General features: G+C 45.7%; 101 protein-coding genes and 1 riboswitch (1 of these 102 running past the window's edge). Of the genes, 82 read left to right on the top strand and 19 right to left on the bottom strand.

The window, feature by feature from the left end:
* The first annotated feature begins 244 nt into the window (after window positions 1-244).
* The 4 genes from abc-f to F0220_RS08940 all read left to right on the top strand — a co-directional run bounded on the left by abc-f (window position 245) and on the right by F0220_RS08940 (window position 8,970).
* Window positions 245-2,137 carry a ribosomal protection-like ABC-F family protein gene (abc-f, locus tag F0220_RS08925; RefSeq protein WP_105597987.1) on the top strand — a complete coding sequence of 631 codons (1,893 nt, stop codon included), beginning with the start codon at window positions 245-247 and terminating at the stop codon, window positions 2,135-2,137.
* Between the two features lie 414 nt (window positions 2,138-2,551).
* Window positions 2,552-3,586, top strand: coding sequence for a phenylalanine--tRNA ligase subunit alpha (gene pheS, locus F0220_RS08930; RefSeq protein ID WP_017689641.1), 1,035 nt, complete (start codon window positions 2,552-2,554; stop codon window positions 3,584-3,586).
* A gap of 83 nt (window positions 3,587-3,669) precedes the next feature.
* Window positions 3,670-6,123, top strand: a complete 2,454-nt coding sequence (gene pheT / locus F0220_RS08935) for a phenylalanine--tRNA ligase subunit beta (RefSeq protein ID WP_105597988.1) — start codon at window positions 3,670-3,672, stop codon at window positions 6,121-6,123.
* 138 nt (window positions 6,124-6,261) lie between these two features.
* Window positions 6,262-8,970 carry a hypothetical protein gene (locus tag F0220_RS08940; protein WP_105597989.1) on the top strand — a complete coding sequence of 903 codons (2,709 nt, stop codon included), beginning with the start codon at window positions 6,262-6,264 and terminating at the stop codon, window positions 8,968-8,970.
* 104 nt (window positions 8,971-9,074) lie between these two features.
* On the opposite strand, the gene F0220_RS08945 is transcribed toward F0220_RS08940, so the two are convergent.
* Window positions 9,075-9,467, bottom strand: a complete 393-nt coding sequence (locus tag F0220_RS08945; protein WP_091014748.1) for a cupredoxin domain-containing protein — start codon at window positions 9,465-9,467, stop codon at window positions 9,075-9,077.
* 220 nt (window positions 9,468-9,687) lie between these two features.
* Window positions 9,688-10,047, bottom strand: a complete 360-nt coding sequence (locus tag F0220_RS08950) for a phage holin family protein (RefSeq protein WP_017689637.1) — start codon at window positions 10,045-10,047, stop codon at window positions 9,688-9,690.
* Between the two features lie 187 nt (window positions 10,048-10,234).
* On the opposite strand from F0220_RS08950, the gene F0220_RS08955 reads away from it, so the two are divergent.
* The 4 genes from F0220_RS08955 (at window position 10,235) to F0220_RS08970 (ending at window position 15,126) form a co-directional block, all read left to right on the top strand.
* Complete coding sequence (locus F0220_RS08955; protein WP_105597991.1) at window positions 10,235-12,601, top strand: endonuclease MutS2; 2,367 nt, start codon at window positions 10,235-10,237, stop codon at window positions 12,599-12,601.
* A gap of 50 nt (window positions 12,602-12,651) precedes the next feature.
* Window positions 12,652-13,092, top strand: coding sequence for a DUF350 domain-containing protein (locus F0220_RS08960; RefSeq protein WP_082219034.1), 441 nt, complete (start codon window positions 12,652-12,654; stop codon window positions 13,090-13,092).
* A 119-nt stretch (window positions 13,093-13,211) separates the two neighbouring features.
* The gene (locus F0220_RS08965) at window positions 13,212-13,778 is read left to right on the top strand and encodes a hypothetical protein (protein WP_105597992.1); all 567 of its coding nucleotides are present in this window, start codon (window positions 13,212-13,214) and stop codon (window positions 13,776-13,778) included.
* A gap of 133 nt (window positions 13,779-13,911) precedes the next feature.
* Complete coding sequence (locus F0220_RS08970) at window positions 13,912-15,126, top strand: MFS transporter (protein WP_105597993.1); 1,215 nt, start codon at window positions 13,912-13,914, stop codon at window positions 15,124-15,126.
* Window positions 15,127-15,215: 89 nt separating this feature from the next.
* Here F0220_RS08970 and F0220_RS08975 read toward each other — a convergent pair whose 3' ends face one another.
* Complete coding sequence (locus F0220_RS08975; RefSeq protein WP_149846481.1) at window positions 15,216-16,436, bottom strand: NAD(P)/FAD-dependent oxidoreductase; 1,221 nt, start codon at window positions 16,434-16,436, stop codon at window positions 15,216-15,218.
* A gap of 97 nt (window positions 16,437-16,533) precedes the next feature.
* On the opposite strand from F0220_RS08975, the gene F0220_RS08980 reads away from it, so the two are divergent.
* From F0220_RS08980 to F0220_RS09010, 7 genes are all read left to right on the top strand, one after another.
* Entirely contained in the window at window positions 16,534-16,770 is a 237-nt protein-coding gene (locus F0220_RS08980; protein ID WP_091014732.1) for a hypothetical protein, read from the top strand.
* A gap of 31 nt (window positions 16,771-16,801) precedes the next feature.
* Window positions 16,802-17,197, top strand: coding sequence for a spore coat protein (locus F0220_RS08985; RefSeq protein ID WP_091014731.1), 396 nt, complete (start codon window positions 16,802-16,804; stop codon window positions 17,195-17,197).
* Between the two features lie 160 nt (window positions 17,198-17,357).
* Window positions 17,358-17,858 carry an Lrp/AsnC family transcriptional regulator gene (locus F0220_RS08990; protein WP_024628343.1) on the top strand — a complete coding sequence of 167 codons (501 nt, stop codon included), beginning with the start codon at window positions 17,358-17,360 and terminating at the stop codon, window positions 17,856-17,858.
* A gap of 13 nt (window positions 17,859-17,871) precedes the next feature.
* Window positions 17,872-19,080, top strand: a complete 1,209-nt coding sequence (locus F0220_RS08995) for an aminotransferase class I/II-fold pyridoxal phosphate-dependent enzyme (RefSeq protein WP_036610094.1) — start codon at window positions 17,872-17,874, stop codon at window positions 19,078-19,080.
* Between the two features lie 188 nt (window positions 19,081-19,268).
* Window positions 19,269-19,490, top strand: coding sequence for an aspartyl-phosphate phosphatase Spo0E family protein (locus F0220_RS09000; RefSeq protein ID WP_179198508.1), 222 nt, complete (start codon window positions 19,269-19,271; stop codon window positions 19,488-19,490).
* Window positions 19,491-19,658: 168 nt separating this feature from the next.
* Window positions 19,659-20,210 (top strand): type 2 periplasmic-binding domain-containing protein, encoded by a 552-nt coding sequence (locus F0220_RS09005; protein WP_105597995.1) that lies wholly within the window; start codon window positions 19,659-19,661, stop codon window positions 20,208-20,210.
* A 37-nt stretch (window positions 20,211-20,247) separates the two neighbouring features.
* The gene (locus F0220_RS09010) at window positions 20,248-20,790 is read left to right on the top strand and encodes a bifunctional adenosylcobinamide kinase/adenosylcobinamide-phosphate guanylyltransferase (RefSeq protein WP_076209196.1); all 543 of its coding nucleotides are present in this window, start codon (window positions 20,248-20,250) and stop codon (window positions 20,788-20,790) included.
* A gap of 85 nt (window positions 20,791-20,875) precedes the next feature.
* Here F0220_RS09010 and F0220_RS09015 read toward each other — a convergent pair whose 3' ends face one another.
* Complete coding sequence (locus tag F0220_RS09015) at window positions 20,876-21,487, bottom strand: DedA family protein (protein WP_017689624.1); 612 nt, start codon at window positions 21,485-21,487, stop codon at window positions 20,876-20,878.
* 148 nt (window positions 21,488-21,635) lie between these two features.
* On the opposite strand from F0220_RS09015, the gene F0220_RS09020 reads away from it, so the two are divergent.
* From F0220_RS09020 to F0220_RS09055, 8 genes are all read left to right on the top strand, one after another.
* Window positions 21,636-22,211 (top strand): cob(I)yrinic acid a,c-diamide adenosyltransferase, encoded by a 576-nt coding sequence (locus F0220_RS09020; RefSeq protein WP_036610088.1) that lies wholly within the window; start codon window positions 21,636-21,638, stop codon window positions 22,209-22,211.
* Window positions 22,208-23,191, top strand: a complete 984-nt coding sequence (locus F0220_RS09025) for an RluA family pseudouridine synthase (protein WP_105597996.1) — start codon at window positions 22,208-22,210, stop codon at window positions 23,189-23,191. Before F0220_RS09020 ends, F0220_RS09025 begins: the two co-directional genes overlap by 4 nt.
* A 431-nt stretch (window positions 23,192-23,622) precedes the next feature.
* The gene (locus F0220_RS09030) at window positions 23,623-23,988 is read left to right on the top strand and encodes an arsenate reductase family protein (RefSeq protein ID WP_017689621.1); all 366 of its coding nucleotides are present in this window, start codon (window positions 23,623-23,625) and stop codon (window positions 23,986-23,988) included.
* Between the two features lie 138 nt (window positions 23,989-24,126).
* The gene (locus F0220_RS09035; protein ID WP_017689620.1) at window positions 24,127-25,020 is read left to right on the top strand and encodes a 5'-3' exonuclease; all 894 of its coding nucleotides are present in this window, start codon (window positions 24,127-24,129) and stop codon (window positions 25,018-25,020) included.
* 5 nt (window positions 25,021-25,025) lie between these two features.
* Entirely contained in the window at window positions 25,026-26,132 is a 1,107-nt protein-coding gene (locus F0220_RS09040; protein ID WP_197997846.1) for a phosphodiester glycosidase family protein, read from the top strand.
* A 31-nt stretch (window positions 26,133-26,163) separates the two neighbouring features.
* A complete protein-coding gene (locus tag F0220_RS09045) occupies window positions 26,164-26,850 on the top strand; it encodes an MOSC domain-containing protein (RefSeq protein ID WP_149846482.1) in 687 nt (228 codons plus the stop codon).
* Window positions 26,851-26,922: 72 nt separating this feature from the next.
* Window positions 26,923-27,801 (top strand): ROK family protein, encoded by an 879-nt coding sequence (locus tag F0220_RS09050; RefSeq protein ID WP_047842269.1) that lies wholly within the window; start codon window positions 26,923-26,925, stop codon window positions 27,799-27,801.
* Between the two features lie 176 nt (window positions 27,802-27,977).
* A complete protein-coding gene (locus F0220_RS09055) occupies window positions 27,978-28,979 on the top strand; it encodes an HRDC domain-containing protein (protein WP_047844208.1) in 1,002 nt (333 codons plus the stop codon).
* Between the two features lie 71 nt (window positions 28,980-29,050).
* On the opposite strand, the gene corA is transcribed toward F0220_RS09055, so the two are convergent.
* Window positions 29,051-29,986, bottom strand: a complete 936-nt coding sequence (gene corA, locus F0220_RS09060; RefSeq protein WP_062833460.1) for a magnesium/cobalt transporter CorA — start codon at window positions 29,984-29,986, stop codon at window positions 29,051-29,053.
* 451 nt (window positions 29,987-30,437) lie between these two features.
* Window positions 30,438-30,561, top strand: a riboswitch (SAM riboswitch).
* A 236-nt stretch (window positions 30,562-30,797) separates the two neighbouring features.
* On the opposite strand from corA, the gene metA reads away from it, so the two are divergent.
* From metA to F0220_RS09090, 6 genes are all read left to right on the top strand, one after another.
* The gene (metA, locus tag F0220_RS09065; protein ID WP_036610071.1) at window positions 30,798-31,715 is read left to right on the top strand and encodes a homoserine O-acetyltransferase MetA; all 918 of its coding nucleotides are present in this window, start codon (window positions 30,798-30,800) and stop codon (window positions 31,713-31,715) included.
* 24 nt (window positions 31,716-31,739) lie between these two features.
* The gene (locus tag F0220_RS09070) at window positions 31,740-32,927 is read left to right on the top strand and encodes a PLP-dependent transferase (protein WP_105597999.1); all 1,188 of its coding nucleotides are present in this window, start codon (window positions 31,740-31,742) and stop codon (window positions 32,925-32,927) included.
* Window positions 32,924-34,096 (top strand): trans-sulfuration enzyme family protein, encoded by a 1,173-nt coding sequence (locus F0220_RS09075; RefSeq protein ID WP_105598000.1) that lies wholly within the window; start codon window positions 32,924-32,926, stop codon window positions 34,094-34,096. The genes F0220_RS09070 and F0220_RS09075 overlap by 4 nt, the downstream gene beginning before the upstream one ends.
* Window positions 34,097-34,337: 241 nt before the next feature.
* Entirely contained in the window at window positions 34,338-35,474 is a 1,137-nt protein-coding gene (mqnC, locus tag F0220_RS09080) for a cyclic dehypoxanthinyl futalosine synthase (RefSeq protein ID WP_105598448.1), read from the top strand.
* Between the two features lie 232 nt (window positions 35,475-35,706).
* Window positions 35,707-36,684, top strand: a complete 978-nt coding sequence (locus F0220_RS09085) for an aldo/keto reductase (protein WP_105598001.1) — start codon at window positions 35,707-35,709, stop codon at window positions 36,682-36,684.
* A complete protein-coding gene (locus F0220_RS09090) occupies window positions 36,681-37,694 on the top strand; it encodes a zinc-binding alcohol dehydrogenase family protein (RefSeq protein ID WP_105598002.1) in 1,014 nt (337 codons plus the stop codon). Before F0220_RS09085 ends, F0220_RS09090 begins: the two co-directional genes overlap by 4 nt.
* Window positions 37,695-37,777: 83 nt before the next feature.
* Here F0220_RS09090 and F0220_RS09095 read toward each other — a convergent pair whose 3' ends face one another.
* From F0220_RS09095 to F0220_RS09110, 4 genes are all read right to left on the bottom strand, one after another.
* Window positions 37,778-38,683: a YitT family protein gene (locus F0220_RS09095; RefSeq protein WP_105598003.1), complete on the bottom strand. Its 906-nt coding sequence runs from the start codon at window positions 38,681-38,683 to the stop codon at window positions 37,778-37,780.
* A 112-nt stretch (window positions 38,684-38,795) separates the two neighbouring features.
* Window positions 38,796-40,034, bottom strand: a complete 1,239-nt coding sequence (locus F0220_RS09100) for a cation:proton antiporter (RefSeq protein ID WP_091014701.1) — start codon at window positions 40,032-40,034, stop codon at window positions 38,796-38,798.
* A 4-nt stretch (window positions 40,035-40,038) separates the two neighbouring features.
* Window positions 40,039-40,533, bottom strand: a complete 495-nt coding sequence (locus tag F0220_RS09105; protein WP_036610059.1) for a cation:proton antiporter regulatory subunit — start codon at window positions 40,531-40,533, stop codon at window positions 40,039-40,041.
* A 293-nt stretch (window positions 40,534-40,826) separates the two neighbouring features.
* Window positions 40,827-41,231, bottom strand: coding sequence for a hypothetical protein (locus tag F0220_RS09110; protein WP_091014699.1), 405 nt, complete (start codon window positions 41,229-41,231; stop codon window positions 40,827-40,829).
* 180 nt (window positions 41,232-41,411) lie between these two features.
* Here F0220_RS09110 and F0220_RS09115 point away from each other — a divergent pair, with 180 nt between their 5' ends.
* From F0220_RS09115 to F0220_RS09190, 16 genes are all read left to right on the top strand, one after another.
* Window positions 41,412-42,356, top strand: coding sequence for a putative sporulation protein YtxC (locus tag F0220_RS09115; protein WP_146118047.1), 945 nt, complete (start codon window positions 41,412-41,414; stop codon window positions 42,354-42,356).
* A gap of 414 nt (window positions 42,357-42,770) precedes the next feature.
* Window positions 42,771-44,708 (top strand): threonine--tRNA ligase, encoded by a 1,938-nt coding sequence (gene thrS, locus F0220_RS09120; RefSeq protein ID WP_091014697.1) that lies wholly within the window; start codon window positions 42,771-42,773, stop codon window positions 44,706-44,708.
* Window positions 44,709-45,136: 428 nt separating this feature from the next.
* On the top strand, window positions 45,137-45,676 hold the full coding sequence (locus F0220_RS09125) for a 3D domain-containing protein (RefSeq protein WP_081595013.1): 540 nt from the start codon (window positions 45,137-45,139) through the stop codon (window positions 45,674-45,676).
* A gap of 111 nt (window positions 45,677-45,787) precedes the next feature.
* Window positions 45,788-46,003, top strand: a complete 216-nt coding sequence (locus F0220_RS09130) for a hypothetical protein (RefSeq protein ID WP_091014696.1) — start codon at window positions 45,788-45,790, stop codon at window positions 46,001-46,003.
* A 198-nt stretch (window positions 46,004-46,201) separates the two neighbouring features.
* Window positions 46,202-47,230: a cell wall-active antibiotics response protein LiaF gene (gene liaF, locus F0220_RS09135; RefSeq protein WP_047842275.1), complete on the top strand. Its 1,029-nt coding sequence runs from the start codon at window positions 46,202-46,204 to the stop codon at window positions 47,228-47,230.
* Window positions 47,231-47,233: 3 nt separating this feature from the next.
* Complete coding sequence (locus F0220_RS09140; protein ID WP_091014695.1) at window positions 47,234-48,259, top strand: HAMP domain-containing sensor histidine kinase; 1,026 nt, start codon at window positions 47,234-47,236, stop codon at window positions 48,257-48,259.
* Window positions 48,260-48,277: 18 nt separating this feature from the next.
* A complete protein-coding gene (locus F0220_RS09145; RefSeq protein WP_091014686.1) occupies window positions 48,278-48,940 on the top strand; it encodes a response regulator in 663 nt (220 codons plus the stop codon).
* A gap of 148 nt (window positions 48,941-49,088) precedes the next feature.
* On the top strand, window positions 49,089-50,753 hold the full coding sequence (locus F0220_RS09150; protein ID WP_091014685.1) for a S1C family serine protease: 1,665 nt from the start codon (window positions 49,089-49,091) through the stop codon (window positions 50,751-50,753).
* Between the two features lie 176 nt (window positions 50,754-50,929).
* Window positions 50,930-51,619, top strand: a complete 690-nt coding sequence (locus tag F0220_RS09155; protein ID WP_091014684.1) for a response regulator transcription factor — start codon at window positions 50,930-50,932, stop codon at window positions 51,617-51,619.
* Window position 51,620: 1 nt separating this feature from the next.
* Entirely contained in the window at window positions 51,621-53,081 is a 1,461-nt protein-coding gene (locus F0220_RS09160; RefSeq protein ID WP_105598005.1) for a sensor histidine kinase, read from the top strand.
* A gap of 67 nt (window positions 53,082-53,148) precedes the next feature.
* On the top strand, window positions 53,149-54,102 hold the full coding sequence (locus F0220_RS09165) for a 4-hydroxy-3-methylbut-2-enyl diphosphate reductase (RefSeq protein ID WP_076327038.1): 954 nt from the start codon (window positions 53,149-53,151) through the stop codon (window positions 54,100-54,102).
* A gap of 290 nt (window positions 54,103-54,392) precedes the next feature.
* Window positions 54,393-55,457: a 3-deoxy-7-phosphoheptulonate synthase gene (aroF, locus tag F0220_RS09170; RefSeq protein ID WP_036610039.1), complete on the top strand. Its 1,065-nt coding sequence runs from the start codon at window positions 54,393-54,395 to the stop codon at window positions 55,455-55,457.
* Between the two features lie 413 nt (window positions 55,458-55,870).
* Complete coding sequence (glnA, locus tag F0220_RS09175; RefSeq protein WP_105598006.1) at window positions 55,871-57,295, top strand: type I glutamate--ammonia ligase; 1,425 nt, start codon at window positions 55,871-55,873, stop codon at window positions 57,293-57,295.
* 362 nt (window positions 57,296-57,657) lie between these two features.
* Window positions 57,658-58,746 (top strand): 3-phosphoserine/phosphohydroxythreonine transaminase, encoded by a 1,089-nt coding sequence (gene serC / locus F0220_RS09180; RefSeq protein ID WP_105598007.1) that lies wholly within the window; start codon window positions 57,658-57,660, stop codon window positions 58,744-58,746.
* A gap of 139 nt (window positions 58,747-58,885) precedes the next feature.
* Window positions 58,886-59,353, top strand: coding sequence for a tRNA (uridine(34)/cytosine(34)/5-carboxymethylaminomethyluridine(34)-2'-O)-methyltransferase TrmL (trmL, locus tag F0220_RS09185; protein WP_017689589.1), 468 nt, complete (start codon window positions 58,886-58,888; stop codon window positions 59,351-59,353).
* Window positions 59,354-59,520: 167 nt separating this feature from the next.
* On the top strand, window positions 59,521-59,775 hold the full coding sequence (locus tag F0220_RS09190) for an AbrB/MazE/SpoVT family DNA-binding domain-containing protein (protein ID WP_036610032.1): 255 nt from the start codon (window positions 59,521-59,523) through the stop codon (window positions 59,773-59,775).
* 100 nt (window positions 59,776-59,875) lie between these two features.
* On the opposite strand, the gene F0220_RS09195 is transcribed toward F0220_RS09190, so the two are convergent.
* Entirely contained in the window at window positions 59,876-60,793 is a 918-nt protein-coding gene (locus tag F0220_RS09195) for a serine hydrolase domain-containing protein (RefSeq protein WP_105598008.1), read from the bottom strand.
* Window positions 60,794-61,266: 473 nt separating this feature from the next.
* On the opposite strand from F0220_RS09195, the gene F0220_RS09200 reads away from it, so the two are divergent.
* From F0220_RS09200 to F0220_RS09225, 6 genes are all read left to right on the top strand, one after another.
* Window positions 61,267-62,031, top strand: a complete 765-nt coding sequence (locus F0220_RS09200; RefSeq protein WP_091014675.1) for an alpha/beta hydrolase — start codon at window positions 61,267-61,269, stop codon at window positions 62,029-62,031.
* Window positions 62,032-62,042: 11 nt separating this feature from the next.
* A complete protein-coding gene (locus F0220_RS09205) occupies window positions 62,043-63,002 on the top strand; it encodes an ABC transporter permease (protein WP_105598009.1) in 960 nt (319 codons plus the stop codon).
* Between the two features lie 18 nt (window positions 63,003-63,020).
* Entirely contained in the window at window positions 63,021-63,923 is a 903-nt protein-coding gene (locus tag F0220_RS09210; RefSeq protein ID WP_036610027.1) for a carbohydrate ABC transporter permease, read from the top strand.
* Window positions 63,924-63,976: 53 nt separating this feature from the next.
* A complete protein-coding gene (locus F0220_RS09215; RefSeq protein WP_105598010.1) occupies window positions 63,977-65,572 on the top strand; it encodes a type 2 periplasmic-binding domain-containing protein in 1,596 nt (531 codons plus the stop codon).
* Between the two features lie 98 nt (window positions 65,573-65,670).
* On the top strand, window positions 65,671-67,839 hold the full coding sequence (bglX, locus tag F0220_RS09220; protein WP_105598011.1) for a beta-glucosidase BglX: 2,169 nt from the start codon (window positions 65,671-65,673) through the stop codon (window positions 67,837-67,839).
* 76 nt (window positions 67,840-67,915) lie between these two features.
* Complete coding sequence (locus F0220_RS09225) at window positions 67,916-68,932, top strand: LacI family DNA-binding transcriptional regulator (protein ID WP_091014664.1); 1,017 nt, start codon at window positions 67,916-67,918, stop codon at window positions 68,930-68,932.
* Window positions 68,933-69,234: 302 nt separating this feature from the next.
* Here F0220_RS09225 and F0220_RS09230 read toward each other — a convergent pair whose 3' ends face one another.
* The gene (locus F0220_RS09230; protein WP_149846483.1) at window positions 69,235-70,299 is read right to left on the bottom strand and encodes a phosphodiester glycosidase family protein; all 1,065 of its coding nucleotides are present in this window, start codon (window positions 70,297-70,299) and stop codon (window positions 69,235-69,237) included.
* Window positions 70,296-70,706: a uroporphyrinogen-III C-methyltransferase gene (locus F0220_RS09235; RefSeq protein WP_091014659.1), complete on the bottom strand. Its 411-nt coding sequence runs from the start codon at window positions 70,704-70,706 to the stop codon at window positions 70,296-70,298. Before F0220_RS09235 ends, F0220_RS09230 begins: the two co-directional genes overlap by 4 nt.
* Window positions 70,707-71,145: 439 nt before the next feature.
* Here F0220_RS09235 and F0220_RS09240 point away from each other — a divergent pair, with 439 nt between their 5' ends.
* The 3 genes from F0220_RS09240 (at window position 71,146) to F0220_RS09250 (ending at window position 73,982) form a co-directional block, all read left to right on the top strand.
* A complete protein-coding gene (locus F0220_RS09240) occupies window positions 71,146-71,802 on the top strand; it encodes a response regulator transcription factor (RefSeq protein ID WP_149846484.1) in 657 nt (218 codons plus the stop codon).
* Window positions 71,803-71,940: 138 nt separating this feature from the next.
* A complete protein-coding gene (locus F0220_RS09245; RefSeq protein ID WP_091014656.1) occupies window positions 71,941-73,164 on the top strand; it encodes an aminotransferase-like domain-containing protein in 1,224 nt (407 codons plus the stop codon).
* A 191-nt stretch (window positions 73,165-73,355) separates the two neighbouring features.
* Window positions 73,356-73,982, top strand: a complete 627-nt coding sequence (locus tag F0220_RS09250) for an FMN-dependent NADH-azoreductase (RefSeq protein WP_091014655.1) — start codon at window positions 73,356-73,358, stop codon at window positions 73,980-73,982.
* Window positions 73,983-74,094: 112 nt separating this feature from the next.
* Here the strand turns inward: F0220_RS09250 and F0220_RS09255 are convergent, their stop codons facing one another.
* Window positions 74,095-74,940 (bottom strand): DUF2161 domain-containing phosphodiesterase, encoded by an 846-nt coding sequence (locus F0220_RS09255; RefSeq protein ID WP_105598014.1) that lies wholly within the window; start codon window positions 74,938-74,940, stop codon window positions 74,095-74,097.
* A gap of 361 nt (window positions 74,941-75,301) precedes the next feature.
* On the opposite strand from F0220_RS09255, the gene F0220_RS09260 reads away from it, so the two are divergent.
* The 5 genes from F0220_RS09260 (at window position 75,302) to F0220_RS09280 (ending at window position 85,425) form a co-directional block, all read left to right on the top strand.
* Window positions 75,302-77,197, top strand: a complete 1,896-nt coding sequence (locus tag F0220_RS09260; protein WP_062833494.1) for a PrkA family serine protein kinase — start codon at window positions 75,302-75,304, stop codon at window positions 77,195-77,197.
* A gap of 244 nt (window positions 77,198-77,441) precedes the next feature.
* Complete coding sequence (locus F0220_RS09265; protein ID WP_105598015.1) at window positions 77,442-78,449, top strand: globin-coupled sensor protein; 1,008 nt, start codon at window positions 77,442-77,444, stop codon at window positions 78,447-78,449.
* Window positions 78,450-78,578: 129 nt separating this feature from the next.
* Complete coding sequence (locus F0220_RS09270) at window positions 78,579-79,583, top strand: LacI family DNA-binding transcriptional regulator (protein ID WP_105598016.1); 1,005 nt, start codon at window positions 78,579-78,581, stop codon at window positions 79,581-79,583.
* 273 nt (window positions 79,584-79,856) lie between these two features.
* Window positions 79,857-82,679 carry an endo-1,4-beta-xylanase gene (locus tag F0220_RS09275; protein WP_105598017.1) on the top strand — a complete coding sequence of 941 codons (2,823 nt, stop codon included), beginning with the start codon at window positions 79,857-79,859 and terminating at the stop codon, window positions 82,677-82,679.
* A gap of 265 nt (window positions 82,680-82,944) precedes the next feature.
* Complete coding sequence (locus F0220_RS09280; RefSeq protein WP_105598018.1) at window positions 82,945-85,425, top strand: EAL domain-containing protein; 2,481 nt, start codon at window positions 82,945-82,947, stop codon at window positions 85,423-85,425.
* 126 nt (window positions 85,426-85,551) lie between these two features.
* On the opposite strand, the gene F0220_RS09285 is transcribed toward F0220_RS09280, so the two are convergent.
* Both F0220_RS09285 and yhbH read right to left on the bottom strand, forming a co-directional pair.
* Entirely contained in the window at window positions 85,552-86,988 is a 1,437-nt protein-coding gene (locus F0220_RS09285) for a SpoVR family protein (protein WP_036610000.1), read from the bottom strand.
* Window positions 86,985-88,154 carry a sporulation protein YhbH gene (gene yhbH / locus F0220_RS09290; RefSeq protein ID WP_036609998.1) on the bottom strand — a complete coding sequence of 390 codons (1,170 nt, stop codon included), beginning with the start codon at window positions 88,152-88,154 and terminating at the stop codon, window positions 86,985-86,987. The genes F0220_RS09285 and yhbH overlap by 4 nt, the downstream gene beginning before the upstream one ends.
* A 311-nt stretch (window positions 88,155-88,465) precedes the next feature.
* Between yhbH and F0220_RS09295 the strand changes: the two genes are divergently transcribed.
* The 10 genes from F0220_RS09295 (at window position 88,466) to F0220_RS09340 (ending at window position 98,683) form a co-directional block, all read left to right on the top strand.
* A complete protein-coding gene (locus F0220_RS09295; RefSeq protein WP_091014645.1) occupies window positions 88,466-89,800 on the top strand; it encodes an MFS transporter in 1,335 nt (444 codons plus the stop codon).
* A gap of 423 nt (window positions 89,801-90,223) precedes the next feature.
* Complete coding sequence (locus tag F0220_RS09300; RefSeq protein ID WP_105598019.1) at window positions 90,224-91,492, top strand: sulfotransferase family protein; 1,269 nt, start codon at window positions 90,224-90,226, stop codon at window positions 91,490-91,492.
* The gene (locus tag F0220_RS09305) at window positions 91,489-93,420 is read left to right on the top strand and encodes an asparagine synthase-related protein (RefSeq protein ID WP_091014639.1); all 1,932 of its coding nucleotides are present in this window, start codon (window positions 91,489-91,491) and stop codon (window positions 93,418-93,420) included. The genes F0220_RS09300 and F0220_RS09305 overlap by 4 nt, the downstream gene beginning before the upstream one ends.
* Before the next feature lie 65 nt (window positions 93,421-93,485).
* The gene (locus F0220_RS09310; protein ID WP_105598020.1) at window positions 93,486-93,620 is read left to right on the top strand and encodes a paeninodin family lasso peptide; all 135 of its coding nucleotides are present in this window, start codon (window positions 93,486-93,488) and stop codon (window positions 93,618-93,620) included.
* A 53-nt stretch (window positions 93,621-93,673) separates the two neighbouring features.
* Window positions 93,674-93,811: a paeninodin family lasso peptide gene (locus tag F0220_RS09315; RefSeq protein WP_174806426.1), complete on the top strand. Its 138-nt coding sequence runs from the start codon at window positions 93,674-93,676 to the stop codon at window positions 93,809-93,811.
* 138 nt (window positions 93,812-93,949) lie between these two features.
* Window positions 93,950-94,897 (top strand): aldolase, encoded by a 948-nt coding sequence (locus tag F0220_RS09320; RefSeq protein WP_105598021.1) that lies wholly within the window; start codon window positions 93,950-93,952, stop codon window positions 94,895-94,897.
* Window positions 94,894-95,193, top strand: coding sequence for a lasso peptide biosynthesis PqqD family chaperone (locus F0220_RS09325; RefSeq protein ID WP_017689560.1), 300 nt, complete (start codon window positions 94,894-94,896; stop codon window positions 95,191-95,193). Before F0220_RS09320 ends, F0220_RS09325 begins: the two co-directional genes overlap by 4 nt.
* 4 nt (window positions 95,194-95,197) lie before the next feature.
* Window positions 95,198-95,680 carry a lasso peptide biosynthesis B2 protein gene (locus F0220_RS09330; protein ID WP_091014637.1) on the top strand — a complete coding sequence of 161 codons (483 nt, stop codon included), beginning with the start codon at window positions 95,198-95,200 and terminating at the stop codon, window positions 95,678-95,680.
* Window positions 95,681-95,732: 52 nt separating this feature from the next.
* Window positions 95,733-96,866, top strand: a complete 1,134-nt coding sequence (locus F0220_RS09335) for a nucleotidyltransferase domain-containing protein (protein ID WP_223199976.1) — start codon at window positions 95,733-95,735, stop codon at window positions 96,864-96,866.
* 20 nt (window positions 96,867-96,886) lie between these two features.
* Entirely contained in the window at window positions 96,887-98,683 is a 1,797-nt protein-coding gene (locus F0220_RS09340) for an ABC transporter ATP-binding protein (protein WP_223199905.1), read from the top strand.
* A gap of 173 nt (window positions 98,684-98,856) precedes the next feature.
* On the opposite strand, the gene cysC is transcribed toward F0220_RS09340, so the two are convergent.
* Window positions 98,857-99,495, bottom strand: a complete 639-nt coding sequence (cysC, locus tag F0220_RS09345) for an adenylyl-sulfate kinase (protein WP_105598023.1) — start codon at window positions 99,493-99,495, stop codon at window positions 98,857-98,859.
* A gap of 207 nt (window positions 99,496-99,702) precedes the next feature.
* On the opposite strand from cysC, the gene F0220_RS09350 reads away from it, so the two are divergent.
* Together F0220_RS09350 and pdaA are read left to right on the top strand one after the other, a co-directional pair.
* Window positions 99,703-100,113, top strand: a complete 411-nt coding sequence (locus tag F0220_RS09350; RefSeq protein ID WP_091014632.1) for a hypothetical protein — start codon at window positions 99,703-99,705, stop codon at window positions 100,111-100,113.
* A gap of 96 nt (window positions 100,114-100,209) precedes the next feature.
* Window positions 100,210-100,989: a delta-lactam-biosynthetic de-N-acetylase gene (gene pdaA / locus F0220_RS09355; protein WP_105598024.1), complete on the top strand. Its 780-nt coding sequence runs from the start codon at window positions 100,210-100,212 to the stop codon at window positions 100,987-100,989.
* A 192-nt stretch (window positions 100,990-101,181) separates the two neighbouring features.
* On the opposite strand, the gene F0220_RS09360 is transcribed toward pdaA, so the two are convergent.
* Together F0220_RS09360 and F0220_RS09365 are read right to left on the bottom strand one after the other, a co-directional pair.
* A complete protein-coding gene (locus F0220_RS09360; protein ID WP_091014628.1) occupies window positions 101,182-102,030 on the bottom strand; it encodes a DegV family protein in 849 nt (282 codons plus the stop codon).
* 105 nt (window positions 102,031-102,135) lie between these two features.
* Window positions 102,136-102,606: a hypothetical protein gene (locus F0220_RS09365; protein ID WP_105598025.1), complete on the bottom strand. Its 471-nt coding sequence runs from the start codon at window positions 102,604-102,606 to the stop codon at window positions 102,136-102,138.
* A 328-nt stretch (window positions 102,607-102,934) separates the two neighbouring features.
* Here F0220_RS09365 and F0220_RS09370 point away from each other — a divergent pair, with 328 nt between their 5' ends.
* The gene (locus tag F0220_RS09370) at window positions 102,935-103,321 is read left to right on the top strand and encodes a DUF423 domain-containing protein (RefSeq protein WP_091014626.1); all 387 of its coding nucleotides are present in this window, start codon (window positions 102,935-102,937) and stop codon (window positions 103,319-103,321) included.
* 124 nt (window positions 103,322-103,445) lie between these two features.
* On the opposite strand, the gene F0220_RS09375 is transcribed toward F0220_RS09370, so the two are convergent.
* Window positions 103,446-104,018 carry a hypothetical protein gene (locus F0220_RS09375; RefSeq protein ID WP_091014625.1) on the bottom strand — a complete coding sequence of 191 codons (573 nt, stop codon included), beginning with the start codon at window positions 104,016-104,018 and terminating at the stop codon, window positions 103,446-103,448.
* 269 nt (window positions 104,019-104,287) lie between these two features.
* Between F0220_RS09375 and F0220_RS09380 the strand changes: the two genes are divergently transcribed.
* From F0220_RS09380 to F0220_RS09425, 10 genes are all read left to right on the top strand, one after another.
* The gene (locus F0220_RS09380; protein ID WP_149846486.1) at window positions 104,288-107,023 is read left to right on the top strand and encodes an RNA dependent RNA polymerase; all 2,736 of its coding nucleotides are present in this window, start codon (window positions 104,288-104,290) and stop codon (window positions 107,021-107,023) included.
* Window positions 107,004-107,762: a hypothetical protein gene (locus tag F0220_RS09385; RefSeq protein ID WP_105598027.1), complete on the top strand. Its 759-nt coding sequence runs from the start codon at window positions 107,004-107,006 to the stop codon at window positions 107,760-107,762. The genes F0220_RS09380 and F0220_RS09385 overlap by 20 nt, the downstream gene beginning before the upstream one ends.
* A gap of 146 nt (window positions 107,763-107,908) precedes the next feature.
* Window positions 107,909-108,670 (top strand): hypothetical protein, encoded by a 762-nt coding sequence (locus F0220_RS09390; protein WP_105598028.1) that lies wholly within the window; start codon window positions 107,909-107,911, stop codon window positions 108,668-108,670.
* Window positions 108,671-108,687: 17 nt separating this feature from the next.
* Window positions 108,688-109,230, top strand: a complete 543-nt coding sequence (locus F0220_RS09395; RefSeq protein WP_105598029.1) for a hypothetical protein — start codon at window positions 108,688-108,690, stop codon at window positions 109,228-109,230.
* 64 nt (window positions 109,231-109,294) lie between these two features.
* Entirely contained in the window at window positions 109,295-109,915 is a 621-nt protein-coding gene (locus F0220_RS09400) for a hypothetical protein (RefSeq protein WP_105598030.1), read from the top strand.
* Between the two features lie 33 nt (window positions 109,916-109,948).
* Window positions 109,949-110,521: a hypothetical protein gene (locus tag F0220_RS09405; protein WP_105598031.1), complete on the top strand. Its 573-nt coding sequence runs from the start codon at window positions 109,949-109,951 to the stop codon at window positions 110,519-110,521.
* Window positions 110,522-110,525: 4 nt separating this feature from the next.
* Window positions 110,526-111,212 carry a hypothetical protein gene (locus tag F0220_RS09410; protein WP_105598032.1) on the top strand — a complete coding sequence of 229 codons (687 nt, stop codon included), beginning with the start codon at window positions 110,526-110,528 and terminating at the stop codon, window positions 111,210-111,212.
* On the top strand, window positions 111,212-113,809 hold the full coding sequence (locus tag F0220_RS09415) for a hypothetical protein (protein WP_146118048.1): 2,598 nt from the start codon (window positions 111,212-111,214) through the stop codon (window positions 113,807-113,809). The genes F0220_RS09410 and F0220_RS09415 overlap by 1 nt, the downstream gene beginning before the upstream one ends.
* 63 nt (window positions 113,810-113,872) lie before the next feature.
* Complete coding sequence (locus tag F0220_RS09420; protein WP_105598034.1) at window positions 113,873-115,063, top strand: discoidin domain-containing protein; 1,191 nt, start codon at window positions 113,873-113,875, stop codon at window positions 115,061-115,063.
* 60 nt (window positions 115,064-115,123) lie between these two features.
* A protein-coding gene (locus F0220_RS09425) for a hypothetical protein (protein WP_105598035.1) crosses the window boundary here: on the top strand, window positions 115,124-115,343 show its 5' portion. 947 nt of this gene lie beyond the right edge of the window; the window shows 220 of its 1,167 coding nt (coding positions 1-220); the start codon lies at window positions 115,124-115,126; the stop codon falls past the right edge of the window.

Here is a 115,343-nt window from a genome sequence, read left to right on the forward strand (position 1 = left end):
AGTCAGCCAGAGCGGCTGAGCAATGAGGGGATTCGTGTGTCCAAATTCAGCTATGGGAAAAGGTATGGAACAAGTAAGCCTTGAAGGTTTACGTGTACCCTGTGTTTGGGGTTTCTTTGTTCATGCCGTAGCTTACCTTAGATCTGTCTTTGAATGCTTGATCCAACCCTGAATTGCCAAACCGCCGGCTGATGCCAGCGGTTTTTTTTATTCAGCAAAAAGGATGCAGGAAGGATGAGGCCTCATGATGACATTGGTACGCTTACATGAAGTATCAAAAGAGTGGAACGGTAATGAATTGTTTACAGGATTGAATTTGGAGATTAATGAGGGCGAGCGACTCGCTATTTTGGGTCGCAACGGATGCGGCAAGACAACGTTGTTACGTATCATTTTGGGTGAGGAGCATGGTGGTGGACGGATTGAACGTCATATCCCTCAGCAGGAATGGGGGTTCATGCGCCAGCGCTCGGAGATTGAGGCCGGGATGAATGTACTGGACGCGGTCCGGCGTGAGAGCGGTCAGATCTATGAAGTAAAACGGAACTTGGAAGAACTGGAACAACGTTTGAGCATCAGCACTGAAGCGGACGAAGAGCTGCTTGCAGCTTATACACAAGTGATGGAGCAGTATGAACAGTTGAACGGTTATATGTGGGAAACTGAGGTAGAGAAAGTACTGACTCGCCTTGGATTATCTGCAGAGCATTGGAATAGACCCTATCATTCCTTGAGCGGTGGACAAAAAACAAAGGCTCGTTTGGCGGGACTACTTGTCAGCAAGCCCAAATTCCTGATCCTGGATGAACCGACGAATCATCTGGATGAGGGAAGCATGCGCTGGCTTGAAGAGTGGTTATCCACATATGAAGGTACACTGTTATTTGTATCACACGATCGTACGTTTATTGATCAGGTAGCGACAGGAGTGATTGAGTTCAGTCCAGATGCCCTGACCAAATACAAAGGTGGATACTCCGACTACAAGATCCACAAAGAGCGTGAATTACGCGAACAGGAAACGATCTACCGCAGGCAGGAATTGGAACGTAAGGCGCTGGAAGAAACGATTCGGAATTATCAGGAATGGTTCCATAAAGCGCATAATTCGGCAACCGATGTGGAGGTGAAGATCACCCAGAGCTTCTACAAGGCCAAAGCCAACAAAAATATTTCACGATACCATGCGAAACAAAAACAGCTGGAACGTTTGGAGCGGGAACGGGTGGATAAACCTCGTGAAGCTGCAAAGTTGAACATGGAATTACAGATGAATCCACTGGCTGCACGCCAGCTTCTTGCGCTGGAAGAAGTGAGTTTTTCATACACGGGTAACGAGCCAGTGCTTCGCAACCTTCGAATCACTGTTGAACGTGGAGACCGTCTTGCCGTAAGAGGCCCCAATGGAACAGGAAAAACTACACTGTTGAAGCTGATGATTGGTGAGCTGGAACCTTCGCAAGGCAAGGTCACACGGCATCCACAGCTGAGAATCGGTTACTTTTCACAGGAACTGGAGGGACTTCCCGAGAATCTGACCCTGCTGGACAGCTTGCTTACCCTTCCATCCATGACACAAAGTGCGGCACGAACCATTCTGGGATGTTTTCTGTTTTCCAGAGATGATGTGTTCAAGCGCATTGGGGATTTGAGCATGGGGGAAAAGTGCAGAGTGGCATTTTTGAGATTGTATTTTGGCGGAGCAAATCTGCTAGTGCTGGACGAACCAACGAACTATCTGGACATTGATACCCAGGAAGTCATGGAGAATGTATTAAAACAGGCTTCAGGTGCTTTGGTGCTTGTATCCCATGACCGGATGCTGACAAAGACACTCGCGAATCGATTGTGCGATCTGGAGGCTGGAGGCACAGCAACTTTGTTTGAAGGAGGCGTGTCGGATTGGGAGCAGTCAAGCAAACTTCGGAAGCATGCGCTGGAGACCCGGGAATCCGATGACGAGAGGTTGCGATTGGAGATGCGCCTGTCGGAGTTGCTGTCTCCTGTGAGCAATGCTGGAAAAGACATTCTGACACAGCGCGAGCAATCGAATGAGCGAGCAATCGAGGCAGCTGAGATTCGCGAAATCCAGCAGCGCCTAAAACAATTGAAAGATAAGGGTGCAAGCATAAATTAGAACATGGACGGCTTGCTATTTCGATCTATTTTGCATATAATTATGAACGATCATCGATGATTATATCGATATGGGTTTAACTAACAAGTAAACGTGATGATGGAGATAAGTAAGCAGTGCCTCTGGACAGGGAGGAAGCGCCGTAGATTGAGAGCGTTTCTGTAGAACAAGGCTGCCGAAATTCACTCCGAAGCGGTTCCCTGAACCTGTTTGTGTGCAGACACAGAGGCAACAGTAGGGGCAAACGGTTAACGGTCGTTATTCCGTACAAAGTGAGACAGAACCGGTTGCAGGCCAGAAGGGCCACGCAGCAATGGATGTCTAACAAGGGTGGTACCACGGTCTTTTCGTCCCTTCAGGGGAGAGAAGGCCTTTTTTTGTTGCAAAAACACCACAAAAAGGGGGCAATTACACATGAAAGAACGTTTAGAGGCATTGAAGATCGAAGCGCTGGAGCAGTTGTCTGGTGTGAATGATCCGCAGACGCTCGGTGATCTGCGTGTAAAGTATTTGGGGAAAAAGGGTGCATTAACTGAAATTTTGCGCGGTATGGGTGCACTTAGTGCGGAGGAACGTCCAGTTATTGGTCAAGTAGCCAATGATGTTCGGGCTGCCATTGAGGAAGTCATCGACAGCAAGCAGGATCAGTTCCAGAAGGAAGAGACGGCGAAGCGTCTGCAATCCGAGAAAATTGATGTGACTCTGCCAGGACGTCGTGGACGTCAAGGCGGACTGCATCCACTGACCAAAGTGGTACAGGAGATCGAAGATATTTTCATCGGTATGGGATACCGCGTTGCGGAAGGTCCTGAAGTCGAAATGGATTATTACAACTTTGAAGCATTGAATCTACCGAAGAATCACCCGGCGCGCGATATGCAGGATTCCTTCTATGTTACCGAAGACTTGTTGATGCGTACCCATACATCGCCGGTTCAAGTACGTACCATGCAGAGCATGAAGGGCGAAGTGCCTGTCAAAGTCATCTGCCCAGGTAAAGTATACCGCCGTGATGACGACGATGCGACGCACTCTTTCCAATTCAACCAGGTTGAAGGATTGGTCATTAGCGAAAACATTCGTATGAGCGATCTGAAAGGGACCCTGCTGCAATTCGTGCGCGAAATGTTCGGTTCCCACACGGAAATTCGTCTGCGTCCAAGTTTCTTCCCGTTCACAGAGCCAAGTGCGGAAGTGGATGTAACCTGTGTACAATGTGGAGGCAGCGGCTGTCGGGTATGTAAACAAACAGGCTGGCTTGAGATTTTGGGGGGCGGTATGGTTCACCCGAAAGTACTGGAAATGGGTGGTTATGATCCGGAGAAATACAGTGGTTTCGCATTTGGTATGGGCGTAGAGCGTATCGCGATGCTGAAGTACGGTGTTGATGATATCCGTCACTTCTACAATAGCGATCTGACCTTCCTGAAGCAATTCGGACGGTTGTAACTTTACAATAAATAGATCAACGTATATAGAGCAAGCGTTATGAACCGGGAACACCAATTTATAGATGAAGGAAGTGAACGTCCATGAGAGTATCGACAGATTGGCTGTCTGATTATATTTCCCTTGAAGGTGTGACGCCACAGGAATTGGCGGAGAAAATCACCCGTGCGGGTGTCGAAATTGATGTAGTGGAGAACCGCAACAAGGGCGTAAATAAAGTTGTTGTGGGATATGTGAAGAGCAAGGAGAAACACCCGGATGCAGACAAACTGAATGTATGTGTCATCGATGCCGGCCAGGAAGAAGATCTGCAGATCGTGTGTGGTGCGAAAAATGTGGATGCAGGCCAAAAAGTAGTCGTAGCCCTGGTTGGAGCGAAGCTCCCTGGTGGATTGGATATCAAAAAAGCCAAACTGCGCGGCGTTGTCTCCCTTGGCATGATCTGTTCCGCCAAAGAGCTGGGCATGAACGACAAATTGCTGCCAAAAGATCAGCAGGAAGGTATTCTCGTTCTGCCGGAACAAACGGAGGTTGGCACGCCAATCAGCCAGGTTCTTGGTCTCGACGATCATGTGCTTGAACTGGACCTGACACCGAACCGTTCCGACTGTCTCAGCATGCGTGGTGCTGCCTATGAGGTGGGTGCCATTCTGGGTCGTGAAGTGAAGCTGCCAAGTCCCAAAGACCAACTGGTTGAAATTGGTGATGTAGCCGCGAATCATATCTCTGTAGAGATTAAGGCGCAGGAGCAATGCAGTCACTATGCAGCTCGTTATGTAACGGGCATTAAGCTGGGTGCTTCCCCGCTGTGGATGCAAAACCGTCTCATGGCGGCAGGTGTTCGCCCAATCAATAACATCGTTGATATCACGAACTATGTCATGCTGGAATACGGTCAACCGCTACATGCATTCGATGCGGATAAGCTGGAAAAGGGCCATATTGAAGTGCGGATGGCCAACGAAGGCGAAACGATTGTTACGCTGGATGGACAGGAGCGCAAGCTGGAGCCGCACATGTTGCTCATCACGGATGGAGTGAAACCTGTAGCCATCGCTGGGGTTATGGGTGGCGAGAATTCCGAGGTATCGGAAGGCACGGTGAATCTGTTGCTAGAGTCCGCCAAGTTCGACGGCGGGACCGTTCGGAAAACGTCGCGCCAACTGGGGCTGCGTTCCGAAGCAAGCATGCGTTTTGAGAAGGAAGTAGACCCGGGTGCGGTGATTACGGCTTTGGATCGTGCGGCTGAACTGATTCAGCGTTATGCTGAAGGTGAAGTGCACCAAGGAATCGTGGAAGCTGGAGCAGAAGCTGCGGAGAAACGTGTAATTCAATTGTCGCTGGACCGACTGAATCGTTATCTGGGAACGGATCTGTCTTTGCTTGAGGTAAAAACGATCTTCGCTCGCTTGCACTTTGCATGTGGTGATGCTGATCAAGGATTGCTGGATGTGGAAGTGCCAACACGCAGAGGGGATATTACGCTCGATGTAGACTTGTTTGAAGAGATTGCACGCCTGTACGGATACGACAACATTCCAACCACATGGATTGAAGGACCCACGACTCCAGGGGCATATACACGTTCTCAAGCAATGCGCCGCACCATTCGTGGATTGCTCTCAGGCAGTGGCTGGCAGGAAATGATCAGTTACTCCTTTGTGCACCCGGATAAAGCGACCCTGTTCCCGGCGTTGACACAAGGAAGTAAAGCCGTGAAACTCGCGATGCCGATGAGTGAAGACCGCAGTGTGCTTCGTACGAGTATTTTGCCACAAATGCTGGATGCAGCGGTGTATAACATGAACCGTAAACAGGATTCACTGGCTGTATTTGAAGTGGGCAATGTGTTCTTCACCGAAGAAGATCAGTTGACCAAACAACCGCATGAAATCCCAGTACTGGGGCTGCTGCTCACCGGGAATCGTGCAAGCCAGCAGTGGAATGTTGGAGCGGAGAAAGTAGACTTCTTCGATCTGAAAGGTGCTCTTGAGCATCTGTTCGCCTATGTGGGGCTTGAACAACGCATTCGCTTGGTAGCAAACAGCCCTGAAGGATTCCATCCGGGACGTTCCGCATCGGTTTACCTGGAAGGTAAGGATGGCGGGGAAGGCACATTGATCGGTACATTGGGTCAATTGCATCCGGAACTGCAACAGCAGTATGATCTGAATGATGTGTACATCGCAGAGATTGCACTTGAATCGATCTACAGCGAAGCAGACGCTGACATTCGTTATCGTGAGCTTCCGCGTTTCCCAGCCATGGAACGTGATATCGCGGTTGTTGTGAATGAGGATGTTGAAGCTGGAGATATGCTGCGCGCCATTCGTGAATCGGCGGGTGAATTGTTACAAAACGTACAGGTATTCGATGTGTTTACTGGCAGTAAACTGGGTGAAAACAAGAAGAGCGTGGCGATGGCACTGGTATACCGGAATCGTGAACGTACACTCACCGATGAGGAAGTTACTGAAGTTCATGCCCGTGTAGTGGCTCGTCTGGAAGAGCAATTCGGAGCGGAATTGCGTAAATAGGACAAAAGAAGATTTTTTGAACAAAGATTAGCAGGAATTGTTTGAAGTCACATCGAATCCTTAGCATTAGAGGATCGATGTGACTTTTTTGTGATTACAGCTTAGAATCAACATACAGACTTGAAGGAGGGCACAACTGTGACTACACCTGATCGTACACGCGTCACCGTAGAGATCTACGGGACTTCCTATAAACTGGTTGGCAGCAGTGCCGACTATATGAAACAAGTAGCTAACCTGGTAGATGAGCGTATGGGCGCAATCTCCAAGCAAAATTCCCGTCTGGATACTCCGCGTATTGCGGTACTGGCGGCTGTACATATGGCTGAACAGTCTCTTCAGACTCAGGAAATCCGTAATGAACTGAAGATGCTTACTGGAGAACGTACAGAACTGAGAAACGAATTGAATCGGTTAAACGCCATACAAAATGAACATCAACAAGAATTGGAACGGCGTGACCAGGCTCTTGCTGATTTGCAACAGCTGAAGATTGAAGCAGAGCAGGCGTTGCAAAAGTCCGAATCGGACAAAAATTCAGAGATAGCCAAGTTGAATAAGCTGCTGGAGCAAGAGCGCGCCCAAGCAACGGAGCGAGTGCAGAAATTGCAGGCCCAAGCGACGGCACAACTGAAGGAAGCAGAAGCAAAGGGAACGAAACAGCTGAAGGAAATGGAAGAGAAAGCGGCTAATCAGCTTAAACATGCACAGGCACAGGCAGCTTCCCAGCTCAAAGAAGCTCAGAACCGTTCTGCAGCCGAATTGCAGCAGGCGCAGGCCAAAGCTGCGGCGCAATATAAAGAGTTGCAGGACAAGACTGCAGCTCAATTAAAAGAAGCCGAAAGCCGTGCCGTTGCAGAACGTCAACAGATTGAAGCCAAGGCTGCGCAGCAGGTTCAGACAGCCAAGGAAGAAGCCGAGTCGGCCATTTTGTCCGAGTTGGAGCAGGCAGAGAGAAATCTGAAGAAAGCTCAGGAAGAAGCAGCGCTGCAATATAACGAACTTCAGCAACAAATGGAACTTCGTCTTCAACAGGCTGAAGAAAAAGCGTTGCAACAGACACAAGAGCTCACGAATCAGGCGAATCAGGAACGGGCTGACTTGCAGGAACAAGCGGAGCAGAAGCGCCTGACTGAGATAAATCAGTTGACTGCGGAGTTCAAGACGTTATCCGAGCAGTTGGAACTCGAATGGATGGAGAAAGAAGCAGCCCTCGAGGAACAATTGCAGCAAGCCAAGGAAGCAGCAGCGTCCCAGGCGAAAGAAGCCGCAGCGGCGGCAGAGGCCTTATTGCAAGAAGAACAGGGCAAGCTCAAACAGCAACTTGAGGAACAACGTAAACAGGCGGAGACTCGACTATTAGATGTCGAAGAGCAATTAGAAGAAGTGATGACCCAGCTCATCAGTGCACAGGACATGGTTGCAGAGCAAGAACAGCAGCTTCAGCACGAGCGTGGTCAATTGGAATCGTTACGTCATGAGCATGGGGTCCGTAAACAGGAGCAGGAAGTTCAGACTCGCCGAATTACGGAACTGGAGCAACAACTGGAGCAGTTGAAAGAAGACCGTTCCCAGTTGCAGGAACTTCTACGTGAAACGGAACAGGCTGCCCAGCAATCCCGTGATTCACAGGAACAATGGAAGCAGAAGTATAATGAAACTGTGGATAGAGAAACCTCTCTCACAGCACAGCTACGCAAACTTCAGGAGCAACATGCACAGCTTGAACAGGAAGCTCAAAAGCTTCGTGAGGCTGAAGTGAAGTCGGAAGAGGAACAGCGCAGACTGCAAAAAGTGCTTGAACAGGCTCATGCTGCGGTGCGTACATTGCAGAATGAGATCGGGACGCTTACGGAACGTGAGCAGTCCTTGAAGGACCTTGCAGAGCAGCGGTTAGCTGAGATCGGAGACCTGGAGAATCAGATTCTTGAAGTTGCTGAACAAAATGAAACGTTGGAGTCTGGTGTGCAATCCCTTCATGATGAATTGTCCGTGGTGAAGGAAGAGTCTCGTTTCAACCATGAAGAGGCTGTGCAATACCAGAAGGATGCAGAGCTTTTGGAAGAGAAACGCAATCAGCTTGAAGTTGAGCTAAATGTTGTTCGGGAAGAGCTGAACCGACTTCAGGATAACTATAAACAAATCCGTAATGATTACAGTGATGCATTACAACGGGAAGAGAATTACAGTTCCAAGCTGGATGAATTGAGCAAAGAGAAACAAGAGATTGTGAGCGCACTTGAAGAAGCAAGACAGTCTTCAGTTAAACTTTCCGAGCGCTACTCGGAGCAAGAGAGCCGGCTAGCCCAGACTGAGGAAGAAGCGTTGGAGTGGCAGATCAAACACGAAGAACTGTCAGCCAAACAGGCCGAGTTGGTATCTCGTCTGGAGCAGTTGACAAGACGTGAAGAAGAACTCCGCTCAAGTGTTGAACAAGCAGAGCAGAACGACCAGGTGTGGCAACGCCGTGCAGATGAATGGGCGGCTCAGGAACAATCCTGGCAGGAACGCTGGGCTGCACTTGAGAATGAACTGACGGTTTGGAAGAAAGAAAGTGCGGCAAGTAGTGAGTTGCTGGAGGGATTGGAGCAAGAACGACAGCAGCTTGACAAGTTACGTGCAGAAGCGACCCAAGAGAAAGAGATCATGGAAACTGAACTGCTTGAGATGGGTGAACGTTACGAACTAGCGGCCAATCAATTACGTTTGTTACAGGTTGAACGTGAAATGGAGCAGGAGAAAGCAGAGCAGCTGAACACGGAATATCGTCAGTTGCATGATGAATATACGAAATTGCAGACGGAATATAACGAATGGATTGAATTGATTGAACAGGACCAGACCTAGCGGAATGAATGTAGCAGAACTGGCTCGTGGGCAACGTACTCTGGTACAATTTGTTATACTAAAGAAGGAGCTCCCGTCGCTGCGGGGGCTCCTTGTCTTGAAACCTATTCTTCAACGATAATTTTGGAGATCATGCTGCTGTGTCCTGAACCACAGAAGACAGAACAGGACATTTCAAACTCACCAACTTTGTCCGGGGTTATGACTTTGGAGCTATTTCTGGTATCCAGTTGAAGATTCAGCTCAGGCACAAGGATACCGTGATTTCCGTTTTCATTTTTATAAACAATGTTAACGGGAACGCCTTTTTTAAGATGGTACTCAGGTTGATCGAATTCATAGTTACTTGCCTTGATCACCAATTCTTCACTGGCTGTGACTCCAGCATCAGCATCGGTTCCATTGCTGCCAGATTCTGCGGACTGTTTCGCCCCTCCACATGCAGTGAGGACCAGAATTAACATACAGGCAGCAAGCCATGTTATGCCTTTCTTCATCATGTGCCTCCTTAAAGCGTGATATGGATAAAATTTGAATGATTGCTCCAGTCATCATACCGCAATATGTGGATGCCTGTACACGCTGCGTATGTCGTTTTTTTGAAAATTGTACGTGTACAGCAGAGCGTCCGTACTGCCCGAATAAAATAAACCCCTTCCGGCCCAGGGCCTTCAGAGGTTTAGGAGAATTCATGGGGACGTTAAGGTGAAGTGGAGATTAACTTTTGGAGCTTCGTCCGGCATCAAAAGGGGTGGATACCGGGATGAAGAGATCGATAATCCCGATAACCAGCGCAGCGAGAATGGCACCGAGCAGGCTGACTTCAACATGATCTACAACATATTGACCAAGCCAAATCACCAGTGCGCTAACGATAAATCCGACAATACCGCGACCAAACGGGTTGACTCTTTTGCCGAAGATACCTTCAACGATCCAGCCGAGCAGGGCAATGACAAGAGCAAGCAACAGGGCGCTCCAGAAGCCACCAACGGCGAATCCGGGAACGATCCAGCTAACCACCATTAATACAATTGCAGCGATGATAAATCGCACGACATGTCCCAGGAAATTCATGGTGTTTACCTCCTTTTATTCGGATTGAACTGAGCAGGGCAACTCCAAGGGGATGGAGAGGTTGCACAATCCTGACACCTGTAGTTTGTGGTGTTATGGTTGAAGTTATGTGTGGAAGGATTCGTTAAATAGCGTAAGAAAGTTTCTTTCGTTATAATACAGATATAGTTTGGAAGGAGTTGTACACTTGGACACGAAAATTTTACACACATTGGAATATCGCAAAATTTTAAATACATTGCTTAGCTTTGCCCAGACAACTATGGGAAAAAAGAAAGCGGAGCAACTTGAACCAAGCAGTGAACTTGAAGAAGTGAAGCGGTTGCTGCAGCAAACCGATGAAGCCTTCACATTTGATCGCCTGAAAGGCTCACCGTCGTTTGGGGGAATTGTAGATATTACGGCTTCCATTAAACGTGCTGAAATTGGAGGCACACTTAACCCTCACGAACTTTTGGGAATATCCAATACAACCTATGCGGCGCGGCGATTGAAACGTCAGATTGGTACTTTGCATGAAGATGAGCCCATCGAATCATTGTTCTATATTAGTGATCAACTGTCAGAGCAAAAAACGCTTGAGGATGCCATCAAAATCTGTATTGACGATAATGCAGAGGTTGCCGACAGTGCAAGCGTAACGTTGGCGCAGATTCGTCGTGAGCTGCGAGGCGGAGAAACTCGTATTCGCGAAAAGCTGGATTCCATGATTCGATCCTCTACCGTATCCAAGATGCTTCAAGATCAGCTCATCACCATCAGAGGAGACCGTTTTGTTATCCCGGTGAAAGCTGAATATCGTTCGTACTTTGGCGGGATTGTGCACGATCAATCTGGTTCGGGTGCGACATTGTTCATTGAGCCGGAATCCATTGTTGCAATGAACAACAAATTACGCGAAACCCGGATTCGGGAAGAACGCGAAATAGAAATTATTTTGCAGAAATTGACGGCACTTGTCAGTGAGCAGGGAGAGTGGCTGTTGTATGATGTCGACTTGCTGGGATCACTTGATTTTATCTTTGCCAAAGCACGTCTCGCTCGTGAACTGAAAGCAACATTGCCTCGCATGAATGACCGCGGGTTCCTGAAGCTCAAGAAAGGCCGTCATCCACTGATTCCGATTGAAAACGTGGTTCCAATTGACATAGAGTTGGGCAATGATTACACATCCATTATCGTGACAGGTCCGAATACGGGTGGTAAAACGGTAACGCTCAAAACAATTGGATTGCTGAGCCTGATGGCCATGTCCGGTTTATTTGTTCCGGCTGAGGATGGCAGTCAGTTATGTGTATTTGATGCGATCTATGCAGACATTGGGGACGAGCAGAGTATCGAGCAGAATCTGAGTACTTTCTCCAGTCATATGACCAACATCATTCGTATTCTGAAAAACATGACACCAAAAAGTTTGGTATTGCTCGATGAACTTGGCGCAGGGACAGATCCGGCTGAAGGTTCCGCACTGGCGATTTCTATGCTGGAGCATATGCACCGGACGGGATGTCGCATGGTTGCAACCACTCACTACAGTGAACTGAAAGCATACGCATATGAGCGTAAAGGTGTCATTAATGCCAGCATGGAATTTGACATCAACACACTGAGTCCAACCTATCGCCTTCTGGTGGGTGTACCTGGACGAAGTAATGCATTTGCCATTGCAGAGCGACTGGGACTGCCGGGTTACATTCTCGACTACGCCCGTGGCGAAGTGAAGGAAGAGGATCAACGAATTGAGCACATGATTGCTTCTCTTGAAGAGAACCGTCTTACGGCTGAACAAGAGCGTGAGAAGGCAGAGAGCTTGCGCCAGGATATGGAGAAATTACGCAGTCGTCATCAGACCGAACTGGAGAAGCTGGAACAGCAGCGTGATCGCCGGATTGAAAAAGCAGAAGAAGATGCACGCAGCATTGTGGACAAGGCTCGCGCGGAAGCGGAGAAGATTATAGCCGATCTTCGCCTGTTGGCTATGGAAGAAGGTGCTTCTGTGAAGGAGCACAAACTCATTGCTGCCCGCAAACAGCTGGACGAGGCTGAACCGGAGAAACGCAGGAAAACGGTCAAAAAGACGGCAACAGCGCCGAAGACTCGTGCCATCGGTCCTGGTGATGAAGTGCTTGTCTACAGTTTGAATCAAAAAGGCCATGTTGTAGAGATGGCGGGCAGCAAAGACGCTATGGTACAACTGGGGATTATGAAAATGAAAGTATCCCTGGATGACTTGGAACTGCAGCAATCTGCTCCCGCAGCCAAACCAAAGCAAAAACCGGTAACGGGTATGAAGCGCACACGTGATGACAATGTGAAAAGTGAATTGGATCTGCGTGGTACCAACCTGGAAGAAGCCCTGATGGAGACAGACCGGTTCATTGATGAAGCTTTCCTTGCCAACCTGGGCCAAGTTTATATTATTCACGGTAAAGGTACAGGAATTTTACGTTCCGGTATTCAGGATTACCTGCGTAAGCATAAACATATTAAAAGCTACCGGCTCGGCAATTACGGAGAAGGCGGGAACGGTGTGACCGTCGCAGAATTGGAATAGCCGGTCCATGAATCAATGATATTCTGCGACCTTATTCATGAAGGTCGCAGATGGGGAGAGGGGAACGGTGCGTGATAGAAAGCATTGACCAATTGCTGTCTCATCCCTTGGGGATGGTACTCGGTTTTTTCTCGGTAGCGATTATGGAGCTGCTCGTATTTCTGGCTTGCTTCGAACTGGTGACTAAGTATAAATGCTGGACGGAGATCAAGAAGGGTAATGTGGCCGTTGCGATGGCTACAGGAGGCAAGATCTTCGGGATCTGCAACGTATTGCGGTTCTGCATACAAGCGAAATCTTCGGTGTATGAAGCCATGACGTGGTCATTTGTAGGGTTTATCCTTCTGCTCATTGCCTATTTTTTGTTCGAATTCCTGACACCCGTGTTCTCCATTGATAAGGAGATCGAATCGGATAACCGAGCTGTCGGATTGATATCCATGATTATTTCAGTCTCGCTGTCGTTTGTTATTGGCGCGAGCATTATCTAGGGGGACTGGTCATGAAGATATTGATACGGATTCTGTTTGCGGCATCGATCGTGTTTTTTGCCATCGGTGTCATCTATGTAATGAATACATGATGATATGAAAGAGAAAGGTTGATCAATATGGAAACAACAGTATGCCCTTGGTGTCAGACGGAGATTGTATGGGATGAGGAGCTCGGTCCTGAAGAAGAGTGTCCTTATTGCCACAATGAGTTAAAAGGATACCGTACGCTCAACATTAACATCGATGATGAAGAGAACGATGAAGCTGAGGACGACATCTATGATGTAGATGATCTAACGAACGAGAAACAGACTACGGATCTTTCTGATCTGTGGGGGGATGAAGTCGAACTCAAATTGCCGGAGTTGCGAACGTTAACCAAATACGCGGATGAAGGTAATGATCTCATTCAGTATGAACAAGGTGTACAGAAGCAACTTGATCATCAAGAAGAAGTACCAGAGTGCCCGAATTGCCGGGAATTCATGATTCTCGTAGGTACACAAGCTGCAACGAAGGATAACTTCACACCAGTTGCTAACGCAGCTTCAGGCGAAGGTTCACTATTGGCATCACCGTTTAAAGTATTGACCTATGTATGCTCGGGATGTTTCCAAGTTCAATACAGTCTGTCTGAGGAAGATCGTCTGCGTCTGATCAAGAACCTGAGTACGCAGGAATAAACATTTATTTCGGAGATTATAACCAATTTCATAGCAATCCTGAAGATTCATCATGTTTTCTTCTTGCTTGGGGTACGTTAACCCTAAGACCTACCTGTACATAGTTCACTTCAGGTGGATGAAGGAGGAGCAGATGAAGATTACTTTAGGCCGACAATCCATTCTGCTTTTGGGCGTGAATGGATTGTTTGCGTTAGCCGGAGCGCTGTCGGGAACCTTTTTGAATGTGTTTCTGTGGAAAAGCCGTCCGGATTATGCCATGTTGGGGTGGTTCACTCTCAGCCAGCAACTGGCCATTGGACTGACATTCTGGCTTGCTGGCAAATGGGTCAAGGAACACAATAAAATGAGTGCACTACGACTAGGTACTGCGCTGTCCGGCATATTTTATATGATAGTCCTCTGGGCTGGTTCCAAAGCTGTAGACTGGATATGGCCTCTGGGTATGCTACTAGGTTGTTCCTTGGGGCTATTCTGGATTGCATTTAATGTTGTGTATTTTGAAATAACGGATCGGGAAAACAGGGATCTATTCAACGGCTGGGTGGGGTTACTTGGTTCGATGTCAGGAATTATAGGTCCATGGTTCTCCGGTCTGATTATTACTCGCATGACAGACAACACAGGATATCGGCTCATCTTCACGGTATCACTCGTTATTTATGTCATAGCGGTAGTTTTTAGTTTTTTTCTGAAAAAAAGAAAGGTGAGCGGTACATACCGCTGGTCGGAACCTTGGATACAGCTATCCAAGCGGGATAGCCCCTGGAGGACCTTAGGCTTGGGTTTATTCGCTCAGGGTGCACGTGAAGGTGTCTTTGCCTTCCTGATTGCACTGCTTGTATATTTGGCTACCGCACAGGAGTACAAATTGGGGCAGTTCTCACTCATCACTTCAGCTGTGGCACTAGTAAGTTATTGGGCAGCCGGGAAATGGTTCAAACCACAGTATAGATCAAGAGGCATGTTCATCGGAGCCCTCATTCTGCTCGTTGTGCTTCTTCCTCTTCTCTGGAAAGTGACCTATGGAACGCTGTTAATCATGGGGATTGGGAGTGCTGTTGCGATGCCGTTATATGTACTGCCGATGATATCAGCGGGATTCGACATGATGGGTACAAGTGGCGAAAATGTGGAGAAAAGGGTTGAACTTGTCGTTTTGAGAGAGTTATGCCTGATGCTTGGCAGACTATGTGGGTTGGCCATATTTATTGTGACGGTCTTAAATGCTCCGTCTCTACGCATGTTAACCTGGCTTATTTTTGTCCTCGGTGCTTCTCCGCTAATTGGATGGATCTTTATGCGCAAGTTATTGAACCGAACGGAAGGGCAAGAGCCTTCGGCTTAGCAGGCTCCCCAATATATAAACAGGGTACAGCGGCGGGGAAAGAGAACTTTCCGTGTGCTGTACCCTGTTTGTATTGATTTATTTTGATGTTATACAGGAGATGGTTTACTTGTACGTGTGAGAGAGAACAGGTCCATATCAGGGGTTCGTTTGCCAGTAATAGCATCCACAATTAAGGAAGCAGCAATCATGCTGTATACGGTTCCGTTACCTCCATACCCTTCTACAAAGTATGAATGCGGATAATCCGGATGTGTGCCAATCAGGGGGAGGCCATCATTCGTATTACCAAACACAGCACCCCAAGCATAATCGACTTCAAGATCATCTAAAGGGAAATAGGAAAGAACTTCTTCCAAGAGTGTATCTCCCCGATGATATGCCCGTATTTCACGTTGATCCTCCCGAGGTGTTTCTTCATCCAAACCGCCTGCGATGATTCGGCCGTCGGGTGTTGTTCGCATATATAAATAAGGACGTGCTGTCTCCCAAATCATGCTGTGTTCAAACCATTCACTAAGATCAGACAACGGTTTGGTAGCAATCGCGTAGGTCGTTTTCAAATAGGCTCCACGATCCTTTTTGATATCCTGAGTTTCGTAACCGGCAGCAAATATGACCTTCTTCGCACGGATTTTACCATTGGAAGTGTGGCATACTACACCATCTTCATTGTATTCACAGTGTATCATCTCTGTCTGACCATAGATTCGAGCGCCACGCTTATTGGCGGATTCAAACAAGGCATGAACAAAACGATAGGGGTTCACTTCTGCATCTCCCATTGTGTACAGTGCAGCGGGTTTGCTGAAAGGGAAATGCTGGCTTATTTTGTCGGCATCCCACAGTTCCGCTTCAAAACCATAACGCTTCAAGGTCTGATATTCTTCCTCCAATAGGGTCACATCGTCTTCACTGCTCGCAAAACAAAGACTTGTACGTGGGATAAACCAAGGGTCTGTATCCAGGCTCTCTGCAATTTGAGCAAGTTGTTTCATGGCTTCACGACAAAGCTCATAAAAACGTACGCCTGTTGCTTCACCAAAAGTATGGATACATGAGGTTAATGTTTTGTCATTGGTATATTGTAAAAGACCTGTATTGGCAGAACTGCTGCCGTTGGCAATGTCTCGCTTATCAATCACAACAGTGTTAACACCCTGTTCCGTAAGTAGTTTAGATGTTAATGCGCCCCCCATGCCCCCACCAATGATGAGGCAGTCACAAGAGATGTCTTCTTGCAGAGCAGAATAATTAAATGTTGAATTGAAAGTGGAGGGCCAGAAAGGTGTGCCATAGACCAGATCCATTAGAAACATCTCCTTTATAATTTGAATTTGTATACTTTTGTGCGACCGGGTTAACAATAATTGCGCATAAACTTTATGCCGAGGAGGCCATCGAAACATGCAGAATCAGACTATGCAAGCGCTGAGTCCCAAGGAATTGAACTACATTGCGGACTCTATCACCAATGAAGAACTGCTGATTAAGCAGTGTGCAGCTACAGCTTCCATCACACATAATCCACAAATTCAACAGGCACTGAATCACTATGTTCGCTCACATGAACAACATCTGAACACGCTTGTCAATGCACTGCAACAACATCAGTCTCTTGCACCGGCGCAAGTCAGTAATTGAAAACAACTCTAACTGTATAGGAGGAAAACGCATGTATTCTCAATCTCCATCATCTAATGGCGCTTTTATGCAGGAGCAGGATCTGCTGAAGTCGATTCTTGCAGATTTAAGACGAACCTCGCGCGAATATACGACTGCGACAACGGAAGCTTCCTGCCCCATGACACGTCGAATGTTCACAGACCTGACAAACGATACCCTAAGATTACAAGGGGAACTGTTCAATCTGATGCAGCAAAACAACATGTATTCTGTTTCGTCCAAAGCACTTCGTCAGGATGTGGACAAGCAAATTCAGTCCGCCCACCAGACCCAACAAAAGTGTCAGCAATTCATTCAGGAAAAGAATACGCAGAACAGTTCATATAGCCAAGCTCCTAATGTGCCGCAGCATCAACCGAATTACGGTAACCCTTATTACATGTAACCTTTGCAAAAGAGGTTTGAAGCACCTAATGGTAAAGGACCATACCACCGCTTGCCTGAATTCAGGGCAGGCGGTCTTTTGTCTATGCATCAACGTCAAATTCATGTAATATAAGTATTAATTCATTTTCAGGAACCTGGATGATGCTGGAGGGAAAACCATGAAAGATTTGAACGATCTGCAATTAAAAGTTCTGGATCTGCTGAAGGAAGACGCGAGAAGGACTCCCGCACTGCTGTCGACGCTGCTGGGGGAGTCGGAAGACAAGATCAAGAACGCCGTTGCACAGCTTGAACAAGACCACGTCATCGTAAAATACGCTACCGTCGTGAACTGGAGCAAAATAGATGATGAAAAAGTAACAGCTCTGATTGAGGTGCAGATCACGCCGGAGCGTGGTCGTGGCTTTGAAGGGATTGCCGAACGCATTTATCTCTATCCGCAAGTGAAGTCCGTATATCTCATGTCCGGTGCATACGATCTGCTCGTAGAAGTGGAAGGTGGCAACCTGCGTGAAGTCGCTAATTTTGTGTCGGAGAAACTGTCTCCGATAGACTCTGTACTTTCAACCAAAACGAATTTTATTCTTAAAAAATATAAGCAGGACGGGATTATCTTTGAAGACCATCAGGAAGACAACCGTCTCATGATCTCGCCGTAAAGGAAGATGTGTCATGATAGTGAATGAACAGACAACCGGGAACAACAAGAAAATGACATCGTATCTGGCACCCCTCGTGCAGCAGATACCTCCATCCGGAATTCGTAAATTCTTTGATCTGGTTGGAGACAACAAGGATATTATCACATTGGGTGTGGGTGAACCTGATTTTGTTACCCCTTGGCATATGCGTGAAGCTTGTGTATACTCGCTGGAAAGAGGTATGACCAGTTATACATCCAACGCAGGTATGCCGAAGTTGAGAGAAGCCATCAGTGAATATCTGGATACTCAGTTTGATACCAAATACGATCCCAAGGATGAGATTATTGTTACGGTGGGTGGCAGTGAAGCGATAGACTTGGCTTTGCGCGCATTAATCGTACCTGGTGACGAGATTCTCATTCCTGAACCTTCGTACGTGGCGTATTCACCAATCGCTTCAATCGGTGGCGGTATACCAGTTGGTGTTGAAACCTACGCGAAAGATCAGTTCAAGTTAACGGCCGAAGCACTTGAAGCTGGCATCACACCGAAGTCGAAAGTGGTTATTCTGTGTTATCCGAGTAATCCCACTGGAGCCATCATGACGTATGAAGAGTGGCTGCCTATTGCTGAAGTGATTAAAAAGCATGATCTGATTGTGATCGCGGATGAAATTTACGCTGAATTGACGTATACGCAAAAACATGTTAGCTTTGCAGCTATCCCTGACATGAAGGAGCGGACCATTCTCGTAAGCGGATTTTCGAAGGCTTTTGCAATGACAGGTTGGCGGATCGGTTACATGTGTGGTCATCCTGAGCTTATTGCAGCCATGCTCAAAATCCATCAGTATACGGTAATGTGTGCGCCGGCCATGGGTCAGGTTGCTGCACTTGAGGCGTTGACGAATGGTTTGGGTGAGAAAGACCGGATGGTAGAATCGTATAATCAGCGTAGACGTTTAATTGTGCAGGGCTTCAGAGATATTGGACTTGATTGTCATGAACCTCAGGGAGCATTCTATGCATTCCCGAGCATTCAAAAGACGGGTATGAGTTCCGACCTGTTTGCTGAGCGATTGTTAACGGAGAATAAAGTGGCTGCTGTTCCGGGCAATGTTTTTGGCCCTCAAGGTGAAGGCTTCTTGCGTTGTTCTTATGCTACTTCTGTAACCCAATTAAATGAAGCTTTGGAACGAATCGGAAACTTTGTTTACAAATTGCAAAAAGAGGGTTAATACTAAAGTAGAATCTTTTTACAATTGTGACATTGTTATCATTGGAAAAAAATAACTTTCTTTTACAAAATAATGTGATATAATTCAAATTTGAAATAAGTTTTCATATATTTGGAAACCATTTTTCCAAGGAGGGGTTAGCTTTGTTTTGTGTTGAATATGATTTACCGACGAATCGTGGGCACGTTCTGGCAGAAGGCGATCATGGCGACCGATGGTCGGTGAAACCCGATAACGCATCTTTGCATGACATTTCCTTGGAAGATGAAATTCATATGCTTCGTCGCAAGATGGAACAGATCTTCCTCGAAGAGAAATCATTCACATCCGATATTGTAATTGAAATCAGCAGTTTGCTGGATTTAAAGATTAATGAATATATGAAGGCTAACCCGATTAAAGCAAAATAACGTTTATGCTGGATTGAAACGTTTCATTAATCGAATTAGAAAGGGAGACCTGAGAAGGTCTTCTTTTTTTGTGTGTAAAGGCAGGGTGATCCCCCGATAAGCCAGGTTATTTTTTTGCGTGGAACAATTGTGATATATTGGACATAGGAGACTAAAGGGGGAACTGGAATGAAGAGATTTTGGGGGCTTACTGCAATCATTTCTATCGTTTTTCTGCTTGCTGGTTGTGGAGGTAAAGATGGTTTTTCCATATTCATCATTGATAACCAAGGAAATCCATCTGTAATCTCAGAACAGTTACAGGCTAATCTGCAACAGAAACTGGGTGAGGAACCCAAGGTGGAAGTGATTACCAGTGCGATGTATGATGTTCAGAAAATTATGGTAGAGTATGCGGCTGGAGGACATGATATTTTCATTTTGCCTGAGTCCGACATGAAACAATACGGAAGTAATGGCTCCAATGTTCCGCTGGATGATACTTTTGATCCCAAGAAGTTTGAACGGGGTGTATTTGAGGGTGGAGTATTGGTAGAGAAGGGTGAAGGAGATGGAGGTTCAGATATCAAACAAGAATCACATCTTTACGGCATTCCGCTCGAAGATATGAAAATGTTTAAAGATGTAGAATATGCTGCGAACAATCTGTTCGCTACCATTCCAGTGTCATCTTCCAATGTCGAAGAATCCAAAAAAGTGCTGAAGGCGCTGACAGAGTAAAGAAAATTCAGAATGGCTATGGAAGGAGGGAAGCGGATTGCTGATTACGGTCACAGGCGGCATAGGTAGTGGTAAAACCCGGTTTGCCCTCAAGTACGCAGCCGGAATTAGCCGGGAGGGTGTATATTTATCCACCGGTGATCATGATCCCGTTATTCCCGAATTGCCATCCGCTCATTATCGTGCCATTCATGCCGGGAACGGTCAGCATCTGACAGAGGTGATCACCCAGATTAATCGGGAATCCAATCTGTTTTTGGCGGATCAGCGAATTGTAATTGTAGACAGTCTGACCTCATGGATGGCTGCCGGTTTCAGGGCAACAGAGGATCTGGATCATCAGCGTTCAGAGACACAGCTTTTGCTTGATGCTCTATTGTCTTATCAGGGGAAGTTGCTTGTGATTACCAATGAAATGCATGGCACATTGCATCCTACCGAGGAAGAACGAATATTTACAGCGAGAATGGCTTCGGTTAATCGGATGCTGCAGATACATGCTGAAAAGATGTACATGCTGGTATCTGGTCTGGCTATCGATCTTAAGAGTCAGGGCATGCGAAATGAAGATGAACGATAGCGAGATGACATAAACGGGTGACATAAAGAAGCCTCCTTAACCACGAATTGGTGGCGAGGAGGCTTCATTTATTAAGCTGTCCTTTTTATTTCTGCTTTTTGCTACGTCTGATCCACCAGATGATACATCCGATGACAATGATGGCGAGAATGACGTACACTACAATGGAATAGACGTCCATAAAGTGCAAAATGCTCTCCCACGATGCGCCAAGCGCAGCACCAACGCAGACAAGAATGACATTCCAGATCAATGTACCAATGGTTGTAAAGAGAAGGAATAAACCAAATTTCATATTGGACATGCCTGCGGGAATGGAGATAAGACTACGAACGAGGGGAACCATTCGGCAGAATAATACGGTCCACATGCCATATTTGTCAAACCATGCATCGACACGGTGAATATCCTCTTTTTTGATGCGCAGAACATGTCCCCAGCGTTCCACAATTTTCTCAAGGCGTTCGACGTCAATGAGTAGACCAATACCATACAGGATCACAGCACCAAGGACGGAGCCAATGGTAGCGGCGATAATAACCCCTGGAAGAGTTAGGCTGGTATAAGTGGTCATGAAACCGCCAAACGGCAAGATGATCTCGGATGGAATTGGGGGAAATACGTTCTCAAGAGCAATAATGAGTGCAATGCCTATGTAGCCGTATTGTTCCATGAAATCGGTTATCCAGTTTTGCATAATCGTCTCCTTTACTTTTGGTTTCCTTCGATTTGTCGTATACTCGGCAGAGCACACCAATTCTTATATACGTGTAAAGCGATAGGCGGGTTTCTGAAAAATAGCATTCCCGTATTCATTAATGATATTAACAATTGGAGGGGTAACGATGGGCATATATACACGAACAGGTGACGAAGGTCAGACTTCGGTTATTGGTGGACGCGTCATCAAGGATGATGACCGAGTAGAGGCTTATGGCACGATTGATGAATTGAACTGTTTTGTCGGTCAGGCGATCAGCCTTATTGACTCTGCTCAGGGCGAATTCGAGGATCTGCGTGAACATCTGCTGGAAGTGCAGCAGGAACTGTTTGATTGTGGGTCGGATCTGGCCTTTGTGAAGATTAGTGAGACCAAATATAAGGTGAGAGATGAAATGGTCACACGTCTGGAACAATGGATCGACCAGTATGATGCAGAGAATCCAAAAGTGGAACGGTTCATTATTCCAGGTGGCAGTCAGCTGTCTTCTGCTCTTCATGTATGCCGTACTGTGTGTCGTCGCGCAGAGCGTCGCACGGTAACACTTGGACAACATACAGATATTAATCCGTCTGTACGACGGTATCTAAACCGACTGTCTGATTATTTCTTCGTGGTTGCACGGACGGCCAACGCGAGACAACAGGTGGCGGATATTGAATATGTGCGGAGCAAAAAAGTCTTCCGCCGCAAAGAATGAGCCAATATTATTCGCCGATTGTCTACACGGTGACCGAACAAGAAGATGGCTGGCTGCTGAAGACCGTGCTTCAGCGCCGGTTGCTGGTGTCGCGTAAGCTTTTATCTAAAATTAAGCTGACTGAGCAAGGTGTCATGCTTAATGGAGAGCGCGTGTACATTAGCGTCAAGGTAGCTGCGGGTGATGTCGTTGAAGTTCGGATGGAGCAAGAGGAATCGGATGATATTCTGCCTGAACCTATTCCCTTTACCGTTCTGTATGAAGACGAGCACTTACTTGTTGTAAACAAGGATGCAGGCATCATCGTTCATCCGACACATGGACATTACACGGGTACTTTGGCAAATGGCGTTGTTCATTACTGGAAATCCAAGGGCGAGCGCTTCCGGTTCAGACCGATTCATCGACTCGATCAGGAAACGTCAGGTGTGCTGGCCATAGCCAAGAACCCTTATGTGCATCAGCATGTGTCCGAACAGATGATTGCAGGAACAGTGGATAAGAAATATATTGCACTTGTGCACGGCAGCCCTGTCCCAGAACAGGGGGCAGTAGATGGCCCGATTGATCGCGATCCTGAAGAGCCACACCGCCGAATCGTTACACCTGATGGCTACGCTGCAAGAACGCTGTACACAACCTTAACACGCTGGGCAGAAGGCAGCGCCAGTGCGATAAGTCTCAAGCTGGAAAGTGGCAGAACCCATCAGATCAGGGTACATATGACGTCCATTGGTTGCCCATTGATCGGTGATCGAATGTACAAGACACTACCTGTACACGAGATCGATGAGCAAACCATGGCTATTCGGGAAGTACGGGACAGCTGGATCGAACGCCAGGCATTACACGCTTGTGAATTGACGTTTGAACATCCCATTCTACAGGAACGCGTAACGTTCCAGGCTCCTTTTCCAGCAGATATGGCCGCGCTGGAGCAGCGTTTGAATGATGAGGCAGCTCCAAGAGAAGAAATGTAGGAAGCCTGCGAAGAGGGCTTTAGATACGCCCTCTGTGTAGTGGGTGTCGTAGCTTTCCTGTACGGTCCATCTTGCTAGGCCCTTTCTGCTTAAGTTTCAACGCTAGTAAGCTATTCCATTGTGAGGGGTGCTATAATGCACCCGAACAACATGCCGTAGGCTAATCTTTATGGTTTAATATGTTGATGTTTACCCATTTCATGTTAAATATTTCATGAATTCAAATCCCAAAAGCTTTTAAGGATATAAAAGCTGTAAGACTTTGACCCAAAAAATATAGCGAATGTGTGTTTTGAACATATTCGCAAAAAATCAGTAAAATTACATGGCGATGGTATCGATTTGGAGCGACTTTTGGATTTGCGAAGCAAACCAAGGGAAGCGAGAAGTCGAGACCGGAGCCACACCGGAGCCACAGGAGGAACACACACATGAGTAACTTAAAAGTATATCAATATGCCAAATGCGGCACATGCCGCAAAGCTGTAAAATGGCTTGAAGCGCAAGGACATGAGCTGGAGTTAATCCCTATTTTTGACTCACCGCCATCCGAATCTGAACTAACAGAACTCATCCAAAAGAGTGGACTGGAAGTGAAAAAGTTCTTTAATACGAGCGGGGAAGTGTACAAAGAACAACAATTGAAGGATAAGCTTCCGGGCATGTCCGCTGATGAACAGATTCGTTTGTTGGCTTCCAATGGTCGGCTGATCAAACGTCCGATCGTTACGGATGGAGAAAAGGTGACGGTTGGATTCAAGGAAGAAACGTATGAGCAGGAATGGAACAACGCATAAACGCGCTGAATATCAGCCTTGAATTGTTCAAAATTCAGGGCTTTTTTGGCTGAACGATGGTTGGCGGAACTATGCTATAATGATAGAATTAGTTTCGTATTTTGTATGCTAGATTTAGATAGGAGAGAACAAATTCAAGTGAATCAACGTAATGAACCTACTTTGTTGCTGGTAGACGGTATGGCGGTGTTGTTCCGTGCTTTTTATGCGACATCTGCAAGCGGATATATCAGACGTACAAAGGCAGGATTGCCTACCAACGCAGTCTACGGATTTATCCGTTATTTCTGGGATGCGGTTCAGACTTTTGGACCAAGTCATGTCGTTTGTTGTTGGGATATGGGCGGTAAGACGTTCCGCGGTGAAGAATATGCAGCCTACAAAGGCAACCGGGCCGAAGCTCCGGATGACCTGATTCCCCAGTTTGCCCTGATTCGTGAAGTGATGGATAGCCTGGGTATTCCGAATATAGGTGCACAAGGATTCGAAGCCGACGATTGTATCGGGACGCTTGCGAAGTATTATACCGAAGAGACAGATATGAATGTTATGGTACTGACGGGTGACCACGACATGTTGCAACTGATTAATGACCGCACGAGTATCATTATTATGAAAAAAGGCCATGGCAACTACATGGTGTATAATCCTGAAACGCTCATGGCCGAGAAACAACTGACACCTCGTCAAGTGATTGACATGAAGGGTCTGATGGGAGATGCCAGCGACAATTATCCCGGCGTACGGGGAATTGGTGAGAAAACAGCGTTGAAGCTTGTACAGGAATACGGCTCCATTGAAGGGATTTTGAGCAACATGGATAAACTGACCCCTTCGGTGCGTAACAAGATTGAGAATGATCTGGACATGCTTCATCTGTCTCGCAAACTGGCAGAGATTCATTGTGCTGTTCCGGTTGCCTGTGCGCTGGATATCTGTGAATTGCGTCTTGATCCGGATATGGTGATGGACAAGTTTGAACAACTTGAGATGAAGAGCCTTGGCTCTTGGATGGGAGTGGCAATAGGGTGAGCAACATGAAGAACGTACGAACAGGCAAAAAGTGGTGGACAGGGGCTATGGCCCTTGTCCTGGCCTTGCCCGTAATTCTTTCGGGAGCAGTAAGTGCACCACAGACAGTGGATGCCAAAGCAGCAATTAGTACCAAAGTACAGAAAGTAAAAGCAGCAGGACGTAATTTTACCGTACAGACCGTTTCGATTCCAAAGGGAACACCGGTTACTGTCGGACTCGCGAAGAAGCAAGTTGGCCAGACGGCAACATTGCCATCGATCGTGAAAGCCTATGGTGCGCAAGCAGCCATTAACGGAGCATTTTTTGAAGCATATAACGGAGCACCAGATCCATATGGCATGTTAATAGCAAATGGTAAGGTCATACATATTGGAAGATATGGAACATCCATCGGATTTAAGGAAGACGGCTCGGCGATCATGGATTCACTTCAGGTGAGTTTGACAGGTAAAGTAACGGATAAAAAAGGTAAATCACGCAGTTGGTATGCGACTTTTATTAATCGAACCCCTTCAGCGAACGCAAGCATTACGATGCTGTATACGCCTGAACGAGGTGCCACAGTTGGGTTCAAAGGTGGCACTGCGGTTGTCATGGAGAAAGGTATCGTGACCAAAAAAGTGCCCAATACCAATGTAGCGATTCCTAAGAATGGCTCGGTATTGGTCTTCACAGGTAATCAGAAGTCTTCTTCGGACCGTTTTACCGTTGGTTCGACCGTAGAAATGAATTATAAGTATACGAACGCAGCAGGCAAAGAGATCCCTTGGCAAGATGTAGTGACTGCTGTGGGAGCAGGACCCCGTCTGGTGAAAGACGGCAAGGTAGCTGTCAATCCGACGAGCGAAGGTTTCAAGGATGCCAAGATTCTTAATGCTTCTGGAGCCAGAAGTGGTATTGCGATTATGGCGGACGGTTCTGTTATGCTGGCTACCGTTTCCGGAGCAACAATCAAGGAGTGGGCAGCGGTGATGCAGAAGCTTGGTGCCAAACAGGCCATGAATTTGGATGGCGGTGCTTCCTCGGGTATGTATGCCGGGGGCAAAATGCTGACTTCACCAGGCCGGCTCTTGAGTAATACACTCGTATTTGGCGGCTCTGTGCGTTAAAAGAAAGTGATTATGGGAGGTATGATGCCAAATGACACTCACATCGGATCGAAAGCCAGGGGAGGACAATACAGCTGTTCTGGCCATTAATGTAGGACTGCCGCAGCCGCTCCCTGGGCAGAAGCGTGAGGTGCTGAGCGGCATTGTGAAACATCCTGTATCCGGCGCGGTTTTCCTGTCATTCACTGGAATGACAGGGGATGCGCAGGCGGATCTGGTGCATCATGGTGGGCCTGACAAAGCCGTTTGTGTATACGATTACAGTCGTTATCCGGCGCTGGAACAACTGATGGATCGCACGCTGGATTGGGGAGCTTGTGGAGAAAATCTGACAGTTCAAGGCTGTGCCGAAGAAGACGTCCGGATTGGTGATGTGTACGAGTTGGGCGAAGCTACAGTGCAGGTCAGTCAGCCCAGACAACCTTGCTTCAAGCTGGGTGCAAGGTATGACTTTAAGGACCTGCCTGTTTATTTTCAGGAGAGTGGATATACCGGCTTTTACTTTCGTGTACTGCAAGAAGGTGAGGTAGGGCCTTCATCGATATTTCGACGGAACAGCACCGGTCCAGCCTCAATGACGGTTCTTGAAGCCAATCGAATCATGCATCAGGGGAAAGAAAATGTCGAAGGTATTCAGGCGTTGCTGGCCATTCCTGCGCTGTCAGACAGCTGGAGGCAAACGTTAATGAAACGATTGTCCAAGCTGGAGAACAAGTAGCAGGGTAATTATAGTGTCATCAAGTAAAGCAATTCGAATTCCTTTTTAAACTAACTTGGGAGTGTGACTAACATGACGATCTTAGGCGCAATTGAAGCAGGCGGAACCAAATTTGTATGTGGTATTGGCACAGAAAACGGAGAAGTTTTGGAACGCGTAAGTTTTCCAACAACAACACCGGAAGAGACCATGGCTCAAGTGATTTCGTTTTTTGAAGGCAAAGGCATTGAAGCTCTGGGCGTAGGTTCATTTGGTCCGATTGATCCGATTGAAGGAAGCCCAACATATGGATATATCACAACAACACCTAAACCACATTGGGGACAGTATAACGTGATAGGCAAGCTCAAGGAGCATTTTGATGTGCCGATGACATTTGATACGGATGTGAATGGTGCGGCACTTGGAGAAGCAACCTGGGGCGCTGCACAAGGCCTTGAGAGCTGTCTGTATATCACTGTGGGTACAGGTATTGGTGCAGGTGCTGTGGTTGGCGGTAAAATGGTCCATGGATTGTCACATCCAGAGATGGGACATATCATTGTACGCAGACATCCGGAGGATACATACGAGGGTTTCTGTCCGTATCATGGTGACTGCCTCGAAGGCCTTGCAGCAGGACCGGCCATTAACAAACGTTGGGAGCAACCGGCTTATGAACTGCCTGCAGATCATAAAGCTTGGGAGATCGAAGCACATTACCTGGCACATGCACTGATGAATTATGTTCTCATTCTTTCTCCGCAGAAAATCGTCATGGGTGGCGGAGTAATGAAGCAGGAGCACCTGTTCCCGATGGTGCGTAGCAAACTGCAGGAGTTGCTGGCTGGATACGTTCAGCATCCGGCACTTCAATCCGACATTGACCAGTATGTTGTTTCACCAGGACTTGGCGACAATGCAGGGCTGTGTGGTTCGCTGGCGCTTGCCAAGTTGGCATTGAATAAGTAGGTCATTAAGGGATTGACGAATTTTACCATTGTGGTATGATATGGGCAACAGCATAGTACGGTTAATGAGGAAGCACCTCTCTTGCATGGATTTTGCAGGAGGGGTGTTTTTTTTTGCTGCCTATAGGTAGTATCTCTAACTCGTATAAGCTGAATATTCAAAGGGAGGGAACGAAAATGGAAGTCATTTTCATGAACAGATTGTCCAGAATGTCGGATCAGAATGCAGAGTATGCACAGTTATGGATTGGGGAAGAGGAAGATAGTTGGCAGCTGGGATGGAGTCGCTACGAGGAAGGAGAGCGTGAGGACAGCATCTGGTATGAAGGGACTTCTTGGGAGGAGCTGCTTCATATTTACCGTCATCAGCTTGCCATACAGATGAGTGAGGGGTACCGACCGCAGTTGCAGGGGTTATTTCATGAGAATGATGATCTGAAGTCACGCAGTTATGGTGGACAGCGGCTCCATTGTTACAGTGAGTTATACGGCAATGAGCAATTATATACGGATCTGTGCACATGGCGCAGGAAGAGAGCTGTGTCTGACCGGAAGGCACCGTATTTTATTGCAACAAATCGTTTGCTGCGTTTGATCAGTGCCTTTGTTCCGCAATCGCTGGATGAACTGATGCAACTGCCGGGCGTAGGAGAGAGCAAAGCAACTGAGTATGGTACGGAATGGATGGAGATTACAAACGGGTTGGAGCGTTCAACGACATTCCCGCTGGACTGGGTATACACGGCGCTGAAGGAGGAAGAGTATGAGAGTTGGTTATACAAGCAGAGAGAGCAGAAGTATAAGCAGGAACTTGATAAGTTCACCACGCGTAAGCAGGTGCTTGAAGGCATGAAGGAAGGGTATACGTTAGAGGAGATTGTTAATCGATCCGGATTATCCCGACGTGAGTTGGTTGAGCTGTTAGAGGCACTGGATCACGAAGGTTATGACACCGATTGTCTTCTTGATGTGGAGCTGGCAGTGATGCCAGAGAACGAACAAGAGGCCGTATGGAGTGCGTATGAGGAGCTGGGAGATACGTTCCTGAAGCCAGTATTACATAAGGTGTATGGAGGAGAGAAACCCGATGGAGGAAGTCTGGAGCAGGTCTATGAAAGACTGCGCATGATTCGAATTCGCTTCCGTCGGCACGCAGAGACAGAGAAGAATGTTGGTTAATGATCAGAAATGAAAAAAGACGAGGCGTTTCTCCCGGAGGAGCGCTTCGTCTTTTTTCATTTCATACGAGTTCATACCCAGTCTTTCTTGCGGAAAATGAAGAACATGCTCAGGCCCAGTGTAACCATCAGGCCAATTACAACAAAATAGCTGTATTTCCAGTTAAGCTCTGGCATATTCGTAAAGTTCATGCCGTATATACCGGTAATGACCGTCAGCGGCATGAAGACCGTGGTAATGGCGGTAAATACACGCATGATCTCATTCGCCCGGTTCGCAATACTGGATTGGTAGGCTTCTCGCAAGTTGCCCATCAGGTCGCGATAAGTCTCAAAGGTTTCAGATATTTTTACAGCATTCTCATAGATGTCACTGAAATACTTTTGCAGTTGATCATCGATGAGACGCAGATCTTTTTTGTTCAGGGTGTTGATGACCTCTTTCTGAGGTCCAAGGACTTTTTTCAGCCACAGAATCTCACTGCGCAGCCCGATGATTTCATTCAGATGTGACTTTTTGGTGTGCATCAGAATGTCTTCCTCAAGCTTCTCGATCCGTGCTTCAATTCGGTCACCTACGGTGAAATAATTATCAACAATCAAGTCAACCAGCAAATACAGCAGACGATCCGGTGTGCTGATTTCCTGTTCCCACAGGATGGGTTTCAGTGTGCGCAATTCGCTGACCTTTTGCTTGGTAACACTAATAATGAAATGTCTGCCGAGGAATAAGTTCACCGCACGTAGAAATATCTCTTCATCATCGAAACGGATGCTATTAATCACAATAAAATAATGGTTCTCATAAATTTCAATCTTCGGACGTTGTTCTTCGTCACTAAGACAGTCTTCCACAGCCAGATCATGCATCAAGAACAGCGGCTGAAGTACCGCCAAATCGTCTACGTCTGCATCAATCCAGTAAAATCCTTCCGCTGGTGGAGTCAGCGCCTGCTGAATGTCGTCCACCGGAATAAATACACCGTTGTTTACCAACCGGATTTTCATCGTTAATCTACTCCTTCTGCACCCGCCAACTTGGCGGATATTATCATTATGGGCGCAAAAAGAACAAATCAGCCGGTCGGCAGCGGAGCCTGGAGATCAGGGCTGCGTTCACTATAAAATCAAACGGAAGTCACGTCCCGCTGCCGGCATGCTGATGTCAATTCTCTATGCAGTTTGTCGGAATTCGGCTGCCAGTCAGGCCTCGGGTCGCCATCCATTTAATATGTCACCTCTCACATAAGGGTTTATAACACCTTGTTTAGTATACCGCTGGTACAAGGTGCTTTCAAGCGCAAAAATGTGTCTATTTCGCGCCCTGAGGCAGTGTATGACAACGGATGATGAACGGTTCCGATCTGGGAAGCAGACATCGAACTGCATCTTGACGTGAGGGCATTAATGTAATAAAGTAGACGGTGAACCATATTAAATTACAATCTAATACAGCGAAATCTTATCAAGAGTAGGTGGAGGGACTGGCCCGATGAAACCCGGCAACCGGCGGTATACCGCACGGTGCTAATTCTTGCAGCGACTAAGTGTCAAGTGGCACTGTTGTAACTGAGAGATGAGAGAGGCGCATATCTATTTTACATATGACCTTTCTCGAAATCCGAGGAAGGTCTTTGTCATATGCCCCGACTTCTCAGCAGTGATTTTCGCTAAGGAACTTGAGGTTGTTTGTAACGTTGGATGAAAGAACAATTCAATGTTTTTACAAGCTCAAGGCAGTCTATAACTGTATTGATGTGAAGACATCAAGCCAGGGGTGGCTGCATCTATCTATGCACAAGGAGGAGTTAGATTTACTATGCCAATCAAAATACCTGATACTCTACCAGCAAAAGAAGTACTTGAAGGAGAGAATATCTTCGTCATGGATGAAACTTCTGCATATCAGCAGGATATTCGTCCACTCCGTATCGCTATATTAAACCTGATGCCCACAAAGGAAACGACCGAAACACAATTGCTTCGTCTGGTGGGAAACACGCCTATTCAGGTGGATGTCGTTCTCGTACATCCCAAATCCCATACGTCGAAGAATACGTCTCAGGAGTATTTGGATCTGTTCTATAAAACCTTCGATGAGATTGAGCACCGCCGTTTCGATGGAATGATTATTACGGGTGCCCCGGTGGAACAGATGGATTTCGAAGACGTGAACTATTGGAATGAAATCCAGGAGATCTTCGAATGGACCAAAACCAATGTGACTTCAACCCTCCACATATGTTGGGCTTCCCAGGCAGGTTTATACCATCATTTTGACGTACCCAAGGTTGCACTTGATGAAAAGTGTTTTGGCGTTTTCCCACATACCATTAATAAACCACATGTTCCGTTGTTGCGTGGATTCGATGAAGTATTCAACGTTCCACATTCCCGTCATACGGAAGTGAGACGCGAAGATATTGAAAAGAATGAGAATTTAGAGATTTTGGCTGAATCCGAGGAAGCGGGGATCTTCCTGGTTGCTACCAAAGACGGCAAACAGATTTTTGCCACAGGACATGCCGAGTATGACCCGTTCTCATTAAAGTGGGAGTATGACCGGGATGCAGCCAAAGGGTTGGATATCGCATTGCCTAGACATTATTATCCGAATGACGACCCTTCCCGTGTGCCACCGGCTACTTGGCGCGCTCATGCCAACTTATTATTCTCTAACTGGCTCAATTACTATGTGTATCAAGAAACACCTTATGATATTGGTCCGCAAATCTAATCGAGATTACAGGAGGATGCAGCAATGGAAGACAACAACAAGTTGAAAATCGAAAGCCGCTTAGCACAAATTGGGTCCATCAATGAACCGGTAACAGGCGCCATTAACTTTCCGATCTATCAATCCACTGCGTTTCGCCACCCGAAGCTTGGACAAAGCACGGGGTTTGATTATATTCGTACGACTAATCCAACCCGTAAAGTATTGGAAGAAGCCGCTGCAGCGCTGGAGTCCGGTGATGCAGGGTTTGCCTGTAGCTCGGGAATGGCCGCGCTGCAAACGATTTTTGCCATGTTTGGTCAAGGGGATCATCTGATTGTATCGCTGGATCTGTATGGTGGAACCTATCGTCTGCTGGAACGTATTCTGTCCCGTTTCGGCGTAACTGCAAGTTATGTGGACACGAATGACCTTGCAGCACTGGAGAAGGTTCGTCAGCCGAATACCAAAGCGGTATTTATTGAGACACCAACCAATCCACTGATGATGATCACCGATGTGGAAGCCGTTGCTTCCTGGGCGAAAAGTTACAACCTGTTGACCATTGTTGACAACACGTTGTTGACTCCATTTTTCCAACGTCCGATTGAACTGGGTGCCGATATCATCATTCATAGCGCTACCAAATATCTGGGTGGACACAATGATGTGCTCGCTGGACTAATTATTACCAAAGGTGAAGCGTTATCTGCAGAGATGGCGTTCTTGCATAATTCCATTGGAGCGGTATTGTCTCCAAGTGACTCCTACCAGTTGATGAAAGGGATGAAAACGCTGGCTCTTCGCATGGAGCGTCATGAGCACAATGCACTTACTATTGCTAAATACTTGCTTGAGCACCCAGCGGTGGTTGAAGTGTATCATCCAGGCCTATCCGATCATCCGGGGTATGAAATACAGAATAAACAATCCACCGGTAACACAGGTATCTTCTCTTTCAAAGTGAAGGATGCACGTTATGTTGAACCGTTGCTGCGTCATATCAAACTCATTGCTTTTGCCGAAAGTCTCGGCGGAGTTGAATCACTCATGACTTATCCCGCAGTACAGACTCATGCAGATATTCCGCTTGAAATTCGTGAAGCCGTAGGTGTGGATGACCGTCTGCTCCGGTTCTCCGTAGGCATTGAACATGCAGATGATCTGATTGCAGATCTCGGCAATGCTCTGACAGTTGCACAACAGGAAGTGGAAGGAGGCGTGCACTCATGAGTGAGTCCAACAACAAACCCAATTCCGAGTTAAAATTTGATACCAAGTTGCTCCATTTTGGCGATGAAATTGACAAAACGACTGGAGCATCGAGTGTACCGATCTACCAAGCATCAACATTCCATCATTTTGATATCTTCAATCCGCCTCAACATGATTACAGTCGTTCGGGTAATCCGACACGTCAGGCTTTGGAAGATTACATCACATTGCTGGAGGGCGGGGCACGAGGTTTTGCCTATTCTTCAGGGATGGCTGCGATCTCAAGCGTGTTCATGATGTTCTCCGCAGGGGACCACATGATTGTAACGGAAGATGTATATGGAGGTACGTATCGTTTGCTTACTTCCATATTAAGCCGTATGCAGATCGAGACAACCTTTGTAGACATGACCAATATAGATGAAGTAAAAGCGGCACTCAAACCAAACACCAAGGCAGTTTATATGGAGACACCGTCCAACCCTACACTGCGAATTACGGATATCGCTGCTGTAACTGACTGGTCGAAGGAACATGACCTGATCACGATTCTGGACAACACCTTTATGACACCGTACTATCAGCGTCCAATTGAGCTTGGTGTGGACATCGTCGTACATAGTGCTACGAAGTTTCTCGGAGGTCACAGTGATGTACTGGCAGGGTTAGCGGTTGCTCGCACGGAATCACTTGGTGTACAACTGAAACAGTTGCAAAATGGACTTGGAACTGTACTCGGGGCACAAGAATCCTGGCTTCTGATGCGCGGTATGAAAACCTTAGGGGCTCGCATGGCTCATAGTGAACGGAGCACAGCCAAACTGGCGGCATGGCTTAATCAGCGCAGTGATATTACCGCTGTCTTTTATCCTGGACTGGAGGATCATCCGGGCCGTGAGGCACATGAGCGCCAGTCCACAGGATATGGAGCTGTCGTTTCATTTGACGTCGGTTCAGGCGATCGTGCAAAAGCAGTTCTTAACCGGGTGAAGCTCCCCATTGTTGCAGTAAGCCTGGGAGCTGTGGAGAGTATTCTTTCCTACCCAGCGATGATGTCTCATGCGGCAATGCCGGCTGACGTTCGCCGTGACCGTGGCATTACAGATGGGTTGCTGCGCTTCTCGGTAGGTCTGGAAGATATCGAAGATCTGATTGTAGATTTGGAACAAGCACTTCAGGAATCCTAACAAAAGTGGATGCCCGAATACGCCGATGCGTATCACTTAATCTCGAACTAATTCTTTTCCATATGTAAAAATTTTTACTTATTTTTAAAGCACCTGTACATAAGGTGCTTTTTTTCACATGTAACCTGTGTTACGATATGTGGAGTACAGAAATACGATGTTGCCACCAGAACTTGCTTCTCTTGAACAAGTTGGGACGGATCGTTATATAATTTCTCTTCATGAGGGAGGCTTTTTTACGATGAGTACGGTAGACCGTATCTTAGATAAAGCCCTTCGGGGCGAACGTTTGGACTTGGAAGACACGATTCAGCTATTTGAATCCAATGAAGTGGACAAAATCGGGGCAGCTGCTAATGTCATTATGAAACGCATGCACCCTGAACCATACAGAACATTTGTAATTGGGCGTAACGTCAACTACACAAACGTGTGTGATGTGTACTGCCGTTTTTGTGCTTTCTACCGCAGACCTGGTTCGGATGAAGGTTATGTGCTTCCGGACGAAGTGATTTTCCAGAAGATTCAGGAAACTGAAGATGTGAATGGTACCGAAATTTTGATGCAAGGTGGAACGAATCCAAACTTGCCTTTCAGCTATTATACAGACCTGTTGAAAGCCATCAAAGAGCGTTTCCCAAACATCACGATGCACTCTTTCTCCCCAGCGGAGATTATGAAAATGGTTGAAGTATCCGATGGCCTTACATTGGAAGAAGTTGTTCGTGCCATTCACGAAGCTGGACTGGATTCCTTGCCTGGCGGCGGCGCTGAAATTCTGGATGACCGCACACGTCGGAAGATCAGCCGTTTGAAAGGTTCTTGGCGGGATTGGATGGACGTTATGCAAACTGCACACCGCATCGGTATGAACACCACGGCAACGATGGTTATCGGACTTGGTGAATCGATGGAAGAGCGTGCATTACACTTGCTCCGTGTACGTGAGGCTCAGGATGAATGTATTGCGAACAAGTATGACTCCGAAGGTTTCTTGGCATTCATTCCTTGGACTTTCCAGCCAGACAATACCAACCTTAAGCTGGAGCGTCAGACTCCGGAAGAGTACTTGAAGACTGTAGCTATTAGCCGACTGGTGCTGGATAATATCAAGAACATGCAATCCTCTTGGGTAACGATGGGTCCTGAGATCGGTAAGAAGTCGCTTGAATTTGGCTGTAATGACTTCGGTAGCACGATGATTGAAGAGAACGTTGTATCTGCTGCTGGTGCAACTTACAAAGTTAACATCGAATCGATTCTGCGTTTAATTCGGGAGTCCGGTTATATCCCGGCACAACGTAATACCCGATATGACATCGTGCGTATGTTCGATGAAGAGAATGCCGTACATGAAGATTTCGTAATGCAGAACTAATCCTGATTATTTGAATACTACTCCCATAAATGCTGATCGTTAGATAAGTATTTATGAAGCCAAGCCCGCTGACTACTCCGTTTGGAGAGACGGCGGGCTTTTTGATTTCTTTCTGCGGTTCGAGGTCATCAAACAGTACATGTTACGCAATTGGCGATATTTTATATTGAAATTGAACTGTTACAATGAAAGGGAACTTGTGTAGTCAGACACGCTGGAAGGGGTTAAACCGATGAAGAGAAGAATACTTGGCAAGACGGAACTGGACGTACCTGTATTGAGCTTTGGAGCATCCTCACTCGGTTCTGTATTTCGTGACATTGACCGGGACGAAGGGATTCGCACTGTACATGCGGCCGTAGATGCAGGGATGAATTACATAGACGTTTCGCCTTACTACGGGCTGACAAAGGCGGAGACAGTGTTGGGTGAGGCCATTCGCAGCTTGCCGCGCAGTTCATATATGTTATCAACCAAAGCCGGACGGTATGGGGAAAATGAGTTTGATTTCTCACGTCAGCGAATTCTGAATAGTGTGCAAGAGAGCCTGGATCGACTGCATACAGACTATATCGACATTCTGTTCCTGCATGATATTGAATTTGTGCCAGCAGAGATTATTATCGAAGTAGCTTTTCCAACGTTGCTGCGTCTGAAAGAGCAGGGAGTTATACGACATGCGGGCATTTGTGGATTACCCTTACCGTTGTTCGAGAAGGTTCTGCCACAGATCGATGCAGATGCGATCATCTCGTATTGTCATTATTCATTGAATGATACCTCATTATTATCGTTATTGCCCCTGTTGGAAAAAAAAGAAATTGGCCTCGTCAATGCTTCACCTCTTTCTATGGGCTTGTTGAGTACCCGAGGGGCTCCTGCCTGGCATCCGGCAGATGATCGGGTGAAACAGCTCTGCTTGAAGGCTGCCCGCTTCTGTGCAGAACAAGGCAGTGACATTGCCAAGCTGGCCGTGCAATTCTCTACGTCGAATGAACGAATTCCAACAACACTGGTGAGCAGTGCCAGCCAGCGCAATATCCTCAATAATGCAGCCTGGGTAGAGGAACCGATCGATCAGAGCTTGCTGGATGAAGTGCTGCGCATTCTGGCCCCATTGCATAACGAGACGTGGTCAAGCGGACGACCTGAATATAATACGAAGCCAAGCAACACGTCAGCAGAAGCATCCAAGGGGGAACAACGATGAGAGCCATTGTATGTGAAGAAATAGATCAATTGAAACTCCAGGACCTGCCTCAACCGGAACGAGCAGAAGGAGAGGCGTTGGTTGCCATTCGGCGGATTGGGATCTGTGGAACGGATCTGCATGCGTACAAAGGCAACCAACCTTTCTTTACCTATCCTCGTGTTCTGGGTCATGAACTGGCGGCTGTTATTGAAGAAATCGGTCCGAACGAGGCAGGATTAAAGCCTGGGGATCAGGTAAGTATTATTCCGTATCTGCACTGCGGGCACTGTATTGCATGTCGCAGTGGAAAAACCAATTGTTGTGCGTCCATGCAAGTCATGGGTGTGCACGTAGACGGAGGCATGAGAGAAAAAATCAGTGTTCCTGTCTCACATCTGCTCTCAGCAGAAGGTTTGACGCTGGATGAAACGGCAATGGTAGAACCATTAAGCATTGGAGCCCATGCCGTCAGAAGAGCAGGAATCAAGCCTGGTGAGCATGTGGTTGTGATTGGAGCTGGCCCCATTGGACTTGGCGTGATGGCATTTGCCAAACAGGCGGGGGCACGTGTTATTGCCGTTGATCGTAATCTGGACAGGCTGGAGCTTAGCCGGACTTGGGCTGGAGCGGATGACTTGGTTCAGGCTAATGAACATTCTGTACAACAAGTGGCTGAAATCACGGGAGGTGACTATGCTACGGCTGTCTTCGATGCAACCGGTAACGTGAATTCCATGAATGAGGCCATTCAATATGTTGCGCATAGTGGTCAACTCATTTTTGTTGGACTGGTGAAAGCGGATATTACCTTTCATGATCCTGAGTTTCACAAGCGGGAGATGAGCATCCTGGGCAGTCGAAACGCAACCCGTGAAGATTTTGAACAGGTCCTGTCAATCTTGCGTCAAAAGAAATTAAGTATGGATGGATATATCACACACCGCGTGGAATTTGATGAGTTACCTACTGCAATAGACCAATGGCTATTGCCAGATTCACATGTAGTCAAAGCCATCGTTGAACTATAAACACAAGTAAATCGGATAACAAAAAAACGCTCTCTGACCTTGGTGGACAATACCATCCATCCATAGGGGAAGAGAGCGTTTTTTTATTTTTCCGGATTTGTCACAATACCCGCATGTGGATCAATGTGACGCACAATGGACTTCAACCAGATCATCTCCAGCACATGTACCTCATAATAAAGTGCACCCGGGATTTGCCTGATCCATCCTTCCGCCATCGCGAGTTGTGTTGATTCAGAAGTGGCTTTCAGCGTTCTAGGTTCACGGCGCAGCCGTTTGCGTACAGCTTTTTCAACTTGAGAGCTTTGTGTGGTCAAAATGCATACTTTGCGTTTGGAAGAGAAGCCCCTGAACGCAATGTACACCATTTCATAAGCAATAAGGTAGGCGATTACGGAATACATCGCTTGGTCCCAGCCAAAGACAACACCAGCGGCTGTCAGTATCAACAAGTTAAGCAGCATGATTATTTTTTCGATAAGCATCCGTTTTCCGCTAAATACACGTTCAGGTGGGCGGGAAGACGGATCACCGATTTCCAGCGTATCCAGTGTCCCGCCATACCGCACGACGAGTCCAATTCCGAGTCCGAGGCATAATCCGCCAAACATGGCGGCAGCCAGCGGATGCTCTACAAGTGGCGGCATGGGATGAAGCACAATGGCACCGATCGAAAAGACAACCAGACCCAGAACAGTAACCAGTACAAATTTCTTCTGCACAATCTTGTAAGACAGAAATATAAACGGAACATTGAATAAAAATAGGAACAAACCAATCCTCATTTCGGTCCAGTGGGCGAAGAGTGAGGAAATGCCTGTAATGCCTCCAATAATAATTTTATTGGGGTGTAAGAACAATTCAAGTCCCACGGAGGCCAGAATTCCGCCCGCAATAACGAGAAACAGGTTTAACCAGCGGCGGGTAGACGATATCCTGGTCTTGGCGGTGTTTGGCACCGGATTAGCCGATATCAGAGGTGCTTTCATAGGTCATCCTCCTTAGTGCGGCTTTCGAGCCATTCTCCCTGGGTTAGTCACAGAAAGATCGGCGTAGAGCCGCGAAGTACGTTAGTATGTCTGTTCTGTACAGACATAGGAGTTATCCTTCTTTCTGCAGAACCTTAGGTTCTTCTTTCTTTTTCCGAGGATCTTTGAACTTGAATATTTTATCCAATAAACGGAATACATGTTTGGACTCTTTGGTTAATAAAGGACCCAGAATGGCCAGAATTAGGACATACAGCGCGGCAAATGGCTGAATCATTGGCAACAGTCCTCCGGCTTTACCCATGTTGGCCAAGATGATGGAAAACTCACCCCGTGACACAATGGTTAATCCGATATTGGCCGATGCTTTGGGTGATAGTCCTGCACTGCGCCCGGCCAGCATACCCGCCAGGAAGTTACCGAACAATGTAATAACAACTGCAATCAGAGCTAACCATACGGCTTCGCCACCCAAGGACAACGGATCAATGGACAATCCAAAGCTGAAGAAGAAGATTGCTCCGAAGAAGTCACGGAACGGTAGAATCAAGTGCTCAATCCGTTTTGCATGTTCTGTTTCAGCAAGCACCAGACCAACCAGTAATGCACCAATCGCTTCGGCAACATGAATAGTTTCAGAGAAACCAGCTACCAGGAACAAGGCTCCGAATACAACGAGAGAGAATAGCTCATTCGAGCGAATTTTAAGCAATTTGTTTAGTAGCGGTGTTGCTTTGCGTCCAAGGATAATCACGATAAGCATGAATCCGAGGGCAATAAGTGCAGACATGATGACGCCTCCGATGGAGGATGAATCACTAAGCACAAGTCCGGACAAGATCGAGATATATACAGCGAGGAATACATCTTCGAACATAATAATACCCAATATCATCTCTGTTTCCGGATTGGCCGTTCGTTTCAAATCAACGAGTACCTTGGCCACAATGGCACTGGAAGAGATAGTAGTTATACCTGCGATAATAAGTGCTTCTGCAACTGGGAAACCGGACACAAAACCGAATATTAATCCCAGCGTAAAGTTAATGCCGATGTAGATCGAGCCGCCAACTGCAATAGAGCGACCCGATTTAATTAAACGACCTACCGAGAATTCAAGTCCAAGGTAGAAGAGAAGGAACAGGATACCGATCCGACCCATAAATTCAATAAAAGGCTGACTCTCAATAAAACGGAAGTCCAGATGCCAGATTTTCATGGCATGTGGCCCCACGGCCATCCCGATCAGAATATAAAATGGAACGACCGAAAATCTTAGTTTTGCCGATAAAAGGCCGGCTGCTGCAATGAGAACAAGGGCCAGACCTACTTCGAATATCAAATGATCCATCTATTTACCCCCTTCCAGTCAGGAGGAGGGATTTAAACAGTTTCTGCTGATTGCGTTCGCCAACGGCTACCACCGTGGATTCTGCACTGATAACTACCTCCGGACCTGGGCTGATATGTTTTTTGTGATTTTTCTCTACAACGGCGATAACCGTTGCCCCAGAGTTTTGACGTACGTCCAATTCACCGATGGATTTACCGATACTTCCGAAGGAGGGTTCGATTTTGTACCACTCGATAATCAGGTCGTCAAACGTTACTTCAATATTTTCAAGCTGCTTTGGTTTGTAAGTTAATCCGCCAACAATAGCAGCAATCTGTCGTGCTTCGTAATCGTCAAGTGTGATCATCGAGATGCTTTGATCGGGATCATCATACTCGAAGTGGTACATTTCCCGGCGACCGTCATCGTGAATAATAATGACAATTTTATCACCGCTGCTTGTTTCAATCTGAAATTTTTTGCCGATTCCCGGCAAGTCTGTTTCGCGTACATCCATGGATTGTTGCCTCCTTATAATTAGGGGCTGGCCACAGAAGACAGGCTTATTTCCCGAAAATGATTAATCTGCTGCTCAAGGGAACATCAAAAGATGCGGGTAAACAGAGCCAGAAATTCCTGACACAGCCATATGATTTGAATTTGTCGGTGTGGGTACAACAAAAATAGGTACTGTTATAAACATGGGTTTATCTAACGTTGCTAAAAGGGTTATAAGTTATGCACAAGCACACCGTCTTTAAATACAGAGGTGTCTCCATGCAAAAGCAACCCGTAAATACGTCGCAACGGCTAGTGAAGAGCGTTCACGTACTTAGGTGCTATAGGGGTGAGGGATACATACATGCTGGTAAACTTAATAGGTAGCAGAAATAATTTGCGTTTAAACAGACAATACCACGGTTTAAAGGACAGACCCGTTGTAGGGATTCGCAGCATCAATAACAATGCGAGGACAAGAAAGACAGGCTTATTATGCGTAACCGCAATCAGCTTGGACATGACTTGTGGGTATTTGCGAATGACAGATTTCTGCTGGGATTCGGGTATTTGCAACAGCACTTCCTTGTTGGAAGTTGCTTCTACAGACACCCCAACGGCAGATTCGGTCTGCATTGGAATAGGGAAGCACAAGGCTTGGAAAACGCACAAAATGATAATGATAGTGTAGTGGAGTATTCTAGGTTGTTGTCTCATTTTGGCTTCCCTCCTTTCCCGTGAAACATACTGTTATTAAAATAATAACACATTTTTGTCTTAACTCCAAACCTCATCATAATATACTGAGAAATCATGACACGCTTTCCATCAATCCGCTTCGTATATCCCCATCGGCCTTGCCATATACTTTGAACAGGAAGGAAAGGAGTGATTCTTGTGGAACTGTTTGCTGTATGGACCGATGTATCGGGGCAAGATGAAGCGGATCAATTTTATCGTTGTGTCAAGGAAAAAACCAAAGGTTTACATATAAGTAAAAGAGGATTTCGGCTCACCTTCAAACATAATGATGGAAGAGCAACCTGGGTGTGCAGAGGGAATGAGAATCACGAAGACTTCCAGCAATGGCTTCCCCGGATCAGTGATCTGCTCTCCCTTGGACTCGCCGACTTCATTATGGAGACACAAGAACGGAGCATGGTGGAGGATATGATCGCCAAGGCGTGTTCTGTCATGGATGAGCATGAAGTGGAAAAGGTCAATCGAATCTGCATGCCACTTCTATTAAATGGTGATCTGGATCAGCCCGGACTTCGGGAGCGCCGCCGTACTACGTTAGCCAGTGGACTACGACAGGATCTGGAGGATGTTCACTTTTTTCACCTTGAAGGCATTATCAATTTCCGTATACGGCCATATAAGCAGGAACTTCAGGAGTTAGTGGAGTATGCGCTGGATGAATTTTGGATGGATCGGCAGTATGAAGAGTTTATGGGACTGTTAAAATATTTTGTGTTTTTTCAAGAAGCCAAAGTACCTCTGGTTCATCTTGTACACAAGGGAATGCATGAATTTCAGGTGCTGGATGCTGGACTTAATCTGTTACCCGTGCAAAAGGATGAACAGGTTGTTGTTGAAATGCCGGGTCTGGAACTGGAGATGGATATCGAAGATATGATTGTAAGTACACTCATCTCCATCTCTCCTGAGAAGGTCATGCTCCATACAAGCACCCCGGATCTGCCAATCATCTCTACCATATGCCAGATCTTTGAAGACAAAGTGCAAATATGTCATCATTGCCCGGAATGCGAAGTGCTGCGCTCAGGATTGTTGACAGGTCTTGACGCAAGTGATCTCGGCAATTATAATAACTGTTGATCCATGAATTTTTTATGTGAACCATTGAACCAAAAGCGTTGACAAAGACAACAACCACACGCAAGATCGGTGCAGAGAGAGGAACCAAGGCTGAAATTTCCTCCGGATATCACGTATGGTTTACCCCTTTGTAGCTGCAATTTTGAAAGTGGAGTTAGAATATCGCCTTTATTGGGATTATCCGCGAGTAAGGATCTGCCGGGTCATGCCCGTTATCGTCATGCCAATGAGGGCTGTATTTCCGAATATGGATGAATCAGCTGAATTAGGGTGGAACCACGAGTATATATCACTCGTCCCTTTGCCGGGACGGGTGTTTTTTGCGTTCCTTTGCAAAATGACTGGAATAGCAATAGATAATCAGTCCATAAATATCTGGACACGAAGGTTACATTAACAGGAGGAATGAGACAAATGGCAGTGAACATTAAATTACCGGATGGTTCGGTACGTGAGTACGCGGATGGCAGCACGATTGAGGACGTAGCCGCTTCAATTAGCAGCGGATTGCGCAAAAATGCCGTAGCCGGCAAGTTGGATGGTATCGTGGTGGACTTGTCAACAACACTTCATGAGGGAGCATTGGTGGAGATCGTAACTCTGGATTCACCAGAAGGACTTGAAGTGATGCGTCATAGTACAGCTCACTTGATGGCTCAAGCAGTGAAACGTTTATATGGTAACAAAGAGGTACGCCTCGGTATCGGCCCTGTCATTGAAGATGGTTTCTACTATGATATGGACCTCGAACATGCGCTCAATCCTGAAGATCTGCAAAAGATCGAGAAGGAAATGGAACGTATTGTGAATGAGAACTTGCCAATTGTACGTAAGGAAGTTAGCCGCGAGGACGCGATCAAAACGTTCGAAGAAGTGGGCGATCCTTACAAACTTGAGTTGATTCGTGATTTGCCAGCGGACAGCGTGATTACGATTTATGAGCAAGGTGAATTCTTCGACTTGTGTCGTGGTCCTCACGTACCATCAACTAGCAAAATCAAAGTGTTCAAACTGATGAATGTAGCGGGTGCTTACTGGCGTGGAGATAGCAAAAACAAAATGCTTCAACGTATCTATGGTACGGCTTTTGTGAAAAAAGCACAGCTGGACGAGCATCTGCACTTCCTCGAAGAAGCTCGCAAAAGGGATCACCGTAAGTTAGGTAAAGAGCTGGAAATGTTCACATTCTCCCAACTGGTCGGTCAAGGCCTGCCAATCTGGTTGCCTAACGGTGCGAAGCTGCGCCGTACTCTGGAGCGTTATATTGTGGATCTGGAAGAAAGCCTGGGATACCAGCATGTATACACACCGGTTCTGGGTAATGTGGAATTGTACAAAACATCTGGCCACTGGGAGCATTACCAGGAAGATATGTTCCCAAAAATGGTTATGGATAACGAGGAACTCGTTCTCCGTCCAATGAACTGTCCTCACCATATGATGGTGTACAAGTCCAGCATGCACAGCTACCGTGATCTGCCAATCCGTATTGCAGAGCTTGGTATGATGCACCGTTATGAAATGTCGGGGGCATTAACAGGTCTGCACCGCGTACGTGCAATGACACTGAACGACTCACACATTTTTGCACGCCCGGATCAGATCAAAGAAGAGTTCGCTCGTGTTATCGAGTTGATTCAAACCGTGTACAAGGATTTCGGTATTAACGAATACCGTTTCCGTTTGTCCTATCGCGATCCGAAGGATACCGAGAAATACTTCCAGAACGACGAGATGTGGGAGATGTCCCAACGCATGCTGCGTGAAGTTGTGGAAGAACTTGACCTTCCTTTCTATGAAGCTGAAGGTGAAGCGGCGTTCTACGGTCCGAAACTGGATGTTCAGATCAAAACAGCCCTGGGCAAAGAAGAGACATTGTCTACAGTTCAACTGGACTTCCTGTTGCCTGAGCGCTTTGAACTTGAATATGTGGGAGATGACGGACAGAAACATCGTCCGGTTGTTATTCACCGCGGTGTAATTAGTACAATGGAACGTTTCACAGCATTCTTGCTGGAGAACTTTGCAGGAGCTTTCCCATTGTGGTTGTCTCCGGTACAGGCAAAAGTGATCCCGGTATCCGGAAACTTCGACGATTATGCACGTGAAGTGGAAGCGAAGCTGAAACGTGCGGGAATCTCTGCTGAAGCCGATCTGCGGAATGAGAAGCTTGGATATAAAATCCGTGAGGCGCAGCTTGAGAAAATGCCTTATATGTTTGTTGTCGGTGAGAATGAGCGTAATGCAGAAGCAGTATCCGTACGTAAGCGTGGAGAAGGCGATCTGGGCATGAAACCGGTCGATGAAATTATCGCTCAACTGAAAGAAGAAATTGCAACACGTTTGGTATAAATGAACAAATGATCTATTAGATAACCAGTGCATAAATTGTGCTGATCACTCTGCATAACGCCTGGATAACATGGGATTGACCTATGTTATTCAGGCGTTTTTTCGTAGTGTTTGCAGTAAAAAGTATAGATTAATTGCTTTTTGGAAAACCTTTGCAGTGAGGGGGAGGTTATACAATGAAAAAGCAATTCTCAATTCAAAAGAAACATATACGGGGTTTATTGGTTGGCTGTGCGATGTTCGCCGGGATGATGATTAACCTGAATCAGGCGGATGCCTATACATTTGAAGAGGAAAGTACAGTACTGCATGTCGAGAGTCAGAGCAGCGGCAGTGAAGTCCCGATTATTGAAACTTCGAACAAGTCTGATCAAAAATTTCCAGAACAGATCAGCCATCAATACAGCGATGAGGCCCAGCTGACAACCATGGTGTATATGGCTTTATTGTGGTCACCACAACCAATGGTCATTCCAAGACCTGAGCTTCCAGAGAAACAAGTGGCAGATCCGTCTATGCCGGTGCTTGCTCCGCGGTCAGAACAAATCCTGGGTACACAAAAGGTTACAGCAACGGGATATACGGCAGGTGTAGAGTCTACAGGAAAAGGACCAAAACATCCTCAATACGGAATTACGTATTCTGGTGTAAAAGTACGTCGTGATAAAGAAACAGTTTCCACGATTGCAGCTGATCCAAAATTGTTCCCGATGGGTTCCATTCTGTACATTCCGGGCTATGGTTACGGAATTGTTGCAGATACGGGTTCGGCGATCAAAGGCAATAAAATCGATCTGTATTTCCCGACAACCAAGCAAGTGTACAAAGAGTGGGGCAAAAAGGATGTGGAGGTACAGGTGATCAGGCAAGGCGCTGGAAAGTGTACAGAAAAGATGCTCAGCGAGTTGGCCGATGCAATCGACGTGTACAAATCCGTACCGGATTCGTGGTTGGACAAGGCCATTTAATTTCACATGGTCAAATGAATAACTGAAGTGCTCTCTCCACATAATACTGACTGGGGACGAACCCCGCGGTGCAGCAATGCATCGTAAATATGAAGAGAGAGGTGATTCGTTGTGGCTAAAAAATCACAAGGGTTCCAAACGCCAAACGAGAAGTACAATGCAGAGTTTGGAGAAGAGAATGCAGCAGCAAAAGTGAAGCAATCCGCTCAAAACAAAGTACAAGATAATTTCCAAACACCTGATGAAAAATACAATGCCGAGTTCGGTGTAGAAAACACAGGCCAAACTGGCCAAGGTCAAGGCAAAGCATCAAAATACAAAAAATAATTGAAGATTCATTAATCAAATGATGATTCAGCACCCTGGAGCACCAGCTCCGGGGTGTTTTACATATGCGAAGTTTTTTACATTAATATCCTCCCATCTCAGTCTCGAGACCGAGATGAATTCCACCTGCCGCCGCTGTTCTCATTGTCTTGTCTGAGTTACACTGGATACATAATACAGACAAAGGAGACATGGGTGATGAAACGATCGACGCGTGACCGCTGGTGGGTTGGCATACCTCTTATTGCTATTGGTGCGATGATCTTGTTCAGACAATTGGGATATGACATTGATGTAGGATATATTTTCAGAACATATTGGCCGTTATTTCTAATCTGGTGGGGGGTCAAAGGAATCTCCGAGATTCGTCGCAACGGGGGTTACGCCTTTATTGGACCCGTAATTGTACTGGCGATTGGTGGTTACTTTCTTGCCCGTAACCTGGGATGGATTGATTACTCCATGGGAGAGTTCATTCGTTATCTGATCCCGGTTATGCTGATTGGCGGAGGATTGTTTGTACTGATTGGGCCACGACGTCGTGATCGGAAACATCATGACAAGATGCAGCCACCTCCAGCACCTGAGCAACCTTATAAACCGTTGGCTCCGGAGGATCTGGAGATGCCGTCATCGTTTGACGAACAGTTCGAGAAAACATTTGGCAAACCAAAACAGGAACAGAAGAACGATGCACATGGCCCTCATTTCACAGGATCAACGGATTCATCATCACAAGGGCATCAATATAAGAAGAAACATCAATCGTATAACTCTAATGATACCGGATATGGAGAACATTATGATGATGGCTACGGAAATGGTTATGGGGATTATGGCAATGGCAATACCATTAACAAATCGGCGTTCATCGGGGATCTGTACATGGGGCAGGAAGTTTTCTCGTTAAAACCAATGAACATTTCGGCTTTTATCGGAGATACCGTAATTGATTTGACCAAAGCACAGATTCCATACGGTGAGACAAAGATTGTTATTTCTTCATTTATTGGGGATGTGAAAGTATTTGTTCCAGAAGATATGGATCTGGGTGTGACGGTGACGACAAATTCCTTCATTGGAGATATGTCACTGTTGAACCAGAAACGTGGCGGATTCCTGAGTAGTGCCCAGGCTGAAACTGCCCATTACCATGAAGCGAGCAAAAAGGTACGGATTATTGTAAGTGTGTTTATCGGAGACGTCAAAGTGAATAAGGTGGGTTAACGCATGATTCGAACAATTCTCAAAGCCAATAAATGGGAACTGATGATGTATTTTGCGCTAACTGGTCTGATTACGCTGGGCGGATTCTATCTATTGTATGGAGAGGTGTTGATGGGGGCTGGTCGTCAGCGGGCATGGACCTATGTGGCCGTTGTTGTGCTGGCCACCGTTATCACCGGATATATCGCTGCATTACGACTTCAGCGCAAGATCGACCTGCTTGATCTCAACATGTTGAAAGTGTCCAAGGGTAATCTGGCGGTGCGCATGCCTGAAGCGGATGACGCTTCATTTGGTCGTGTCTATCAGGAGTTCAATGTCATGATGGATTCGATTGAGAAAAAGATGAGACTGCTTCAGCGTCTCGGTGAGCAGGAAGTCATTGAGAAGGAGCAAGCCTCGGAGCAGGCTGTGCTTGAAGAGCGCAAACGAATGGCAAGGGACCTCCATGACACGGTTAGCCAGCAGCTGTTTGCCATGCATATGTCGGCTTCGTCTTTACCTCGTCTGCTGGAGATGAATCCGGAACATGGTGGTAAAGTACTGGACCAGTTAATCCAGATGTCACATATTGCACAGCGTCAGATGCGAGGACTGATTGCTCAGCTTCGACCGGTGGAGCTGGAAGGGCGTGACCTCACCGCAGCACTGGATAGCTGGTTTCCTGATTACTGCAGGCAGAATGGTCTTAAAGGTGTGAAAGAGCTGGAACTGGATGGCGGAATCTCGGATGCCATTGAGCACCAGCTGTTTCTTGTTATTCAGGAGGCAGTTGCCAATGTCGTGAAGCATGCAGAGGCAGGGGTGGTCAGTCTGTCCATACGGGAAAGTGAACATCAGATTAGCATGAGCATCAGCGATGATGGTCAGGGATTTTTGCAGCAAGCGGAGCGACCGGGTTCATACGGGTTATCTACCATGCGTGAACGGGCGGAGAAGCTTGGGGGGCAAGTTCAGATTATATCGAAACCGGGAGCGGGAACGACGGTGCGGGTATTGATTCCGAAATTCCCGAACGTTCCTGAGTGAACCAGAGGGGGAGACGGAATGAGTGGTAAAGTAAACGTGATGATTGTGGATGACCATGATATGGTGCGCATGGGGTTGAAAACATATCTGATGCTGGAACCAACTTTTCATGTGATGGGAGAAGCGGGCCACGGGCAGGATGCGCTTGATCAGTTACGCAAGTTAAATGATAGTGAAATGCCGGACCTGATCCTGATGGATCTGATGATGCCGATAATGAATGGCGCTGAAGCAACAAAAGCCATCATGACTGAATTTCCAGGGATGAAAATTGTAATGCTCACCAGTTTCCTGGAGGATGATCTGGTTGTGCAAGCGATTGAAGCGGGTGCGGTAAGTTATGTACTGAAGACAGTCTCTGCTGAAGAACTGATCTATGCTCTGCAAGGGGCCTATAGAGGCATGCCTGTTATGACAGGTGATGTGTCGCAGGCGTTAACCCGGGGAATCAGACAACGTACAGCGAGAGAGAGTGAATCCGGTCTGACTGAACGGGAGAAGGAAGTGCTGCTGCTTATTGCAGAGGGAAAGACCAACAAAGATATCGGAGAAGAATTACATATCAGTATCAAAACCGTCAAAACACATGTAAGTAACCTGCTGATGAAATGTGAAATGGACGATCGTACACAATTGGCCATCTATGCGCATCGTCAGGGTTGGGTGAAAACGAAAGGGTAAAATGCTGTCGTGACGGGGAACAGAGTCTATTCTTACGTGCTTTTATCTCCTTTTTAATTGTTTTTAAGGTACGGTTAAGGTTTAAAGTACAAAATAAGGACAGTTAAAGAATATCTCTTGGGAATAAGAGATTGGGAGGTAGAGAGGCATGGACGAACGCAACTATAGATCGAACCGTCAAGACGAGGAAAACGAAACCAAACAAACGGAGAACCGCAATTCTTCCGGAACGGACGAATCCTCCTATTATTATTCTTATGGACCTTTTCAGTCCGTGAATCAGGAAGATACAGCAAATCACATGGGAAGCAATAATCAACGTGAAGAAGGAAATGTAGAGATTACAAAACCTGATCCGGTGAGACCCGTACCTACTTACTATAATAGTGAATCATCTGAACAAGCGAAGAGATCATCAGCAGGCGGTGGAAACGGCTCAGGTAACGGTGGAGATCAAGGGAATGGCGGCAAAGGCAACTGGAACTATAATAACCGCAAACCGCGTTCTTCCGTAAGATCACTTCTATTTTCCTTTATTGCCGGTATGCTTGTCATCACCGTTCTCATGTACACAGCTGACAGAACAAACATGTTCACACCAGAGACGGCACTTACGAACACGGACAATCAAAGTTCAGGACAGGAAGCATCCACAAACACAGGCGGAGGCAACAATGTCACAGCGTCGTTACTGCCAACAGGCAAAGAAGATGTTTCTTCCGTAGTGACGAGTACAAGTCCAGCAGTCGTCAAAATCGAAACACTCGCGAAGCAGTCCTCACGTACAGGATTGGGTCAGGGTGGATCAAACACAAGTGATCCGTTGTACCAATACTTCTTTGGTAATGGCGGTGGAACGGAAGGCAATCAAGGCCAAAGCCAGCAACCACAAAGTAGTAATCAGCTTGTACCTATGGGCATTGGTTCCGGGTTCATTTTTGACAAAGAAGGATATATCCTGACGAATCAACACGTTGTTCAGGGTGCAGACGTAATCCAGGTAACCCTGGAGAACAACAGCAAGCCTTATGAAGCTAAACTGCTGGGAAGCAGCTTTGATCTGGATTTGGCTGTATTGAAAATTGAGAAAAACAGTGGTGACGATGCGTTCCCTGTAGCTCCACTGGGTGATTCCAACAGTACCCAAGTCGGTGAATGGCTTGTAGCTATTGGTAACCCGGAAGGATTTGAACACACCGTTACAGCAGGTGTACTGAGTGCCAAAGAACGTACAATCAGCATTCCAGATGAAGAAACAGGAAAAACACGTGAGTACAGCCATTTGCTGCAAACCGATGCTTCGATTAATCCGGGTAACTCCGGTGGTCCGTTGCTTAACCTGAATGGGGAAGTTATCGGAATGAACGTTGCAGTAAGCGCAGATGCACAGGGAATTGGTTTTGCAATCCCATCGAGCGTCATCTCTGAAGCCGTTAAATATCTCAAAGAGAACAAAGAAGTGCCCAAAGAGCCAGTACCATTTATCGGCGCGTCTCTGATGGCTCTTACGCCTGAAGTTGCTAAACAAATGGGAACAGATGTTACCGAAGGTTCAGTGGTAGCCAGCACGATCTTCCAATCACCGGCTTACCAAGCAGATCTTCGTGCATATGACATCATCACAGGTGCCAACGGTACGCCGTACGCCACAAGTCAGGATCTGATTGATTTTATCAAGAAACAGGAAATCGGCAGTGAAGTTACACTGAATGTGGTGCGTGATGGTAAGAAAATGGATCTGAAAATCAAAATCGGCAACAAAAATGATTTTGATACTTCACAAACAACAGATACACAACAGCAGCAACCATAAATATCGGGCAAGGATTAACAGAACGGAAGGGATTGAAGGCCCTTCCGTTTTTTTGCCCTGATTGAGCAAGGTTACAATGGACCAGTACGGATTGGAGACCGCCTACTTGAAGATGCAGATTGTGCTTCTGCCTGTTACAATGGGATAAAACGTTAGGAAAAAGGAGAAAGACCACCATGCGCTCAACTATTTTGATTGTCGATGATGACGAAAAAATTGTGTCCATGCTTCGCCGGGGGCTGGCTTTTGAAGGATATGAGGTACAGACGGCTTCCAATGGAGCCGAAGGCCTCAGCAAACTGATGGACAAGGAACCGGACATCGTTGTGCTGGATGTGATGATGCCGCAGATTGACGGATTTGAGGTATGTCGCAGATTGAGAGAAGCAGGCAGCAAAGTGCCTGTGCTAATGCTGACGGCCAAGGATGAAGTACAGAGCCGGGTGACCGGACTGGACACAGGAGCCGATGACTACCTTGTAAAACCTTTTGCGCTGGAAGAATTATTGGCACGTGTCCGCGCATTGCTCCGCCGAAAGTCTGATAGTGGGGGCACGCCGGACAACCGCTTAATGTATGAAGATATCATTTTGGACAATGACTCACGCGAAGTTTTGCGAGATGGGCAGCGTCTGGAGCTGACTGCCAAAGAATTCGAGCTGTTGAATCTGTTCATGCAAAATCCAAGACGGGTCCTATCTCGCGATCTGATTATGGATAAAATCTGGGGTTATGATTACAGCGGCGAATCTAACGTGCTCGAAGTGTACATTGCCATGCTCAGACAGAAGACCGAAGAATACGGTGGCAAGCGTCTAATCCAGACCATCCGGGGAGCCGGCTATATCCTGAGAGGTGACTCCTGATATGTCCATCCGGTTAAGACTAACCGCATGGTATTCTGGCATTTTGGCGGCTGTGCTTATTTTTTGGGGCGTTGTAATCTATGCCTTTGTGTATTTTAACTCCTATCAGGAAGTCGAACAGCAACTGAAAGTGAAGAGTACCCGGATTACGGAGCAGATCGGTGTTAATCCTCTTTCACAGTCGTTGGATCTGGACCCATTTACAGAGAGTCAGCTTCAGGAGGCACAAATCTATATTCAACTCTGGGATTATCAGAGTCGCTCAGGCAGAATTTCGGGTAATATGGAGAAACTGCAGATTCAGTTTCCGGTATTAAAAGCCAATGAGATACTTAAAAAGCGAGGCATATCCAAGATCTATGTGGATGGAACGCCGTTTCTGGTGAATCAGCTCCCCCTTTCTCTTCAGGGAACCAATGAAGTACGTGGAATTCTTCAGGTTGGTGCGAATGTAAGTTCACAAGAGCGCTTGCTGGAAGCGTTGCTTAATATTTTGGTTTTTGGCTGGCTGGTAGCGATGGCATTGGCTATAACCTCAGGCCTTGTGCTGGCCCGCAAGTCGATGCGTCCGCTCGTGACTGTCATTGATGCCGCCAATCAGATTCAATCTGGAGATGACTTAAGTGTACGTATTCAATATGCTGGGCCGAAGGATGAGATTGGGCGTCTGATTGAAACGGTGAATAATATGCTTGAACGTACAGAATTGTCATTCCGTGGTTTGGAGGAGACAAATGCTGCCCAGCGCCGCTTTGTATCCGATGCATCGCATGAACTGCGTACGCCGCTGACCACCATTCGCGGGAACGTAGACTTCCTGAAGAAGCTGTGGGATCAGGAGGGAACCGACCGACCGAATCTGGATGAGGAGACTGTCAAGCAAATGTCGCTGGAAGCCATTGAAGACATGGCGGACGAGGGAAAACGTATGAGCAGGCTGATCAGCGACATGTTATCGCTGGCGAGAGCGGATACGGGTCAGAAAATTGAACTGAATCCGATCCCGCTGCAGATACTCGTACAGGAAGTGGCACGCAGAGCACAATTTCTGGATCGTCAGGCAGACTGGCTTCCAGGAGATTTTTCCATCCTTAACGGCATTTATGTGAACGGTAGCAAGGACTATCTGCAACAGATGTTGTTTATTTTCATTGAAAATGCGTTTAAATACACACCTGAAGGCTCTGTGACGCTGGATGCCGTATTATACAAAGGTCAGGTGGGACTACGCATCAGCGACACCGGTATTGGGATGGATCGGGACGAAGTGCCGTTCATCTTTGATCGCTTCTATCGGGCAGACGAATCCCGCGGGGCTACACCGGGCATAGGTCTGGGACTTTCGATTGCGAAGTGGATTATTGAGGAACACCATGGATCGGTTGAGGTTGTGACCAGACGTGGAGAAGGAACCACCTTTATTATCTGGTTGCCGGTTGTCTTTGCTCCGCCTATCGAATAAAGGTATAATAGACAGGACTGCAATTACATCGGCAACGTTGCCGAGAAAGAAAGCGGGTGGCAACCAAGTGGAAGTACTACGAATTTCGCCGCGGGGATATTGTTACGGCGTTGTGGATGCGATGGTGCTCGCGCGTCAAGCGGCACGCAATCTGGATTTACCACGACCTATTTATATATTGGGTATGATTGTGCATAACCAACATGTGACGGATTCCTTTGAAGATGAAGGTATTATTACATTGGATGGTCCGAACCGGATGGATATTTTGAGCCAAGTGGAGAGTGGCACGATTATTTTCACAGCTCATGGTGTATCTCCTGAAGTGCGCAAGTTGGCACGGGACAAAGGATTGACAACAGTGGATGCAACATGCCCTGATGTCACCAAGACCCATGATCTCATTCGGGAGAAGACGGCAGAGGGTTATCAGATCATCTATATCGGCAAAAGGAATCATCCTGAACCAGAAGGTGCCGTTGGTGTTGCACCAGATCTTGTTCATCTGATCGAGAAGGAAGAAGAGATCGAAGAACTGAACGTATCTCCAGGCAAAATCCTTATTACGAATCAGACCACGATGAGCCAGTGGGATATCAAACACATCATGAGCCGTCTGCTAGAGAAGTTTCCGGGCGCAGAGATTCATAATGAGATTTGCCTTGCAACTCAGGTTCGTCAGGAAGCTGTCGCGGAACAGGCAGGTCAAGCGGACCTGGTTATCGTGGTGGGTGATCCTCGCAGCAATAACTCTAACCGTCTGGCACAAGTGTCGGAGGAGATTGCGGGTGTTACGGCCTACCGTGTATCTGATGTTTCCGAGATTCAGCAAGAATGGCTCAAAGGTGTAAATAAGGTGGCGGTTACTTCGGGTGCATCAACACCAACACCGATCACGAAGGAAGTCATCCTTTACCTGGAGCAGTATGAACATGACAAGCCGGAGACGTGGGAGATCAAACGTACCGTGAACATGAGCAAACTGTTGCCTCCAGTTAGAGAAAAAACACGTACACCTTAGGGCAAAGGAAATGTAAAAGTAAGTCTAAGTGTATGTGAGTTAAAAACGAGATGTGAATGAGAAGAATCCTGTTATGCAGATCCGAATGTCGGAGCCTGTGGAGCAGGATTCTTTTTGTATATGGATAAGGAATGTGTACCTTGACGCAATAAGATAACTATGGTATATTCACTTTAACGGATAAAAGCTTAAAAGCGAACAAGCGTTTAAGCGCGACAGAGTTTTTATGTTTAATCAGACGCACGTTAAGAAATTATGGTGCTCTCATACAAGGAAGGATGGGAATTAATATGATCGTTATTGCAGGCAAAGCTACACCGGAGGAACAGATTCAGGATATCGTTGCAGTTATTGAAAAAGAAGGGCTTCAGGTGCATATCTCTCGCGGAGAGGATCGTACTATCATTGGTTTGATTGGCAAAGTTGAACCTAAAATGCAAGAGCATCTTCGCCAAATGAAAGGTGTCGAGAATGTTGTGAAAATCTCGAAATCCTACAAATTGGCAAGCCGTGACTTCCATCCGGAAGATACGGTGATCTCCATCAAAGGTGTGGATATCGGCGGAAAAGAACTTGTCGTCATGGGTGGACCATGTGCAGTTGAATCCGCTGCGCAGATTGATGAGATTGCGGGGCTTGTGAAAGCTGCTGGTGGGCAAGTGTTACGTGGTGGTGCATTCAAGCCGCGTACAGGTCCTTACAGCTTCCAGGGAACGGGCGTAGAGGGATTGATCATGATGGCGGAAGCAGGCAAGAAACATGATCTGCTGACCATTACAGAAGTCATGACACCTGAGTATGTGGATATTTGCGCCGAGTACGCAGATATTCTGCAAGTAGGTACACGTAACATGCAGAACTTTGACCTGCTCCGCAAATTGGGCGAGTGTGGCAAACCGGTATTGTTGAAACGTGGCTTCAGTGCGACATACGATGAATTGTTGAATGCGGCTGAATACATTCTTGCGGGTGGTAACCCAAATGTCATGCTGTGTGAACGTGGTATTCGTACGTTTGAATCCTACACACGGAATACGCTGGATCTGTCCGCGATCCCTGTTCTGCAGTCTCTCAGCCATTTGCCGGTTATTTCTGACCCGAGCCATGGTACTGGACGACGTGAACTGGTGGAACCGATGACAAAAGCTTCCGTTGCTGCGGGTGCCAATGGCCTGATCATTGAAATGCATACCGATCCGGATAACTCCATGACAGGAGACGGTGTGCAATCCTTGTTCCCTGACCAATTCGCCAACCTGTTGCAGGATCTGGAGAAATTGGCACCAATCGTGGGTAAATCATTCAGCACAGCCAAACAACCGGCAGAATTTTTCCCGGCACGTGTAGGCGTATAATCAGAATTTCATAGTCAAGGTCTGGCTCATCAGCCGGGCATCTCATCTGGTCTCGTTTATTACGATGATCTCAGATAGATGCTCGGTTTTTTGCATATTTTGCAGTTTTGAACGTATTTATTAATCAATAGTGATAAGAAACATTTATGATGTGAAGTTTTTTCCATGATTTAGGATAAAAAAGGGGTCGCTTTACCGCATTAAACCAGTTAAATGTATATGAAACTAGTTGTTATATGAATTTTTGTTATTTATAAAATGTGAGTATAGCTAACATACTCGCAAAAAATACCTTACATAAGTATTGACGATGTCAGGTTTTAAAATTTATAATGACGACAGAAAAAAATTCGAATTTAGACATTTTCTTAGTGGGGTTGTTTAATGTTCGGAATATTTGGGAGGACGAATACATGTCGGTTGAAAACGTATTGAAATCAATTCAAGAGAACAACATCGAGTGGGTAGATTTTCGTTTTGTAGATTTAGCTGGTCGTGCACATCACATTTCCTTGCCAGCTTCGGCTGTTGATGCAGACACGTTCACAAATGGAGTAGCTTTTGACGGTTCTTCTATCCAAGGTTTCCGCGGAATTGAAGAGTCCGATATGGTTATGATGCCAGACCCTGAAGCGACTTATGTCGATCCGTTCACTGCACACCCTACATTAAATGTTATGTGTGATATCTTCACTCCGGACGGCGAGCGTTATGAGCGTGACCCACGTAGCATCGCTGTTAAGGCAGAAGCTTATTTGCAAGAAAGCGGTGTAGGTACAGCGGCATTCTTCGCACCTGAATCCGAGTTCTTCATTTTCGACGATGTACGTTATGAGAGCGGTACGAACAGCTCTTCCTACTACGTAGATTCCGAAGAAGCTTCATGGAACACGAACCGCAAAGAAGAAGGCGGAAACCTGGGCTTCAAAGTACGCACTAAAGGTGGATATGTTCCAGTAGCACCAGTAGATACACAACAAGATATTCGTAGCGAAATGTGTCGCCTTTTGGAAGAAGCAGGCCTGTCGATTGAGCGTCATCACCATGAAGTGGCGACAGCGGGTCAAGCTGAAATCAACTTCCGTTTTGATACACTGAAGAAAACAGCAGATAACCTGCTTGCATACAAATACATCGTGCACAACACTGCACGTCAATATGGTAAAGTAGCAACATTCATGCCAAAACCATTGTTCGGTGATAATGGTAGCGGAATGCACGTTCACCAATCCATCTTTGATGGCGATTCCCCATTGTTCTATGACAAAGCAGGATATGCTAACCTGAGTGAAATGGCATTGCACTACATCGGAGGTATCTTGTACCATGCTCCGGCACTGATCGCTTTGACTAACCCTAGTACAAACTCATTCAAACGTCTTGTACCTGGTTACGAAGCACCGGTTAACCTGGTTTACTCCAAAGGTAACCGTTCCGCAGCAGTTCGTATTCCGGTTGCAGCTGTGACACCAAAAGGTTGTCGTATCGAGTTCCGTACACCAGACTCCACAGCTAACCCATACTTGGCATTCTCCGCGATGTTGATGGCTGGTCTGGATGGAATCAAACGCAAAATCAACCCAACTGAGCTTGGATATGGTCCGCTCGATAAAAACATCTATGACCTGTCTGATGCAGATAAAGAAAACATCCGCAGTGTGCCAGCTTCCCTCGAAGAAGCACTTGATGCATTGGCAGCTGATAACGAGTTCTTGACTGAAGGCGGCGTATTCACAAAAGAATTCATTGAAAACTACATCAACCTCAAACGTGATGAAGCGAAAGCAGTAGCGATTCGCATTCATCCACACGAGTACAGCCTCTACTTCGACTGCTAATCGGTCGGGGTCGGAACAGTTTTTGTTCCAACATAAAGCCTCCGGGACACGCTCTCGGAGGCTTTTCCTTGAATTAAACAATGTAGTGCTTTAACTTTGCAGGGTGATAAAGGAATTTGATGACCTGAATTCAACACTTCAGTGCATATTGCCCTTGAAGCAGATAGAGAATACTGATATCATAGCGATAATATTCACTTTGAGTGCATTTTGCACAAATCCATAGAGCGACTTTCAATAAGTAAGATATAGATCAAAATGATTCAATTTGTCTATATCTTATACCCGTGAGCGATTCTAATCGAATTGTGCAAAATGCTGTTTGTATGTCAGAGTTACGGATGGAAAGGGCGGGGGATTTTGTGACAAAAAGAGCGTATAATTTTAATGCAGGACCTGCGGCGTTGCCACTTGAGGTACTGGAGCGTGCACAGGCGGAATTTGTAGATTTTCGTAATACAGGCATGTCGATTATGGAGATGTCTCACCGTGGAGCGGTGTACGAGTCTGTACATAATGAAGCTCAGGAGCGCTTGTTGTCGCTTCTAGGCAATCCAAAAGGATACAAGGTTCTCTTTCTGCAGGGCGGTGCAAGCACTCAGTTCGCGATGTTGCCAATGAACCTGCTCGGTGCAGGGCAGACTGCAAGTTACGTGATGACTGGCAGCTGGGCCAAAAAGGCTCTGTCTGAGGCGAAGTTGATCGGCGAGACACATGTTGCTGCATCTTCAGAAGCAGAGAAGTTTATGAAATTGCCGGACGTTTCGAATCTGAGTTTGCCAGAACGTACGGCTTATGTACATCTGACTTCCAACGAAACAATTGAAGGTACGCAATTCAAGTCGTTCCCGGATACCGGTTCAGTACCTCTGATTGCGGACATGTCGAGTGATATTTTCTGTAAACCATTTGATCTTAATCAGTTCGGCATGATCTACGCGGGTGCACAGAAGAACCTGGGTCCATCCGGAATTACGGTTGTAATTGCTCGTGAGGAACTGGTGAGCGATTCGCCTAAAACGATTCCAACCATGCTTCGTTACAGCACACATGTAGATAACAACTCCCTGTACAATACGCCGCCATCCTTCTCGGTATATATGGTGAATGAAGTATTGAAATGGATTGAAGAACAGGGCGGACTGGCTGGTATTGAGCAAAAAAATACGAAAAAAGCGGAATTGCTCTATAACACAATTGACGCTTCCGGCGATTTCTACCGTGGTTGTGTGGAAACAGAAGATCGTTCCCTGATGAATGTAACCTTCCGTCTTGCTTCTGAGGAACTGGAGAAAAAGTTCATCAAGGCATCAGAGGAAGAAGGATTTGTAGGTCTGAAAGGACATCGCAGTGTGGGTGGTCTCCGTGCCTCCATTTATAATGCTGCTCCTTATGAGAGTGTTAAGGCACTGACAGACTTTATGAGCCACTTCCAGAAGATAAATGGATAATTAAGTATAGGTACGGTGTAATGGACCTTCGTGTCTAATCCTGTGCCTTACCAGAGCCTTCCACATTGACGTGTGGAGGGCTTTTCTTTAAGATTAGAGGGTTGTCGTCAACATGAAATGAAAAGGAGATTGAACACATATGGCTTTACACATCGTTCTGGTTGAACCAGAAATTCCGGCGAACACAGGCAATATTTCGCGTACTTGTGCGGCAACCGGTACCCATCTGCATCTCGTACGTCCACTTGGATTTCGAACAGATGATGCTACATTGAAACGTGCAGGGCTGGACTACTGGCATGCTGTTCATATTGAATACCACGACTCCTTTGCTGAGGTTCAGGAAAAATATCCGGAAGGTCGTTTCTTCTACGCAACTACGAAGGCCAAGAACCGATACAGTGATTTTAATTTTCAGGATGGAGATTTCCTCGTGTTTGGTAAAGAGACTAAAGGCCTGCCACCTGAATTAATTGCTGCGAATCCCGATACATGCATGAAAATGCCAATGACTGGTGACGTTAGATCATTAAATCTGTCCAATTCGGCAGCAATTATTGTATATGAAGCGTTGCGCCAGCTCAATTTCCCGGGGTTAGAAGGATAAATTGAGGTTATAAATGACGGCTAGAATTCGGTAAAAAAACATTTTTCAAAAAAAAGGACAAAAAATGTTTATTTCCAGCAGGATTCGACAAAATCTTGGCGAATCTATAAACATAGTACAAATGTACCTAGAAATTTAGAGTAAGATAGGAGAGGTGTGCCGTAGCTATGAAGCCAGCTGGAGTAGTTCGCAAAGTTGACCAATTAGGTAGGATCGTATTGCCTAAATCTTTGCGTAAAAGGTATCAAATGAATGAGGGAGATCCTGTAGAAATCTTAGTACAAGGGGACCATATTATCTTGGAGAGATATCGTCCAAAATGTATTTTCTGCGGATCCATCGAGGAAGTCAACGAGTTCAAAGAGCGTTACATATGCGCACAATGTTTAGATGAAATGACTCAGCTTCCACAACACGGATAAGAAATAACGTCATGGGGTCCATTGACCCCGTGGCGTTTTTTTTGTTTTATTATCAATTGGATGGCATAATTGCAAATTGAAAAAAGATAAAATAAGTAGACTAACGCTGGGTGTAAAGGGGTAAAACCTCATTCCAGACGGCATTCAGGATGCCTTGCATATTTTCTTCCTCACTATTAATACATATGACAGCTTCCTTTGAGGGAATTACGATACACAACTGACCATAGGCGCCATCGGCGCGGTAAGCATCATGGGAACACATCCAGAACTGATACCCGTAACCTTTTCCCCAATCACCGTCTCCAGTCGTTTCGATCTGCTGGGACGTAGCCTGTCGAATCCAATCCGCAGGAACAAGCTGTCTGCCCTCCCAAAAGCCCTCCTGCAGCAGTAACTGTCCAAATCGACTCAGTTCCTCATTACTTATCCAAAGACCTGCACAGCCAAGTGTTACGCCGAGTGGAGAGGTTTCCCACTCTACATCATGGATGCCAAGTCGATCAAATAACCGTGGAGTCAGGTAATCTTTCACGGTTTGGCCGGTAGCAGCCTGTAGCATGGCTGAGATCATAAATGTATCCCCACTGCTATAGGTAAATTGTTCTCCAGGTACCCGGTCCAGAGGCAGAGACATATAATATTTCGCCCAGTCCTTTTCGGTCAATGAAGCTCGCTCATCAGCCCAAAGAGGGGGAGAGTCATGACCCGAAGACATTCGGAGAAGATCACGTAGTTTCAATTCCTGCGGCGATGGGAGATTGCGCTGTGCAGAGGGTACATGATGATAAGAGAAATAATCACCAAGTGTCGCATCCAGATGTATCAGACCTTCTTCAAGCGCAAGACCAACGGCCATACACGTGAAGGATTTACTGATGGAATGTTGTACCCTGCGCTGATCCTTATCCCGGTCCCAATGGGCAAGCAGATGCCCTTTTTGTAATATACGAATGGAAAAAACGTTCAATTGTTGCTCCGTAATCGAATGAATGAAACCTTTGAGTTGCTCAGACATATTAACCTCCCTAATATCAGGTGAAACCTGAGTAAAATCGGTTGGTGAAACGTTTCCGTAATTTGAATGCAAAATCAGAACCCATGTTAGTATAAACCTGGTTTGGTGTCAATTAAAGTTGTAATATCACTTACTAAATTTTCATATTTTCGTAATAATAGTGTCTTTGGACGCAAATTTAGACTTAAAAGAGCATTTTTTCGAGAAAAAAACGCGAAATTTGTAAAAAGGTTATTGACAGGATTTACTCATCGGGCTTATGATTTATTCGAAACGATTCGAAGAAATCGCTTCCACATTAAAAGTGTTGTAATGAAGTCCATGTGAATCAACGTTGGCTACGTTTTGAAACGATTCGAGAAAATCGTTTCGATAACCCATCGTAATACAAGGGAATCTACAACAGCCTGCAATCCAACGCCAGAGAAACGAATGAGTAAAGACAGCAGGCGATGATGAGAGGGGTTACATTTATGGCACATATAACGATCGAAACTGGATCGCCAACCTTATGCATGAATACCAGCATACATGTTGTGTCCAGTGACTCCGGAGAGACTTCAGGCGGTACACTATATCTGTTGCACGGGGCAGGCGATAATGCGAGTACCTGGCAGCGGTTAACCACAATTGAGATGTATGCAGCGCAATATGGCTGTACTATCATTATGCCGGAAGCGAATCGAAGCTATTACACCGATATGGAATACGGCCTGAATTACTTCCACTACATCACTCAGGAGTTACCTGAAATATGCAAGCGTCTGCTCAATCTGAATCCTGATCCGGAGAAAACATACGTCGCCGGTTTATCCATGGGTGGATATGGTGCGCTGAAATGTGGACTAACTTATCCAGAGCGATATCGCAAAGTAGTGTCTCTATCCGGCGTAACGGATATCCAGACACGACTCCATGATCCCCATATGCCAGCGACCATGATCAAGGAAATGAAAGCGGTTTTTGGAGAATGTTTACAGGTGAAAGCCGATCAGGATATTTACGCACTGTCGGCCAAGCTGCTTGAACAGGGTGTTCCTTTACCGGATATCCTCAGTTGCTGTGGCGATAGTGACCCCTTCGTAGAGATGAATCGCGACTATGCGAGATACATGCAAGGGACTGCCTTTGATTTTCGGTATGTGGAGACGCCGGGGGCTCATGAATGGAAATTTTGGGAGCACCACCTGAGAACAATGTTTGATTTTCTGTACAACGACAAGACCATAGTAGAGTGAGGAGATGCAATGTGAAACCTGCAGCCGAAGGACCTAGCAAAAAGCTGAAGGGAAACGTGAAGGGCAGTTCGCTCTGGACTGAAATCTGGAAGCACCGAATGACATACACCCTGCTTATTCCGGGGCTTGTCTGGCTAATTCTGTTTGCCTACATGCCGATGGGTGGCCTGTCTCTGGCATTCAAAGATTACAAGGCCAACCTGGGCATCTGGGGAAGTCCATGGAGCGGATTCGAGAACTTCAAATATGTTTTCCGTGATCCAACCTTTATCGATGCAGTATGGCGTACGCTGTACATCAATATTCTGAAACTGATTATTCAGTTCCCGTTCCCGATCATTCTGGCGCTGTTGCTGAATGAATTGCGGATGCGCAGAGGGAAAAAATTGTTCCAAACCGTTCTTACATTCCCGCACTTCCTGTCCTGGATCATCGTATCCGGGGTAGTCATCAATGTGCTGGCATATGACGGACTGGTAAACAGCGCGCTCGGATTACTCGGATTGCCAACGATTAACTTCCTGGGGTCTGAATCCAACTTTGTACCAATGTTGCTGTTAACTGATATTTGGAAATCAAGTGGATGGGGCGCGATTATATTCCTGGCTGCCATTTCCGGTATTGATCAGGATCAGTATGAATCAGCACAGATTGACGGGGCTTCCCGTATGCAACAGATGTTCAAAATAACTTTACCGAACATCCTTCCAACCATCACAATCATGTTTATTCTCTCGGTTGGTGGATTGATGTCTTCCGGGTTTGACCAGATCTTCAACTTGGCAAATGCGGCTACCAAAAATGTATCGGAAGTACTCGATGTATATATCTATCGGATTACGTTCCAGTCATCTACCGATTTCTCATTCTCGACAGCGGTCAGCTTGTTCCGTTCCCTGGTGAATATGGCCTTGCTGCTTCTTGCTGACAGATTTGCCAAGTGGCTTGGCGGAGACGGTTTGTTCCGATAAGAGAGGAGGAAAAATGAGATGAGCAAGAAAGCTAACAAAAAACCGAGAATTGGTACAGAAAAAATGACACTTCTCGATTACATTATTTTCGCCGTATTATTAGTGCTTGCCCTGATGATCCTGATTCCGTTCTGGAATGTCATCATGATTTCATTTGCGACACAAAAAGAATATGCTGACAATCCATTTTTGATGTTCCCTAAAGAATGGACATTGGATTCCTACAAGGCATTGTTCGCTGACGGAACGATTCTGACGGGGTACAAAAATACAATTATATTGCTAGTCATCGGCTTGCCACTCAGCTTGTTCCTGACAACAAGCATGGCATATGGCCTTAGTCGCAACAAATTTCCGTTTAAGAAGTTTCTCTTTTTCCTGGTATTGTTCACCATGATCTTTAATGGTGGTATCGTACCGCTGTACCTGATCATGAAATCACTTCATCTTACAGGTACGCTGTGGTCCGTTATCCTGGCGGGAAGCTTCAGTGCGTTTAACATGATTCTGATGATGAACTACTTCTACACCTTGCCTGAATCGCTGATGGAATCGGCGAGACTGGATGGAGCAGGAGAGTGGAGAATTTTGTTCTCCGTTGTTCTTCCGCTTGCTACACCAATTATGGCTACAATCACGTTGTTCTACGGTGTGGCTTACTGGAACAGTTGGTATGATGCGATGATATTCCTTCGAAAAGCGGATCAGTTACCGCTCCAGAATGTACTCCGAAATATTATCGTGACATCTACGACGAATGCATCCAATGCATCCAGTGTGGATGCTGCCCAGGCAAGCAACTTCTCAATGGGCATGAAGATGGCGGCCGTATTTGTCACCATGGTACCAATTATGTGTTTCTTCCCAATGCTGCAAAAACACTTTGCCAAAGGGGTATTAACAGGGGCAATCAAAACCTGATATACGTATAGGATTTTGTATCAAAATTCAACACAAAAACATGGGGGTAAAACATGAAAACGAAGAAAAAGTTGTCAGTAAGAGCTCTCTTTGCCATCACGCTTAGTGTAGTTATGCTGATGGTGACCGCTTGTTCCAGTCAAGGAGCTTCAGGTGGTAACGAAAAAGATGCAGAGGGAAATTACAAAGACAACCTGACCATCTCTGTAGCTAACCTGACAGAAATCAAAAACGGGAACCTGGATAATGACTTCCACAAGTTCTGGACAGACAAATTTAATTTAACATGGGACTACAACTATATCGATTGGGATTCATGGGGCGAGAAGCTTCGTCTGTGGATCAACTCTGGCGACTTGCCGGATGTAGCGGTATGGAACTACGTACATGGCGATGCCATTAACAGCATTGAACAAGGTTTGTTCTACAAATTCCCGGATGACTGGAAAGAACGCTGGCCTAACGTGGCAGCAGCTTACAATTTGACGGGTCTTGGAGACAAGTTGGAAGAATTGACAGGTGGAACATATGTCCTGCCTAGACCAATCTATTTCGAGAACAAACCGGCTGACCCACTCACGAACCAAATTGGTGTCATTGCGCTTCGTAAAGACTGGGCTGAAGCAGTTGGTTTTGAACTGAAAGATGCTTATACAACAACCGAATTGAACGAATATGCTGCGCTAGTGAAAGAAAAAGATCCAGGCAAAGTGGGTAACAAACTTGTACCTCTGTCCTACAATGCGGCAGATGCCATGACAAACATGATTATGCCAAACAGTGTGCATGCCATGACTGACTCTCCGTTCTACAAAGGTGAAGATGGTAAGTTTCACTGGGGACCAGCAGATCCTGAAACGCTGACAGGACTTAAATTGATGCAAAAAGCCTATAAAGATGGACTGCTCAATCCTGAGTTCTACACATGGAAAAACAATGAAGGTCAAAACAACTTCAAAGTAACAGGTACAGCTGCTGTAACAAGTCTGGGCGGACTGGCTTCGTATAGACAAGGTCTGGATTCCGATATGAAAAAAAATCTGGGTGTAGATAGTGATGAACTGGTACACACAGCAATCGTAGTAGGCGATGACGGTAAATACCGTAACATGGAGCAAGCCAACTTCTGGTCGGCATTGATCTTCAATCCAGACATTAGTGACGAGAAATTCGAACGGATCATGGATCTGATCGATTACTCCGCAACAAAAGAAGGACAGTTGCTCATCAACATGGGCTTTGAAGGAAAAGATTGGAAATATGATGAAAACAACGAACTCGTTAGCTTGTTGCCAGAAGGAACGGTATTGGAAGATAAATATCCAGCACGTTTCGAAGGTCTGTATCTGCTCGGTGACGACTTCAGTGTTGTAAACCCTGCAATCAAAAAAGATTACCGTGATAGAGCCGTTAAATTGTTCGAAGAAAAAGCAAAACTTGGTACAGAAGGCAAATCGCTTGCACCATACGATTGGGATGTCAACCTGTACGATTCCAAAGCTAAGAGTCAGGCTTCATTCGACTACCAGAATGAATATGCCAACTTGATCCTCAAAAACGGAGATCTAGAGGCAAACTGGAAAGAATGGGTAAACAGTAAAATGTCCCTGGTTCAACCTTATCTGGATGAGCTAAACGATAAATTCTAGTAATCATTCAGTAATTAATTTTGAACCCGGTGCGCGGTCTCTCCCCGAACGCAGCCGGGTTCTTTATTTCAACAACTTGTAGTGGAGGATATGATCAGATGAATAACGAGCAGTTGTTAGACCTGGTAAAACAGATGACGTTGGAGGAAAAAACAGCTCAGCTTCTTCAGTTAACTGCCAACTTTTATGAAGGAACAAATGTTGAAGGTCAGATCACAGGGCCGATGGAAGAGATGGGAATTACGGAGCAGTCCGTGGATGCCAGTGGGTCCATTCTGGGATTGTCGGGTGCGCAGGCCATCATTGATGTACAGCAAGCTTATATGAAAAAAAGCCGTTTGGGCATTCCGCTTTTGTTCATGGCTGACGTAGTTCATGGATTCAAAACCATTTTTCCGATTCCATTGGCGATCGGTTGTTCATGGGACACAGAACTGGCTGAGAAAAGTGCTGAAATTGCAGCACGTGAATCAGCTGTATCCGGTTTGCATGTTACCTTTGCACCGATGGTGGATCTGGTTCGTGACCCGCGCTGGGGTCGTGTGATGGAAACAACAGGAGAAGATCCTTATCTGAACAGCTTGTTTGCGGCTGCGTTTGTACGTGGATATCAGGGCGACAGCTTGAAGGATGAGCCAGATCGTCTTGCAGCCTGTGTTAAACACTTTGCGGCGTATGGAGCGGCTGAGGGTGGTCGGGATTACAATACGGTGGACATGTCTGAGCGTAACTTGCGTGAATACTATTTGCCAGCGTACAAAGCAGCGTTGGATGCGGGTGTGGAGATGGTCATGACTTCGTTCAATACGGTTGACGGTATTCCGGCAAGTGGCAATGAGAAGTTAATGCGCGGCATTTTGCGTGACGAGTGGGGCTTTGATGGTGTATTGATCTCGGACTGGGCTTCCATTCGCGAAATGATTGCGCATGGTGCTGCGGAAGATGATCGTGAAGCGGCATATCGTGCCATTCGCGCAGGAGTAGATATGGAGATGATGACACCTTGTTATGTGCATCATTTGCCTGAACTGATTGAGAGTGGTGAAGTGGATGAGAAACTCATTGATGAAGCCGTTCTGCGAATTCTGCAACTGAAAGAAAAGCTGGGATTGTTTGATAACCCACTTCGTGCAGCTGATCCTGAACGTGAACGTGAGATTGTATTCTCCAAAGAGCACCGTCAGGTATCGTACGAACTGGCAACAAAATCAGCTGTTCTGTTGAAGAATGATGACAGCGTGCTTCCACTTCAACCTGACGCTAATGTAGCCCTTATTGGTCCTTTTGCACAGAGTCCTGATATTCTGGGCTGGTGGTCCTGTGAAGGAGTTAAGGAAGATGCAGTCAAGCTCGGAACAGCTCTGCAAGAACGCCTGACGACGGGTGGAAAAGTTCAATTCGCTCAAGGCAGTAATGTTCATACGATTACAGCTGAGCAGATTGCCGAAGCCCTGGAAGTGGCAAGCAAAGCAGATCTGATTGTCCTCGCTCTTGGTGAAGACTCCGAGATGAGTGGAGAAGGTGGATCACGCACGGATATTCGTCTGCCAGCAGCCCAATTGGAATTGGTTAAACAGCTCAAAGCAGCGGGAAAACCGATTGCCAGCGTTATTTTCAACGGCCGTCCATTGGATCTGCATGGTGTAATCGATGAATCGGACGCCGTTCTTGAAGCCTGGTTCCCAGGTAGTGAAGGCGGAGCAGCAATCGCAGATGTTCTGACAGGTGTAGTGAATCCATCTGCACGTCTGACGATGTCTTTCCCGCAGTCCGTAGGTCAGATTCCGGTCTATTACAACCATTTCAATACAGGTCGTCCGCTGAACCCGGAGAAGACGGAAGAACGTTATGTCTCCAAATACATTGACAGCCCGAATGAACCTTTGCTTCCGTTCGGTTATGGTCTCTCATACACTTCGTTCTCTTATGGTGATCTTGAAGTGTCAAGTAACGAGATGACTGCCGAAGAGTCCCTGAGCATTCAAGTACGTGTAACGAACACGGGTGAGCGCGCAGGCGTGGAGACCGTTCAGTTGTACGTTCGTGATGTAACGGGTGAAGTCGTTCGTCCTATGCGTGAGCTGAAAGGATATGTGAAACTTGCACTGGCGCCAGGCGAGAGTGGTACAGCCACGTTTACGTTAAATGAAGAACAGCTTCGTTATCACCATTCTGACTTAAGCTACCGCAGTGATCGAGGCGAGTTCCATATTCTTGTGGGTGCAAACAGTCGGGATACTCAGAAGAAATCATTCAGACTTGTTTAATCCGATGAATGGAAAGAGTAATGTGTCAGGCCTTTTGTATGGAAGGCCTGATGAACATAACAGGGGAGCGAAGAATGTGGTCAGTATCAAGGATATCGCCAAACAGGCGGGAGTTTCCATCTCTACTGTGTCATATGCGCTGAATGGCAGCAACAAAGTGACCGATGAGACGAGTTCCAAAATTTTGGCCATTGCCAAAGAACTGAACTATGTTCCAAATGCCGCAGCAAGAACACTGAAGAAGAGGGAATCCAAAATTCTAGGTGTATTCTTGACCGATTTTAGAGGAGATGTGTATGGGGACTTGCTGAGTGGCATGAAATCCGTATGTAATGCTCAAGGTTATGACCTGATCGTGTGCAGTGGTAAACAATCCCATCGCATGCTTCCAGAGAGGATGATTGATGGTGCGATCATTCTGGATCATACGTTTGCAAGTGAGGAACTGATGCAGTACGCCGATCGTGGGCACAAAATCGTTGTATTGGACCGTGAGATGGATCATCCCAACATTAATCAGGTTCTGCTGGATAACAAAGCCGGGGCGACACTTGCGATGGAACATCTTATTGAACAGGGACATAAGAAAATCTATGTGGTGACAGGGCCGGAAGGTTCGTTTGACTCTGTGCAGCGGTTAAAGGCTGTGAGACAGGTTGCGGAACGTGAAGCCGATGTGGAATGGATTGAGATCACGGGAGATTTTGAGAAGAGTGGTGGAGAACAAGCCGCAGAACAGATTGTACAGGTGTATGATGGACCCGCAGCGGTATTCTGCCTCAATGATGAGATGGCTATTGGCTTGTGTGATCGTCTGGCAGACAGTGCACTTGGTATTGGTCAGGAGATTGATGTCATCGGATTCGACAATATTGAATTGAGCAAATACGTCCAGCCGAGATTGGCAAGCATTGATTATTCCAAGCGCAAGTGGGGATCGCTCGCTGCTGAACAATTGATCAAAATTATTGCTGGAGAACCCGTCGATCATGAACGAATTTATGTGACATTAGTTGAGGGTGGGTCTGTGAGTGGGCCTATTCCGTCTGATTCGGTTATATCCATGCGGAATGACCGGGCGGTTAGCTATTGATCCCGAATACAGCAAGAGACAAGGCTTAGAAGAATCGAATCATTCTTTTAAGCCTTGTCTCTTGCTATTTCGAGGATGAAGCAATAGAAAGAAAAAGCCTCTCCGGAGAGAGGCTTGGCCTTTACAAGCCTTTTGTTTTGTCATTGTTGTAGGATGAAGTGAGAATGCCTGTAATGAAGAGAGTCAATACGATTGCAATAATCCAGAATGTCAGTGAAAATGACATGCCCTTCGCACCTCCTGCACAAGCTCATTTTCTTCTATTATAACCATTATAGGTAGAAAAGAAATGCTTCACCCTATTATTTGTAAAATAAAAAGTGTGTGGGCACCGGTCTGAGGTTGCCATCTGAAGGGTTATTCACAACCCGATTATTCAGAATAAGCGAGGATGATCCACCGCCATCCAGATTATAGGCGTCGATCACCCCAAGCTTGTACAACCGCCCTTGCAGCTCTTCAAGGGTAGCACCGGAACTTCCGCCCTCATTATATCCGTCAACTACAATAATCAATAACTGATCATCCTTATAATTGCCAATGACTGTACGTGGTGCTCGTTTGGGTGATACTTTCCATTTGGCAGGAATTGTGGTTTTACGCCCATTCTGTAGCAGCACCGGAACAAACGTAGCCCCAAATTGCGGTTGCAGGCGATCCAGTGAGTTTTTGTCGAAGAACTTGCCTCCAACCAGTTTGCCGGTATCGTTAAGTCCTACAAAAAACAGATCTTTGAAACTGGCCTGGAAACCGTTCACGTACTTCCCGTCCATGACGGTTGTGCTAAGTGGATAACGTTTGCCGCCACTGTCAGCAAATCCACCTGCGTTAATTCCGGCAATTGCACCGTTACGCTTCACAGCCTGCATGGTCGTCTCAGAACGCCCAGGTTCACTGTCTAGAGCCATCTGCATGGCTGTAGGGTCTTTTAGCTTGATCTTCATGGCATAGCCCTTATAGCTGCCAGGATTCACTCTGTACATTTCAATCGTTAGCCGGTCACTGTCTACCCGTTCAAATGGAACGCCAAGCTTGGATGAAATCCGTTTGTTGTAAATCGTTTCCGGACGATCCGCCTGGGCAGAAGCCTTCTGCACAAGTGTAGACATCGTACTTGTTGTTTTATTATAGAGCTGTGTCGTTCTTTTAATAGAAGAAGAAGTCTGGACAGCAGCATCTTTTGCCCCCGCAAGCTCTTGGCTAATTGCTTGGGTCCGGGGTGTAATCGTATCCTCTGACAGTTCGGTCGGCATCAAACCTCCGGGTTCAAGTGGAGGACGAAGCAGCAGCAGGCATATTATCAATCCAACAAAAGGAGCGAGTACAAGCATAAAAAAACGATTAACCTGTTTGACGGGTGTAATCATTTGAGCAGGTCCATCTTTTTCTGGAGTGTCTCCAGTTGTTTTTTGACTTCGCTCAGCTGGGTATACAGTTTGTTGCTGTTATCCGTTTTGTCACTTGCATTATCCTTGGTGAAAGTCAGCAATTCATTAAAGGATTGAACCTGTCCCTGCAGGTTCTCTACTTCCTTTGATATCGTTGTTAGCTGATTTTCGTAGTCGGTTTTTAGCGCTGCGATCTGCTGCTGATTATGGGCCTGAAGCTGGTTTATCATCTGTTGCTGGAGATGGTTACTATAATAGTAGGTTCCAACGACTCCTAGTGCAATGAGAACAATCCACATTACCAGAAACAGCTTGATTGAAGATCCAGCCTTGCCTTTGGCGCTCCGGGTGTGATGGATGTCAGAGGACGGGGCAGATGGTTTCATATCATCACTCCTGGTCATTTATAGGTACAAAAAAATTTCCAGTCCTCATTCTATCATGCCCCTATTGATTACGCAAAAATGAAATTCTTTACTTAATAGAGTAAAAAGAGATTGCATCGGAAGGAAGTCCTAGGATACAATTTCTTATAGATGCAATAAGTAGGAACTTTGGGCAGGTTTTTCGACTTTTTTAGATAGAAATGCAGGAAGTTTATACTATATTTTGACCTTTCCGGGGATGGGAAGATGGACGTCATGGTGTTTTTATAACAAAATACAGTGAAAATAGAGCTTTTTTATCGGCTGCCTCCTGTATTTTTCTGTTTTTCGACATAATCCGACCTATGCTTCTTCTATACTCGGATTGTCGCATAGACGATGAAATCATCATGGCAGAATTTAAAAGTTATTTGTCCAATACATAACAGGGGGAACAACAATGAAAAAAGTATGGCAGGTGGTCATCATAGATATCCACCCCACCAGCATGCTCGGTACAAAATTGATTTTGGAAGAGCAGCAAGATCTGACGGTACGTGGCATGACTTCGACCGGAACAGAAGGGCTCGATCTGGTGAATATTCACCAGCCTGATCTGATTCTGATGGATTATCGTCTTCCAGAGGGACAGGCAGATCAATATATTGCCCAGATGAAGAATCTGTCACCTCACAGTCACATCATCATTCTGACGGATGAAGACAATGTGAAGCTGTTTCGTCATCTGATGAGTCTTGGTGCAAGCGGCATGTTATCCAAACAGGCTTCCCCTAGCCAGCTGATTCATCTGATCTCTGGGTTACGTGAGGGCCATGTGTCCATTCCATTGGCGTGGTTAAACAGTGCGGAGTGGGCGCAACCTGTGGAATCTCCGACAGAATCACGTGTCATTGAATTAACAGAAACCGAAACTTTTATCATGGAAAGAATTGTTCAGGGTGTAACCTATGATAAAATAGCGAATGAGATCAACGTTAGCAGACGTTCCATTGATAATTACCTGCGTAAAATATACGTGAAGCTGGAAGTAACCAGTAGAGCGCAGGCCATTGAACGTTATGCCTTGCACGCAAGACAAGTGAAGACGGGATCCTGACGAAACAGGTTTGTTCTTCCCATGATCACAACAGTTCGGTATGCATCCGGTCATATTCGATGGCGAGCAGGAATAGGTTGTAGGGCTGCGGACTGCGAGAGTACAGTTTCGGAATAGGGATGAAAGGGGAACGGATCGATGAAATATTTCTTTGCTTCCCGTACCAACAGGCTTTTGTCGTCACCACTGAGGGATATACGTGAGATGTCTGGCAGGGATTATTTCATTTCTCTGGCAGAAGAATTGCCTGCGGAGGAGTTGTTTCCTTTCAAATTGTTGGAAGAAGCAGCGGTGTCTGTCTTTAGTTCAGGCCCCTCCGCATTGCAATATGGAGAGCCAGCAGGCTACACACCCCTAAGAGAGTGGTTGAACAAAGACTGGAATGCACGCAAAGGCATACGAACGGTACCCGAGCAGATTCTGTTGACCACTGGTACCCAGCAGGCCATCGATCTGGTGATGCGTCTATTGCTTGAGCCAGGAGATTCTGTACTGGTTGAACATCCAACATCTCCAGGCTGTCTTGAGGTTTTGGAGATGCAAGGAGCCAAGATTGTGCCCGTAATGGGTGATCGGGACGGCATACTGCCAGACCTTTTGGAGCATCACATGCAGCAGGTTAGACCGAAGCTGCTTTTTGCTGCACCCAGTTTCTCGAATCCGACCGGTGCTTTGTGGAGTATGGAGCGGCGGGAGGCTGTCCTTGAGTTGTGTTCGCGCTATGGTGTACTGCTTGTGGAAGATGATTCTTACGGAGAGCTCCATTTCGATGGCCTTGGGCCAACGGAATTCTATCGTAAATATCCTTCACTCTTTGCACTGGATACTGCCGATCAGGGTGGACATGTTCTCTACATTGGTTCATTCAGCAAAACAGTAGCGCCCGCTCTTCGAACCGGATGGGCCGCTGGACATCCTGCGCTGATTCAGGCAATGGCCTCGGTTAAACGAATTGCAGATGGTCAGTCCAGTCCGATGAATCAGCGGCTGTTGTATCAATTGCTTGCTCATTCCCCTTTTCGTTGGAGTGATCACTTATCCATGTTGAATCGGGAGTACAAGACAAGGCTCAAGCTGATGCTTGAACTGTTGAAAAGACCGGGCTGGAAAGGGTGTCAGTACAACATTCCAGAGGGCGGAATGTATCTATGGGTACAGTTGCCGGAAGGATTGGATAGTGGCGCTCTGCTTAAAGCGGCTTTGCCCAAAGGTGTATCTTTTCTTCCTGGATCACTATGCTCCACAGGTGTACAGGATCAACGTTACATCCGATTAAACTTTAGCCATCCGGGCAGGGATGAATTGCTTCTTGGCATGAACCTGATTAGTGAAGCCATTTCCGAATTTACGGCTCGTAGCTAAGTCAGATCAAAAATAGATTTTGTAGCAAAAATAAAAATTGGTTCATGACCAAAGTGATTACGTTATTGCATCCACTAACATTTTTATATATAATATGAATTAATGAGTTGTTGGTTTCTTTATATAAGCTACAATGGTGGCCAGTTCAGGAAAAGCACTCATATATTTTATCTAACGGGGGAAAATTCAACATGTCTAATATTTTATTTGTTAAAGCAAATGACCGTCCTGCAGATCAAGCAGTCAGCGTTAAATTGTACGATGCATTCTTGAGCGCATACAAAGAGTCCCACCCAGGTGACACAGTTACTGAGTTGGATCTCTACAATACAGAATTCCCATTCTATGGTAACACTGCTATCACAGGTACTTACAAAGCAGCTAACGGTTTTGAACTGACAGCTGACGAGCAAAAAGCAGCTGCACTTGCAACACAATTGCAAGATCAATTCCTGGCAGCTGACAAAGTTGTATTTGCATTCCCACTGTGGAACTTCACTGTTCCAGCTCCATTGGTAAACTACATTGCTTACCTGAGCCAAGCTGGTAAAACATTCAAATACACTGCTGAAGGTCCTGTAGGACTTGCTGGCGACAAAAAAGTAGCTTTGCTTAACGCACGTGGTGGCGTTTATTCCGAAGGCCCAATGGCAGCTGCTGAAATGTCCCTGAACTTCCTGAAAACAGTTCTCGGCTTGTGGGGCATTCAAAACCCTGAAGTAGTTATCGTTGAAGGACATAATGCTTCTGCAGATCGTGCTGAAGAAATCGTTACTGCAGGTCTGAAATTGGCTTCCGAAGTAGCAGTAAAATTCTAATAACAATCTTCTATATAGAACACATCAAAACACCTGTAGTCTCCAGTGGAGATTACAGGTGTTTTTTTGCATTCTCATTTTTTTCACATCCGTTACTTCAGATGATTCCAGTTTAGATCCTGCCTGTATTTTTTAAGTAAAACTCCGCTGATTCAGCAATGTGTGCAAGGTCGTCCTTATTTTCACCAGATGCAGAATACGTTACATCGAGTTCATTAATGGTTCGTTCAATCATATCATTATCCTCAAGCATGTGTGCATGCTCGGTTAACGCCTGTACTCCCTTAATTGTCAGAATATACTTTCCACGGGAGAGGCGTTCAAACCAGCCATAATAGTTTTTTTGCAGAATAGCTGCTGCAGATCCTACGCCTGTTTGTCTGGCAAGGTTGGCCGGAGAGGCTTCTCCGTTTGTCCGCAGAGCGGATGCGACACGTAAAGCCTTCTCACGATATGCTGTGACCAGCTGTCTGCGTGTGCTGCCTCCCGTATTGTAGTCTCCACTGCGTTCGTCGAATTCCTTGAGCAATCGTTTCCGTCGAACGCCGCTTTTGCGGGCAACTTGATTGGCGCTAGTAGGGGGCGTCTGGGCGGAAGGTTCGCACAGTACATCAATCAGGGGAGCTTTGGTTTTGTAAAATGTGACAGTCAGCAGCCCCAGACCAAGTTGTCTGCATAGTGCAGCCAGTTCGCTCCAGCGCTGGTTCACAGCTCCGCGTTTACTGCGATTGCGCTCGACGGCCAGATACACGAACGGGCTAAGCTTCAAGCGCTGCATACCCTGTAACAACAGGGAGAGGTTAAATGTTTTTTTCATCTCCACAATGAGTGGTTCGTCCTGGTCCGATCTGACCCCTACGAGGTCACAATGTCTGACTTCCGCTTTGACGTCGAAGCCACGCTGCTCGAAGAAAGCCTTCACAGGCGAATATAATTCGGTTTCGTATTTTACTGCCATCGTCCGTGCTCCTTTCCAGAAGTGGCCTGTCTCTGACCATGTGTTGTCCGTTATCCTGAATTTAGAACCCTCATTATATCATATTCGTTCTTTTTTTTCTGAAGGCACAAGATGTCTGATAGAACAGGGAAAAGCCAAAATTCGAAGCGGTTGATTGAAAAAAAGAGGTCAACTTATCCGAATTGCCGCATAGGTATGTAATACACTTTTCACAACAAAACAAGACGTTTGGACAGAGGGTGGCGGGACTACACAGGACCGCAAGATTGGTATTCAAGCAGGAGCCGCAATTCTATTGATTTCTTCATACCATTCGGAATGGTTGACAATCACACTAAAGGAGCCATGGGAGGTACCAAGCATGAATATTTTTGAACGCGTTGCGGAACATCGGGCAGAGAGTGACCGTTTGACATGGAACGGAACATTTGAAGATTATATTGCACTGCTGAGAGAGGACCCGACTCCGGCAATGACGGCTCACGCCAGAGTGTATGAGATGATTGAATCGTTTGGCGTGGAAGAAGTAGGTGGGCATAAGCGGTACAAGTTTTTTGAACAGGAGATCTTTGGACTGGATCGTTCGATTGAAAAGCTGGTTGAAGAATACTTCCACTCGGCTGCACGTCGTCTGGATGTACGTAAACGGATTTTGCTCCTGATGGGTCCCGTAAGTGGAGGGAAATCGACGCTGGTTACGCTGCTGAAGCGGGGGCTTGAACAGTTCTCGCGGACAGAGAAAGGTGCCATATACGCCATTGATGGATGCCCGATGCATGAGGAACCGCTGCATCTGATTCCACTGGAGCTTCGTCCTGAAGTGGAAAAGGAAATTGGAGTCCGTATTGAGGGTAACCTTTGCCCATCCTGCCAGATGAGACTGCGTACCGAATACGGTGGTGATATCAGCAAGGTGCCAGTGGAACGGGTCCTTGTTTCCGAAGATAATCGCGTGGGAATAGGAACGTTCAGTCCATCCGATCCGAAATCACAGGATATTGCCGATCTGACGGGGAGTATCGACTTCTCCACCATTACCGAGTTTGGTTCCGAATCCGATCCACGTGCCTATCGTTTTGATGGGGAGTTGAACAAGGCGAACCGTGGACTGATGGAGTTCCAGGAGATGCTGAAATGTGATGAGAAATTCCTCTGGAATCTCTTGTCGCTCACGCAGGAAGGGAACTTCAAAGCAGGACGTTTCGCCTTAATCAGTGCAGATGAAATGATCGTGGCGCATACGAATGAATCGGAGTATAAGTCTTTTATCTCCAACAAGAAAAATGAAGCACTGCAATCCCGGATGATTGTCATGCCGATTCCGTACAATCTGAAAGTGTCCGAGGAAGAGAAAATCTATGCCAAGCTCATTCAGCAAAGTGACATGAAGCATGTTCATATTGCACCGCATGCACTGCGGACTGCAGCCATTTTTTCCATACTTACCCGCTTGAAGGAAACGAAGAAACAAGGCATGGATCTCGTTAAAAAGATGCGCATGTATGATGGTGAAGAAGTGGAAGGATACAAAGAAGCCGATCTTCGCGAGATGCAAAATGAGTATTTGGATGAAGGGATGTCCGGCATTGATCCACGGTATGTCATTAACCGGATCTCCAGTGCTTTGATCAAGCAAAATCTTCAGTGCATTAACGCGCTGGACATTCTGCGGGCGATCAAGGATGGTCTGGACCAGCATGCCTCCATCACGAAGGAAGAGCGGGAGCGTTATCTGAACTTTATCGCTCTTGCACGCAAGGAGTATGATGAATTGGCCAAGAAGGAAGTGCAGAAAGCATTTGTGTACTCATTCGAGGAATCCGCAAGAACATTATTCGAGAATTACCTCGATAACATCGAAGCATTCTGCAACTGGTCCAAGATTCGTGATCCGCTCACGGATGAAGAGATGGACCCGGATGAGCGTTTGATGCGTTCAATCGAGGAGCAGATCGGGATCTCCGAGAATGCAAAGAAAGCGTTCCGAGAAGAGATTTTGATCCGAATCTCGGCATACTCCCGCAAGGAGCGCAAGTTCGAATACAGCAGCCATGACCGTTTGCGTGAAGCGATTGAGAAGAAGTTGTTTACTGATCTGAAAGACATCGTCAAGATCACAACCTCAACCAAAACACCGGATGCAACACAATTGAAACGTATGAATGAAGTGATCAAACGTTTAATTGAGGAACATGGATATACCGCAGCCAGCGCGAATGAACTGTTACGTTATGTGGGCAGTTTGCTTAATCGCTAATCGGCAACAAACCATTCCGGATCAGGCTCCTGATGTCTGCTGTGAGGCTCCTTCACAGCAGGGTCAGGGCCTTTTTAATTACATGAAGGTCCATATTAGTCTAAAAAGCTGACAAATAGGGTTAATTTTAAAGAGAATTAGTTCTAATGGTATATGTATATTTAGGTATTTTAGTCTATAATCAATACATATATTTACAATTTAAAGTAATTTAGTGTTTATTAAGGAGCTGACTGAACCAGATATGAGTAGTATTTCCGCAACAAGACAGAAGCAACTTGATTACATGGGATTAACCGCAGGGGATCTAAAACTGCTTGCCGATCATCGGCCTGTTTTTAAAAAAGTCGTTAATGAAGTAGTAGATCATTTCTACAATCATGTGGGAAATTATCCTGAATTGGTAGATCTGATCGCTCGATTCTCTACCATTGATCGTCTAAAAGAAACACAGAAGATGTACTGGTTATCGATGACAGATGGAATCGTGGACGACGCATATATTGAGCAACGGATTGCAATTGGGCTAGTGCATTCCCGTATTGGCCTGTCCGAAGATTATTATCTGGGTACCTATATGGTATACCTTGATATTGCAACGAGCATATTCCAACAGGTTATCCCTGATTCCTGGCATCTTGTCATTCAGGCGCTCAGCAAAATGTTTAATCTGGATTCACAGCTTGTCCTTGAGGCCTATGAGAAGAAAGAAAAAGAAAAGTTACATCAGCTTGCCGATGACCAACAACATACATTGCACGCGATTACGCAGATTACCCAAGAGCTTACAGGCATGATTAGTGAATTAAATGAGAGTGCAATGGCTATATCGAGTGTAGCCAAAGAAACAGCGGCTTCTCAGGATCAGGCCCAAGTTCTGCTCACCGAATTGACAGGGGAGATCCAGCAGATCGGAAAAATGGGTGAACTCATTCGCGAGATATCGGATCAGAGTCATCTTGTCGGTCTGAATGCAGCGATTGAAGCTGCTCATGCAGGAGAGTTCGGACGTGGCTTCGAAGTAGTTGCCAGTGAGGTGCGCAAGCTTGCAGCCAGTTCCCGGGATGCCCAGGGTAAGATTCAGTCTAATCTGGAGCAGATCATGAAGAAACTGAGCAGTGTGCAGCAGGAGTCGGATCATACGTCCAGAGGGGCACGTAGCCAAGCTTCACGCTCGGCTGAACTCGCTGTATTCGCAACAACAATGGAGAAACTGTCTTCGGATTTGAAGAATCTGGAACAGCAGGAATAGAGCTTAAAAGCATTAGGAACCTTCCATACCGTTTCAGGCTGTTTTAAGCTATAATGGGTAGACAAACCTGCCGATGTTATAGAAAATGCAGCCGGAGACAGGGGATTCGAAAGAGGTTGAGGTGATCAGATGGCTTCTATCCATGATGTAGCCAAGGAAGCGGGAGTATCTGTTGCAACCGTTTCCAAAGTAATAAACGATTATCCTGATGTAAGTGAAAAAACACGCAAAAAAGTCAATATAGCCATCGAATTATTGAAATATCAACCCAATGTGGTCGCACGTGGACTTGTCAAACGCCGTTCATGGACGGTGGGAGTGCTGTTAACAGTTCCGTTTACGAACCCTTTTGTGTCGGAGTTGCTGGAAGGGATCAAGACAGCGCTGGAGAACAGTGGATATGACCTGGTCCGGTTGTCTACTCGATTCGATGATCCGGCGTACTCGTTCATCAAACATTGCCGCAGTCGTAATGTGGATGGCGTTGTGGTATTCGGGGAAGGCAGAGAAAACGCGAGTATTCAGGAACTGGTGGATGCAGAGATTCCAACGATGTTTGTTGATACGGACATGTTGGGCAAACGTGCTGGTTACATTACTACCGATAACGCGAACGGGATCTCGATGGGTGTCAAACATCTGCATGAGCTTGGGCACCGCAAAATTGCCTATATCTCAGGGACACTTGGACCTGCCGTAGCCAATCTGCGATTGGATGGATATCGGGAAGGGCTGCGAGAATGCGGCATCCCATATTCTACGGTATATCTGGAAGTCTGCGATTACTCATTCGACGGGGGGAGCAAGGCTGCCCGGAGATTGCTGGCACTTCAGGACCAACCAACGGGAATTGTCTGTGCTTCAGACATGTCTGCCTTTGGTGCGATTCATGAAATTGAAAAGCATGGACTGAGTGTACCAGAAGATATCTCGGTTGTCGGGTTCGATAACACGTATTATGCTGAGGTATTCAAACCGGGGTTGACCACGGTGAATCAGAATATCTATTCCATTGGCATTAAGTCCATCGAATATCTGATTGCCATGATCGAGAATCCATCTTATTCTCCTCCTGTGGTGACGGAACCTTCCAATCTGGTCGTCCGTCAGACGACAGCACCCTTAAAATCCTAAAAATGTAAATAGTAAAGATGTTTACGCGAAGCGCAGCTAATAAGCTGTGCTTTTTGTCGTTCTATATCTCATTTGGAAACATATGGTTAATGGAGTGATGCAAGTCCTATAGTTTAACGGGTAAACAAAGTTTAATGGCAATCGTATAATGAAAGTGCTTACAATTTTCTGTCCATTAGCATCTATCCATCCTGAATAACGATCTTGTAAAAGGCTGGCACATGGCAGAGCAAAGGTTATTCTTCACAAACAACGAACCAAGGAGGAGATCGGATGCATTTGAGAAAATGGTGGAGCTTGTGCTTGTCGGCTGTATTGATCTTCAGTTTGTTCCCAAGTGTGGGAACAGGAGGGACACGTGCTGCGGCTGCGGACGTTAAGACTGGCGATGATGGAGTACTGTTCGAGGCTAATTTTGAAGATGGTGTGTTGGGACAATGGCGTCCACGTGCGAGTGAAAAGCTTGATATCGTAGCGCAAGCAGGTCACGACAGTACACGCAGCCTGAGAACCTCTTCCCGTACCGAAACGTTCCATGGACCCTTAATTGAAGTCATAGACCATGTACAGAAGGGCAGCACGGTTCATGTTTCGTTTTGGGCCATGTACGATGAAGGACCGGACAGTCAGGTCATTAACGGTTCACTGGAGAAAGAGTACAATAACGACGCTTCAAGTCGAGAATATGCTACGTTTGCCTCTGCAACTCTGAACAAGGGACAGTGGAAAAAAATCGAGGCAGATGTGGTGATCCCTGGAGAAAATAGCGGCATCACCGGATTCCGCATGTATGCAGAGACACCTTGGAAGACGTCAGCGGAAGTGACGCCGGCGGATACGATTACTTTTTACGTGGATGATGTACTGATCACGGAAGCCGAAAAAATTGAAATAGAGCCGAACATTCCGAATCTAGTGGATGTTGTGGGACAACACTATGCAATGGGAGCGGCAATCGACCAGTCTGCACTGGATGCGGAAGATCCGCATTCCCAACTGTTGACGAAACATTTTAATAGTATTACAGCTGGAAACTTTATGAAAATGGATGCGATGCAGCCTCAGGAAGGACAGTTTGTCTGGTCAGAGACAGATCGCCTGGTGAAGTTTGCCGAAGCAAATGATATGGAAATCAGAGGTCATACGCTGTTATGGCATAGTCAGGTGCCGGACTGGTTCTTTACCGATCCGAATGATGCTTCCAAACCTGCCACGCGTGAACAGTTGCTTTCACGGATGAAAACCCATATTCAAACCATCGTGACCCGGTACAAAGGAAAGGTTCATACATGGGATGTCGTCAATGAAGTCATCTCGGACGGAGGCGGCTTGCGGAATGAGGCCAGTAATTCCAAGTGGAGAGATATTATTGGGGATGTAGATGGCGACGGAGATGACAGTGATTACATTGAGCTGGCTTTCCGATATGCACGTGAGGCTGACCCTGATGCGGTATTGGTGATTAATGACTATGGAATGGAGGGCAATGGAAACAAGGTGAATGATATGGTGAAGCTTGTAGAGAAGCTGCTTGCCAAAGGAACACCGATTGATGCGGTTGGATTCCAGATGCATGTGTCGATGTACGGACCGGATGTAAAGCTCATTCGTGAGGCTTTTGAGAAAGTGATTGCTCTTGGTGTGAATGTACAGGTTACAGAGCTGGACGTTTCGATCTATTCAAGTAATTCCGAACTGGAGATGCCTGTCACAGATGAATTAATGTTGCAACAAGCTTACCGTTATCGTGAACTGTTCGACCTGTTTGACGAGTTGGGAAAACGCGGCGTAATGGACAGTGTTACCGTATGGGGACTTGCGGATGATGGTACATGGCTTGACAACCATCCAGTTAAAGGACGCAAAGATGCACCATTGTTGTTTGATCGTAAATTGAAAGCGAAACCGGCCTATTGGGCACTGGTGGATGCTACCACTCTTCCGATCTATCGTAATGAATGGACAGCATTGAAGGCCAGCCCTTCTTTCCCGAATCACAAAGGACAGGAAGATATTCTTTGGGGTGCTGTGAAAGGACTCGAAATTAATCACCTGGCAGATGGTACATCTGCGGTTACGGGTGAGGCTCGTATGATGTGGGATGCCAAAAAGGTGAATTTACGAGTGGAAGTGAAGGACACCACACGTCGCAAAGGGGATCAGGTGCAGGTTTTCCTCGCGGAAGAAGTCAAGGGGACAGGCGCTGCAACTTCTGAAGCTGATCTGTCTGCCAAGAAGAAAAATCCACCGTCTGCAAATGGTCAATATACATTTAAACGGGATGGCGGTAAAGGCAAAGATAAAAATACTTACAACGTACAGGAGACAAAAACCGGTTATGTTGTATACGCATCACTACCTATGTCAGCTGCTTTACTTACCGAAGGCCAGGTCTTGTCTCTGGATTTTCGGATTACGGATGAATATGCTGCTGGAAAGACAGCGACCATCGTTTGGAATGATATTTCCAATCAACAGCCCGACAAACCAGCCAACCGGGGCAAACTGAAGCTCGGTTCTGTCTTGAAACAAACCAAGGTCACTTATGGCAAACCTGTAATTGATGCGAAAAAGGATAACGTCTGGAAAAAGGCTGCATCTGTTAAAACGGATGTCTGGGTGGTCGGAAACTCCGGTGCAACGGCGACTGCACAACTGTTATGGGATGAGAAATACCTGTACGTATTGGCAGATGTGAAAGATCCTTTGCGAAGCAAATTAAGTTCTAATGCACATGAGCAGGATTCGATCGAGATTTTTGTCGACCCGAGCAAAGATCAGACAACATTTTATCAGGAGGATGACGCCCAGTACCGGGTCAATTTTGATAATGAGACTTCTTTTGGAGGAAATGCACGGAAAGAAAGTTTCAAATCAGCTACCCGATTAACAAGCGGAGGGTATACCGTTGAAGTGGCAATCCCACTAGATAGCGTTCGTGCTGAAGAGCAAAGATGGATTGGGTTTGATCTTCAAGTTAATGATGATGGCGCGGGAGATGGCAAGCGAAGCAGTGTGTCCATCTGGAGTGATTCATCAGGTAATTCTTATCAAGATACTTCCGGTTTTGGCAGTCTGTTACTGACTCGTAAATAGAATATTTAGTTGCGAATTAGAATATGAGAATGTTAGCTATTCAAGATTGTATATCTGGAAATAAGTGTTGATTTTAAAGGCTGGGACGTTTAGACTATATACATTCAAATAAACGGGTTCCAATGTATGATAACGGCTTCAACTAAGTCTGTTGTCACGAGTCAAATGATGCGGAGGGAGTGCCTGTCATCCAGACAGCGCACTCGCTTCTTTTTTACATTTTTGCATACATACGAAGCATTTCCCGGTTGAAAGGACAGAGTGAGTGGAGCACCTACATGGTACGTACAACTTAGAACTTGTTATTTTATCCTATATTATTGCATCGTTAGCTTCGTACGCAGCCCTTGACCTTGCAGGCCGTGTAAGTCAGGCTAGCGGAATGGCGCGGAATGTATGGCTTACCTGCGGTGCAGTCTCAATGGGGCTGGGAATCTGGTCCATGCATTTCGTAGGTATGCTGGCTTTTGTTCTGCCTACGCAAGTCTCCTATTCCACCGGTAAGGTTGTTTTATCTGTTCTACTCGCTATTGTTGCATCGGGGGTGGCCTTGAACATTGCGGGTAGACAAACGGGCAGGATAAGCAAGCTGATGATTGCTGGAGTACTGATGACAGCAGGGATCAGCTCGATGCATTATGTGGGAATGGCAGCGATGTCAACTCCGGTTACGTATGAACCAGGCAGAGTGGTATTATCCATTCTGATTGCAGCACTTGCTTCCTTTGCGGCATTGTGGCTCATGTTTTACTTCCGTTATCATCAATCAAGACATACTTGGGTTTACAAGATGGGCAGCGGTCTCATTATGGGTATTGGAATCTCTGGCATGCATTATACCGGAATGTCAGCCGCACATTTCCATTATTCACATGGTTCGATGGTAAGTTCAGGGATGCAGATTGAGCCAGGCATTCTCGCCTACTTGATCGCATCGGGCACATTTATTGCTTTGGGCTTGACGTTGTTTGGCATATTTATCAATCAGCGAATGTCACAGAAAGATCGACGGATTCATGAGAATGAGCAATGGTATCAGGCCCTGTATCATAACCATTCGGATGCCATTATTTCAGTGGACAAGGAAGGTATTGTCAAAGGCATTAATGCTGCGGTAACAATAATCACCGGTTATCCTGAAACAAGGGTCATGGATCGCTCCATTGATGAAATTGTTCAGCAGATCGATATAGAATGGATCAGTGAATTCGATTCCATCGATTGGGATGATCATAAGCTGGAGCATGCGCATTATATGGCTAAGATGAGAGATATACAGGGTGAACTTCTGGATCTTAGTATTGTTGTGGTTCCTGTAGTCATTGATGGTAACCATGTGGGAAGCCACATTCTGATCAAGGATATTACGGAGGAGAAACAGGCTCAGGAGAAGATTCGTCACCAAGCTTTGCATGATCCGTTGACGGGGTTGCCCAATCGGCGCAAGTTGGATGATGTGCTGGCTTGTACGATTAACGATTCAGCAGAAAAAGGGAATTCTTTTGCGGTTATGGTGATGGATATAGATCGTTTCAAGATGATTAATGACTCGCTGGGACACTCCATTGGAGATGTATTTTTAAGAGAAGTCAGCAACCGGATCATGAAAGCCATAGAATCTTCGGATCCCTTAGCTATGGAGAATGTCATGCTGGCCCGGATGGGCGGGGACGAGTTCACACTCGTTGTGACCCAGGATCAAGCGACAGAAGTAAGAGTGGCAGAACTTGCAAAACAGATTGTTGAAGCCATTCAGTTACCTTATCGACTGAAGGAGAATGATTTTTACGTAACCGCCAGCATTGGAATTGCGATGTACCCGGATCATGGAGTTGGCGTGGATGCTTTGCTGAAACATGCGGACTCCGCCATGTATGAAGTGAAGAAAAACGGTAAAAATGGTTTCCAATTCTACACTGCCCAACTGGATTCGGAACTATATGAACGCATTGAGCTGGAGGGTTATCTTCGTAAAGCGTTGGAACGCGATGAGATGGTCCTGTACTATCAACCACAGATTCGTACCGAGGATAGCCGCATGATTGGTGTGGAGGCTCTTATACGTTGGAACCATCCACTCAAAGGACTGCTCGCACCCAATGTGTTCATTCCGCTTGCAGAAGAGACAGGTATGATCTATGAGATTGGCAAATGGACGCTGCGCGAAGCATGCAGGCAGATGAAGCTCTGGCATGCCAGCGGTGGGCCGCTCATTCCGGTATCGGTAAACTTGTCCAGCCAGCAGTTCCATCAATCGAATTTGGTAGAACAGGTCAAGAACGCACTCTTGGAGACAGGGCTGGAGGCACGGTACCTGGAGCTGGAGATTACAGAGAGCATGATGATGGATGCCACGGTCTCTACGGCAATTCTGAATGAACTTAACGCACTGGGTGTCAAGATCAGCCTGGATGATTTCGGGACGGGATACAGTTCACTGAGTTATCTGAAGCATTTCCCGATTCACAAGCTCAAGATTGATCGTTCGTTTGTGACGGACATTACAGAGAGTCACAGCGATCAAGCCATTGTGGCGACCATTATATCGATGGCACAGAATCTCAAGATGGAAGTCATTGCGGAAGGCATTGAGACGAAAGGCCAACTGGATATTCTGATGCAGAATGATTGCCGGGAGATTCAGGGATATTATTTCAGTCGCCCACTGCCGGCAAGTGAAGTGGAGCATGATTTTTTTGTACCGCTGCGATTGCAGGGGAATGGTGCACCACCGGTACCATCCTAATTTTATGTATGCCAAGCGGCAAGTCCCCGTGTATGTCGGGAGCTTGCCGCTTTTTATGGTATGTCGCCATCCTTCATACGTGATACGAAGGTTCTCTTTTTTAAAAGGAAAAGGATTGTTGGAACCTCACATAAACTTGCGGTGGTGTTTCTTGCCATCATACGTAAACCAGATCGGTTTATCCTCGACACGTGTCTCCACATGTACGGTACGTCCCCAGAGGCGATACAGATAAGGCAGGGTGCGTTCCATATATTTCAGATCCAACTCAATGCCTTCATATTGATGTTTCAGCACGAGTTCCCCTGTCCGCAGATAATCGGCATCCTGTACAACCAGATAGGGTGATCCTCCGTTGACACGTGAAAATACGAGCTGATCCCGTATGTTCTCCCAGGACTTATCGGTGATTTTCCAGTCCGGGCCTTTTTTCTCAAATACGTAGAGGTCCAGATCCTCGGTTAATTGTTTGGTCATGTAGTTTCGGATAAAGGAGGTATCGGAATCGAACTCACGCACCTCGAACATTTTGGCACGGCCTTGCCCCGGTTTGCGGCCCCAACGGTCCTGTTCTTCACGGGTTGGGTTATCCCAGCGCCGTTCAATATCCTCGAAAATCTTCAGTCCCAAATAATACGGATTCAGACTTTGTTTGGATGGCTGCACCACGGAAGAGTTGAGCTTCGCAAATTCGATCGTATCCTCACTGTTCAGATCGAGCTCACGGATAATGCGTTGATGCCAGTAGGATGCCCAGCCTTCGTTCATGATTTTGGTTTCCATCTGTGGCCAGAAATATAACATCTCCTCACGCATCATACTCATGATATCCCGCTGCCAATCGGTCAATACTTCGGAGAATTCCTGAATAAACCACATGACATCCTTCTCCGGTTCAGGCGGAAAATGATGGACCTGAATACCTTCAGCGGGTGCTTCTTCCGTCTGCACGTCATCAAGTGACCACAGATCATCATAGCGGCCTTCCGGCCGAGGTTTTTTCTCACCGCGCTGCTCCCGCATTTTCATCTCCATGTAACGTTGTTTGTCCAAATGGCGGGGTTTAATCAGCTGTGGGTCCACATGTTCCTGAATTGCGATCACGGCATCGATAAAGGCTTCAACCGCTTCCGTTCCGTACTCCATCTCATAATTGCTGATCCGATCCGCCGTAGCAGCCATACTTTCGACCATATTACGGTTGGATTTGGAGAAGCGGGCATTGTTTTTAAAAAAATCGCAGTGTGCAAGGACGTGGGCTACGATCAATTTGTTCTGAATCAGGGAATTGCCATCCAGCAGGAAGGCATAACAAGGGTTGGAATTGATGACAAGCTCATAGATTTTGCTGAGTCCAAAATCATATTGCATTTTCATCTTATGAAATGTTTTACCAAAGCTCCAGTGACTGAATCTGGTAGGCATGCCGTAGGCTCCAAATGTATAAATAATATCCGATGGGCAGATTTCGTACCGCATGGGATAATAATCCAGACCAAAACCATTGGCAATCTCCATAATCTCGGCAATAGCGTATTCTAGGTCGCGGATCTCATCTGTCATCTAACGCTGCCTCCTTCCCGTTTCTGGAAAAAGCTGCGCAAAGCTTTGTACACTTCGCCTTTTTCTTTGATCACATAATACATGAACTGATCCATTTTGATATGACGATAAGCCGACATCAGTGTGCTGCTGCGGTTGTACTGATTCACTTCGCCGTATCCAAACATATTGCTACGCTTCATTAACTCGCCAATCAGCTTCACACACCGTTCGTTATCCGATGTCAGATTATCCCCATCAGAGAAGTGGAAGGGGTAGATGTTGTAGCTGGAAGGTGGATATCGGCTGTCAATAATATCCAGCGCCTTCATATATACAGAGGAGCAAATCGTACCTCCGCTCTCGCCACGGGTAAAGAATTCTTCTTCGGTAACTTCCTTGGCTTCTGTATGATGGGCGAGGAAAACAATCTCAACTTTCTCATACTGACGGCGTAGAAAACGGGTCATCCAGAAGAAAAAGCTGCGCGCGCAGTATTTCTCAAACGAACCCATGGACCCGGATGTATCCATCATGGCAATGATAACGGCATTGGATTGTGGAATGATTTTGTCTTCCCATGTCTTGTAGCGCAGGTCATCCGGACTGATGTGATGGATACCTGGCGTACCGGTCGTTGCATTGCGACGCAGATTCTCCAGAATGGTACGTTTCTTGTCAATATTGGACTGCATGCCTTTTTTGCGAATATCGTTGAATACCACCGTATGTGTCTCAATCAGGTCTTTGTCTTTCTGCTTCAGATCGGGTAATTCCAGCTCAGCGAAGAGCATATCTTCCAATTCCTCAATACTCACTTCGGCTTCCACAATATCATGACCAGGCTGATCGCCAGCTTTTTCGCCCTTGCCGGGTTTCTGCGAAGCAGAGGGATCACGACCGATGACGTCTCCGACCTGACTGTCACCGTCTCCTTGACCAACATGTTTTTGCTTCTGGTAGTTATACACAAAACGGTACTCATCCAGACTGCGGATTGGTACCTTGATGATTTGTTTTCCATCAGACATGATGATGTTTTCTTCCGTAATCAGATCAGGCAGATTCTGTTTGATGACATCTTTCACCTTTTGCTGATGGCGTTGTTGGTCCTGGTACCCTTTGCGGTGAAGCGACCAATCTTCCTTCGACACGACGAACGAGTAAGGCTGGTGTGAATTTGACATGTAGGCACCCCCCATTGATTACGCGGCACAGTTTGGCCTGTCGGTAATTAAGTATATTCACGGGCGAGGACGATATGTGATGAGAGTGGATATAAAATGATACAATTACGCAAGTTCACCTCAGAGGTAAGGTGAGTCGTAAGAACAGAATTGCTCCATTTTTTACAGAAACAGTGAACACGTGTGATATCCTTCCTATACAATAGGAGAAGTACATCTACTCCATTTCTAGCTTCATTCCTTTTCTCGATACTGAAAACCAGATTTCATGAACACGATCCAATAGAGATGCATGTAAAGGAAGGATTCATGTGAATAAAAAGGCGATCAAGGCTTGGATTATGTATGATTGGGCCAATTCGGCTTATGCAACAACAGTACTGGCGGCAGTATTGCCCGTATTCTATGCTTCGGTCGCTGCAGCAACGCTGGATACGGATATGGCTGCCTCCTACCTGGCCTATACACACTCGATTGGCATGTTGTGCGTAGCTCTGCTAACACCGTTGCTAGGCACGCTGGCTGATTTGTCAGGACGGAAAGGAGACTTCCTGCGTGTATTTGCAATTATAGGCGTCCTTGCTACATTGGGATTCAGTGCAATCGGTGAAGGGGACTGGTTCCTTGCTTCCGCGTTGCTGGTCATATCTACGATCGGTTTTGCAGGTGGTAACACCTTTTACGATGCAATGCTGCCGGATCTGGTACCCGTGGAACGAAGGGACATGATATCCTCCAAAGGTTATGCCTATGGTTATATTGGAGGAGGTTTGTTGCTTGCGGTGAACCTGCTGATGATTCAGCAACCGGGCTGGTTCGGGATGAGCAGTACACTGGCAGGCACAAGACTTGCGTTTATCTCCGTCTCGTTGTGGTGGTTGCTGTTCTCGATACCGATCTTTCGCCATGCTCCGAGACGGCCTGCTTCACCGGACATGCCCGGCTCGTGGAGAGGGTATACTGCGGTGGGCGTGCGCAGACTGCGGCAGACCTTTCGTCAGATGCGGCGTTTTCCCCAGTTAATCCGCATGCTGGTGGCTTTCTGGTTTTTTAATGACGGTATTAATACCATCATTCTGATGGCTACCATCTATGGAACAAGTATAGGCATAGGCACAGCCGACTTGATGCTCGCGCTACTGTTAACCCAGTTCATCGGTTTCCCATGCACTTTGTTACTGGGAGCGTGGGCACAGCGTTGGGGAGCAAAGCAGGTATTAATCGTTAGCTTATCGGTCTACATATGTATTGTGATTCTCGGTTATTTCATGACACAAGCGATCCACTTCTATGTACTCGCCGGGTTGGTTGGTGTCGTGCAGGGTGTGAGTCAATCCACAGCGCGTTCCCTGTTTAGCAATCTGATGCCGGCAGGCAGAACAGGAGAGTATTTTGGTTTTGTGAATATTACAGGCAAATTCTCTTCGATCTTTGGTCCATTTGTGTTTGGTTATGTTGGGCAGATCACGGGTTCCACGCGTTGGGGTATTCTGTCGCTCATCTTCTTTTTCGTCGCGGGAATTGCTGTATTATTAACCGTGAAGGTACAGAAGGGGATGCAGGATGCTACACAGGCAGATCAGGAAGAAGAGCGAAATGGGAGTGTTGGAGCTCCTGGGAAAAGTTCAAATGTAAGGTTTACCTGATGGTTGTTCACCCGGTTTCATATTAAGTTTCTCAACGGATTACGTATGGCTTCAGGCATTGTTCCTCACAGAACATGTCTGGAGCTTATTCGCGTTTGTGCAATCAGAACATAATTGATCATGAATAAGTGCTTAAATGACAGACAACAGAATACAGTGAAAGAGTATGAATTTATGAAAAGGTGAAAATAAAAGATTGACATGATACGTTTTGTATCATAGAGTAAAACTATAAATACATATTGTATCTGAGAGTTGTCGAATGTAACCAAGTGTTTTGCTTCATTCCCGGGTGAACTTTCGACGGAGTATTGCAAAACGCTGACCTATAGCGTGCATATTACTCGTTTTGCCAAACACAAAGGTAGAGTCTGGTCTATCCCAGCTACATATTTATACTAATGAACAGAGGAGAGGCTGCCATTGATCGATGCTCAAGGTAACGGACTTGTTTTCTTACTATGTGTTCCCCGCAGTGGTAGTTCCTTATCCACCGTCATGCTGCAAAATCATAGTCGTATATTTGCCACCCAGGAAATGTGGTTTCTGATGAATCTTGTCGATTTGAACAAAGCTGATTCACGTGCTTATGGTGGCAGCTCCATCATTCGTCAGTTCTACAATGCCATGGTATCTGAGGATGTCTTCGAAAAGGCGTGCAGAAGTTTTGCTCTTGAGATCTATAATGGATTCCTGGAAGGGAGCGGAGCAGACTTCATCGTTGATAAATCTCCACGATACTATTACATGCTGGAATGGCTGGATCGTCTGTTCCCTCAGTCCAAGCGCATTCATCTCCAGCGTAATCCTCTGGCCATAGCAGCATCATTCAAAAAGGTAAACCGCCACACAGGAGAAGGATTCGACCTGACTCATAGTCTGCAGAGCCCCAAATTAAATATGAAATCTGTAGATCTTACACTGGGTATGCTCCGCTTGAATGAGTATTTTGCCGAACCACATTCCAATGCATATGAATTGCAATATGAACGATTGGTTTCCAATCCTCAGGAAGAACTCGAGAAACTATGCGCGTTTCTGGGAATTCGATATGAACAGGGTATGGAGCAGTATGGACAGTTTCTGGACAGTGCCAAGTCTGACATGTTCTACAGTATGGGCGTGGGTGATCCATTCCTCTCTTCGCATCAAAAGGCACATCAGGGTTCTGTTAACAACTGGAAAAACATATTAGAACCGCATGAAGTTGAACTGTATTGCCGTGTGATGGGGGCAGATCTGTTCCACCGGATGGGATACAGTGAACAGCTGGCAGAAGCCGAACAATGGACGGGTGTACATTATGATGCAAGTCCGGATCAAGAGGTCATTGATCGAATCACGCATCAGTTGACAGCAGCGACAGGTTGCCAGTGGCAACCGCAATACCGAATGCAACCGGCAGATTCTGTCGTACATGATCCGCTTGGCAATCTTAATGACCAAGTTGTCGAGGAACCGGAAAAGATAGATCCCACACTGGCTGCACTGGCAACGATCAGACAGCTGCAAGCCGCATTACGGGCGGCGGATCATCGTCTTGAACGGGGTTACAGTGAGCGAGAACGCTTGAAAGTCCAGCTGGCTTCTGCTCAAAGCAAAATACAGCGTATCAAATCATGGGTACCATTTGGTCACCAGATCAGCGCCTGGGCTTCACAGCGCAAGATTCTACGGGGAGGCAAGTCATGAGCGCCATAGCAGGAATTGTACACAACGATGGTCAGCAGGCGCTATGGGAAGACAGCTGGCGTCTGTACGCAAGCCTGGGGCATGTCCCTGCGGATACAACAGGGGTGTGGAAAGGCAACGAGGCGTTCCTCAGCTGTCATGCCCAATGGATTACACCGGAATCGGTTAGCGAGAAGTTGCCTTTATATGATGAGGAAAGTGGTCTGACCATCACGGCAGATGCCATTCTGGATAACCGGGAACAACTGGCTGATCAACTACAGATATCCAGAGCTGAACTGGCTATGTTGGCGGATAGTGAATTGATCTTACGTGCCTATCAGCGCTGGGGAGACGATGTGGCTGTCCGATTGCTGGGTGATTTTGTATTTGCCATCTGGGATGAGCGGAACCGGAAACTGTATGCAGCGAGAGACATTACAGGCATGAGAGCTTTTTATTACCGACATGATGGTTCACGTTTTGCTTTCTGCACACTCATGAATCCGTTGCTTGGGCTTGAAGGGGTACATAAAGAACTTGATGAGACTTGGCTGTCCGAATTCCTTGCCATTCCTGACATGCATGATTCAGCAGATATCAATTCGACCGTATATCGGGGAATAAGCCAACTGCCTTCTGCACATACACTTGTCTTCCGGGATGGGAGACTGGAACTGAAGCAATATCATCGCTGGAATGAAGTCGAACCTCTGAGGCTTAAATCCGATGGTGAGTATGTAGAAGCGTTTCGGGAGGTCTTTGGGCAGGCGGTTGGATCGCGATTGCGAACTCACAGGCAGGTGGCTGCTGCTTTAAGTGGCGGACTGGACTCGGGAGCCGTGGTTGGTTTTGCTTCCGGTACACTGAGAAGTCAGGGTAAACGGCTGCAGGCCTATAGTTATGTTCCCGTACCGGATTTCACAGATTATACGTCGAAAACGTTGCTCGCAGACGAACGGCCCTTCATACGTTCAACCATTAATCACGTCGGCAATATCACAGAGAACTACCTTGATTTTGAAGGCAGAAGTCCACTCAGTGAAGTAGATACCTGGCTCGACATTATGGAAATGCCCTACAAATACTTTGAAAATTCATTCTGGATTCGCGGATTCTATGAAAAAGCGAGCCAGCAAGATGCAGGCATCCTGCTCACAGGCGCACGTGGTAATTTCACCATCTCCTGGGGGCCGGCTCTGGATTATTACGCCAGTCTCCTGAAAAGTGGACGCTGGTATCGCTGGTTCCGTGAGATGCAGCAGTATAGTGAGCGGACCGGAATGCCCTTCTCCCGTATAGCTAAGATCACCGGGAAAAAGGCATATCCGGAGTGGTTCAAGGCTCAGTCCAAAGGAGCAAGCCAGGCCGCGTCCGTGCAGTTGATCCATCCTGATTTTGCTCAAAGAACAGGTGTACTGGAAAGACTCAAATCCATTATTGTTTTGCAGGGCGGTGCCCAGGCTGATGCACTCAAAGTACGTGCCGAGAAATTCAATAACCTGGCTATTGCGAACAAAAACGGTGCTGTAGCTACAAAATGTTCTCTGCGTTACCGCGCTTGGGAACGTGATCCGACAAGTGATGCCAGAGTCATCCGGTTCTGTTTGTCCGTTCCGATTGAACAATATGTGAAACAAGGGACGGATCGTTCATTGATTCGCCGGGCTACTTCACCGGAGTTGCCTGACAAGGTCAGATTGAATCAACGGGTACGGGGTGTGCAGCCTGCAGATTGGTTACATCGCATCATTCCGAATTGGGATGCCTTTACGGCTGAGTTACGTGCTTTGTGTTCTGACAGCAAGGTTGCTGGCATATTAAACACGGAGCGTATCAAGTCTGCCCTGGCCAATTTTCCGAGTCCAAGACCTGAACTTGCTTCGCATCCAGATCTGCGATTGATGATGCATAGTCTGATCGTCTATCGGTTCATTCGGAAATTCTGATATAGCCCGGTGAACTGTGGGCCCGGCTTTTCCTTACATTTGACTCATGATAGGAGGTGAATACGATGCAAAGGGAAAAAAAGGAATGGCAAGAACCAGCACTGGAAATATTGGAAGTCAACCAAACAATGGCGGGCACAGGTTACAAACATATTGACTGGGTTACGGTTCACGATGCGGATCTCTACGGAACTAGTTAGAAAGCTTTACCATATGCCATCATACTTAGAACTGCGAAAAGGAGGTGAATACGATGCAAATGGAAAAAAAGGAATGGCAAGCACCAGCTCTTGAAGTGTTGGAAGTCAATCAAACAATGGCCGGTACTGGCTACAGACAAATTGACTGGATCACGGTTCACGATGCGGATCTGTACGATCCAACTTCCTAAGTTATTTAGTTCCAAAACGTGTCATCATACTTAAAGGGCGGAAATGCAACAAATCCAGCTTTTCGCCTCCGCCCTTATATTGAGCAACATGAATATAAGGGCTTTTTTTACATTTTATTACGAAGGAGGCGTCGTTCATTGTTACCTGTGCATTATGTGGCGTATGGTCTGCGCTGGTCGAGCCAAATTCGAATGCCTGAACTACAGATTGCACCCAAGGATGCGGAGACTGATTTTGATGTCGTGGATGTGCACATCGAGTCTTCAGATCTGACCCCATTGTGGGAGGATTGGGATGTAGGCAACGACAACTTTGTGGCACGGGATGGCAGCCTTTTTTTCAAAATCGAAGATGCAGGCCTGTTTCTAATGGAGCATGGAAAGCGTATCCTTGTATCCCCTCAGCCTGGAGCGGACGAGAAAAAGGTCAGATTATTCATCCTGGGCACATGTATGGCTGTCATTATGATGCAGCGTGGTATTCTTCCATTGCATGGCAGTGCTGTGGTTATTGATGGCTGGGCTTACGCATTTGTCGGACATTCGGGGGCAGGAAAATCGACGTTGTCGGCTGCTCTGGCATCACGTGGGTATCCGCTTCTCACCGATGATGTTGTCGCACTGACCTGGGATGCCGGGGGAAGAGCCATCGTATCACCTGGTTATCCGCAGCAGAAATTGTGGCAGCCCAGTCTGGATGGTTTCGGCATGAAGGAACAGGATTATGCCACGGTTCACGCAGAGATTACGAAGTATGCGATACCTGTTCAGCACTATTTTCATGAGATGGCCGTACCACTTGGTGGAATATTCGAACTTGCTCCCCGACCGGAAGAAAACCAAACATCTGTTCAACTGGTTGAAGTGACGGGGCTAGAACGACTGCATCTGTTATGCTCGCATACGTTCCGTGGTGGACTCGTTGCAAGACAGGGGCTGGCACAATGGTTGTTTGAGACGGCTTCAAGGCTTTCAGCAAGTGTGGAGATTGGCAGATTGGTCAGAACGGGTGCTGAGTTTACAGCATTTGAGATGGTGGATCGGATCACAGATCATATACGTAAAGGAGTGCATACAGGACAATGACAGCGACTACGCCGATGAATGTGGAAGACCGGGTAACCCGGAAGGAAGGCAATCTGGTCAGTGATATGGGCAGTGAGAAAGTCATGATGAGCATTAGCTCTGGAAAATACTACAATCTGGGGAGTACCGGTGGACGAATCTGGGACCTGATCGCAGAAGAACGCACGCTGGGTGAAGTTGTTGAGGTACTTGCTGCGGAGTACGAGATTGAGCCAGATGTATGTCGTGAGCAGGTGGTGCAATTCCTGGAACATCTGTCCCGTGAAGGTTTAATCGACGTTACTCGCGGAGTGTAGAATCATGTTGCGAAAAATAAAGGCTTATCTCTCGCTCCCGCGGTCAATGCGTCGACTGGTATGGGAGGCCTATATCCTCCTTGGCTGGGCACGCATACAGAAGGCTATGCCATTTGCCAAAATCGCGCCAGGGCTGGGTACGCCTATGGTAGAAACACCGATGACAGGACTTGATCGCAGCGAGGTCATTACTATACGGAATATTTCCAAAGCGATTTCGCTCGCCAGCAAATATACGTTATGGGAAAGCCGCTGCCTTGTAATGGCGATTGCCGGGATGAAGATGCTTGAGCGACGCAAGATAGAGAGTACGTTATATATGGGGACTGCGCGGAATAAGCAAGGACATATGATGGCTCATGCCTGGCTGCGAAGTGGTAAATTGATCGTGACCGGAGCTGATACTATGGACCAATATACGGTTGTCGGTGTGTTTGGCAAACGGTGTCCGGAGAAGGGATCTGGGGAGATTGTCTATGATACATGAAAGTGAACTCTATTCATCAGGGTTTCCAAAGGAGCTTAAGCTGATTTTGAGCATGATTAGAGGTGATCTGACGGCTCTATCCCCTGAAGAACTCAAGGCGGGTTTGCAAGGAACCGATTGGCAGCTCTTTCTGCGGCTTGTCTATCATCACCGCTTATACTCTGTCCTTTATTTGAAAATGAAAGAATTGAACTCTGCAATCATTCCTGCAGATGTTATGGAGAGTCTGAGACAACAATATACGGTCAATACGTTCCGCATGTTACATCTGACAGCTGAAATGGAGCAGGTGTGTGGAGCTTTTCGTGAACGCGGTATCCGCAATATTACACTAAAGGGACCAGCGCTCGCCCATGATCTCTATGGCGATGTATCCATGCGAACCTCCAAAGACCTGGATATCCTGATTCCGTTCGATGATGTGGAAGCAGCTGAAGGCATTCTGGCTACCCTCGGATACGTATCCAAGGAAGGGGAGCGGGCACCTACGGTGCGCAGCTGGAAATGGCGGGAACATCATATCTGTTACACCCATCCGGTCAAAAGGACTCAAGTAGAGATCCATTGGCGTCTGAACCCGGATTCGGGGAAAGAAACCGATTTTGAATTGCTGTGGAAACGCAGCCGGTTCAGTTCATACACACAGACACCTGTCCGTATGCTCGAACAAGAAGATCTATGGGCCTATCTCGTAACCCATGGTGCACGACACGGCTGGTTCAGACTGCGCTGGTTACTGGATATCGACCAGATGATCCGCAGCATGCCACTTGATGTGAGGAAATTAGAGAGACGTCTGAAAGCGGAGGGACGTTTATCGATCGGTTCGCAGGCTCTTCACTTAGCCTCAGATCTGTTGAATACGTCGCTGGATGTAGAGTACAGGTCCTTGATGTCCTTGAGTGACCGTACAGGCAAGCGATTAGCCAACGAAGGTGCAAAGTTCATGAACGACATGCTGGAAAGTCCGGCTGATATGAAGTCTTATCCATCGTATCTGTTTAAACTTCGAAGTACAAAACAGAAATGGTTTTTCTTTATTGAGCGTTTATATCCAAGTACATGGGATGTGGATCAATTGCCACTTCCACGTTCTTTGTTTTTTCTATACTTTCCGTTACGTCCGTTTCTCTGGTTCTGGCGGCGAATTAAAAGGTATACGGTGACGGAAAGGGGTAAAGTATGATCTCGGAATTAAGGTATTTCATGCGAAAGTTGCATCATGTCACGGGGCCCATTTTATATTGGAATCTGCTAGGGATGATCTGTATCAGTCTCATGGAAGGGATCGGTATCTACATGCTTGTTCCGATGCTGAGTCTGATTGGCATATTTGAGATGGGCTCCACAGGCTTAAACATTCCCTGGCTTGGCGAAGTGTTGAATCGTTTTTCTGATAATAGCCAATTGTTACTCGTATTGTTCACCTTTGTGTTGATTGTCTCCGGACAAGCCTGGATGCAACGTCTCCAGACGATCCGCAATACTCGAATCCAGCAGCAATTTGTACGAACGCTGCGCATGGAAACCTATGCTGCTATTATTATGGCGCAGTGGTCATTTTTTCTCCAAAAACGAAAATCCGATTTCAACCATATATTAACGACTGAACTTGCACGTGTGAGCCAGGGAACGAGCATTATGCTGCAAATGGCAGCCTCTCTGATCTTTACGGGTATTCAGATCGGTCTTGCTTTCTGGTTATCCGCCAAATTGACGGCACTTGTGCTGGTCTGTGGATTGTTATTATTTATCGTCTTACGAAAATTCGTCAAGCGGGCCAAGCAGATCGGAGACCAGACCTCTGAATTCTCACAAAGTTATTATAACGGCATTACCGAGCATTTTAACGGCATTAAAGATATTAAGAGCAATATGCTTGAGCGCTCACACATGAACTGGTTTGAGCGCATGTGCAGACAGATAGAACGCAATGTCATTCAATTTAGCCAATTAAACAGTGGGACACAGCTGATTCACCGGATGTCCGCGGCAATCATCATTGCGGCATTCATCTATCTTTCTCTCCGTGTAATGACGGTGCCACCCGCAAGTCTGCTGCTCATTATCCTTATCTTTTCCCGGTTATGGCCAAGGTTTACGGCGATTCAGTCCAATCTGGAGTACATCAGCTCCATGCTGCCTGCATTTCGGGTAGTCAGAGAACTGCAAGCGCAGACGGCGAAAAGTCGTGAGATTAGTGCAGAGATTGCTTCGGCAGGAGACGTTGGAACTGATGGGATTCAACCTATGGAACTGAAGGAATCTATCACCTGTGAGGATGTCTGCTATCGCTATGAGGGAAGTGATGCGTACTCATTGAGAAATGTGCACGCTTCGATTCCAGCAAGGGGTATGACCGCAATTGTGGGGAAATCCGGAGCAGGAAAGAGCACGCTGATAGATCTGATTATGGGCCTCGTAAGGCCTGAATCTGGTCGTATTCTGATTGACGGAGTGCCTCTGTCAGAAGAACGATTATTGAGCTGGCGAAGTTCCATCGGATATGTCTCCCAGGACCCATTCCTGTTTCATACGAGTATTCGTGAGAATCTGCGTCTTGTTGATCCAAATGCAAGTGAAGAACAGATGTGGCAGGCTTTGCAATTTTCCTCCTCTGCGGCATTTGTACGGAAGTTGCCTCAGGGTCTGGATACGATCATTGGTGATCGGGGTATTCGTCTATCCGGGGGTGAACGTCAGCGATTGGTGCTTGCCCGGGCTATGCTGCGTAATCCTTCTGTATTGGTACTGGATGAAGCAACGAGTGCGCTGGACAGTGAGAATGAACAGTACATTCATGAGGCGTTAGAACGGCTAAAAGGACATGTGACCATTATCGTGATTGCACACCGATTGTCCACGATACGGACGGCAGATCGTGTAATTGTGCTTGATGAAGGTCGGGTGATTCAAGAAGGCGGGTACCAGCAGTTATCTACAGATCCGGTAGGGACGTTCAGAAAGCTTCTTAATATGCAAGCGGGTGTCGTGGGGCAGTAAGTGAGTAAGTAAGTGAGTGGACATTAGAAGACGTTCAAACGCGATGGTAAAGCATGTGTATCTTCTTCTCTGTATTCATTTATTGATGGTATAACCAGCAATGGGTTCACGTAAAAGAGGCGCGCCACGATGGGCGCGCCTTTCATGTTGGTGGTTCGTATATTGACCAAGGATTAATGAACAACAGCTGTTTTCGTAGGAAGCGGCAGTTGAAGAGCACCGATCTGCTCCAAATGCTGTACGATCTCTTGCACGGCTTCCTCAATGGACCATTGCTCTGTATCGATAATAAATGAAGGAGATATTGGTACATCATAGGGGGCGGAAATGCCTGTGAAATGCGGGATATCACCATTGCGGGCTTTTTTGTATAGACCCTTGGGATCACGACGCTCACATTCTTGAATTGAACAGCGCACATAGATTTCAATGAAATCATCTGGTTCAAATAACTGTCTAACCATCTCCCGATCCTGTTCATGAGGAGAGATAAAAGCCGAAAGTACAAACAACCCGGCATCTACCATTAACTTCGATACTTCTCCAATTCGCCGCAAATTTTCTTGACGATCCCCTGTTGTAAAACCGAGATCACGGTTCAGTCCATGACGTACATTATCCCCGTCCAGAACATAACAGCGTACGCCTTGGTCGTAAAGATACTGCTCCAGGGCAAATGCAAGGGATGACTTTCCTGCACCTGATAACCCGGTGAACCAGATGGCACGACTACGGTGCCCATTATGTTTCTCCCGGTCCTGTCTGTTGATGTTGGATGATTGCCAGGTTATATTGCGCTCTTCCTTCGACATGAGTATCCCGCCTTTTCCCTACCATGATATGTATAATATTTTAACATATTTACAAGATTATAGCACCTTACAGATTTCTTCAAAATAAGCGTGAATCGACAAAATATCGGGTATAGATGTAGTACATAAATAAGCATTATGCATATATCCAAGGAGTTTTTTGCATGAAATGATGTAAAATGCTCACATCGCAGGAGGAACAATGTCATGAACGAAAACATACAAAACATACAAGTTGGATTCAAATGCCCGGATTGCCATCAGGAGGTTCGAGTGGAATTTATAGATGAACAGGTCAGCACAGTTCGTTGTAAAGGTTGTGACAGAGCGTACACCCTTTTGAAGCCAACCATTGGTGATGAAATTCTTCTGGATTGGGAACAGGAGGCGTTATATCACAAGCTGAGAGCAGAAAGATCTGAACTGGATAATCACAATATGTCTGCCTTGATTATCAAAGTTATCGAGTTGCTTACATGGCGTGATCGGGGAGATGGACAAACTCGTGCCATACAGACCGTGAGGGAATGGCTTGCCTCCAGTGGCAAACCCCAGACCTTGCTTGAATTGTTCTATCAATCTCCGCCACAACCTGAAAATAAACGTTTTGATCGTTAAGGATTTACATACATTAGCTGTTCCTGTGGCATATTACCTGAAGGTGTTCGTGTGTGCAAACGACTAACCGAATTTTCAGGAACAGGAGCGGATGGAATGAAGCGAATGGTTCTATATATACTGGTGGCACTGTTATCCATCAGTATGGTACCGGCACAGACTGAAGCATCACCGGTTACCGGAGCGTATCACTTTGGCTTCAAAAAAAGTCAAAACGGTCAACTGCCCTCCATTGATCAGGAAGGCTTTAAATCGATCTTACAACATAACGATGCCATTTTCCTGGGGGATACAAAACAGAAGGAATTGTATCTCACGTTTGATAACGGGTATGAGAATGGATTCACACCTGCCATACTGGATGTTTTGCGTACCAAGAAGGTGCCAGCTGCTTTCTTTGTGACAGGTCATTATCTGAAAGATCAGCCTGAGTTGGTCAAACGTATGGCGGCTGAAGGTCATATTGTCGGTAATCATTCATGGAGTCATCCGGATATGACCCGCATCTCCAATGAAAAGCTTAGAGAGGAACTTGAGAAGGTCAAGTCAGAGGTCAATCGGTTGACGGGTCAACAAGCGACCTTTTTACGCCCACCGCGCGGGATTTTTAACAATCGTACGCTCGCAGAGAGTCATGCCCAAGGGTATGTGAACGTGTTCTGGTCTGTTGCTTATAAAGATTGGGATACCAATGTGCAGCGTGGCGCACAATATGCTCATCAACAGGTGTTGAAACAACTCCATCCGGGCGCTGTCATTTTGCTTCATTCGGTATCCAAAGATAACACGGAAGCTCTGGGTTCCATTATTGATGAGGCCCGCAAGCAAGGATATGCATTCAAAAGTCTGAATGATCTGCGGACCAAAAATTATTGATCTGTATCGTAATGAACAATGGACCAAACGTAAGTCATCAAAAAATTTAGCGAAATATTAAAGGGCATCCTGAGCGATTAAGCTCGGAATGCCCTTTTTAGTTATAACGGTATGCCAGTCCAAGTATTGGATGTACCACATATAGATTTAGAAGAAAGGATCGGGTAATACGATACGATGTAAAGTGTAATACTATAAAACAGTGTTATAGATGATTCCAATTGTTTTCGGGCCGCAATGACTGCATACTACACAACCAGCAGTGGTTAGTTCAACTCGGGCACCGGTTTGTTCCTGCAAAGACTTCTGCAAGTCAAGCGCATCCTCTTCAGCCATGGTGTGCACAACAATCAGCAGGTCTGGATCGATCTGATCCTTATGGCTGAGCGTATTATTCAGCATTTGTTCCAGAGCTTTCTCCCGTTTGCCGCGCACTTTATAGGCAGGTGCCATCTTGCCATCCGTTACCCGGATGACAGGACGAATCTTGAGCAGGCTTCCAATCAGGTTCTGCATGCCCGAACAGCGTCCGCCTTTATGCAGATACTCCAGTGTATCGATGACAAACTCGGTGCGTACATTTGATTTCATTGCCTCAATCAGGTGTGTAATCTGAGTCAGGTTTTGTCCTTTATCAGCAGCATGTACAGCTTTCATCACCATCAGCGCAATTCCTGATGAGAGATTCTGTGAGTCAATGACCGAAATTCGACCTTCCGGGAACTCGGAACTCGCTAGTCGTGCATTTTGATAGGTGGAAGAAAGTTCAGAAGATAAGCTGATATATAAAATCTCATCCCCTTGATCTATGTAAGGTTGAAATGCCGTTATGAAGTCAGCGGGGGAAGGTGCAGCTGTTTTGGGAAGACGCCCATCTTGGCTAACACGTTCATATAGCTGTTCAGGTTTAATCTCAGCACCGTCTTTCAGTGATTCTTCACCGAACACGACATATAAAGGGATGATTCCGATATCGTGCTGCTGGATCCATTCTGGAGCCAGATCACTTGTGCTGTCCGCAAAAATTTTGATTCGTGACATGTCAATCTCCTTTAAAAACAATGATTTTGGCAAAAAATATAGATTATACTTATGTGTAAACCCATTCATTTTAATTATAAGGAAACATGACGCTGATGCAAAGCGTTACATCAGCGTCATGCCTACCAAGATAAGTGCAACGAATAACAGAATCATGATCCCATTTAATATGGTTCCGATAATGGCAAAAACTTTCTTTCGATTCTTGAGGACAAGACCAATAATTCCGACGATGCCTCCGGCCAGATTGAGAATCAGGCAGACCAGAATGGCTAATGAAGCCAGAACCACTGCTGGATGCAAGGCGATCTCTTCTGTCTGCAACGGGGTGAGAACTCCGATGGACTCGTTTACAGCCATGGTGGCAATAAAGAATATCAGAATATAACCCAAGATTGCAACCAACCCAATGACAAAGCTGGCGATCCCAGGTCCGGAATGTTTCAGTGGTATCATTGGTTGCCTCTCATGATCTGGCGGGTAGGCTTCATACCCATTGTTATTGTATGGATCTGCATGGCCAGGATTCTGATCCGTGTTGTTATAACCTGAATTATAGGAATCACGATTATCCATAATGTTGACTTGCCTCCCTTAATCATCGTACTGAGTGTTATTAACCTAATCGATGAGTAATTACTAGCTTCATCCCATCTTCTCGGTACTAAAAACCAATCTTTTTGAAATTGCACTTAAAATACAACGATTACATACCTGTTTACTTTTCCATAAATATCGATAAAAATCAAGGATTTACGCTTGTTTCCTACAATTTATAGGGCAGGGATAGAATTGTTAAGTATAAACAGACATATGATCTTTGAAGCTCCACCCCGACTGGTAAAGGAGGAGGGGATTCGCTACAATAATAGGAGGAAGAGTTGAATTAAGGGAGAGAACTTATATGCAACGAAGATGGATGATGCTTGGAGCTGTAATGACCATGCTATCAGTGGCGATAGGTGCGTTTGGTGCTCACATGCTCAAGGATACGATTGGACCGGCGGCCATAGCTACATATGAGACAGGTGTGCAATATCATATGATTCATGCATTGGCTTTGCTCATTATTGGCTTGACGGCTGGTCAACTTGGAGGGTCTACAAAACTGAAGTGGGCAGCACGTTTGTTGTTTATCGGAATTATCGTGTTCTCAGGCAGCTTGTATGTGCTTAGTATTTCTGGCATCAAGATTCTGGGTGCCATCACACCGATTGGTGGGGTAGCCTTCATTGCCGGATGGTTGTTATTGGCATTAGATGTATGGCAGCGAGGTAAGGATCGCTCCTGATCGGTCCAAACAAATCTTGGAGGGTTCAATCCTGCATGAACCATAGAACTAAAAAAGCAACTTGCGTTAGAATGTTCCGTCATTCTAACGCAAGTTGCTTTTTGTTTTAATCCGATGAAGTTAGTTACAGAAACTCATCGATTTCATTGGTTCGGAACGTATACACTTGTTTTTCATCGACATGGTAGATGCTCACAATACTGGTATCACGATCAAAATTCAGAATACGGCAAGGAATGCTCTGATGTTTACCGTTCTTGTTATTGACAACAATACGGGTGAGTTTATTCTCTTTAATGAGCGTGTCAATCCACGCGTCAAACGAGTTTCCATCGGAAACATTGGATGTTTGGGTGGCAGGCTTTTTCTCGCTAACCGGTTTTTCTTGTTGATTCTGTGTTTTGACTGGAGCAGGTGAGGCAGGTGTCTGAGCTGCAGTGGACGCCTTCTGTGCTGCGTTGGCTTTTTTGCGTTCGTTGTGAAGTGTGACGAAAGAGTCCTTCTTGGACTGGAGTGTCGCTTCAATAATTTTGCCTAGCTCTATGCCGGATTGAATCCGAAAGTCCGCAATTTGTTCTTCATTGTTTATGAACTCCAACAGGGACTGCAGTGCCAATGCATTTGAGCGGCTCTTAATAAGTATATCGACATTAAATAAAAAGCCGATGTCCTCTTGATTGGATAAGGTTTCTTTCATTCATCCCAGCCCCGTTAAAAAGTATGTCAGCTCAAAAAAACGCTTCAATTCACTATATCATTAAAAAGGAAATTATCATAGTGCTAGAGACGCAGAAATATGCCGATTCGAAATGAATCGAGTCCCGGAGTGTCCCTTGATTTCTCCCCAGAATAGAACAAATAATCTTCTTTTTTCATCCCCTGATCGTCCTGTTTGCCTGCGTCAGTCATGCGGGTCTACTCTATAATTTATTTAATCAGGACAGGAATCAACAGGGGGAATCGGGAATGGGCAATGCATATCAGGATCGATTGAGATACGTTTATAAAATTACATCTTCCAAAATTAGAAAAGCGGATTATAATCTGCATCTTACTTATCAAGAAGCGACAGTAAATGGAGAAGTGGCATCTATTGGAAACCATCAGGTATTTCGTTTTATCGATCGTATTCGAGGCTATAAGGAGAGGGAACAAGATCTGGCTAGAATCAAGCTGGAAATAGAGCGATTAAAAACCTTGAAAACCAATGCTGAACATAAAAGAGCAATGAAGAAATTGCATGAAGAACTGAAAAATCTGAAGTTTGCCGATGATTACTTGCTGTTGGTCATTGAAAATAATAAAGACTATGACCGGCTGAATTCATCGAAATCCTTCTCTGTTAACGGCAAAAAATATAAGCGGTTATTGGCTACGACAGGTGGAGCCAAAAGTTCGACAGTCATCTATGTGAGTGAGGATATTCATCCGCTGTTGGAGAAAAGATTGAATAACGGCAGAGATCCCAATAAAGAGCTGGTTCCTGCCAAACTGGAGGCATATAAGGCCCTGGCTTGCAGTACAAGCACGCCTGTGTCACATCCGGAACGGGTACTGGTTGTTCATGATTGTATAACTGAATTTGGCGCAGATATTATTCAGATTGATGATACCGAGACAGAATACCCTCGCATTGAGAGTAGGAAAAATGAGCCTATTCAGATGAATATGAGTGACGGATTTGGTCTTATCTCTCCTGCACTTAGTGAACGATGGGCAACCGAGCTGGGACATGCATATATCCCGGGTGGATTTTGTATTCGTAATAGCTTCTGTAAAGGGATGGTATTTACATTTGATTATCACGAATTTGCAGATCGAGTTGCAGGCAATTATATGGTGGACGATGCCTGGGGTAATCCTGTGGATATTCGTGAGGTAGACCTGATCATCACAACGTCCATGCTCAAACTATGGAGCTCATACAACAGTATCGACGATTACCTGTTATGTTGCGGTTATTATGGCTACACGTTCAGTGTAACGAAGGTTACACCCGAAGAACTGGAGGATGAGCGTCATTTAAATTACCAGTTTATTCAGTCACTCCAATTGGATGATAACGAGATTGGTGAACTTATTCGTCCCACGATAGACTCGATTAAAGATGTACTAGGTGAAGACTATCGCAAGGCACTGTTATTTCTCAAAGGAATTCACATCCATGAGAACGATTATAGAAATAGTCCAGATGATTATATTAAAGGGTTGATGGTAGACCGACGACTTATAGATGATCCTTTTGTGCGAAGCAAAATTCATACCTTAATACGTAAACGAATGAATGAAGCCAAGATCGGAGTTCTAAGAGTGAAAGGCAATTTCAGCATTATAGCTGGCGATCCCTATACATTGTGTCAGAGCATATTTGGTTTGCCTTTAACAGGATTGCTGAGTTCAGGTGAGTTCTACTCCAAATATTGGAACGGACGCCATGTGGACCGTGTAGCTTGCTTCAGAGCTCCGATGACTTGTCATAACAATATCAAGGTGCTTCGTTTTCAAAATACAGATGAGATGCAGCATTGGTATCGTTATATGAACACGGTCACGATCTTAAATTCATGGGATACGACGACGCATTCCTTAAATGGTGCAGATATGGATAGTGATCAGGTCTTAACTACAGACAATCACACAATTCTTGGGGCTATTCAGGAGCTTGATGCGATTGTATGTGTACAGAAAACCTCAGCCCAAAAAATTCCGGATGAAAAGGATCTAATTCAGGCCAACAAAGACAGCTTTGGTGATCTGATCGGTTTTACAACGAACAAAATTACGTCGATGTTCGATATTTTAGCCAATTATGAGGAGCAAAGTGCAGAATATCAGGAAATGATGTACCGAATTCAATGTGGTCAGCATTATCAACAAAATGCCATTGATCAGGCCAAAGGTATTGAATGCAAAAAAATGCCGAAGCACTGGTATGATATTCGCGCTGCGGTAACGGACGAGTCTGCCTTGAAAATGGTAGCACACAAGAAGCCTTATTTTTTCATATACAATGACCCGGAACAGAAAAAAGAATATACCACCTATATAGAAAAAACGAGTCAGAAGTGCTTGCAGTTATTTGGCATGACTGTGGATGAGTTGTATTCGAGGAAGGAGCTATCTCCGGAGCAGGAACAGTTCCTGGCACAGTATGAACAGAGAATGCCTGTATCCACAGCACCTTCTGTGATGAACCGGTTATGCCATCAAGTGGAAGATGAGTTCAACAAGTTAAAGTTAAATCAGAATGAAAGTCCGTTTGATCATACGATATTGATGAGTACCAAGAAATATTCCCAGGCTCGTTACAAAGAGATTCAACGATTATATCAGATCCATAACGAAGAATTACGTAGTTATATGACTAACTTGCGCAAGAGTAAGGTGAAAAAGGAAGAAAGATCTGCCCGATGGCAGTTGTTTGTTTCACGCTTTAAGGAGCAGGCGCTGGAGATCTGTAATAACGAAGAAGATCTGTGCAATATGATTGTGGACATGTGTTATCGAAATGTCGAGAAATCGAAGCAATTTGTATGGGATGTGTCGGGAGATCAGATTATTCGCAATCTGTTGCATAGCAATGAACACATCGTCCATTATCCGGTTAGAGACCCGGACGGCGATATTGAGTATGCCGGAAGAACCTTTAAAATGACCCAAATGCATGTGAAGGAGCAGCGTCTTGAAAATCATTCTGAATGAACGTCATCATGCCGAGCAAGCAATTGCACATGGGAAAATGGATAAGAAGCCAACCAAAACGTTGATTTGTTTAGCTAAATACGGGCTTGAACGGGGGAAGAACGCCGAAGATGCGTATGCGTTGTTAAATCAGTTTATGACCAAGTATTATCCAGACTACAATGCTGTCCAGTGGGAGATATTTCTCAATCGTATCATTAAGCAATCTCAGAAGTATATCAAGATAAGGGAGGAGGCCAACAAGAGCACGCTAATCGAGATTGATCATGTACCTGTAACACTCGAAGAACTTCAAAAGATCAAACAACTTAAAAGTAAACGACTCGAGAAACTGGCCTTTGTTTTACTGGTCTACAGCAAAATTAATAATCGAATCAATGAAAATGATACGTACTGGATTAATAATGAATGGAAAGAAATTTACGGTGATAGTCAAATGGCTGTAAGCAAAAAAGATCAGGGGTTATTGGTGCACAAACTTATTCAGTTAGGGTATCTCAAAGAAAGTAAACGCGTCGATTCAACGAATGTACAGGTTTTGTTCGCTGCGGAGCATGGTGAGGTTGCCTTCCAGTTAGTTCGCTTCGATGACTTTGTGTTGGAGTACTCTCGCTGGAAAGGAGAAAATATTAAAAATTGTACCGTATGCGGAAAACGGATGCTGGCAAAATCGAACCGAATGAAATACTGCAAGGAGTGCAAAAAAGCTGGCATTAGTCCAATTAGAAAACTTCTCTAAAGCTAGACACATCAATGCTTTTCATGGATGTTCAAGAATTTCTTTAATGATAAGCCAGAGACAGGTTTCCTAGTTATGGGGGAGGTATCAACTTGGAAACAGTCTTATGAAGAAAATATGCTACATAACGCTTAGGTAGGTGAATTATGTCAAATGGGATAACTTTAGCACATGTAGAGTCTTTAATTAGAGAAGCGGTGAAACATAGCGGTCCTGGACAGCCTGGAGACCCTGGGGAAACCGAACTGGCCATCAAACGTGCACTGGAGGCTGCTGGCGAAGCCTTACAGGCTGCCGGAAAAGCAAAAGAGGCTTATCAAACGACTCGACTTGTGTATCAGAGTCCAGTTGCAGATTTAGAGGAGTTAAGTAAGAAGTACCCTTCTCCTGAAATAGGCTGGACGGTACAGACGTATAAGGATGGTAAGAGATATCGTTATGATGGTAAGACATGGGTTGAGATTGATGTATTTGGTCAAAACCTTCAGGTGGTTAATTCCGATGTGGATGGGCTCATGAGTACAGCTGAACACCTGAAATTAAATGAAATTCCGTTGGAAGTACAGGATCGCGTTATGGTCTTTTGCAAAGAATCACGGGTGTACCCGGAAGTACTGGGGATTTTAGCCCCCTTTCCATTCGATGGCGAGATTTTACATGTAAAAGGCTACTGTGGAGTTTCTGGAGATACCGCAACTGAAATAAGAATTGAACGATCCAAGGATCTCATTCACTGGCAGGACGTGATGGGAAGTTCACTGAAGTTTGAGGCACTTCAACATCAAGATGACGGTGAGGCTACATTTGAGAAGAAAAAAGTGGAGGCTGGAGATATTTTCAGAATCAACATCATCGAAGCAGGTTCAAACATTCAGCATCTTACGATTCAATTAACGATCAGAACATAAAAAGGAGATGGAATATAATGACACAACCGATTATTTCATGGATGGACGCAACACACAGCAAGGAGATTGTAGCACCGTTTGATTATGGTGTTATTGATGCAGATACCAAAAGTGAAATTCGTATTTTTAATGTGTGGAACAATAAGAATGGTGCTTCGGACGTATCTAAAATGGAAGATTGCACGATTACAACGCGAGATATGACTGGTGGTACTGGAGATACGGAGGCTCATGATGTAGAAGTGGTGAAGAATAACTGGTTCCACGTTCAGGTTGATTCCTTGGGGGAGACAGACCTGGAAGAGGAAAGTTCTCGTATCGGCAGGGATTTTTCCAAACCCATTGGAACAACAGGCAAGACAACCAAAGATCATACAGGAACCGCTTATGCAACACCATTTGCACCGGGACCGAAAGAAATCTTGGGCGTGAGTAACAATGGAAATCCTCAAGATGCGGCTGGTAACTATGTGACCCTTTCCATTCAATGTGTAGTACCGCTGAATGCAAAAAGTGGCAAGCAACAGTTCAAGAAACGTATCTCCTATCGTTACGTGTAAAAAAGAAATAATTATGTGGACAGGCTATTGCAGCCTGTCCTTTTTATTAAAAGGGGGAAATCCTGTGATTCTAGGTAATACACAATTTACGCGCTCACCTGTATCTCAAGCTTATGTATGGATTGCTGATTATTATGATGGTACTTATTTAAGCGAATTCGATTTGCAGACACAACAATCAAACAGTTTTTATAAAATTAACAAGGAAAAGTTGGTCTCTTTCGGATTGATTGGCCAAGGGTCTCACGTGTATCACAACGTTGCCAACGGTGTATTTCATATTAATTCGGATAGGTACTCTATATCATACGTATGTGACGATCAAGAATACCCGCTAACAGGTAGGACCTTTCTATATAGTGACATTATTCAGTTCAAGAATGTTTCTTCAGATGTGAACATGAGTGGCCACTCAGGTCCTGGGGGCTCAGGGGCTTTCAATAATACAATTGAATGTTTTAATTTCGGATACAAAAAAACAATGAATTTGAATGATGTGCAGATTAACTTTCAGTGTGTGTGTTCACTGCCTTTGAAAGAAACGGCCTTTCTCCAAATTAAAATCACCTCAGATCAGGACCTGCCTGGGCAATTGGTTATTCGTAAAAATGGCTTTGTCATAGATCAAATCGTAGCTCCTCTGAAGGCAAATCATGCAGGAATCATAAACTGGGACATTCGTTGAGTTGGATTTTGAGATGAGATAGGTGGTGAAAGTATGGCGATTCAAGAAATTGCATTAGATATAGATCTATCTGTAGGTATTTTTCAAGATACGATATTCGAGGATCAGAAATTGAAATTAAGAGAGTTGGGTCAGGATGCGGACGGGAATTCAATCTATCCTTCTAATGGATCTTGGGAGTCCATTCCCATTCGGATTCAGGACAAAATCGCTTCATTTAAAGGTGTGGTTGCAAGTGTAGACGCATTGGGAGGAGCATCATACAAAATCTACTGGAGTACATCTGAGGATGGCTTTGAGTGGGGGGCGTATGAGGAAATCGTAGCAGATGTAACTGCTCCTAAATCTCCAGCAAAGTACGTGAAGGTGAAAATTGAGATTGTTGCTGAGAAAGAATATTCGAATTTCTACATAGACGATTTTAATCAGAAGGGGAAATACAGTAATCCCTTTATTGAAAGTGATTCGGGTTCACTAGGCTTAAAGAAACTATATCAATTGAACATGGAACGAGCCTTGGATACTCCAACAGGGATGGTGCTAAGTCAGAAGGTTGAAAAAGTGAAATTCAAGAAATTAGATAGCATTAGAGTGAGTAAGGGGTGATTTTATGGCAGTTCCAGCGACTACAGGGCAGTTAAGAGAGCGTGTGGAGGACATGGAGATTGGGGATTATATTGTCTGGAAGTACGACAATACAATAAGTGGATACATTTTCGGAGGAAGTACGGCGGGTTATACAGATATTCCACTAACAGGAAATCCAATAGCCAGTATGCCTTTGAAATATTTCTGGTATGCCGTCAAAGTGGACAAAGGATTACTAATAGCAGATAGAGTTGTGAGTAACACGACTACATGGGATTGGTTAAATTCCAATAAGTTCGTCGAAGGTTCGCCACGCATTATAAGTGAAACATCAGGTGTTGTGCGTTGCCCAAGTGGGGGTGTTGCATATGCCGATTCTAGTGGAAATAAAGTTTTAACTACAACTAATACAGGGTATGGAGCTTGGCCTACGATAAATGAGTGGGATACATATGTTGTTAGATTCCCAATGAATAAGATTCTTTCTGGAAAATCATTGAATGATGTATGGAACTTTAAGTGCATGACATGGTGTGAAGAAACGACAATATCTCTATCTGGAACAGTACCCGGAGGCTGGACAACGGGTGGCAGAACAGTTCGTTCTGAAAATACAACAAACAGCAAAGATAGATTTTGGAGTACAGCTTCCAATTACTCCAATGTAGCAGTGGGCTTTCGTCCGGTATTTGAATATAAGGAGGTGTAATGATGGCAGCTGTAGGAGATCAAATAAAAGAACCGGAGGCAGGATGGAGACGTTATGATGATACACATATTGCCTTAAAGTATACGGGCAGTTGGTACAAGGTAACCAGCACGAATTACTATAATGGTAGTGTAAATGTAACGACCAGAGCGGCAGACAACAATTATGTGGCATTTTCTTTTTATGGAACTAACATTAGGGTCATCTCTGACATTGCACAAGATAGACATTCGGATAATACGATTACTGTAGATGGTGTAACTGAATCATTTAATACATATAAATCGGGAACTGCTGTATTAAATGCAATTGTCTATGAAAAAACGAACTTACCTCTTGGATTTCACACAGTTACAATTACGGTAGGGCATAATCGTACTAACTTCATCATGGATGCTATAGATATTGATGAGTCAGGATATCTTTATGGACATGCTCTAACCTCCCCCGAAGATGGATGGAAGAGGTATGATGATTCAAGTTCAGAGATAATATATGATGGATGGTTAAGATACCCTTCGGGACAAACTGGCTCCTACAACAATTCATTCAGTGCTTCCAATAATACAGTTAACAAGAAAGCTACCTTTACATTTAAAGGCACTAAACTCAGGCTGATAACTATGACTCATTCAGACTCAACCACTATTGGAAAAATATCTATTGATGGTACTCCCTATGATGTTTCTTTTTATAGTAGTTCGGCTATAAATCAAGTTCTTGTTTTCGAGAAAACGGGGCTTGAAGATTCTCTTCATACAATTGAAATATATTCTTCTGAAGCCAAAAACATCAGAATAGATGCTGTAGACATTGACCTTGATGGACGAATGTTTCATCCAGATGAAGTGACAAGCATTGCAGAACTAGAGATTGGAAAGCGAATCAGATGTCATTACATTGCGGCTAGAAATAGTGCTGGAGTATTTAGTAGGCTTGGAGAAGAGACTTTTGATCTTATAAATTCTTCAGGAAGTCCTATTCCAATGGGAGATTTTTATTGGATTATGGTTGAGGACTGGAACAAGAGAAAGTTTCTAGTTGCTGATAGAAATATACAGAATACTATATCTTGGGACTCGATTAACAAGGAGGGGTATGTTTTTAGGGTCGAATCAACAACTATTTATAAGACTCACAACAAGACACCATTTATAAATTCAGCATCAGATGTATATAACGTAACTGGCGTTGGAACTTCTCTAACTAATGAAGATCCTTGGAGAGCCTTTGCGTCAGCCGGATTCTGGGGTTCCTATGCAGGTACAGGTTTAATATTAGACTGCAAGCGAAGAGTGAAGTTTGGAGAAATAAAAGTAACTGCTTACTATGGAGCGAATATGGCTTCAGTGATTGATGTATACGGAAGTGATAATAATATCGATTATACTCTAATAAAAAGTTGCCAAAAATCCACTTGGAGCAACTCAGAACAAGCGACATTTTATTTTGACGAACCCGTAGAATACAGATATTACAAGATAATGAAGACCGCACAAGTATCGGGTAGCAATGCGGCACGATTAACTCTTGAGTTAAGTTACGCAGAGGAAATAGACAATAATCATATTTTCAAATTAAGACTCCTCACAGGCGGTATTAACGCAATAGATAAGGATAATGAATGGGATAAGTATATTGTAAACTCAACACTGAATGGAACGATCATTGCTGGTGACAACAATGTGTGGAATTGGAGCGGTATATCGTCTTACTCATCTACAAGTAGTGCGTCTGGATCTCGATCTCAAAGAGGAAATAATCCTGTTTCTGGTTATGCTGGCATAGCAACCAATTCAACCAATAGCACATCTGGATTCAGACCCTTAATTGAGATTGAAATTCTTCCAATGAACAGATCGTTCATTAAACATGATGGAGCGTTTAAGAGATATGTACCTAAAGATTTTATCGAATCTAAAGATAACGTGATACCAGTTATGACTTCTAACACCACTCCATCAGGTATCGCGAGTGCAAGTAGCATTAACAGTGCAAGCTTTGATGCATACCAAGCATTCAATGGAATACAGGATGAACGATATGGATGGGCTTTTCTAACGCCTATAAGTTGGTTGCAATATCAATTCCCGACTAAGAAGATTATATACAAATATTCTCTTGCTATGAGGACTAATGGAACCTATTATGTTACTGGTGAACCACCAAAATCATGGACATTTGAAGGCAGTAATGATGGCGTTAATTGGATTGTCTTGGATACACAGACTAACAATACGACATTAGCCAGAGGATCGATAGAAGAGTATAGGTTTAATAATTCAGATGCTTACATCTGTTATAGAGTAAACGTGAGCGCCAATCAGGGAAATGCAACAGTAACAGTAATTGCAGAGTTGAAAATGTTTGAGAAAACACCAAAAGGTGGAGCAGTGGGATGGAATACAATTTCAGCAATTTTACCATCAGAAGACACTTTTATTAATGACGGAATGAATGATCTATCTGTATTAGATAGAAAAAACGAAGTTTTCGCTCAGACTATGACTGCCAATGGATCGCTAGGATCAGGCAAAATGTTCAAAGGAAGTATTGATCTGAAGAAGTTCTTTGAAACGAACTTGAGTGTGAAGTAGGGTGTAAATGCTCTACTTCTTTTTGTTTTTTAATAATGATTTCACAAGAAAGGAGATGGTTTTATGGCAACATATATTTATGGATCTAATGTCATAGCAAATATGACATCCAACAGTAGTGTTTCCCAGATAGCTTCTGCAAGCAGTGAATATGGTACTAGTTATGCGGCTTGGAAGGCATTTGATGGAGTATCGAGTACTGCTCAAGGATGGGTTTCGCGTGGTATCGCCTTTCCTATTTTTCTGCAAATCAGATTGCAAAATAAGGTAATTGCAAGAAAGTATGGTCTATTTAGTGCGAGACAAGTGGAGTCTCCAAAAGATTGGACATTTGAAGGATCTAATGATGGTGTTGAATGGGTTGTTTTAGATACACAAGTAAACGTTATTTCATGGATAAATGGAGGAATAAAAGAATTTACTATTAATAACAATGAAGCATTTCAGTTCTATAGAATTAATATTACTTCACATAATGGAGATGTAAACTACGTTGGAGTTTCAGAGTTTAGCATTTATGAAGGTACGATCCTTTATGACAATAAAATCTTACTTTCGTCAGGACATAAAAACTATCGCCTTGAAAAGACAGTTAGTAGAGAAAATGCTGTACCAGTTATGACATCTGCCTTAAATGCTAATGTAGAGATAACTTCAAGTGCATATAATGCTTCTGACTATCCATGGTATGCTTTTGATGGAATTGTAAATGCGACAGTTAGACCATTTTGGTTTACAAATTCAACCCCACCAGCAGGAGGACATTGGTTACAAGTTAAATTTGTAAAACCGAAAGTTATTACAGGCATATCATTAGCATCGCTACTTATAACGGGAAGCTCGCACTCTATCAAGGAATTTGAACTATATGGATCGAATGATGGTGTTGTGTATGATAAGTTATACACAAACACACAACTTAATATAGGTACGAAGATATACTATGATTTTGAGAGTAGTAAAGCATATTCGTATTATCGTTTAAACATCTTAAGTTCTTATAATTTAGCCTCCACAGTCGGCGTAAATGAAATGGAAATATTCCAAAAAAAGAATCAAACAATGTATGTATTAGAAACAAGCGATGAAATTGACTTTATCAAATATGGTATGAAAAGCGATATATCATTAAAGGAAGCGGTTGATAATGTCAAAGATGTAATCAAAATGAATCTATCTTTAGCTTCAGGAAAAACCTTCGAACACTCAATTGATATGTCAAAACGCCGAGTTGATAAAATTATGCTTGGCTAATTTTTATGAGGGACACATCTATATGGTGTGTTCTATTTGTTTTTGAAAGGAGATGTATAAATGTATACTTATACAGATAATCTGATTCCTATTATGACATCAATGACTGCTCCAAGTGGTAGGGCTTTTTCTAGCAGTTATGCTACTTCGGGAAATAATGCTGACAAAGCATTCGATAATTCTGATGTCTATGGCTACGTAAGTGGAAATGGTAGTGTAGGATATATTGGATATGAATTCGTTAATCCTATTAGAATTGGCAAGTATATAGTACGAAGTT

Origin of the sequence: Paenibacillus sp. 37 (assembly GCF_008386395.1) — a bacterium.
GTDB lineage: Bacteria > Bacillota > Bacilli > Paenibacillales > Paenibacillaceae > Paenibacillus > Paenibacillus amylolyticus_B.

What these genes read in the sequence shown, in the direction of transcription:
- F0220_RS08950 (WP_017689637.1), bottom strand. Translation starts at nt 10,047, where the DNA reads ATGAATTTCCTGGGACATGTCGTGCGATTTATCATCGCTGCAATTGTA.
- F0220_RS09370 (WP_091014626.1), top strand. Translation starts at nt 102,935, where the DNA reads ATGCAACGAAGATGGATGATGCTTGGAGCTGTAATGACCATGCTATCA.
- F0220_RS09190 (WP_036610032.1), top strand. Translation starts at nt 59,521, where the DNA reads ATGAAGCCAGCTGGAGTAGTTCGCAAAGTTGACCAATTAGGTAGGATC.
- F0220_RS09395 (WP_105598029.1), top strand. Translation starts at nt 108,688, where the DNA reads ATGACACAACCGATTATTTCATGGATGGACGCAACACACAGCAAGGAG.
- F0220_RS09255 (WP_105598014.1), bottom strand. Translation starts at nt 74,940, where the DNA reads ATGGCAGTAAAATACGAAACCGAATTATATTCGCCTGTGAAGGCTTTC.
- F0220_RS09015 (WP_017689624.1), bottom strand. Translation starts at nt 21,487, where the DNA reads ATGCAAAACTGGATAACCGATTTCATGGAACAATACGGCTACATAGGC.
- F0220_RS08985 (WP_091014731.1), top strand. Translation starts at nt 16,802, where the DNA reads ATGTATTCTCAATCTCCATCATCTAATGGCGCTTTTATGCAGGAGCAG.
- aroF (WP_036610039.1), top strand. Translation starts at nt 54,393, where the DNA reads ATGATCGTTATTGCAGGCAAAGCTACACCGGAGGAACAGATTCAGGAT.
- F0220_RS09285 (WP_036610000.1), bottom strand. Translation starts at nt 86,988, where the DNA reads ATGACAGATGAGATCCGCGACCTAGAATACGCTATTGCCGAGATTATG.
- F0220_RS09110 (WP_091014699.1), bottom strand. Translation starts at nt 41,231, where the DNA reads ATGAGACAACAACCTAGAATACTCCACTACACTATCATTATCATTTTG.
- F0220_RS09030 (WP_017689621.1), top strand. Translation starts at nt 23,623, where the DNA reads ATGAGTAACTTAAAAGTATATCAATATGCCAAATGCGGCACATGCCGC.
- F0220_RS09245 (WP_091014656.1), top strand. Translation starts at nt 71,941, where the DNA reads ATGAAATATTTCTTTGCTTCCCGTACCAACAGGCTTTTGTCGTCACCA.
- pheT (WP_105597988.1), top strand. Translation starts at nt 3,670, where the DNA reads ATGAGAGTATCGACAGATTGGCTGTCTGATTATATTTCCCTTGAAGGT.
- F0220_RS09275 (WP_105598017.1), top strand. Translation starts at nt 79,857, where the DNA reads ATGCATTTGAGAAAATGGTGGAGCTTGTGCTTGTCGGCTGTATTGATC.
- F0220_RS08970 (WP_105597993.1), top strand. Translation starts at nt 13,912, where the DNA reads ATGAAGATTACTTTAGGCCGACAATCCATTCTGCTTTTGGGCGTGAAT.
- F0220_RS09020 (WP_036610088.1), top strand. Translation starts at nt 21,636, where the DNA reads ATGGGCATATATACACGAACAGGTGACGAAGGTCAGACTTCGGTTATT.
- cysC (WP_105598023.1), bottom strand. Translation starts at nt 99,495, where the DNA reads ATGTCGAAGGAAGAGCGCAATATAACCTGGCAATCATCCAACATCAAC.
- F0220_RS09260 (WP_062833494.1), top strand. Translation starts at nt 75,302, where the DNA reads ATGAATATTTTTGAACGCGTTGCGGAACATCGGGCAGAGAGTGACCGT.
- F0220_RS09095 (WP_105598003.1), bottom strand. Translation starts at nt 38,683, where the DNA reads ATGAAAGCACCTCTGATATCGGCTAATCCGGTGCCAAACACCGCCAAG.
- F0220_RS09210 (WP_036610027.1), top strand. Translation starts at nt 63,021, where the DNA reads ATGAGCAAGAAAGCTAACAAAAAACCGAGAATTGGTACAGAAAAAATG.
- bglX (WP_105598011.1), top strand. Translation starts at nt 65,671, where the DNA reads ATGAATAACGAGCAGTTGTTAGACCTGGTAAAACAGATGACGTTGGAG.
- F0220_RS09105 (WP_036610059.1), bottom strand. Translation starts at nt 40,533, where the DNA reads ATGGATGTACGCGAAACAGACTTGCCGGGAATCGGCAAAAAATTTCAG.
- F0220_RS09360 (WP_091014628.1), bottom strand. Translation starts at nt 102,030, where the DNA reads ATGTCACGAATCAAAATTTTTGCGGACAGCACAAGTGATCTGGCTCCA.
- F0220_RS09145 (WP_091014686.1), top strand. Translation starts at nt 48,278, where the DNA reads ATGAGTGGTAAAGTAAACGTGATGATTGTGGATGACCATGATATGGTG.
- F0220_RS09240 (WP_149846484.1), top strand. Translation starts at nt 71,146, where the DNA reads ATGAAAAAAGTATGGCAGGTGGTCATCATAGATATCCACCCCACCAGC.
- corA (WP_062833460.1), bottom strand. Translation starts at nt 29,986, where the DNA reads ATGAAAATCCGGTTGGTAAACAACGGTGTATTTATTCCGGTGGACGAC.
- pheS (WP_017689641.1), top strand. Translation starts at nt 2,552, where the DNA reads ATGAAAGAACGTTTAGAGGCATTGAAGATCGAAGCGCTGGAGCAGTTG.
- F0220_RS08995 (WP_036610094.1), top strand. Translation starts at nt 17,872, where the DNA reads ATGATAGTGAATGAACAGACAACCGGGAACAACAAGAAAATGACATCG.
- F0220_RS09025 (WP_105597996.1), top strand. Translation starts at nt 22,208, where the DNA reads ATGAGCCAATATTATTCGCCGATTGTCTACACGGTGACCGAACAAGAA.
- F0220_RS09415 (WP_146118048.1), top strand. Translation starts at nt 111,212, where the DNA reads ATGATGGCAGCTGTAGGAGATCAAATAAAAGAACCGGAGGCAGGATGG.
- pdaA (WP_105598024.1), top strand. Translation starts at nt 100,210, where the DNA reads ATGAAGCGAATGGTTCTATATATACTGGTGGCACTGTTATCCATCAGT.
- F0220_RS09235 (WP_091014659.1), bottom strand. Translation starts at nt 70,706, where the DNA reads ATGAAACCATCTGCCCCGTCCTCTGACATCCATCACACCCGGAGCGCC.
- F0220_RS09200 (WP_091014675.1), top strand. Translation starts at nt 61,267, where the DNA reads ATGGCACATATAACGATCGAAACTGGATCGCCAACCTTATGCATGAAT.
- F0220_RS09375 (WP_091014625.1), bottom strand. Translation starts at nt 104,018, where the DNA reads ATGAAAGAAACCTTATCCAATCAAGAGGACATCGGCTTTTTATTTAAT.
- F0220_RS09195 (WP_105598008.1), bottom strand. Translation starts at nt 60,793, where the DNA reads ATGTCTGAGCAACTCAAAGGTTTCATTCATTCGATTACGGAGCAACAA.
- F0220_RS09420 (WP_105598034.1), top strand. Translation starts at nt 113,873, where the DNA reads ATGGCAACATATATTTATGGATCTAATGTCATAGCAAATATGACATCC.
- trmL (WP_017689589.1), top strand. Translation starts at nt 58,886, where the DNA reads ATGGCTTTACACATCGTTCTGGTTGAACCAGAAATTCCGGCGAACACA.
- F0220_RS09215 (WP_105598010.1), top strand. Translation starts at nt 63,977, where the DNA reads ATGAAAACGAAGAAAAAGTTGTCAGTAAGAGCTCTCTTTGCCATCACG.
- F0220_RS09410 (WP_105598032.1), top strand. Translation starts at nt 110,526, where the DNA reads ATGGCAGTTCCAGCGACTACAGGGCAGTTAAGAGAGCGTGTGGAGGAC.
- F0220_RS09365 (WP_105598025.1), bottom strand. Translation starts at nt 102,606, where the DNA reads ATGGATAATCGTGATTCCTATAATTCAGGTTATAACAACACGGATCAG.
- F0220_RS08975 (WP_149846481.1), bottom strand. Translation starts at nt 16,436, where the DNA reads ATGGATCTGGTCTATGGCACACCTTTCTGGCCCTCCACTTTCAATTCA.
- F0220_RS09040 (WP_197997846.1), top strand. Translation starts at nt 25,026, where the DNA reads ATGAAGAACGTACGAACAGGCAAAAAGTGGTGGACAGGGGCTATGGCC.
- F0220_RS09305 (WP_091014639.1), top strand. Translation starts at nt 91,489, where the DNA reads ATGAGCGCCATAGCAGGAATTGTACACAACGATGGTCAGCAGGCGCTA.
- F0220_RS09340 (WP_223199905.1), top strand. Translation starts at nt 96,887, where the DNA reads ATGCGAAAGTTGCATCATGTCACGGGGCCCATTTTATATTGGAATCTG.
- F0220_RS09055 (WP_047844208.1), top strand. Translation starts at nt 27,978, where the DNA reads ATGGAAGTCATTTTCATGAACAGATTGTCCAGAATGTCGGATCAGAAT.
- glnA (WP_105598006.1), top strand. Translation starts at nt 55,871, where the DNA reads ATGTCGGTTGAAAACGTATTGAAATCAATTCAAGAGAACAACATCGAG.
- F0220_RS09100 (WP_091014701.1), bottom strand. Translation starts at nt 40,034, where the DNA reads ATGGATCATTTGATATTCGAAGTAGGTCTGGCCCTTGTTCTCATTGCA.
- F0220_RS09310 (WP_105598020.1), top strand. Translation starts at nt 93,486, where the DNA reads ATGCAAAGGGAAAAAAAGGAATGGCAAGAACCAGCACTGGAAATATTG.
- F0220_RS08965 (WP_105597992.1), top strand. Translation starts at nt 13,212, where the DNA reads ATGGAAACAACAGTATGCCCTTGGTGTCAGACGGAGATTGTATGGGAT.
- F0220_RS08945 (WP_091014748.1), bottom strand. Translation starts at nt 9,467, where the DNA reads ATGAAGAAAGGCATAACATGGCTTGCTGCCTGTATGTTAATTCTGGTC.
- F0220_RS09230 (WP_149846483.1), bottom strand. Translation starts at nt 70,299, where the DNA reads ATGATTACACCCGTCAAACAGGTTAATCGTTTTTTTATGCTTGTACTC.
- yhbH (WP_036609998.1), bottom strand. Translation starts at nt 88,154, where the DNA reads ATGTCAAATTCACACCAGCCTTACTCGTTCGTCGTGTCGAAGGAAGAT.
- F0220_RS09325 (WP_017689560.1), top strand. Translation starts at nt 94,894, where the DNA reads ATGACAGCGACTACGCCGATGAATGTGGAAGACCGGGTAACCCGGAAG.
- F0220_RS09070 (WP_105597999.1), top strand. Translation starts at nt 31,740, where the DNA reads ATGGAAGACAACAACAAGTTGAAAATCGAAAGCCGCTTAGCACAAATT.
- thrS (WP_091014697.1), top strand. Translation starts at nt 42,771, where the DNA reads ATGGCAGTGAACATTAAATTACCGGATGGTTCGGTACGTGAGTACGCG.
- F0220_RS09005 (WP_105597995.1), top strand. Translation starts at nt 19,659, where the DNA reads ATGAAGAGATTTTGGGGGCTTACTGCAATCATTTCTATCGTTTTTCTG.
- liaF (WP_047842275.1), top strand. Translation starts at nt 46,202, where the DNA reads ATGAAACGATCGACGCGTGACCGCTGGTGGGTTGGCATACCTCTTATT.
- F0220_RS09335 (WP_223199976.1), top strand. Translation starts at nt 95,733, where the DNA reads ATGATTAGAGGTGATCTGACGGCTCTATCCCCTGAAGAACTCAAGGCG.
- F0220_RS08990 (WP_024628343.1), top strand. Translation starts at nt 17,358, where the DNA reads ATGAAAGATTTGAACGATCTGCAATTAAAAGTTCTGGATCTGCTGAAG.
- mqnC (WP_105598448.1), top strand. Translation starts at nt 34,338, where the DNA reads ATGAGTACGGTAGACCGTATCTTAGATAAAGCCCTTCGGGGCGAACGT.
- F0220_RS09405 (WP_105598031.1), top strand. Translation starts at nt 109,949, where the DNA reads ATGGCGATTCAAGAAATTGCATTAGATATAGATCTATCTGTAGGTATT.
- F0220_RS09085 (WP_105598001.1), top strand. Translation starts at nt 35,707, where the DNA reads ATGAAGAGAAGAATACTTGGCAAGACGGAACTGGACGTACCTGTATTG.
- F0220_RS09075 (WP_105598000.1), top strand. Translation starts at nt 32,924, where the DNA reads ATGAGTGAGTCCAACAACAAACCCAATTCCGAGTTAAAATTTGATACC.
- F0220_RS09150 (WP_091014685.1), top strand. Translation starts at nt 49,089, where the DNA reads ATGGACGAACGCAACTATAGATCGAACCGTCAAGACGAGGAAAACGAA.
- F0220_RS09250 (WP_091014655.1), top strand. Translation starts at nt 73,356, where the DNA reads ATGTCTAATATTTTATTTGTTAAAGCAAATGACCGTCCTGCAGATCAA.
- F0220_RS09270 (WP_105598016.1), top strand. Translation starts at nt 78,579, where the DNA reads ATGGCTTCTATCCATGATGTAGCCAAGGAAGCGGGAGTATCTGTTGCA.
- F0220_RS09390 (WP_105598028.1), top strand. Translation starts at nt 107,909, where the DNA reads ATGTCAAATGGGATAACTTTAGCACATGTAGAGTCTTTAATTAGAGAA.
- F0220_RS09140 (WP_091014695.1), top strand. Translation starts at nt 47,234, where the DNA reads ATGATTCGAACAATTCTCAAAGCCAATAAATGGGAACTGATGATGTAT.
- F0220_RS09155 (WP_091014684.1), top strand. Translation starts at nt 50,930, where the DNA reads ATGCGCTCAACTATTTTGATTGTCGATGATGACGAAAAAATTGTGTCC.
- F0220_RS09330 (WP_091014637.1), top strand. Translation starts at nt 95,198, where the DNA reads ATGTTGCGAAAAATAAAGGCTTATCTCTCGCTCCCGCGGTCAATGCGT.
- F0220_RS09315 (WP_174806426.1), top strand. Translation starts at nt 93,674, where the DNA reads ATGCAAATGGAAAAAAAGGAATGGCAAGCACCAGCTCTTGAAGTGTTG.
- F0220_RS09090 (WP_105598002.1), top strand. Translation starts at nt 36,681, where the DNA reads ATGAGAGCCATTGTATGTGAAGAAATAGATCAATTGAAACTCCAGGAC.
- F0220_RS09125 (WP_081595013.1), top strand. Translation starts at nt 45,137, where the DNA reads ATGGTGTATATGGCTTTATTGTGGTCACCACAACCAATGGTCATTCCA.
- abc-f (WP_105597987.1), top strand. Translation starts at nt 245, where the DNA reads ATGATGACATTGGTACGCTTACATGAAGTATCAAAAGAGTGGAACGGT.
- F0220_RS09045 (WP_149846482.1), top strand. Translation starts at nt 26,164, where the DNA reads ATGACACTCACATCGGATCGAAAGCCAGGGGAGGACAATACAGCTGTT.
- F0220_RS08980 (WP_091014732.1), top strand. Translation starts at nt 16,534, where the DNA reads ATGCAGAATCAGACTATGCAAGCGCTGAGTCCCAAGGAATTGAACTAC.
- F0220_RS08960 (WP_082219034.1), top strand. Translation starts at nt 12,652, where the DNA reads ATGGGGAGAGGGGAACGGTGCGTGATAGAAAGCATTGACCAATTGCTG.
- F0220_RS09265 (WP_105598015.1), top strand. Translation starts at nt 77,442, where the DNA reads ATGAGTAGTATTTCCGCAACAAGACAGAAGCAACTTGATTACATGGGA.
- metA (WP_036610071.1), top strand. Translation starts at nt 30,798, where the DNA reads ATGCCAATCAAAATACCTGATACTCTACCAGCAAAAGAAGTACTTGAA.
- F0220_RS09160 (WP_105598005.1), top strand. Translation starts at nt 51,621, where the DNA reads ATGTCCATCCGGTTAAGACTAACCGCATGGTATTCTGGCATTTTGGCG.
- F0220_RS09380 (WP_149846486.1), top strand. Translation starts at nt 104,288, where the DNA reads ATGGGCAATGCATATCAGGATCGATTGAGATACGTTTATAAAATTACA.
- F0220_RS09050 (WP_047842269.1), top strand. Translation starts at nt 26,923, where the DNA reads ATGACGATCTTAGGCGCAATTGAAGCAGGCGGAACCAAATTTGTATGT.
- F0220_RS09350 (WP_091014632.1), top strand. Translation starts at nt 99,703, where the DNA reads ATGAACGAAAACATACAAAACATACAAGTTGGATTCAAATGCCCGGAT.